Raw genomic sequence first — 113,592 nt, 5'->3', positions numbered from 1 at the left:
GGGCATGATCAAGAATTTCAACGCCAAGACCCTTGGCCGCGAGTGGTTTGTGCGGATGTTTAATGGTGAGAAGAGGGTTGTAACAACCCCTTATACCTCGTCTATCGGCGCAACAGTTATGGCTGTGGGCGTGCCTTTGATAGATAACGGCAAGATGGCGGGTACGCTCTGCATCAACCTTGGCCTGACGGACATAACCAATTTTACCAATCATGTTCTTGAGTTCGACAACATTTTTCTTACGCGGGCCGATGGCTACATCATGGCCAACCGGGATGACAAGCGCATTGGCAAAAGCCTGTGGGAAGTTATCCCTGATATGAAAAAATACAGCGGGTTGCAGCAGAACAGCCGCATCCAGTTCACCAGCAAAGACAGGGTGTTTGAGGGGAGCCTATATATTATTCCGGGTCTTGGCTGGAAAGTGTGGACGTACAAGCCGCTGGAGGAAATTCAGCGTGACTCAACCGCCAATCTGCACTCCAGTGCCATAACCGCAATTATCGCCCTGGTGCTATCTGCCCTGATGGTGCATTTTCTGGTATCCATGCTGATTTTCAAGCCGTTGGGCAAGGGCGTTATTTTTGCCGCAGCGGTTGCCGAGGGGAATCTTGATGAAACCCTCGATATCAAGAGCAAGGACGAAGTGGGGACACTTGCCGATGCCCTGCGCAACATGGTTGCGCGGCTGAAAGACATGATCCGCACGACAGAAGAAAAGGAACGGCACGCCCTCTCCGAAGCCGAGCGTGCGCAAAAAGCGGTTGCCGAGGCGGAGGAAGCCCGCAAAGAAGCGGAACTGGCCACCCAGCGCGGTATTTTGCAGGCTGCCAGCCAGATTGAAGGCGTTGTGGCGCGCATTGCCTCCAGCACGGAAGAGCTGGCGGCGCAGTCCGAGCAGATATCCAATGCTGCGGAAATTCAGCGGCAACGCATGACGGATACCTCTGCCGGGATGGAGCAGATGTCCGCCTCCATTGTTGAGGTGGCGCGCAATTCCGGTCAGGCTGCTTCCAATGCTGTCAAAACGCAGCAGGAGGCTGGGCAGGGCGCGACTCTGGTTCGGCAGGTCATTAACTCGGTAAATCATGTGCATGAACAGACGCAGGCCATGAAGGTTGACCTGACAGCCCTTGGCAAACAGGCCGACAGCATTGGCGCTATCATGGACGTCATCAACGATATCGCTGACCAGACCAACCTGTTGGCACTCAATGCAGCCATTGAGGCGGCGCGGGCTGGCGAGGCTGGCCGTGGTTTTGCCGTGGTGGCAGATGAAGTGCGCAAGCTGGCAGAAAAGACCATAGGCGCCACCAAGCAGGTGGGCGAGAATATCTCCGGTATGCAAACCGCCGCCAGGCAGAGCATCTCTTCCATGGACAAGGCCAGCCTTGTGGTGGAGGAAACAACCTCCCTGTCGCACAAATCCGGTGAAGTTCTGGATGCCATCCTGGTGCTTGCCAAAGAAAATGCCGACCAGGCGCAATCCATAGCAACAGCGGCAGAAGAACAGTCATCCGCTTCGGAAGAAATCAGCCGCAGTCTTGATGAAGTTTCCCGTCTGACCACAGACACCACACGTGGGCAGGCTGAATCTGCAACAGCCATTCAGCAGCTTGCTGAAATGGCTGGAGACCTCAGCAGTATAGTGGATAAACTGAAAAAATCGTAGACGCCTTCACTTTTAAGAACAGGCCGGAGTGGAAACGCTCCGGCTTTTTTTATGTCCTTTGAATGCAAGAGCAGGGCTGTGCCTGTGAGGACGCCCTCCATGCTTTTGCTTCAGTCGCTTCCAAGGAGTGCGTGGCTTGAAAAGTGATAGTGTGTTAATTTTTTACAGAAAACTGAAATTGGAATTTGGGTGTGTGCTCAATGTCTGTGTCAATTTTCAGATCAGGGTTGAGCTGGCAGTCAAGGCATATTCTTTGCGAATGTGATATTATAAAAGTGTATATTTGATACTGCTATATTAATCTAAAATAGCAACAGATAAATTTATTTTTATTTGTGTATTTGTTTACTATGTTGCTATTAAAATTGGTAATCGATTCTACTGTTTTGAGAGATGTTAGATAGCTATTTATTACTGCAACAAAATTTTAAATTTCATATCATACTGAAATTTTATATTTTTATTTTATTCCAGAAGTGTTGAAAAAAATCACAAGCGGGCATAATGCAGGTAGCGTTATAGCCGATAGGCTATATTTGATGGCGGTGTGACGCTCATGATCTCCATCGTGTGATTTTAACTTCAGCGCCGAGTAGAAAACAATGAAGCTTGTAACAAAAATTTCTTTCGGGATGGGGATGCTGGGTGTTTTGATGGCTCTATTAGCCGGATACATGCTCTGGCAAATGGCAGAACTCAACAACATCACCTCTGTACTGGCGCATCGCAATGTGCCAGTTTCAGAGCTTGCGGGTGAAATTAATACGGATACTGCAGAATACAGAATTATGGAATTTCGCTACCTCATTGAAAATGATATGCAAAAATCCTCGGCGCTAAAAGATAGACTCGATGAAGTTCGCAAAAAGTTTGAGCGTGAAGTACGTCAGATTGGAGACCTTTGTATTTCTGGCAATGCCAAACAATGCGTGATCGATATTGAACGTGATCTGAAAAAATATCTGGATATTTCCAAAGACGTGTTGGGGCTGCGACACGATGGCAGGGTAGATGATGCCTTGGCCCTGCTTACGGGTAAATCCCATGCTGAATACGAAGCCCTCTCCAGATCCATAGACAGTTTGGTAAAGGTTTCACACGACAACGCCCACGCCCGTGGCCTTAATGGGGATAGTCTGTACGCCACTAGCAACGCTATGGGCATCGGCTTGACCCTCTTTGCCATTGTGCTTGCTGCTGCATCGGCCATGGTTATTGCGCGTGAAACAAACCGACAGCTTGGCAGAGACCCGGGGGAACTGCTGGTGGTTGCGCATCGTGTGGTGGATGGGGATTTTAATGTTGACGATGGCCACGCCAGAATTGGCGTGTATGGATCAATTATCGCCATGGTGGAGGCCTTGAAAGGCCATATAGAAAAAGCCCGGCGCGAATCAGAAAACGCCAGGGAGCAGTCGCGTCAGGCGCACGAAGCCATGGAAAGCGCCAATGCGGCCAAGGATGAGGCGCAGCAGAAGACGGAAGCAATGATGCGTGCCGCAGGCAAACTGGAAAAAGTCGTGCAGATTGTCAGCTCGGCTTCCACACAGCTTTCTGCCCAGATCGAACAGGCAGGCAAGGGGGCCGGGCATGCTGCGCAAAGGCTTGCGGAAGCGGCCACGGCCATGAACCAGATGAACGCCACCGTGCAGGAGGTGGCCCGCAATGCCGGTCAGGCCTCTGTGGCATCCACCGATACAAAGGACAAGGCTGAAGCCGGGGCCGACATTGTGCAAAAATCGCTTGTCAGCATCGGCCAAGTGCAGAGCGTGTCGCAGGAACTCAAGCAGGATATGCTGCAACTGAACACGCACGCCCAGGCCATCAGCCAGATTATGGGCGTAATTTCAGATATTGCGGACCAGACAAATCTTCTGGCGCTCAATGCCGCCATCGAAGCCGCCCGTGCTGGCGATGCCGGGCGTGGATTTGCCGTGGTCGCCGACGAGGTGCGTAAACTGGCAGAGAAAACCATGGCCTCAACCCATGATGTGGGTAATGCCATAAATGCCATACAGGAGAGCACTTCAAAGAGCATGGCCTCAACGGATAACGCGCTTGAGCAGGTTAATCAGGCAACGGGATATGCCAGCCAGTCCGGGCTGGCTCTCAATGAAATACTGGAAACTGTTCTGGGTATGGCAGATCAGGTCAATGCCATTGCCACTGCAAGCGAGGAGCAATCTGCCGCCAGTGACGAAATCAACCTGTCGATCGAGAACGTGAACGAAATGGCCAAACAGACCGCCACCGCCATGGCCGAGGCGGCCAGTGCGGTGGCAGAGTTGGCGCGTCAGTCGCAGGATCTTGAGCTACTGGTCAATGAGATGCGGCAGGGATAGGCAAAATTACTACTTCATTCAAAAATATGAATATAAAGGCGGTCTGTTGCATCTGTGCGGCAGACCGCCTTCATGCTTTGAATCATGGTGCATAATTACAACATATATCACTTTGTTAGATGCAATAATGCGACAATTATCGTTGCGTTGTTGTGATTTATAATTGTACTTGGCATGGTGTATATGTATTGATTGTATTTTTTGGGGAGGTTTGGTATAGAGACCCCCAATATCCTATGGTATGTAATGCTTATCTTCTCAGGAGTGCATATGGCAAGATTTCTAACTGTGCTCGGCGCCCTGTGCGCCGCGCTTCTTGTGCCCGGTGTCGTTCTCGCAGGGGAGGGACATCCCAATATCCCTGGTGCGCAGCTTTCAGTCCTTTGGGCAATCCCCTTTGTGTGCATGCTGCTTTCGATTGCCATAATGCCTTTGGCATTGCCCCATTTTTGGGAAAAACACTTTGGTAAAATCGCGGCCTTCTGGGGCTTGGCCTTTTTAACGCCCTGTCTTCTGGTTTATGGGTTCAATGTGGCCCTCTACGAGTTTTTGCACATTATTCTTCTGGATTATGTTCCTTTTCTGGTGCTGCTGTTTACACTCTTTACCATCGCAGGCGGCGTGCGGCTTACCGGTTCGCTGGTCGGAACCCCCGCAGTCAATACTGGGCTGCTGGCGGTGGGCACTGTGCTGGCCAGCTGGATGGGAACAACCGGCGCGGCCATGCTGCTTATCCGCCCCTTGCTTCGGGCTAACGCGCACCGCAAATACCGTGTTCACTCAGTTGTATTTTTTATTTTTCTTGTGGCCAATATTGGCGGCTCGCTCACGCCTCTGGGCGATCCGCCGCTGTTTCTGGGTTTTCTGAAGGGTGTGGATTTCTTCTGGACCACAACCAACCTGTTGATGAAAACAAGCCTTATGTCGGCAGTTTTGCTGGGTATCTTCTTTGTCCTTGATACGGTGCTGTTCAAGAAAGAAGGCAGCCCCAAGCCTGAGGCCCCGGCTGGCGCGGCAGAAGAAAAGCTCGGCCTTGACGGCAAGATCAACCTGCTGTTTCTTCTGGGCGTTGTTGTGGCCGTGCTGCTTTCTGGCCTCTACCCTCTGGGCGAACTGGTTTCGGTCTTCGGCGTGTCGGTCGAAGGGCAGAACCTGCTGCGCGATGTGGCGCTGCTGTGCCTGGCCGGGCTTTCGCTCAAGTTTACGAGCAGGCGCTGCCGTGAACTCAATGGTTTTTCCTGGGGCCCCATTGAGGAAGTTGCCAAGCTGTTCTTTGGCATTTTTATCAGTATGATTCCCGCCATTGCCATTTTGCGCGCAGGTGCTGACGGTGCGCTTGCTTCCCTGATTCACCTTGTTTCGCACGATGGGCAGCCGGTAAATTCCATGTATTTCTGGCTCACGGGCATCCTCTCCAGTTTTCTGGATAATGCGCCGACCTATCTGGTATTTTTCAACACCGCCGGCGGTGACGCGCAGCACCTTATGCACGATATGCCCGCCACCCTTGCCGCCATATCAGCGGGTGCCGTGTTCATGGGCGCCAACAGCTACATTGGCAACGCGCCCAACTTCATGGTCCGCTCCATTGCAGAAAGCGATGGCGTGCGTATGCCCAGCTTCTTTGGCTACATGGCATGGTCGGTAGGCATTCTGGTGCCCCTGTTCGCACTGTTGACCTGGCTGTTCTTTATCTAGCCAGTGCAAAACCCGCGAGGCGGGATTTGTAATCAGTATAAAACAAGCCCCTCCGCCTTAAGGCGAAGGGGCTTGTTTGTTGTGTGCCAACATATTCCCAGGCATGCTTATACCGCGCCCAAGGGCATGCCTCCCTCAAGGTAGCGTCTGCACAGGCGCACCGTGTGTTCAAGCCAGTGCGCGCCGAGGTTTCGGGCGGTCTCGGTATTGGCGTGCGTGGCCATCCATGCTGTCATCTGGATACGCCGCTGCATGATCATATGCGGGATCATGGCTTCATCCTGAGCGTCCAGATGGCTGACCTGCTCATATCCCTGAAGCCAGTTTTCCAGCCAGCGGGGGGCCTGCGGGCAGTGTTCTTCAAAGCTCATGGCCGCGGCAATGTCGTGAACAAACCAGCCCATGCCGCAATCGTCAAAATCAATGACGCGCGTACCATCCTTGTGCAGCAGCAGATTGGTAAGGCGCAGATCAGCATGGATCAGGCCATAACGCCGGGCAGACTGGCCGTAGGCGCGCAGTTTTTCGCCAATACAGTTCAAGGCCGCTTCCAGAAGCAGGGAGTCCTCGCGTGGCAGGCCGGGGCTTGCCCGCCAATCCCCCCAATGGGCGCGCGGGCCAACCATGCTTTCGTGGTTCCAGACAATGCGCTGGAAGCCTGCCGGTTTTTGCCATTGGCGGCTATGCTGGTGGAGGCGCGCCGCGACCTCGCCAAGCTGCCGAAAGGCGCGCGGGTCTAGGTGCACGGTTGGCATCTCGCCGTCAATCCACTGAAAAAGAACGATATTTCTGTGCGATCCATCTGGGAGGTGCAGGGTCAGCACCCTTTGCCCCCCCATGCTGGGCAGGGCCTTTGGCGTGACGATGCCGGTATCTTGCTGCAAGGCATCCAGCCACATCAGCTCGCCCATTATATTGATATGCGAGTGATAATTTTCGCGGTGCACACGCAGGGCATAACGGCTGTTGCTGGTCTGGACAAGAAATGTGGCGTTTTCTGAACGGCAGAGCAGGTGCAGGCTTCCCTGCATTTCCGGGGGGTATTGCTGCAACGCCTGCCGTGCCAGTTGCGTCACGGCCTGATCGCTGAGCGAGTCATTTTGCTGAAGTGCCATATTCCCCCCTGCGTTGGGTATGGGTGCCAGTTTGTTCCATCGGCTGCCGGGGGGGGGAGCTGCGCGATTATAACCAGCATCGCCTTTCATGCCTCGCAAACGGCTGCTTCAAAGCAGTATTGCGGCGCGCGGCGGATGGTAAAAACAGATGCTCAGGCCAGAATGACTTTTGGCAAAATTTCTTTCAGCTCCTTCAGACATGGCAAATCTGAAGCTGCGGCATCGGTAATGAGCATGGAAATTTCGCGAGGTGAGGCGTAGTTTATCCGGCTGATAACGCCAAGCTTTGTGTGATCGGCGAGTATGCACAGCCTGCTGGCGCGCTGGGCCATGCAGCGCGCCACGGCGGCTTCTTCCGGCAAAAAACTGCTTGCCCCGTGGTGTGCATCCAGCCCCACAGGCGAAAGAATCGCCATATCTGCCCGCCAGCGCTGAATTTCTTCAATCACACCCTCGCCGCAGGTCTGCTCCCGGCCGGCAAGAATGCGGCCTCCCACCAGCACCACTGTACTGTCGTTTTTTTTATCTTCATCCCTTTCACTCAAAATAATGGCCGCGCGCAGGCTGTTGGTAACAATGGTAAGCCCAGGCATGGTGCAGAGTTCCTCGGCCAGAGCCGTTGTTGTGGTGCCTGCGTCCATAAAAACCGTTTGCCCCTGTTGCAGTTGCAGCACCGTGGCGCGGGCAATGGCGCGTTTTTCCCGTTCCAGCCGGGTTCTACGCTCTTTGAGAGACGGTTCGGAAGTAGAGGAATCCAGTGCCACAAGCCCGCCGTGCACACGCCTTGCCGCGCCCTGGTTTTCCAGCTCGATAATATCCCTGCGGGCAGTTTCCCGGGAAATTCCCAGCTCCTTGATGAGCCGCTCTGTGCTGATATGGCCGTTGACTGCTATGAGGGCAAGTATGCGGTGCAGGCGGGTTTCGCGCAGCATGTGTTTCAACCTTGTTAGATATGCGCTGACATTCTGGTTAGCATATAGCTTTTTTCTGTGTCTGCAATATGCATTTTTGTGCATTTGTGCGTTTTATTGTCGTAGCTGATGAAAGGGGCAAAATTGCTGGGGCCGGGCATTATTGATGGCTTGCGTCCAAAGGATGCAAGACCATGAATGCCCGGCAAATCTCCATCAGGCCGCGTGGCTTGTCTCCCCAATGCTTTCAGCGGGCCAGAACCGCAGTGGACTGGGCGGTGCCGTCCGCTGGGGCAAGTGCCCCCTTGCGCGTCAGGCAATGAGATTTTTTCAAAATTGTATTGCCAATAAGGGCGCATGCCCCTGTTTTTATGTGGATGCCTTGGTGTTTCATTGTATTAGTGTGTTTTTGTGTAAAATGTTGATTAACAAAAATGTGCTAATCATTACAAAATTGTTTCAGAATATGGGCCGGTATTCTTCGCTCTGAATGTAAAAATGTGCTGAATAAAAACATAAAATTAATATATTTTAATATATTATCAAAAAAAATTTCGCCTCACCATCCTCTGGCTCGCAATTTGCTTAGTGCCATTTCATGAGTGCAAGGCTAGGGCAGTAGCCTGAGTTAAGTGCATTTTTGAGGCGTAGGCGCTTGCGGTGAATAAACAGTTTTTGTTTTGAGGAGGTTAGTATGGAGAGGCGTGAGTTTTTGAAGACAGCGGGTATGGGCGCCACGGCGGCGGTTGCTGCTACAACTGGCATTATGGGGGCCACTGAGGCAAAGGCCGCCAAGGCTCCCATCAAGTGGCGCATGCAGACCTATGCAGGCGCGGCGCTTGCCGAGTTTGTCATCAAGCCGCAGATCGACGCCTTCAACAAGGCCGCCAATGGCGAAATGGTCATCGAACTTTACACCTCCGACCAGCTGGTTCCCACCAGCGAGCTTTTCCGCGCTGTGCAGAACGGTACCATAGATGCCGTGCAGTGTGACGAAGACTCCATGTCTTCCCCTGCCGATGTGGCCATCTTTGGCGCGTATTTTCCCTTTGCCACCCGCTATTCGCTTGATGTGCCCGCTCTTTTTGAACACTGGGGCCTGAACGACATCTGGAAAGAAGCCTACGGCGAGATCAAGGGCGTTGAATGGCTTGGCGCAGGCTCATGGGATCCCTGCAACTTTGCCACCACCAAGCCTATCCGCAGCCTTGCCGACCTCAAAGGCAAGCGCGTGTTCTCCTTCCCCACGGGCGGCAAGTTCATGAGCCAGTTTGGCGTGGTGCCTGTTACCCTGCCCTGGGAAGACATTCAGGTGGCCCTGCAAACCGGCGAGCTGGACGGCGTGTGCTGGTCGGGCATTACAGAAGACTACACCTCCGGCTGGGCAGAGCAGTGCAAGTATTACCTCACCAACAACATCTGCGGCGCGTGGATCGGTTCGTACTTTGCCAACAGCAAAAAGTGGGCTGAAGTGCCGGAACACCTCAAGACGCTGTTCAAGCTCACCTGCGACAGCTCCAACTATTTTCGCCAGCACTGGTACTGGTGGGGCGAGGCCCACTACCGCGCCACCGGCGGCAAGATGGAACTGACCTCCATTCCCGATGCTGAATGGGGCACTGTTGAAGAGGCCGCCCACAAGTTCTGGGACGAAACAGCCAAGAAAAGCCCGCGCTGCGCCAAGGTTGTGGATATCCTCAAAAAGTACAATGCCGAAATGGCTGTTGCGGGCCGTCCGTACCGTTATTGATTGCAAACCCTGTGGGGGCAGAACCTTCCGTCTGCCCGATGTGCCGCCGTCAGAAACACCCGGCGGCGGCGCATCAAAGCCTGCCCCAGTCAAAACGAGCGGCGGGAAATTTGCGGAATAAAGGTTTGGGAGGAGAGCGTCATGCCAAACTGGATCAAGCTGTTTGTCAAATATGTGGATGCGGTTAACCGCCTGGTGGGGCGGGGGGTTCTTTATCTTGTGTTCGTCATGATGGGCATTTTGCTCTATTCGGCCATATCCCGTTACTGCTTTGATGCGCCGGTTATCTGGGGCGTGGAAATGGCCCAGTTCACCATGGTGGTCTACTACATACTTGGCGGCGGTTTTGCCCTGCTTACCAATTCGCACGTGCGCATGGATGTGTTTTATGGCCGCTGGAAGTGGAGAAAGCAGGCAAAGATGGATGTGATCACGTCTGTTTTTCTGGTCGCGTACCTTGCGTTGCTGTTCTACGGTTGTGTTTCAAGCACGTGGTACTCCATAGAGTTTGATCAGCACAACAATTCTGCCTGGGCCCCGGCTTTGGCCCCCGTCAAAATCATCATGGGCATTGGTATTTTTCTTACGCTGTTGCAGGCCTTTTCGGAATTTTTCAAGGCGCTGGCGCGCTCGCGCGGCCTGCTGCTTGGCGAGGAAGTACCCGAACGTCTTATTGTAGAAAGCGGTTATGTGGAACCAGAAGCGGAGCCTCAGCTTGTTGGTGTTGTGGCTGATCCGGTTGCTTCGACGCAGGTTCTTGCCCCGGCGCAAGCGCTGGGTGGCTCGCGGTAACGCCCCAATTTTCATTTTCCAGCTCCGGCGTATGCGAGCGCCGTAAAGGACGCGAGGACATGTTCGATCTTACGTTCACTCTTTCTCATGAGGGCATTGCCCTGATGCTCTTCGCATCCATGGGCATGCTCATGCTCACCGGACAGCGGGTGTTTGCAGCCATCGGCTTCACCGGAGCCATCGCGGCCCTCTTTCTGTGGGGTACCGGCGGTTCGCAGATGGCGTTCAACGCCAGCATCACGCTGATGAAGTGGTTCCCCATGATCACGCTGCCCCTGTTCATCTACATGGGCTACATGCTCTCGGAATCGGGCATCGCCAACGATCTTTACCGAATGTTCCACGTCTGGATGGGGCCCTTGCCCGGCGGCCTTGCCATCGGCACGGTCATTCTGATGGTGGCCATTTCCGCCATGAACGGCCTGAGCGTTGCGGGCATGGCCATCGGCGCAACCATCGCCATGCCGGAAATGCTCAAGCGCGGATATGACAAGCGCATGGTTTCGGGCGTTATTCAGGCAGGCAGCTCGCTGGGCATCATGATGCCGCCAAGCGTTGTTATGGTGCTCTACGGTATGATCGCCCGTCAGCCTGTCAGCAGTCTCTGGATGGCTGGCATCGGCCCCGCCCTCATGTTTGCGGTGATACTCATTGGCTACATTGTCATCCGCTGCAAGCTCAATCCCGCCATGGGCCCTGCGCTGCCCAAGGAAGAACGCGAATCCATCACCTCGGCGGAAAAGTGGAAGAGCCTCTGGGCTGGCCTGCTGCCGCTTGCCATTATTTTTTCTGTGACCGGCGCGTTCATGACCGGCATCACCAGCCTGGTGGAAAGCTCCGCCGTGGGCGCTCTGGTGGCGACCATCGCCGCCCTGGTCAAGGGGCGGCTTACGGCCAGGGTGATGCGCGTGGTTCTGGTGCAGACCCTCAGCGTGAGCTGCATGTTCATGTGGATCATCATGGCTGCCCTGTGTTTCAGCTCTGTTTTTGACGGCCTTGGCGCAGTGCATGCCATCAAGAAGCTCTTCATCGACGGCTGGAACCTCAGCCCCTGGGGCGTGCTTATCGTCATGCAGCTTTCGTATCTTTTCATGGGCATGTTTCTTGACGATACGGCCATGCTGATCATTGTGGCCCCGCTGTATATTCCGCTGGTCAAGGCGCTGGGTTTTGACCCCATCTGGTATGGCGTGCTCTACACCATCACCTGTCAGATCGCCTATATGACGCCGCCATTCGGGTACAACCTCTTTTTGATGAAGGCCATGGCTCCAAAGGGAGTCACGCTGAACGACATCTACGCCTCCATTGTGCCAATGGTCATAATAATGCTGGTGGGGCTGGTGCTGGTTATGCTCTTCCCTGATATTGCCATGTTCCTGCCCAGAACATTCCTGTAGCAGAGGCGGACAGCATGAATGCCCACAGCACCCTGCGCGAAATCCTGGCCAAGGCGTCGCCCCTCAGATCGGGCGACGTGCTGGCCGGGGTGGCCGCCGCCAACGACGAGGAACGCGTGCGCGCCCAGATGGTGCTGGCCGATGTGCCCCTCAAACGCTTCCTGAACGAGGAGGTGGTGCCTTATGAAAAGGACGAGATCACCCGCCTTATCCTTGACAGCCACGATGCTGCGGCCTTTGCGCCCATAAGTTCCTTTACCGTGGGGCAGTTCCGCGACTGGCTGCTGACCGATGCAGCCAATGCAGAAAGCCTTGCGGCGCTGACGGCGGGCATCACGCCGGAAATGGCCGCAGCCGCCAGCAAACTCATGCGGTTGCAGGATCTCATACTGGTGGCGTCCAAATGCAGCGTGGTAACGCGCTTTCGCAATACCATAGGATTACCGGGGCACTTTTCTGTCCGCCTGCAACCAAACCACCCCACGGACGATGCGCGGGGAATTCTGGCATCAACCATTGACGGGCTGTATTACGGCTCCGGCGATGCGGTTATCGGCATCAATCCGGCTTCCGACAGTCTGGAAAACATCGCAAGGCTCCTGTGCCTGCTGGACGAGCTCATTGCGCGCTATGAAATACCCACCCAAAGCTGCGTGCTGACCCACGTAACCAATGCCGTGGAGCTTATCCGCAGGGGGGTGCCGCTGGATCTGTGCTTTCAGTCCATAGCAGGAACAGAAAAGGCCAATGCCAGTTTTGGCATAGACCTTTCCCTGCTGGAAGAAGCGTGGCAGGCAACGCTTGAACTTGGGCGCGGCACCGTGGGTGATGATGTGATGTACTTTGAAACAGGGCAGGGCAGCGCCCTCTCTGCCAACGCCAATTTCGGGGTCGATCAGCAAACTCTGGAATGCCGCGCCTACGCCGTGGCCCGCAGGTTCCGTCCATTGCTGGTGAATACCGTGGTTGGATTTATCGGGCCGGAGTATCTGTTCAATGGCAAGCAGATTATCCGCGCCGGGCTGGAAGACCATTGCTGCGGCAAACTGCTGGGTCTGCCTATGGGGGTGGACATCTGTTACACCAACCATGCCGATGCCGATCAGGACGACATGGATGCACTGCTGACCTTGCTGGGCGCGGCTGGTTGCAATTTTATCATGGGTATTCCTGGTGCGGACGACATCATGCTCAATTATCAATCCACCTCGTTCCACGATGCGGCCTATCTGCGCAAGCTGCTGGGCAAGCGGCCTGCACCGGAGTTTGAGGCGTGGCTTGAAAGCATGGGCATTCACGATGATGCCGGTGCATTGCTGCCACCGGCCGGCGCGTTGCGCGGGCTTGAGCAGCGCGTCAGACAGGCCACATAGAGTATTTTGCGGTGCGGATTTCCCAAAAATCCGTGCAGAGCAGACTTGATCTCTCCTAAAGGATGTTGCCATGAACGGCATGAAGCAGGAGTATTTGCCAGCATCAGCGGCAACAGTTTTGGAAGACCCGTGGGCCGATCTGAAACGCTATACGGATGCCCGCATTGCCCTTGGGCGTTGCGGCGTCAGCCTGCCGCAGACGGAGTGGCTGCGGTTTCGGCTGGCGCATGCCAGAGCGCGCGATGCCGTGCTGACGCCTTTTGACAGGGCCGGCGTGCGTTCAGATATTGAAAGTGCAGGGTTGCGCTGCCTTGAGCTTGCAAGCGCTGCTGCAAGCAGGGAGGATTTTCTGGCAAGGCCCGACAAGGGGCGGCGGCTTTCGGAAGCCTCGCGCGAGCTGCTTGCAAGCCAGTACGCAGGAGCTGACAATCAGGGGGCGGACATTTGCCTTGTTATCAGCGATGGGCTTTCGGCCCGGGCTGTGCATGAAAACGCGGCTCCCTTTGCCCGGCTTTTTCTGGCCAGCGCGGCAGATGCCGGCTATAGCGCAACTCCCGTGGCTCTGGTGGCGTTTGGGCGGGTTGCCGTGGCGGACGAAGTTGCTTCGCTCATGAAGGCAAGGCTGGTGGTGATTCTTATTGGTGAACGGCCGGGGTTGAGTTCGCCCAATTCTCTGGGAGTTTACCTGACCTATGCGCCCTTTCCCGGTTGCACCGATGAAGCGCGGAACTGTATTTCAAATGTGCGGCCTGCGGGACTGAGCATTGAAGAAGGCGTGCGCAAACTGTGCTATCTGGTACAGGGGGCCTTTGCACGGCAATTGACCGGGGTGAACCTCAAGGATGACATGCCCGCCACGTACTTGCCCTTTGGTAAGGATCCTGCTGCGATTGCATAGAATTTTTATGTTCAGTGGGTAAATTCTCCCCGTGCTCATAGCACAACAGCCGGGCTGCACAAGGCAGCCCGGCTGTTGTTATATGCCGGTATGCGAAAGCCCTCTTAGGCGTCGCGTTCTTTCTTGAAAACAATGAGAGGGCAGTTCTTGCACACGGCTGCGCCGGGGAAGGGTTCGCCAAGGCGGGTGATGGACGCGCCGCCCTTGTTGGTGACGCGGTCTTCAAGGCGCTTCACCAGAGCTTCCATGTGCTCGCCGGGGATGGATACGTTGATTTCGCCCCGCTCCGTCTTGCCGGAATTGTAGCTGCCGCTGCAAGCGAGGTACAGGTTCGCCTGCTTGGTGTTCAGCGTGTAGACATTGCCGGAGCAGACGGCAGAGTTGACGCTCATGGACGGGTGGAAATTGTCGATGCGCTGGGTTGCCATCCAGTCGCCAATGATGTGGTAGGCCTGCATGGTATCGCACACAAAGTGCACCACATCGGGCTGGGTGGTAGCTGCCGCAAGCGGGCTCACGGCTATGGCCAGCAGATTGGCCGGAACATGCGGCTTGGCTTCAAGCACCTTGCGGGCATGGTCGGCATCGGCGCAGTACTTGAGGTGGCTTTTGATTTCGGGTTCGTCCAGCTCTTTCCAGCCGAACACAAAGCTAGCATTGGTACAGCCCATCTTGTCGCGTTCCACAATGACTGTAATACCTTCCATGCGCGCGCCGACTTCGCTCTGGCAGAAGGTCAGCGGCTTCATGGGGGAGTAGTGGGGCTGAGTTTCCTTGAAGGAATCCAGCTCCTTCTGGTCGTAGAAATATTTGATTGCAACGGGTGCATGAATGAGGCGCAGCTCACGCATCAACGTTTCACTAAGCTTTTCAAATGTGTTCATATAATCCTCTGGTCTAGATGCTATTATACAAGAGTTAATTGTTGCGGCTTATTTTTTATTTCTTTATGTCGTTTATGTCAATATAATCCCACTAATTTCACAAGTGGTATAATTGCCCCTTGTTTTGTTTTATTCTTAAAATTAACCATTATAAAACAGCATGTTATCTGTGGTGCTTTTTTGAGCTACTAACTTTTTTTCATAATTAGATTGTGAAAGTTATTATTTTCATATGCTTACGCATTTATGATTTTTCTTGATTGGCGCGGGTTTTTTGTTCATTTGCGGAAGCTCGGCGGCGGCAATGTCTGCCTTGCTGTGCAAAAAATGGCGAGCAGTTTTATCATAATGGGCAGGGCTGGAATTACCGTGCAGTCGCCGCGCCATATAAAACACCAGCCCTGCTGTTTTGCGCAGCCGGGCTGGTGTTTGTGGGCATAATGTATGAGCGCCTCCCCTGTGGAGGAGTCGTTGTTTCTGGTGGGGGTCAGGCCACTGCTTCCACGCTCTGGGCAGCGGCGGTGGTCTGGCTCACGCTCTGGTAGGCGCTGTTGGCAATGGCTGACAGAAAACTGCGGGCCATGGCGGTTCGGCTTGTGCTGGTCTGGTCCGTTCCCATTGCTGCACGTTGCTTTTCAAGCGCGGTAGCAAGCTCGTCAGCAGAAACGGAGCCGTCCTGGTTCACATCCATAGAGTCGAACACTGACTGGCTGAGACCTGTCTCGTCAACGCTCAGGCCGTCACTGCCATCGCTGTCCAGGCTCGAGAAGAGTTTGGACGCCACGTGGGATGATCCGTTCTGACCAGACGAGGCAGACTGCCCCTGCGTGGGAGGCGGCGGGGGCACCTGGCCGTTCATGATGGAGGACAGCAGGGTTTTTGCGTCCATTTCGCCCGAGGAGTTCTGCTCGCTGGACTGGTTTTGCGGATTCTGGGAGTTGTTGTTCATGGCTTCGCGCTGCTTTTTCAGCGCTGCCGACAGTTCATCGGCAGAAACGGAGCCATCCTGATCGGTGTCCATGGAGTCAAACACGGACTGGCTGAGGCCCGTTTCCTTGGCGCTCAGGCCGCCGCTGCCGTCACTGTCCAGCGAAGAAAAGAGTTTGGACGCAAGGTCGTCACCCTTGCCGCCGCGCCCTGCGCCCTGCATGCCGCCAGGAACCTGCCCGCTCATAATGGCGGAAAGCAGATCCTTGGCAGTGGGCTGGGTTGACGCAGCCGTTTGCGCGGCCTGGCTCTGCCCCATCTGCATGCTGGTGAACATGGCGTTGCGTTGGGTTTCGATGGCTTTTTGCAGTTCAGTCTGCGAAACGGCTCCATCGCCATCTGTATCAAGTTTGTTGTAGAGTTCGCCGCTGAGCCCTGTTTCATCAAGACTCAGCAGGCCATTCCCGTCTGAATCCAGATCCCCGAAAAGCTTGCCTGACAGATTGTCCTGCGATTGTGTTTCGCTGGAGCCTTTCATCTGCGCAAGCATCTTCTCCCAATAGGAGGAAGAGGATGATGATAACGCACTGACGCTCATACTGTCTCCCAGTCCTTGCGGACATTGTCGGCATTGCCTGCAATCCCCTGCGGGCGATGCCGAATACTGTAAGCGCACCTCCCTGTGTCGCGTATCAGCCGGGGAAAATTTTTCCCAATCTGATTATGCAAAAAACATTCCTTTTTGTTTGGGGGGAATTTTTGCCGCAATCCTGTTTTTTCCGCGTCAAAAGCCAGTATGCGGCGCTGGAAAAAATGAAAAACCGCCGCATCAAATGATACGGCGGTAGGGAATGCAGCGGGGGGTCGTGGGGGTCAGCGGGTTTTTACTGGTGAAGAAGCCTCAGCGGAAGTGGCCGCGGCGGGGCCGCTGTCCACATCGCTGTCCACCCGCAGGCGCAGCGGGGGAACCTCTTGCGGAATCAGGGGGGCATTACGCAGTGCTTTGTCAACCCGCTGTGAAAAGTTTTCAAGGCTGAAGCGGGCCTCCCCCACAACAGGCGGCGCTGTTACCAGAGCCGCAGTTGCCTTGTGGGTTCTGGCCGGATCGGTAAACTGGGGGATGGTCAGGCCGCTCACAGGCTGCGGCGGATCAACAAAGGGTTCATGCAGGGCTTCCAGCGACTGGGCAAAAAAGCGCACGCGCACTTCTTTTTTACCGCCCATATCCCACAGCTCAAGCATAAGGACTGATCCTGGCGGGGTGGCGTTATCGGGGTAGCCGGGCAACTGCCAGTGTACGCCCAGCAATTCGCCCACATTGGCAAGGTTGGTGTCGTGCCCCACAAAAACAACCAGGGAAGCCGCGTTGCAGCGTTGATCCCTGTGGGTGCCGTCAAGGGCCGCAGCCATTTCTGAAAGCAGCGATGCCCCCTTGAAAAGAGCCACAACTGGAGAGCGGTTCACAGTGTTGAACACGCTTGTGTGCACGGGCAGCACTTCACGCAGAACGTGCGCGTCCACCTGGCCCCACCCGGCAGAAATTTCAGGCCACTGGGCGTATTCCAGCAAAAAAATTTCCGCCATGCTTGATGCGGTAGCCAGCGCGCCGGAAAGCCCTGCGCCCTTGCCGTCAGCATCCACGCTCACAGAATTGGGCAGGTCTGCGAGCCCGCAGGTGGGCGGCAGATTGTAGCGCGCGCACATCTCCGGGGCCACGGGAGCGCTCAGGTGCTGGATGTGGGTCAAGGCTCCTGCATTGTCCTCATGCAGCCGATCAAGATCGCCCCCGGCCGTGGCCATGATGCTTGCGGCGACCGAGGCAGGATCAAAACGCTGAAAACCCGCCTGCACGGGATGAAAAAGCGGATCGGGCGTCTGGCTTGAAACGGCATAGGTCTGCCCGCCCCCCGGGCAGAGGCCATCAAGCAGGGCTTTGGCTGTTGCTCTGGTGCGTTGATCCACATCGGCGCGCACAAATACCTTGCCGGGCGGCGGACAGACGCTGTCGGGCAGCAGGCCAAGATTCAGCATTTGCCCGCGCATGTCTTCCCACATGGCGGTTACCAGCCGCGCACCGCGCGGCGTGAGGAAACCCCTCGGCACAGGCCACTGGGGCCAGTTGCGGGTGCTCCACTGCGAAAGCGTATCGGGAGCCTGCGTGGGCGAGCGCACCCCGTGGCGGGAAAGCGCTACAACTTTCATAAGGCGGGGTTGATCGTCCCCCTGCTGCGCCGCAATGCCAGATAGGGGCAAATGGCAGAGCAGTGCGCAGGCAAGGCAGACAATGATTAAGCGTGGTGCAGTGCGCATGCGTTCTCCTTGATGGGGGGTACCATAGCCAGAAAGGCCGGTGCGGGCAACGCCGATTTGCATGCGGGAGGGCTGCGGGCACTGCGCCAGTGCAAATTTTACCCGCCTCACGGGCCGTAATTGCTTGCACAGTGTGGGCCTTGTTATTATGCTTATTCTTTGCGGCAGAGTTTGGCTCTGGCTGCTTTGTGCGTAACCTTTTTTGGCTCCTTTCCCTTCAGGGGCGGAGCGTATCCAGATATCGAGGCGTATAATGCCCATTGCCGTTCCACGCGTTGGCGTAGAAGACAAACCTCTTGTTCAGGATGTTCGCGTAGAAGACCTTTCAGCGCTGGTCATCCGTTCGGCCACGGTGCGCGACGTGCACGGCATGTCTGCGCTTATCAACCATTATGCGTCGTCCAACGTCATGCTGGCGCGCGGGCCGCAGTACCTCTATCAGCATATTCAGGACTACATGGTTGCCACGGCTCCCTCGGCCGACGACGGGCATGAGGTTGTGGTTGCCTGCGGCGCTGTGCATGTGCTGTGGGAAGACCTGGCGGAAATACGCTCGGTGGCGGTTCACCCCCTGTGCCAGGCGCAGGGCTTTGGCAAAAGGCTGGTGGCCGCGCTGGTTGACCGATGTCGCGATCTCGGCTTGCCGAGGGTTTTTGCCTTTACTCTGGCTGCGCCGTTCTTTTCCAAGTGCGGTTTCAGCGAGTTTAAACGCGATGATATGCCCGCCATTGTGTGGGTTGAATGCAGTAAATGCCCCAAGTTTTACTGCTGTGACGAAATTGGAATGATACTCGAATTATAGTTTTCAACCTGCGGCATAATCGCAGGGATTCACACTGTCTGCAAAGGGTGGGAATGCGTCATGAGCAACAGGCTGTATCACCGGGATTTTCTGAAAGAAATAGACTTCACGCCGGAAGACCTCACGTATCTGCTGGATCTGGCGGCCCAGCTCAAGCAGGCCAAAAAGGTCCGGCGCGAGCCGAAGTTTCTGCAAGACAGAAATATTGTCATCCTTTTTGAAAAGGATTCCACGCGTACCCGCTGTTCTTTTGAAGTGGCAGCCTATGATCAGGGCGCGCGCGTGACCTATCTTGGCCCCTCCGGCTCGCAGATGGGCAAAAAGGAATCCATGGCCGATACCGCCCGCGTGCTTTCCCGCTTTTATGATGGTATTGAGTATCGCGGTTATGAGCAGGCGAGGGTAGAGGCTCTGGCAGAACACGCTGGCGTGCCGGTGTGGAACGGCCTCACCAACGAATGGCACCCCACGCAGTTTCTGGCCGACATGCTGACCATGCGCGAGTGCTGCGAAAAACCTTTGAATCAACAAACGCTGGCATATCTTGGGGATGCACGTTATAATATGGGCAATTCCCTGATGGTTGGTTCTGCCCTGCTTGGGCTGGATTTCCGTTCTGTTGCTCCCAGGGCTTTGTGGACATCGGACGAAGTTTTTGAATTGGCCCTCCACATAGCCAAGAGCACTGGCGCGCATATTACGCGCACGGAAAGCGTGCCCGAAGGCGTTAAAGACTGCGATTTCCTCTCCACAGATGTCTGGGTGTCCATGGGCGAGCCTGATTCCGTATGGAAAGAGCGCATTGATCTGTTGACGCCGTATCGCGTGGACGCGGCAGCAATGGAACTGACGGGCAATCCCCAATGCAAGTTTTTGCATTGTCTGCCGAGCTTCCATAACCGTGATACCGCAGTTGGCGAAGACATTTATCAGCGCTTTGGCATTGAATGCATGGAAGTGAGCGATGAAGTCTTTGAATCGCCGCGCAACATGGCTTTTGAAGAGGCGGAAAACCGCCTGCACACCATCAAGGCCGTCATGGTCGCCACCATGGCTGAAGGCCCTTTGGTGTTCAACCCCTGATCCCATATTCCCTCCGGCACTGACCGGGGGAGAGTGTAGCTGTTTGAGCCAGCCGTTACGGCTGGCAGCAAGCGCCCTTGCAGCACAATGCCATGTTTTTCGCATGGCTGCGCCGCAGGGGCGCTTGCGTTTTTTCTGGGGGGTAGCCCACAGCTACCGCCGCTATCTATTATCCCCGCTAGTTGCTCTGAAAAGTAATCTGGTCAGGTTTTGCCTGCGTTTTCTAGAAACCGTCGTTGTGAGCAGAAAAACACAGGTGTTTTGGCGATTGGCAATTGGGCCGTAAATCAGAGCGTTAAAATATTAGCATTTTGCTATGAATTGTTCTTTGAACAATCAATGTAGGCAAATTAATCAAATATGTTGACGCAAAAAAGTACATAGATTAACTCTAATAAAAATAATATGTGCAAATAATGGAAGGAGGGGGACAGTTTTTTTATGTTGTGAGGAAGTTATCAAGAGTGAAGTTTTTCACAACTCGCAATGTAGTGGGGCAAAGAAGATGAGTACACTTGTTTTTTGTTGTGTAGCACTGCCGTTTATTATGGCGCTTGTGCTGTATTTCACGCAAAGCAGCAGCGCTCGCAAGTTGATAGTGCCTGCAGCGGTCACAGTCATGGCGGTGGCAGCCGTGATCCTGGGAGCGAACGGCGCTTTTCGGCTTGAGATAGACACCATATTGGGTCTGTCTGCCGATTCCGTGTTCAGCGTGCTGGACTTGCTGTTGCTGGTTTACATTCTTGGCATAGGTTGGAAGCTGGGCAGCCGCCTGATTATGGGCATGACCCTGCTGCAACTGATTGGTCTCTTATACCTTAAATTCGTTCTTCCCGGGCATGAAGTGCCCATCACTGCCTTTGTTGCAGACGGTCTGTCGCTTATCATGGTGATCATCATCAGCGTGGTTGGCGGGCTTATTACCATTTACGGCATGGGCTACATGGATCTGCACGAAGAGCATCTCCATCTGCGTGTTTCGCGCCAGCCCAGATTTTTTGCCATTATTTTCTGCTTCCTCGGCGCCATGAACGGCCTGGTGCTCTGCAACAACCTTTCATGGATGTTCCTGTTCTGGGAGATCACAACGCTGTGTTCCTTCATGCTCATAGGGCATGACCAGACAGACGAGGCCAAGGCCAATGCCCAGCGCGCCTTGTGGATGAACGTTCTGGGCGGGCTGGCCTTTGTTTCGGCCATGCTGTTTATTCAGAAAAGTCTTGGAACGCTTTCGACCGAGCTCGTTCTGCAAAAGATGACCTCAATGGACGTAAAGAACACGGCCATTCTTTTGCCCTTTGCTTTCTTCTGTCTGGCGGCCTTTACAAAGTCGGCGCAGGTTCCTTTCGAGAGTTGGCTGTGCGGCGCAATGGTTGCGCCAACGCCAGTTTCGGCCCTGTTGCACTCGGCTACCATGGTCAAGGCGGGCACTTACCTGCTGTTGCGCATGGCTCCAGCCTTTGCGGGAACCACCATGTCCACCATCGTGGCCCTGTTCGGCGCATTTACCTTTGTGGCCACATGTATTCTTGCGGTCAGCCAGAGTAATGCAAAAAAGGTTCTGGCGTATTCCACAATCGCCAACCTCGGGCTTATCATCGCCTGTGTGGGCATCAATACCGCCGCATCCATGATGGCGGCAACGACCATCATCATTTACCACTCCGTATCCAAGGGCCTGTTGTTCATGTGCGTCGGCGCCATTGAGCAGCGCATCGGTTCGCGTGATATCGAAGACATGCGCGGCCTCTACGGCATAATGCCCCGCACGGCCATTATCACCGTGATCGGCATTTTCACCATGATGCTGCCGCCCTTTGGCATGCTCATAGGCAAGTGGATGGCCATAGAAGCCATTGCCCGCGCCACCCAGGCCATGACGCCCATCGTTTTCTTTGTGGCGCTTGGCTCGGCCTTTACCGTGCTCTTCTGGGCGCGCTGGGCCGGTGTGCTGGTGTCGTCCTCCAAGATGCACGAACATGCGGCTCACGGTAATCCCAAGCCCTCGGTCATGTTTGCGCTGCGTTCGCTGTGCGGCCTTGCCGTGGTGTTTTCGTTCATTTCGCCCCTGGTGCTGAAGACCTTTGTGGAGCCTTCGGTTTCGGGCGTTTACGCGCGCTTCAACTTGCAGATCGAAGGCTTTATCCCCGGCGCCAACCTGACCGGCGCAGAAGGTTATGTGTGGATTTACCTGCTGTTCCTTCTGCTTGGTCTGGGCGTGTGGTTTGCATGGCGTGAAGCCCGCAGAACACCAGAGTCTGCCCATGCGCAGCCGTATTTTTCGGGCCTGGCGGCTGAAAAGAACGGCGTGGTTGGCTTCAAGGGCCCCATGAATGCCTTTGAACCCGTGCGCGTGGCCAACTTCTATCTTTGCCAGTATTTCGGCGAGAGCAAGATCACGCGGGCCATCGACATGATTTCCATCGCATTCCTGGTCGTTCTGGTAGGAGGTCTGCTGTAATGCTCACCATCTTCAGCGCTATCGGCGGGTTGATCCTGTCGCCCCTGGTGGGCGGCCTGCTTACCGGTCTGGATCGCCGGATCACGGCGCGCCTTCAGTCGCGCCTTGGGCCGCCACTGCTCCAGCCCTTTTACGACATCTTGAAACTGCTGGGCAAACAGCCCCAGGTTACCAATGCCTGGCTGGTGTTCAGCGCGTACATCACGCTGATTTCATCGGCGCTTGCTTTGCTGATTTTCTTCATGGGCGGGGATTTGCTGCTGCTGTTCTTCGTGCTCACAGTGGGTGCGGTGTTTCAGGTGGTTGGCGCGGTATGCGTGCCTTCGCCCTACAGCAACGTGGGCGCGCAGCGCGAGCTGTTGCTCATGCTTGCCTATGAGCCTATCCTCATCCTGGTGTTCGTTGGCTTTGCCATGTGCACGGGTTCGTTCTCCATTGCCGCAGTATTCCAGCTCGAGCAGCCCCTGCTGCTCAAGATGCCCCTGCTGTTTCTGGCGCTGGGTTACGCCCTGACAATCAAACTGCGCAAGTCGCCCTTTGATATTGCTGCCTGCCATCACGGCCACCAGGAACTGGTGCGCGGCGTACAGACCGAATACTCCGGCCCGTACCTTGCGCTGATTGAAATTGCCCACTGGTTTGACCTTGTGCTTATTCTTGGGCTGTGCGCCATGTTCTGGCACACCAGCTTTGTGGGAATGGCCGTTCTTGTGGGCGCCTCGCTGTTCACGGAAATTCTTATCGACAACATCACCGCCCGTCTGACGTGGCAGTGGATGGTGCAAAAGAAGTCTCTGCTGCTCGGCATGGGCCTGGCCCTGGTTAATCTTTTATGGCTGTACGTGGCGTAAGGAGGCCGGAATATGGGTTTCGTCGACAATATGATCAAGCGGAGCCGCCTGAAGTCTCCGTGGATAGTTCATTTTGACTGCGGTTCCTGCAACGGCTGCGACATCGAGGTGCTGGCCTGTCTGACGCCCATGTATGACGTAGAACGTTTCGGGGTGGTCAACGCGGGCAACCCCAAGCATGCCGACGTGCTGCTGGTTACAGGCACGGTGAACCACCGCAACCAGCATGTGCTCAAGCAGATATACGAACAGATGCCTTCGCCCAAGGCCGTGGTTTCCATCGGAGCCTGCAACCTTTCCGGGGGCGTGTTCAAGGATACCTATAATGTGCTGAACGGCGCGTACAATATCATTCCTGTTGATGTGTTCGTGCCCGGCTGCCCGCCCAAACCCGAGGCCATCATTGACGGCGTGGTGCAGGCCCTTGGCGTGCTCAAGGCCAAGATGGGCCTTGGCCCCGAGCCTGTGCCCACCTTTATGCCGGGCGATGAGGACGGCACTCCCGACATGACGCCGCAGGCGGAGTCCGCGCCGGAAGAAGCCCCCGACAAGCCACAGCAAAACGCGGGTTAACCCGGAAAGGATAGAGCCATGTTTTTTGAAGCCAAGGAAGTGACGCCGCAAACGCTGCTTTCAGAAGTGCAGCAGCTTGCCAACGCCAAATACCGTTTTGTGACCATGTCGCAGACCGTCATGGACGAAAACACGCTGCGGCTTTTTTATCACTTTGACGTAAACCTCACCATGTCCGACCTGCGCCACAACGCCGAGCTGTGCGTGTGGGAACCCACGGACGCCAAGGGCATGGTGCATCTGCGCATGGATGTGAACAAGAACGACGCCATCCCCAGCATTACGCCCGTGTATTTCTGCGCTGTCCTCGTCGAGAACGAAACGCAGGATCAGTTCGGGGTGCATTTTGCGGATCTGCCCCTGGATTACCAGGGGGCCATGTATCTGGAGGGCGAAGTCACCCACGCGCCGTACTTTACCATGACCACGGTCCGGCGGCCCGCCGCCAAGGCCGAGGCCGCCAAGGATGACACGGCCAAAGGAGAGAAGGCATGAGCAACCGCACAACCGTGATTCCTTTCGGGCCGCAGCATCCCGTACTGCCCGAGCCGCTGCACATCAAGTTTGTGGTGGAAGATGAAACCGTGGTCGGGGCCGTGCCCCAGCTTGGTTTTGTCCATCGCGGGCTTGAAAGCCTTGTGCGGCTCAAGGACTACAATCAGATGGTCTTTGTGGTCGAGCGCATCTGCGGCATCTGCTCGTGCATCCATGCCAACTGCTACTGCAACGCCATTGAAGACATGATGGGCATTACAGCGCCGCCGCGCGCGCAGTTTTTGCGGGTTATCTGGTCAGAACTGCACCGGATACACTCCCACATGCTGTGGCTCGGCCTGTTTGCCGACTCGTTTGGCTTTGAAAGCGTGTTCCAGCAGTTCTGGCGCATCCGCGAGCATGTCATGGACATCTGCGAAGCCACGGCGGGCAACCGCGTTATCCTTTCGGTCAACGTGGTTGGCGGTGTGCGCCGCGACCTCAGCCCCGATCAGATCCGCTGGATGCATGGCCGTCTGGATGAACTGGAAAAGGGCATGCGCGAACTTACCCGCACCATGCTTGACGACTACACCGTGCAGGAACGCACGCGCGGCATCGGCATCCTGAGCAAGGACGATGCCCGCCTGCTGGGCGCCGCCGGTCCCACCCTTCGCGGCAGCGGCTGGGAAATCGACGAACGTATGCACGGCTACGCCGCCTACAAGGATCTCAACTTCATTCCCGTGGTTGAAAATGACGGAGACTGCTACGCCCGCTCCAAGGTACGCTTTTATGAAGTGCTGCACTCCATAGAGCTTATCCGCGAGGCCTTGAACCGCCTGCCCGAAAGCGAGCTGACCGTAAAGGTCACCGGCAACCCCGAGGGCGAATCGGTCTTTCGTGTGGAGCAGCCTCGCGGCGAGCTGTTCTATTACATCCGGGCCAACGGCACCAAGAATCTGGAGCGCATGCGCGTGCGTACGCCCACCTTTGCCAACGTGCCGCCCCTGCTGCACATGCTGCCGGGCTGCAAACTGCCCGATGTGCCGGTTATCGTGCTGAGTATCGACCCGTGCATCTCCTGCACAGAGAGGTAGCCCATGTATATGCTCCCAAACGTGCTGCGCAATCTTTCGGGCAAGCCAGCCACGCGGCTGTATCCTCTGGAAGAACGCGAACCCTTCCCCGCCTATCGCGGCGTGATCACCAACGAGGTTGAAAAGTGCATATTCTGCAATTCCTGCGCAAGAGTATGCCCAACCGATGCCATTACCGTGGATGCAAAAGCCGGAAAGTGGAATTATGATCCCTTCCTGTGCGTATACTGCTCCGCGTGTGTGGAAAAGTGCCCCACAAAATGTCTGCATCAGGAACCAGTGCACCGCAAACCTTCCATCAGCAAGTTTGTAGTGCACCGCACCGGAACCCCGCGCGTCAAGAAAGCCAAGGCCGAGGCCAAGGGCGGGGAAAATACGGAAAAATAACTGAAAAAACGAAGGGCCTGCAAAGGCCCTTCGCTTTCAACAAATCCTGGTTTCTTGTTTTTGCTCAAGTTGATCTTGCCAGCTCTCTCACCCCGTCTATTTGCCGGACGGGGCAGGCGGCGCGTTTTTCCGGTTATGGAGATCCGCGCCGCCTTTTGCGTCTGACCGATAATGAAGAACAGACTATGCTGGAACCGCTGGAAGGAGAGGCCTCTTCGACAAGATATTCAGAAACCTGAAGTAACTTGGGGATTACGCGCCAGCCTGAGCGTCCATTTCTGCGCACCGGGGGCAGATGCCCGTCAGTTCCACGGTGTCGCCCTGTAGCTGAAAGCCCTGCTGCTGCATGGTGGAAAAGATGGTCTGATAAAGAGCGGGATTGTTCACCTCGCGGCTCTTGCGGCAACCAGGGCATACCAGCATGAACACGGGTGCATGTTTTTTGTGGCAGGTTTCCGCGCAGGCCACAAAGGCATTGAGCGAGCCGACCTTGTGCACAAGACCCTGATTGAGCAGAAATTCAAGCGTCCTGTAGACGCTTGCAGGCGTGAGGGCCTTGGAGGATTTGCCGCGCAGGGCATCAAGAATGTCATAGGCCTTAACGGGTTCCTGTGCCTGTTGCAGATAGTCAAGCACCATGCGCCGCAAGGGGGTAAGCCGCAGGTTGGGCCCCATGCGCGGCTGGTCTGCCTGACAGCACGATGTTTCCGCCTGGCAACAGGCTGGTTTTGCCTGATCAGTTGTTTTCGTCTTCCACATAGGGTTCCACCGCCTCAGCCTTGATGCGGTATCCCGCATCGCCGATATCGCTTTCTGTTTTCTCGATTTCAAGCTTTCCATAAACCCATACGGTGTCCATCATCTGTATGCCGCGTGGTTTGTCCAGTGTGACGTATATGATCTGGTTGGCCGGGGGCGGCGGCACGTGGATGCACGCGCCGAAATAGGGAACCAGCAAGAATTCTGCCAGTTCATCGCCGCCCAGAAAATCAAGCGGAGCCACAAATCCGGCTATGCGCACCAGCTTGCCGCCCAGGGCCTTGTTGGCTGGCGCGTTGCTCCACAGGGCCTGAAATTCTTTCAGGGCCTTGTCGGCTCTGGGGTCGTCATCGCTGAACTTGTCAAAATTGAACTTGTCAAAAACTTTTGCGGGATTCCATGATGGCGGAATCAGCTTGTCCCATGTGATTTCGGTGTATTTCCCGCTCTTTTTTGCGGCTGCGGCAGTGTCCGCATCCTCGCGCGAGGGCTGCCAGTGTTCGATTTTTTGCCGCTCGTAATCGTCAGTCAGGGCAAGGGCGGTTGCGCTGTGCCAGCCGCACAGCAATGCTGCCAGCATGCAGAGGATGCGCCCTGTGGTCGAGGCTGTTTTCATGGCAGGTTCCTTTATTATACAGAGGCGTTGAGGCCGTCTGCCAGACTCATGCGGTAGGCCCGCCATGCCGGGATAAGCCCGGCGGCAAAACCCGCGGCCACAATCCCGCCAAGCAAGCGCCATTCGGCGGCTGTGGGCAGAGTGAGCGTAAGGTTCAGTCCATAGCCCGAAGCCAGCACAGGGCCAAACACGGCCAGCAGAGCGGCCAGGGCGGCAGTTCCAGCCAGAGCGCCTGCAACGACCAGCAGCGTGCTTTCAAACGCCAGAAGGGCCACAATATCCAGAGGGCTTGCCCCTGCCGCACGCAGCACGGCCAGCTCGCGCCGCCGTTCACCCAGCCCTGCCAGAATGGCGGCCACAAGACCAGCCAGCCCAGCCACGGTTACCAGCCAGGAGAGGACGTGCAAGGCATTTTCGCCCGCGCGCAGCAGGCTCCATAGCTGATCCAACGCCACCCCGGGCATAACAGCCATGAGGGCTTCCTGCTGGTCGGCGTTGATTTCCCTTTGGGCGGCAAAAACACGGGCGCGGTTTTTCAGACCAACCAGCACCGCTGTAATACTCTTGGGCGCGAGGCTGAACTTGGTTACCTGATCTGGCCGCACATGAAAACCCGGCACAGGCGCGCCGCCCTGCCAGTCGATATGGATGGCCACCATAGCGGCAAGGCTGATGTACAAAGCCCTGTCCACAGGGGTACCTGTGGGTGCAAGAATGCCGCACACAGTAAAGGGCTTGTCCGTATGCTGGGCAAGGTGGGCGCTGCCTGAGCCGTGGCTGAGCACCAGCCTGTCGCCCAACCTGTAGTGTTCTTTGCTGGCAACCTCCGCCCCCAGCACAACATCAAAGATGCCGTCAAAAGGCGCGCCCTGCGCCAGTTGCAGATGCATGCGCCTGCTGTATTGGTACTGGGTAAAAAAATCGCCCGTAGTGCCCACTACGGCAAATCCTTTATGCGAATCGCCGAGCGACAGGGGGATCGTCCAGGCCACGTCCTTGCGCTGGGCAATGCGCTGGGCGCTGTCCCACCCCATGTTGTTGGTGGCCTTGCCCATGTGGAACACGGCATAGAGCAGCAGTTGCAATTCGCTGCCGCGCGCGCCCACCACCATATCCGTGCCGGAAACTGCCTGAACAAAATTATCGCGCACCTGAGTGCGCACACGTTCCATACCGAGCAGCAATGTGGTGGAGAGCGCGATGGAAAATACCACAAGGCTCAGGGTTCCCCGGCGGTTCCAGGCGCTCGACCAGGCAAGCCCCAACAAAAAACGCCAACGGCTCATGCGGTTTCCCCCTGCGGGATTGTCCCTTTGTCAGCCCTGCTGGCATCGGCCAAGTTAATCTCTGCCAGTCGGACCCGGCGTTCAAAAAAATCTGCCAGAGACAGGTCATGGCTGACAAACAACAGGCTTGATCCGGCCTCGGCGCTTTCGCGCAGCAACAGGTGCAGAAAATCTGCCCGACGTTCCGCATCCAGCGCGGAGGTGGGTTCGTCAGCCATGACCAGCGGGGGTGAACCCACAAGGGCGCGGGCGGCGGCAACGCGTTGCTGTTGCCCAACGGAAAGGCGGGTTACGCTTTTGCGCCACAGTTCCGGCCCAAGGCCAAGACGCTCAAGCAGGCGTTGCGCGGATTGCTCCGGGCTTCCATCCTTTTCCGTTGCCCGTGTGGCGCGTTTGGGCGAAAAGCGGCAGGGCAGCAGCACATTATCCAGCATGGAGAGATGCGGAACAAGATTGAACTGCTGAAATATCAGGCCGATGGTGTCACCGCGAAAGGAATCTCTGGCGAATCTGGGCAGGGTGTCCACACGAATTCCGTTGACGCGCACACTGCCGGAAGCTGGTTGCAGTATCCCTGCAATGAGGCTGAGCAGGGTGCTTTTGCCCCCGCCGCTGGGGCCGGAAAGAAAGACCGTCTCCCCTTTGCCCACGCTGAACATGGGGATGCGCAGGGTTTCTTCCTTTTGGCCGGGCCAGCAAAAGGTGCAGTTTTCAAGCAGGACTGCCTGCTCGCCCGCATTCATGCTGCAAGGCGCTTGCGGTGGTGTTGGCGTAACGGAATTCATGGGACTTACCACTTGAGGGTGTGGGCCTGTTCGTTCAGTTCGGCGGCATGCTGCCCAGTGGGGCTGACTATCTGCACGCGCAGTTCATGCAGGGCTGGCCATGCGGAGAAAAGACGCACGTCCATGCCATGCAGGGCTTCAGGCTGGGCGCATTCAAAAGTAAAGGACGCGTCCATATCCGCATGACCGCCGTGTTCATCGTGCCCGGCATGTTCGTCATGGTCTGCATGCGCCTTGGGTTCAACAGCGGGGGCGGCAGACGCGTTCTGCTTTGATGCTTGCGCCTGTTCCGGCTGCGCGGCTGTCTTTGCTGCCAGCAGGGCCTCGGGCAGGGCTTCGGATTCCAGTGTTACCTTTTTGATGCGGCACTGGGCCTCGGCAGGAAAAACAAAAATATTTTCCGCCTTATGCAAGGTCGCCGCCATGTTCTGCACTGCCTGCCGCTGGGCCGCATCCCGTGGGGCGTGTTCAAAGGGCAGGGCGTTGGCAAGGGGGCTTTCAAGGCTGATTTCTACAATATTGCCTTCCACAGCCACGTCCAGGCGGGCCGCGCCATGTTCATGCGGGCCATGTGCAAGCGCGGGGGCGGCTGCGAGCAGAACCGTGCAGGCCGCCACAAGAATCAGGTTTTTCATCATTTCTCCCATATTTCTGGTTCAGAATATTAACGTTTTTTGAACCAGAAACTGAAATGATATATTATTGCATTTTTGTCAAAAGCGACATTTACGTTCGTCAGCGCATGGCTGCTGTTGACCGGATTCTTGCCACGCGCTTGCAGAGTCTGGAGCCTAGGCTATGTGGCGGCCCTGCCGTTGCCAGTGGGCAACGCGCAGCTTGTCAGCCACCATGGAAAGGCCGCACAGACCGATGGAAACTGCCGTGGCCACAAAAACACCCCGGTAACCGAAGCCCTCGTACATGACCAGCCCGCCGATTATGGGGGCAAAGATGCCGCTGGAATCGAAGGTGGCCATCATCACATTGGAGTTGATGGAACGGGTGGTGGGTGTGGAGCGGTCATAGACCATGGCCGCCAGCAGGGGGTAGAGCAGCCCCAGACCCAACCCGTACAGGAAGGTGAGGGGAATGAAGGCCCACAGCGGCCCCCAGGCCAGCCCCAGCATGCAGCAGACCAATAGAACGCTGCACAAAATGGTAATCCTGTGGCGCGGCAGCGTATCAAGCCTGTTGCTGCCCACCAGACGCACAAGAATGATGGTGAGCGTATAGGTGCTGAAAAACCACGCCGGGTGCGCGCCGGTGATGGAGCATAACCCTTTCATGAAAAAGATGGCCAGTACGGTCATGATGCTGAATGTCATGCAGGCCATATACACAAAGAACAGGCCGGAATGGCTCACCGCATGCCACAGTTCCCGACCAGACATGCCGCCTTCTGCTTCCTGGGCCATTTCTGGCTTGCGCAGGCGTGGCGCCAGCGGCACCAGCATAAGCAGGGAGGGAATGCCCAGCAGGGCCGTGAAGGCAAAGAGGTGCGGTTCGCCCCCAAGCAGGGCAAGTATCTGTTCCCCCACAGCCGGAATGATGGAGTAGGGCAGCAGCAGGGTGAGCGAAAAAATGGCAAAGCCGCGCGCGCTTTGGCCCTTGGGTATGCAGCTCACCAGCACGGACACCGTGCAGCAGGAGAACACGGCAAGGGCAATGCCCTGCACCACGCGCAAAAGCAGAATCAGCTCAATGATATGGGGGCCGCCCACATAAGGGTAGGCCAGCATGACGCCGCTTGAAATGATGATGGCAATGCCCATGGGCAGGAGTTTGCCACGGCGCAACAGAACCACGCTTGCCACCTGCCTGAAAATCAGAACCATGACAAACATGGAAGAGAGCAGCACTCCCCGCCAGTTGGGGCTGACAGAGAGGCCTTCGAGCCATTGCTCAAAGCAGTAAAAAACGGCCACAAAGCTGTTGCAGCACATGGTCATGCAGAACAGCAGAACAAAATCACGGCTTAATAACGTCTGCGGCGGGTCAGGGAAGGCAGCGCCTTCCGGAGTTTGCGCAGGCGATGCGGCTAGGGGCGGCATGGGGCCTCAATCGTGTTGCGCCGCGTTGGCCCAGGCCGCCGTGCGGGGCCGGGTCCACCCCCGCAAAGGGTGTGCGGCTAATGATATTCGCCATTCAGGAACTTGGTGGCGTAGGATTGCACTGCTGCATCGTCCACCATGAGCATGTCCATCTGGCGGGTCATTATCAGGAGTCGTCCCAGTTGATCCAGGCGCGCGCACAGCTCATGCCTGGGGTATTTCTGGTAACGTGCCCGCAGTCTATCACCCGTTATCTCAACGGTAAAGCCCAGCTCTTTGAGGATCAGGCCTATGCACTGCACACGCCTTACGCGCTGGGCGTTGGCGGCAGCGCCCCCGGCAAATTCAAAGCGGATGTAGTTCTTGCTCAGGGTTTCGCCGCACCAGCAGTCAAGAATGGCATAGTGGTAGCCCACGCGGGACGAAAAATTGAGATAGCGGTCGGAAACTATGGCATAGCTGCGCTGGCCAAAGCGTGAACAGCCCTCCTCATTGCAGCCAATGGCGGTTTGCCCCATGACCGAAAGAAAACCGCGCATGTTTACAGGCCGTGGCCCACGTGCCTGCACCGCCGGATTGAGCATGCCGTCCAGCACGCACTTGAAAGGCACGCTCAGCACATCGTTGGGCGTTGTCTGGCGAGATTCCGGGTTACGCAGCCCGCCGCCCAGATCAATCACATGCAGATCAAGCGGCACCGTGCAGACCAGCTTGCTGGCAACGCCTGCGCAGTGGTCCGTAACCCTGTCGGATATCTGGAACATCTGGGAATAGCTCAACTCGTGCACATAGCGCATGATGTCGTGCAACGATGTGCAGTGGCGGGGCGTGAATGTCTCCGCGCGCGGATCCACCAGATGCAGCGGCAGAATGTAGGGTGCGATGCGCCGTAACAGCACCAGAGCCGGGCTGCTGGGGCGTGCCTGTGGCTTCACCAGCCGCAGGGCCAGCAGCTCCTGCACTTCGCCGTCAAAAATTCTGCCGGTGAGCGCATCCACGGTGACAATCTGCTCCTCGCCCAGAATACTGTTGGCGCCCGGCAGGTTCATGATGGTCGGCACGCCAAATTCGCGGCAAATGGAAGCCATGTGACCGGTAAGACTGCCAGTTTCAGCAATGATGGCCGAGGCGCGGCGCATGGCAGCCATGGCGTTGGGCGATGAATGGGCAAGCAGCATGACGGCCCCTTCGGGAAAGTGCGTCATGTCCTCTCCTTCACCCACATGAATAACAGGGCCGCAACCTACGCCCCGCGCGGCAATGTCGCCGCCAGAAAGCAGCGGACGCAGATGCCGCAGGGCCGGGGCCGAATGCTCCTCAGAGGCGCTGTCCAGCCCCATGGGGCGGGTTTGCAGCAAAATAATCTGGTCGTCTTCGTCCACTGCCCATTCCATATCCTGCGGATACTGGTAGTGCCGCTCCAGCTCCATGACCATTTCAGCCAGTTTGCGCACCTGATCATCGCTGAGGCAGGGAACATCGCGCAGGGGATCGGGAACGGATTCGAGCGTGCTTTCCACAAGGCCGGTTTTGGTGCGTACAAGGCGCAGTCGCACTGTTTTATGGGCAATGGTGGCCATGGTGATCTTTTTGGTGGCGCGGGAAACAAGCCACTGGTCGGGTGTTCCCGAGCCGTCCACGACCATTTCGCCCAGACCCCACAGGCCGTTGATGACAGTGGCGTTGGAGCGCAGGTCTACCGGATGGCGCGAAAAAGCCACGCCAGCGGCCTTGGCCCGTACCATTTCAACGCAGCAAAGGCCCATGCCCGTAGCGTCCAGATCATAGCCGTGCTCGGCGCGGTAGGTCAGGGCGCGGGGCGAAAACAGGCTGGCAACCACCTTCTTGAAGGCGGACAGCATATCCTGGCGGGTAACGCCGAGGATACTGCGGTACTGACCGGCAAAGGATTGCACGCCGTCCTCGGCAATGGCGCTTGAGCGCAGGGCCACAACCACATCCGCGTTCTTGCCGAAAGCCGTGTCCCATTCTGCAAACAGGGCTTGCTCAACCTCTGCCGGGATGGGGGCTTCCTGCACGAGCTGCTCAATATTCTGGGAAATTTCTGCAATCCGCGCGGGCTTTTCCGGGTCAACGGATTTCAGCAGATGGAAGAGGTTTTTGAACAGGCCCGGCGTGCGCAGCAAAAAATAGCTGCAAGCCCGGATAGTGATGGAAAATCCGCGCGGCACCGGCATATCAAGCATGTTGCGCAATTCGCCGAGGTTGGCGTTTTTGCCGCCAACGCTGTAAGCCATGCTGGCGTCAACCTCAGAGAGGGGCAGGGTAAACTGCGGCACATCGCCGCGCGTGTGCTGATCCAGCTCGTGCTCAATGCGCGCCGCAATGGAATGTACGGCGCTGCCCAGTGATATGTCGCACTGGCCCGACATTTCGCTGAGGGTCGAGGCCATGCGCTCGCAGTGAAATATGGCCCGTCGGGCCTGCTTGCGCACTTCGCTGGTTTCCATGTGCTTGTCGCCGCGCAGGGTAGCGTCCAGCCCGGCCATTACCCCGGCCAGATCTGCATTGGCCTGGAGCAGTTCCTTGAACGAAACATAGCGCTTGTTGAAGGCGTCCATGGCCGCCTCGCGGCCAACCCGGGGGGCAATGCCAAACAGTTTTTTCAGCAGAGAGGCCATACGGATATCCTTGATCGCAGATTTTCGTCATGCCCTGAAACTGATGATGCTGAATGTCTGATGCGTAAATGTCGCTCGTTAGCGTCCCTGCCCGATTACAATATATCTCTGCGCAGGGCCGCGTCCGTCCTTGCGCACAAGCCCCAACTGCACAAGCAGTTGCAGATCGTACTGGGCCGTGCGCATGGAAATGTTTTTTCCGGCAAGCGCTTGATATTCCTGCCTGCTGATGCTGCCCGAGGCCGCGATGGTCGGCCAGACCTCCATGACGCGCCGGTTGAGCTTGTCCGCAGAGTCCTTGCCGCGCAGCAGGGTATCCAGTTGTGCGGGGGCCTCGCTTTGCGGCTGAGGGGCAGGCTCGCCCACAGGGGCCTGCACGGGAATATCCGCGGTAGCAGGGTTGATCAACTTGCCGGGCAGACCTTCTGCCGGTGCAGGATCTTCGGCAGTGGGCGTTGCGCAGAATCCCTGTTCGCAAGGATCCTCCTGCGGTTTGCGCGATTCCTGCGCCGGAGCTGCCGCAGTTTCGCTCTGGCCTGCCGGAATGGCGTCGCTTTGCGCCTGGGTAGCCGCGCCAAGCTGAATATCTTCTGCAAGTAGAATGCCACCTTCGCAGAATGTCAGGGCCCGCGTGAGGGTGTTTTTCAATTCGCGCACATTGCCGGGCCAGTCGTAGTCCATCAGTTTGGCCATGGCTCCTTTGCTGACCTGCGGCATGGCGGCGGTCATTGCAGCCAGCCCGCCAGCGGGCTGTGCTCCGCCCTCGGCTTTCAGCCTTGCCTTGGCCTTGAGAGCTTCCGAAAGAAAATAGACAGCCAGCGAGGGAATGTCCGTCTTGCGATCCCGCAGCGGCGGCGTGTTGATGGTGATGACGGCCAGCCGGTAGTACAGGTCCTCGCGGAAAGTGCCTTTTTGCGAATCATCTATAAGTGATGCATTGGTCGCCGCAATGATGCGCGTGTCAAAAGGCACATCTTCATCGCTGCCAAGCGGCCTGATCCGTCTTGTGGAGAGCGCCCGCAGCAGGGCCTGCTGCACCTTGGGGGCCGCATTGCCCACTTCGTCCAGCATGAGCGTGCCGCCCTGCGCCGTCAGAAAAGCCCCTTTACGTGGCGCGCGCGCCTCGGTGAAGGCGCCTTTCACATGCCCGAAAAGCGTATCCATAAGCAGGTTTTCATCCAGCGCCCCGCAATTGATGGTAATGAAAGGCCCCGCAGCCCGCGCACTGAGCCTGTGGATGGCCTCGGAAACCAGCTCCTTGCCTGTACCGGTTTCACCCACAACCAGCACATCTGCCATCACCTGCGAGGCCTTGCGGACATTGTCGCACAAGGCAAGCATGGTGGGTGATGTGCCAATAAGGCTGTTGACGGGCAGGTCTTCGGGATGCGGCAGATCTTCCACTGGCTCGCGCTGTTGCTGGGCATCATCCTCTGCAGCTCGCAGGCGGCGGGCCTCCGCGGCAAAGCGCAAGCGTTCAAGCAGGGTGTTTATGCCAGCCTTGAGCCGTTCCAGTTCGCGCGGCAGTTGGGGCATATCTATATTCTTGTCGTCCCCTTCGGCGTTGCAGCGCTCAAGTTCCGCCGTTACGGCATTGAGCGATCTGCCCGTCTGCCGGGCCAGCCACCAAAGGCTAAGACCCAAAAGCAGCATGCCGCCAACAAAGGCCCCCACATAGATGCCCATGAGCTGCACGCCCGTGCGTGTGGTGGTAAAACTGGTGTCCAGTACCGCCAGACCGCCCAGTACGATTGTTGCCTGCGAAACCGGGCTGAAGGTCACCGGCACGTAGCTTACCCTCTCCACCCGCATCTGGCTGCTGCTCCACAGGGAGCTGTTTTCAGAGAGGGGAAGCTGGCCTGACTTGCCCTCCTGCACATCTGATACCATGTTCCAGTAATTGATGTGCTCAGGGCCGGGCCGGAATGCGGTGTTAAATCCCGGCCTGCCAAAATCGCCGATAAAGCCAGCGCGCACGGCATCCGTGCCCAGGCTGCGCTGGGCCAGGCCAGCATCCGGCACCTCGGACTGAAAGAGCATCCAGCCATCGCGGTCAAAAAAAAGTGTACGCACACGCCCCTCATCGCCTGATGCGGCAATGGGGGCATTGGGGCCGGAGTAGGTGGACAGGATGTCCCGCAGCTCCCGCAGATCCAGCGAAAGCATCAGGTAGCCAGCAAACGTGCCTTCCGCATCATGAACCGGGGTGGAAAAACGCAGCACGTGCAGGTTGATATTCTGGTTGCTGCCCTTAACCGGCACCATGGAATAGGTCACTTCCACGGGCTGGGCAACGCTGACGTGCCCGGTGCGGTGTTCAGAAGCAATGGAGTGGAAGGGGCCGGTGGGGCTGGCAAGGGCCTGCCGCATGGGAACATTGATGATATCTCCGCCCGTGTTGACAAGCAGATAGCGGTTGTCAGGGGCCAAACCCTCAAAAGCCAGTTCCCTGTAGCGCAAGCCGCCAGCCTTGGCGCGGAATTTGAGCCGGTTGGCCATGTCTTTTTGATCCATGGAGCCAGCAGCGAGAATAAGAAGCTGATTGCGCGTTTCTTCCAGGGCCTGTTCCAGCGCAAGGCTCATTGCCTGTGACTGAAGCTGTGCGTTGCGCGCAATTGCGCGATCAAGAATGGCCTCGATACTGCTGCCCGTGGCAGTAAAAATAATCAGCAGTACGAGCGCCAGCAGGGGCAAACCCAGCATCAGCATGCGGCTTGCAAGGCTGCGATTCATAAAGAATGCCGTGAACTCCAGCGAGCTGCCCTGGGGAAGTGTTCTGTGTAAGCGCATGGTGCTCCCCTATTTTGTGCAAAAAAGCGCAATCTTTGAGCTGAGTATAAAAAACATTGCCCTTCGTGACAAGATTTTTCGCGCAAAAATAGAAAAAAAGGCGCAATTACAGGCAATAATTATGCAATGGCACAGCCTTTGCTAATACTTTCACATTCGAGGCAACGAGGCGGTGCCTGCCCCCGGCGGGAGTCATCGCAAAATGGGTAAGTGGTTGAAGTGGAGATGTCACATTTTGATGTGGAGGAAGTTATGAAAAGAATGCAGAGGCTCTGGACATGGCTTACAGGTTGCGCGCTGCTGGTTGCGGCACTGCCCGGCGCGGCCTTGGCTGCTGGCGGCGGCAAGGTTGCCAACGTTGTGGTGGTCGCCGATACGCGCAAACTTGACGGTATATTGTACTGGTGGGCTGAAATGTATAATGAAAGCCACTTCTTTTTTGCCATTCTGACTATGGCCATCATCCCGGTTACAGGTTGCATCCTGGGTTGGCTGGCGGATGTCGTCATGACGCACATCGGCATTGACCTCAAGCACCGCGAATTGTCCGAAAAGTAGTCGGAAGGAGGCAAGTTATGGAATGGTTGTATATTTTGATGCCCATTTCCGGCGTGTTCATTTTCTGGCCGGGCCTTGTCATTCTTGGTTTGGGCGTTGGCATTATCGGTGGCTTCTTCGGTATGGGCGGCGCCTGGATGGTTACCCCCGGTCTGAACATTCTTGGTTTCCCCATGGCCTTTGCCATTGGTACCGATGTGGCGCAGATGGCGGGTAAATCGCTTATCTCCACCATGCGGCACGGCAAGTTCGGCAACGTTGACTACGGCTTGGGCCTGACCATGCTGGTTGGTACCATCGTGGGCGTGGAAGTTGGCGCGCAGATGGTTATGTGGCTGGAACGCCTGGGTTCCGTCGACAAGGTCGTGCGCTGGTTGTACGTTGTCCTGCTTGTGCTGCTGGCATGGCTTGTATTTCACGATATCGCCGCCCGCCGCAAGAAGGAACGCGAAGCCAAGGCCCAGAACAGGGAACTTGACCACGCGGCCACCGGCGTTGACTGGGCCTCCCGCCTGCACGCCATCAAGATTCCTCCGGTGTTCCACTTCAAGCAGGCCAACATCACCTGCTCCGCATGGCTGCCCATCTTCGTCAGCTTCTTCACCGGCTGGCTGGCTGGTATCCTCGGCATCGGCGGCGGTCTTATCCGCATGCCCGCCCTGGTGTATCTTGTCGGCTGCCCCACCCATCTGGCGGTGGGTACGGACCTCTTTGAAGTCGCCATCTCCGGTCTCTACGGCACGGCTTCGTACGCATACAAGGGCCGCGTGGAACTGCTTGCCGCTCTCATCATGCTGTGCGGTGCGGCCATCGGCGCGCAGATCGGCGTTGTCGCCACCAAGTATGTAAAGGGTTACGGCATCCGCTTCGTGTTCGGCCTGGCCGTTATCGGCTGCCTCATTTCGGTTGTGTGCAAGCTGGTTGAAGCTGAATTCCCGGCTTGGGGCTGGCTGCTTGGCCCGGCTGCTACGATCGACGTGCTCGGCTTCGTGTCGGCTATCTCCCTTTACATAACCGTCAAGATGGTACAGGGCGCCAAGGCGGAAATTGCCGCCAAGAAGAACCAGCCCGCGGCCAACTAGAAGGAGACCCGCCATGAAGATTCGTAACCTGATGCTTATGCTGGCGATGGCCTTCTCTGTTGCACTGCTCACCGGCTGCAACTTCGACGGAGGCGTGGAACAGGGACGTTGCGTGGCCTTTGATGCCAACGCCAAAACCCTCACCATCGTGGTGGACGTGACGCACGATCAGTTTAACCCGCATTACAGCGGCGGCACGCATACCTTCAAACTGCCTGTCGAATCCAGAGACATGGGCCCCGCCCCCAGCGTGGGCGGCCGCCTGATGATCGACCTGGCCAAGAACACCGTGCTTATCTATGACCAGAAGACCAACAGCGTGCGCGAACTGGCCGTGCAGTTCACCGATGTGGAAAAGAACGTCGGCTCCGACCATCCCAAGGTCAAGGGCAAGACCTTCCCCATTATCGACAAGGAGCAGCAGACCGTCACCGTGTACTCTGGCCGTCAGAAGTCTTTGATTACCTTCAAGATTCCTGCTGAAGCCCAGGATTACCCGGCCTATGTGTGGACCGCTGGCGATGAAATGCGCATTGCCTACCGCAATGCCGACAAGGCCCAGGCCATGCGTATCATGAACGTGTCCAAGACCAACATCTTCAAGAAGTAAACCCCCAGGGTGCCTACCCCCACCCTGCGCGCCCGCGCGGTTCGCCCCGCTCCGGCGCACCTCGGGTGGACAAACACACTCAGGAGAGCATCAATGAACAGTTACCGTCAGACCCTCTATTCCAGCATAATCCGGGTTGCGGCCAACGCAGTCATGGTTGGCGCGATCTTTGTGGGCATGTATCAGTCGGCCCACAGTTCTGGGGCCTCGGAACTGGTTTTCTGCGCATGGTTTTTTGGCATCACGGTGCCTACGTGGGCAGGGGCCTTCTGGCTCACCAAAAAGGTGCGCCAGGTATATCCCGCCGAGTTTCAGAGCCTTGTGGAACTGCCGCGCCTCGGGCAGCGGCTCGTAAGCTGGCACGTGGCCGAAACGTCCATGTGTCCTGTTATTGATCGCCGATAAACGGGAGCAGCAGCATGTCGTGTGTCATGACCATACCACAGGCGGGCAGGAAGGAACCTATGGGGGAATTCATCAAGAGTCAGGGTTGGCAAAACTGCCTCCAGACCCGTGCCCGGCAGCGTTATTGGGGTGCCCTGTGCGCCCTGTTGCTGGGTTTTGCCCTGCTGGGAATGCTTGACGGCCTGCAAGGCCTTACAAGGTCTGGCGCGGATGTGATCGAATTGCTGCCCGGCGGCAGCGTGTCCATATCCGGGCCGCTGACCATCAAAAATCCCGTCAACAGCGACCTCAAGGCGCAATTTACCCCGGAAAATCCGGCCCTTTTTTATGATCTGGAAGGATTCTTTGCGGGCTACTGGTTTGGCAACGGCATGTGGCGAGGCAGTGTGCGCGCCGATGCCGTGGCGGAACCCGGTAGTTACGGCCTGAAGGTTTCCTTCAGGGGTGCGGCTGCCAGCACCACGCAGCACTATACTGTTGTCGTGCATGCCGATGAAGCCGCCATGCGGGCTGCGTCCACCTCGTATTTGCGGCGCATTACCGGCTATAACCCCTTTGTGCTGGCTGCGGGCTGCTGCGGTCTGGCCCTGCTGGGCGGGGTTGTGGTGTTCAGGCTTGGCAGCAAGTACATACGCCAGTTGACAACCCTTGGCTGCGGAGAAATCGTGCGCGTGGAACAGAATGCTGACACTGCCGCGCAAGCGCAATCCGGCCACATCTGGTGCCTGCTGTATGGTCTGCGCGCGCCCGCAAAGGGAACGCCCTGCGCCGTTTATGATGCGCAAGGCATGCCCCTTGGCACCGCCCGCGCCCAAGAAGCAAAGAATGGCACGCTTGAACTGAGTTTTGACTCAATCACAAGCCCGGCGGCAGAAGCCGGTGCGACCAATACCGCCGTTCGTCCTGGCTGTCTTGTCCAATTGCGGCCCCCAAGGCCGCTCTCTCCTCCGGTCACAGACAGATAAGGTCGTTCGGTCTCCTGCGGCATGCACTTGGCGCGTCACCTGTGCATGCCGCTTTTTTTTTGCCCACCGCATTCATCCCGCCTTGCCGCTCTTGCCGCCTGCTTTGCCATAAGCTATGCTTATTGTGTTGCATATGCCCCCTGAGGGCTTAAACCAAGGCGGAATTTTCATGTCTCAACTTTGCCCCTGCGGCAGCGGCCAGTCTCTGGACCAATGCTGCGGCCCCCATATTGAAGGCGCGTCCTGGCCCCAGAACGCAGAAAGCCTCATGCGTTCGCGGTATTCGGCCTATGTGCTTGGCCGCCATCAGTGGCTTGTGGAAACCACGCATCCCGACTACCGGGAAAATGTGGACGCCGACAAGCTGGCCGAGCAGACCAGGGATATAACCTGGCTGCGTCTTGATATTGCCGCGACCGAAAATGATGTTCCCGCCGGAGAACACGGCGAACTTTTTGATGTTGTTGAATTTTATGCCTATTATGAACTGGAGGGCATCCCCCGCCAGTTGGGCGAGCGCAGCTTTTTTCAGCGCAAGGACGACAAGATTTATTATGTGGACGGCGTGGCCCTGCGGCCTGACGCCTACCGCAGGCAGGAACCCAAGGTGGGGCGTAATGATCCCTGCCCATGCGGCAGCGGCAAAAAATACAAGAAATGCTGCGGGGCTTCCAAATCCTGATGATCACGGACGCAGAACGCGCAAAAAATTCCGGCAGGGGCAAGAATGGTTCTCTGACAGCCATCCGGCAGTTTTGTCTGGAGTGCCAGGGTGCGTCTGCCAAGGCGGTTCGCGCCTGCGCGGATGAAGAGTGTCCCCTTTGGGCCTGGCGGCTTGCCACACTGGCGGGCGAGGAATGCCCCGCCCCGGCGGAAGAAGCCGCGCGTCAGGCCTTGCGGGCCATTCGCAGGCAGTGCATGGGCTGTGCTGGCGACAGGGTAGAGGTGCGCGCCTGTGCGGCGCGTGATGCCTGCGCCCTGTGGCACTGCCGGTTTGGTGTGCGTCCGCAGACATACAAGGCCGTGCGGCGGCGTTTTTTTGCTCCCAAACCCTTGCGACTTTTGTAATGCGCCGCCAGGAACGCGGCGCAACACCACAGGAGGTATCCATGCCTCATTTGCTCGAATGGTCGAGAGCGTATGCTCATCGCCTTGACGCTGATTCTGCTGCGGCCCTGAAGGCGCGCGCGCCGGAAGTGGCCCAGAGGCTTCAGTGCGAGCTGGCATCCGGCGAGCTGCCCTTTATTTCCATGCCCTTCCGCGCCAAGCTGGAAGTGGAAATGGCCCCGCTGATTCCCCGCATCAAGGCCTACAAGCATATGCTGGTGCTGGGCATCGGCGGCTCTGCCCTTGGGGCGCGGGCCATGCAGCAGGCCTTTGCGCCGGGGCAGGACGGCCCAGCTCACCGCGGCCCGTGGCTGTGGATTGCGGACAATGTCTGTGCGGAGCGCTTTGAAGCCCTGCTCGGCAAGCTCAATCCCACGGAAACCGTGGTGGTGTGCATCAGCAAGTCTGGCGGCACCATTGAGACCATCTCCCAGTATTTTCTTGTGCGCGACTGGCTTAAGGCCAGCGTGGGAGAGGGCTGGCAGGATCAGATGATCGTTGTCACCGACGAACGCAAGGGCTACCTGCGCGAAGAAGCCAACCGTTATGGGCTGACCGCCCTTGAAGTGCCGGATTATCTTGGCGGCCGCTATTCGGCCCTTTCTGCTGTGGGGCTTTTGCCCGCGGCCTTTCTGGGCATAGACTGGCAGGCCCTGCTGGACGGCGCAGCCGATGTTGCCCGCCCCCTGCTGCAAAATCCGGATCAGGTGGCCGAACATCCTTCGTTCGCCCTGGCCTGTTGGGCCAAGGCTCTGGAAGACAAGGGCTACAGCCAGTTGATATTTTTCAGCTACATCCCGCAATGGGCCGCCTACGGCGACTGGTTTGCCCAGCTTTGGGCCGAAAGCCTGGGCAAGGACGGGCAGGGCAGCCAGCCTGTGCCAGCCACCGGGGTGACGGATCAGCATTCCATCAACCAGATGTTTTTGAGCGGCCCACGCAACAAGGGGTGCATTTTCCTGACCAGCCGCGATCAGGCGCAGGGGCCCAATTTCGGCATGGATGTGCCGGATCAGTGGGCCTGGCTGCGGGCCAAGCCCTTTGGCAGCCTGCTTGAAGCCGAGGCCCTTGGAACCCGCATGGCCCTGTGCCAGAGCGGCGTGCCCCTGCTGCATGTGGAAATGCACAACAACGGCCCCCGCGCCGCCGGTTCTCTCATGCTGCTGCTTGAGGCGGCCACCCTGTTTACGGGCTGGCTCATGGGCATCAATCCGCTGGATCAACCCGCAGTGGAGCTGGGCAAACGCCTTGCCAACGCGCGGCTTGGGGCTGGCGGCTATGCGCAGGAAGAAGCCGATCTGGCCGAATACCTTGCCGTACCCAGAATGGAACAGAAGTTTTAAGCAAGTGAACGGCGCGGGGCCGTTGCCAAAGGCAAAAAAACGGTATCTCGCGCTGGTTGCAACCCTTTGCCTGTGTGCCGAAATGTGCTTCAGGAATGGCGGTGGCCGTCAGGCGACGGCTTTCGGATATGCCTGGGGTTTTTATAACCTGTCGCGTAGCGGCGGCTTTGCGGCGGGGCGCAGCGGTCGTTTTCCCTGCGCCCCGGCGGTGGTGGCAGAAGTGCCGCGCCGCCCGGAGCCGCCGCGCGCGCAAAGGCATTGTCATGTTCAGAAAAAAGCAGCGTAACGAAGCCTGCATCCGCCAGTGCGAGGATGCCTGCGCCCAGGCCGTAGACACGGATAGCGCGTTGCCAAGTTACGCCCGCACATTATCCTGGCTCTCGCTGGTGGTCATTTTGCTGACCAGCCTGGGGCTTTCTTTCTTTATTTCCAACTCTGCGCGAGAGACTCTGCTTACACGGCAGGAGAACTTTGCCCAGCAGCTTGTGGAAAACCTCAACAGCCAGATATTCCGCCGGTTCGCCTTGCCCACCTTGCTGGGCTACGGGCGTATCGCCCTGCGTCAGCCAGAACAATATGACAGGCTGGATCAGGTGGTGAAGTCCGTCATCCACGGCTTGCCGGTCGAGCGGCTGCGTATTTATGATTTTTCGCGTCTGGTGGCGTATTCCACCAAGAAGGAAGATCTGGGCCGCGCCGGTTTATCCCCGCCATATCTGGACGACATTCTGCAAGGCGGCGCGCCGAGGTCGGAAATCATTTCGACCATGCCTGGCTGGCAGGCTCCCTTTCGTGTACCGTTGCAGGAAGGCTCGTTTGTGCTGCGCATTCTCTACCCCCTGCGCGGCGAACCCCTGCACCCAGGGGAGGAAGCGCCCATCATGGGCGCGCTGGAGCTCACGCAGGACATTACGGGCGACTATGAGCAGGTGCTCACATTTCAGGGCATCATTGTTGTCATGTGCCTGCTTTCGTCTGTGATCATGTTTGGCCTGCTGCTCATGCTGATCCACAGGTCGGAGCGGGTGCTGGCGGCGCGCATGTACAAGAACAGGCTTCTTGAAAACCAGCTGCACAGTAACGAACGGCTGGTGAGCATGGGCAGGGTGGTGGCCAGTATCGCGCACGAAATTCGCAATCCGCTGGGTATCATCCGTTCCAGCGCCGAGTTGCTGCAACGCCGTACCGACAAGGCCGACGCCAGCACCCGCCGCATTCTTGGGGCGATTTATGACGAGGCTGTTCGCCTTTCGCAGACAGTCAACGACTTTCTGGACTACGCCCGTCCCCGCCAGCCCAAGCAGGACGTTGTGGACGTGAATGTGGTGCTGGATCAGGTTCTGGCCTTTCTTGAAGGCGAGATGGGGCGCTGCGGCGTGGCGCTTGAGCGGCAGTGCGAGAGTGGGCTTTTTACACCCGGCGACAAGGATTTGCTGTACCGGGCTTTTTACAATATCCTTGTAAACGGCCAGCAGGCGATGGATGGGCCGGGCGTTGTGCGCATAAATGGGCGCATTGACGACAACGGCCACGTTTGCATTGAATTTCTTGATTCTGGCCCCGGTTTTGACCCCGCTACGCTACCCAACCTGCTGGATCCATTTTTTACTACCAAGGACGGCGGCACAGGGCTTGGTTTGCCCATTGTGCAGTCGATCATCTCAAGCCACGGCGGTGTCATCAAGCTTGAAAACGGCCCCGAGGGCGGGGCGCTGGTAAGGGTTCTGTTGCCCAGAGCCCAAACTGGCGCATAGGATACATAATGAGCGAAAAAGCGCATCTTCTCATCATCGACGACGAAAAAAACTATCTGCTGGTGTTGCAAACCCTGCTTGAAGACGAGGGCTATGCCGTCACGGCCATCAGCGACCCTGAAACCGCTCTGGCATTTCTGGACGAAAGCGAAGTGGACGTTATTGTGACCGACATGAAAATGCCCAAGGTCACAGGGCGAGAAGTGCTTGAGCGGGTTAAAAAGAACTGGCCGTACATTCCGGTGCTTATCATGACGGCCTTCGGCTCCATTGAAAGCGCTGTTGAGGTCATGCGCTACGGCGCATTTGACTACATCACCAAACCTTTTTCCAACGACGAACTGCTGCTTTCCATCCACAATGCCGTGGAACTTTCACGGGCGCACCGCCAGTACCGGTTGTTGCAGGAAGTTATGGAAGACCGCTACGGCGTCCACAAGATTGTGGGCCGCAGCAGGGCCATACGGGACGTTTTGCTGATGGTTGAGCGCGCTGCGCCCAGCCGCTCCACGGTGCTCATTACCGGTGAATCCGGTACGGGCAAGGAGCTGGTGGCCCGCGCCATCCACTATACCAGCCCCCGCAAAGACAAGCCCTTTGTGTCGGTGAACTGCATGGCCCTGAACCCCGGCGTGCTTGAGAGCGAGCTTTTCGGGCATGAGAAGGGATCATTTACCGGTGCTGTCGCCATGCGGCGCGGGCGCTTTGAGCAGGCGGACAGCGGAACGCTGTTTCTGGATGAAATTGCGGAACTCACGCCTGACCTTCAGGTCAAACTGTTGCGCGTCCTGCAGGAGCGGCGTTTTGAACGCGTGGGCGGCGGCGAGGAAATTGAGGTGGATATTCGCGTGGTGGCGGCCACCAACAAGGATCTTGCCGCGCTGGTGGAGAAGGGGGCATTCCGCGATGACCTCTACTACCGCCTTAACGTTGTGCAGGTTCCCCTGCCGCCCCTGCGCGAGCGCAGGGAAGACATCCCCCTGCTTGTGGCGCACTTTGTGGAAAAGGTCTGCACAGACAATTCCATGCCGCCCAAGACCTTCAGCACGGAAGCGCTGAACTACCTCACGGGCTACGAGTGGCCGGGCAACATCCGCCAGCTTGAAAACGTGGTGGAAAGCTGCCTTGTGCTGGTGCCGGGCAATGTCATTGACGTGGACAATCTGCCCGCCGAGATCCGCGATGAAGAATCGCAGTTCAAAAGCGCGGTGGACCTGCTGCCCGTACAACTTGATCTGGCTGATACGCTTGAAAAGATTGAAGCCGCGCTTATCCGCCGTGCCCTGGTGAGGGCGGAGCTTGTGCAAGTCAAGGCGGCAGAATATCTTGGAATTTCAAAAAGCCTGCTGCAATACAAGCTCAAAAAATATGGCATCACCGGCCATTAATTAGTTTTTGGGGCAGGGAAGGGGGCAAGCATTTTTGCCTGCATTGCTTTGGGAATTACAGCCAACACACAGTTTTCGCAGACATGCTGTCTGTGTTTCAGCCCCTCCATAGATATGGAAAACAGGGCGTCCTGGCTTCGGCTGAGGGCGCCTTTTTTATTTTTTTTCATGTCTTGCTGAGTAAAAAAAACTATTTAAATACCGCGATGGTATGTTGGGCAAAACAGGGCGAATATGCCAGACCAGTTGCAAATTTGCGTCAGGGGTCTTTACAGAAATGATATTTTTTTATAGGTTGAGCAACCAGTCAATAGACTGAACGGTTTTGACATGCAAAGGCTCACAGCAGGTAATTGCCCACAGGCATATTGCGTGGTATCACTTCTTAAAATGCTGTATTATCGACAGAACGAGTGATCAAACAGGCGGTATTATCTCTGAGTGTTTTGTTGGCTAAGGTTGAAATCTGACCGTGGTTAATATTTGCGTGACGCTGGATTTTGATCCCGTTACATCTGGCAGAAAAAAGGGCCGCGCTGCATGCGCGACCCCCGAATAGTGATGACAAAAAAGCCAGCGACCAGAAGTTTTACCCCCGGCGCTTGGCGAGACGCTTTCTGAGGTTTTCTGCCACATCGGCAGGATTCATGTGGACGCGGGCAATGCCGCTTTCCATGGCGGCCTTGGCTGTGGCGGCTGCTACCAGAGGAGCCACGTCCGGGTTCAGGGTCGAAGGAATGATCATGCCGGGGCTGAGCTCTTCAGGTTTGACGAGTTCGGCAAGGGCCTTGGCGGCGGCGATCTTCATGGCATCGTTGATGTCGGTGGCGCGCACGTCAATGGCGCCCCGGAAGATGCCGGGGAAGGCCAGCACGTTGTTGATCTGGTTGGGGCAGTCGGAGCGGCCCGTTGCCACTACTTTTGCGCCGCCGTCAAAGGCGCGCTGCAGGGGCCAGATTTCGGGGATGGGGTTTGCCTGGGCAAAAACAATGGGATCCTTGGCCATGCTGCGGATCATGTCTTCGTTCAGGGAATTGGGCGCGGAAACGCCAATAAAGACATCAGCGCCCTTGATGGCCTCGGCCAGGCCGCCCTTGATCTTGTTGGGATTGGTGTGCTTGGCGATTTCATCCTTGTAGGGATTCATGCCTTCGGGGCGGCCCTGCCAGATAGCGCCCTTGGAATCGCACATGATGACGTTTTTGAGTCCCACGGCCATGAGCAGCTTGATGATGGCAATACCCGCAGCGCCAGCGCCGCTGGTGACAACGGTTACTTCATCAAGTTTTTTGCCAACAATTTTCAGAGCGTTGATAAGACCGGCCAGAGTAACAACAGCGGTGCCGTGCTGGTCGTCATGGAAAATGGGGCCTTTGAAGATGCCGTTCTTTTTCAGGGTGTCTTCAATGACAAAGCATTCAGGGGCCTTGATGTCTTCAAGGTTCACGCCGCCAAAGGTCGGGGCCATCAGTTCAACCAGCTCCACGATCTTGCCGGTGTCCTTGGTGTCTACGCAGATGGGGAAGGCGTCCACATCGCCAAAGGTTTTGAACAGCAGGGATTTGCCTTCCATAACGGGCATGGCTGCGGCAGCGCCGATGCTTCCAAGGCCCAGCACGGCAGTGCCGTTGGAAACAACGCAGACAAAGTTGGAGTGGTTTGTATAAACATCAAGCATTGCGGAATCTTTATGAATTTCCATGCAAGGCTCGGCAACGCCGGGCGAGTAGGCCAGGGTGAGGTCGTCGTTATCGCGCACAGGGGCTTTGACCCGAACCTCTATTTTCCCCTGATATTCCTTGTGCATGGCCAGGGCTTCTTCCCGCAGGTTCTTGATACGTGACATCACTTGCTCCTTCATCTGTTTGTCTGCCGTGACAGTGTAAAAAGTGCGCCTGTCGGCGCGGGGCAGCCTCAGTTGAACATGCTCGCAAAAAAGTTTTTGGGCCAGCAACAATGTGGCATTGCGGGCAATCGCCGGAAGTAACCGGCCAGCCGCAGCATTTTGTGTCGGCCTTCTTGTATAAGTATACAGAAATTCATGGGGTAAGGAAATATCTTATGAAAATTTTGTAAAGGTTTATGGGATTACTGCTTTTTTGATGCATACAACTTCTTGTTTTTTCAAAAAGATGCGATGTACCGCAGACCTCAAGGAGAAACGAATTTCGCCATGAATACCGAAAATTCGAAAAATATGGATGCCGAGGCACAGGCCGGAAGAAAGCGCAGTATCCAGCGGCCCAGAGTGCACACCGAGGTGCTGAGCTGCCTGCTGGATGACATTCAGAGCGGCGTTTATCAGGTTGGGCAAAAGCTGCCCTCAGAGCGCGAATTGATGGACGAGTTCGGCGTGGGCCGACCTGCTGTGCGCGAGGCGCTTTCCGGTCTGGCGCGCATGGGCCTCATTGAGGTATCACCCGGCATGCGCGCCCGCGTGTGCCGCCTGACGCTCAAGCCCCTGCTGCGCGAAATGAGGGCTACACTGGAGATTTACTCCAGTTCGCCTGACGGCTGGCGTCAACTGCACGATCTGCGGCTCTTTTTTGAAACCGCCGTGGTGCGCCGCATGGCCCTTGAAATAACAGATGAACAGTTGACCCACCTGGATGAGCTGCTGCAAAACCAGCGCAGATTGCTGGATGCATCGGAAATACGCGCTTTTGCCGAAGCGGATATTGATTTTCACCGCTATCTTGTGGAGTGCATGGGCAACAACTTTCTCGGTCTGTTGGCCGAAGGCTTTGCCGGATGGCTGATCACGCCTCTATACGCCTCCTTGCAGGTACGCAAGCAGAGCGAACGGTCATACCGCGCTCACGTAGGCGTGTACGAAGCGCTTAAAAAGCGTGATCCTGACCTGGCGGAAAAGGCCATGCGCACCCACCTGGACGAAATGCGCGGTATTTATCAGGTGGATGTGATGGTTGATGAGGACGAGCCAGCGAAAGATCAGAACTAGTACGGCTTCTGCCCGTATATTGCAGCAGAACCGGAACTGCCGCTGTGCTCTCTGGGTGCGGCGGCAATTCCATTTTGCGGGGCCGGTGGCTGGCGTGAGTTCGCAAGGACGCAAAAAACCGCAACGGGCTACCGTTGCGGTTTTTTGTGGGCCGGACACCCGGCAACGTCTGTTGCCGCTGCTTCCTTTCGGACCTGACGGGGTTGGCAGTGCTGCCGCCGTCCGGCTTGGCAAGACACTTACCCGCAAAGAGGGTCGGCTGTCAATGGCTGTGCTGGCTTTTCGCCTGCGTAGCACTGTCGCCCAGCAGGGACGTGGCGTTGCTCATGATGGTTTCCATCTCCGCATCCGTGAGGCTGGCAAGGCGTTGCAGGCGTTGGCGCTCTTCCACAGGGTCGTACAGCGGCCAATCTGTGCCAAAGAGAATACGTTCTCGTGGAAATGCCCCAAGAAGTTTTTTGGCAAGCAGTGGCGTTGCAAAGGGTGTTGTGCTTGAGGTGTCAAACCAAAGGTTTTCAAACCTGTTGCCAGCAAGTGCATCAAGCGCATGCGCCCACATGCGGTAGCCGCCAAAATGCGCTGCAATCACCCGCATGCCGGGGAACTGGCGCAGAATGGCCGCCAGTTTGTAGGGGCAGGAGGGGTTTTGGGCGGGCGTTGTTTTGTCGCCAATGTGAATTTCAAACACAAAGTCTTTTTGCGCCGCTTCAAAAATGGGCAGAAGGCGAGGGTCGTCCAGCCAGAAGCTCTGAAAATCCGGGTGCAGCTTGATGCCCCGAATGCCGGCGGCCTTGATGCGCTTAAGCTCGGACTCCCAGTCTTCATAGCCCGGATGCACCGTACCAAAGGCGATGACCCTGTCCTCGTGCTCCTTTTGCAAGGTGATGGCATAGTTGTTTGCAGGAATAACCTGGGCCGGCGCTGTGGCAGCGCACAAAACCACGCACTTTTCCATTTCGGCCTTACGTTCGCGCTCCAGCAGGTGGGCGATGGTGCCATCGCCCGCGCAGTTGACGCTATAAAAATCATTCAGGTGATCCACTGCCTTGTGCGCTATCTTGGGATGAAAGGCGTGGGTGTGTATGTCGATGTACATGATTGACGCTTATTTTACCCCATTCACCACATTGACGGGGGTTCCTGCATGCCAGCGCCGGATGTTCTCCGCCATGAGGTCAATGATGTTTTGCCGCGCACGTGTGGTAGCCCAGGCAATGTGCGGCGTAATCAGCGTATTGGGCGCTGAAAATAGGGGATTGTCGTCCTGCGGAGGTTCCTGCGCAAGCACGTCGGTGCCAAGGCCCCGCAGATGCCCGGATTTCAGGGCTTCGGCAGCAGCGGCTTCATCCACCAGCGGCCCACGCGAGGTATTCAGCAGAATAGCCCCTTTGCGCATGGACGATAACGTTTTGGCATTGATGATATTGCGTGTTTCCTTGGTCAAAGGGCAGTGCAGGGAAACCACGTCTGATGCGCAAAGCAGGTGCTCAAGCGTGGCAAAGGCAAAGGGGCCGTAGGACGGCGGATCCTTGGGGGTGCGGCAGTAGGCGAGTACGCTCATGCCAAAAGCGTGGGCCAGTTCACCCATGCGGCGGCCTATGGAGCCAAAGCCAATGAGGCCCATGGTCAGACCTTCGAGGCACAGAGGCGGGATCTTCCAGTAGCACCAGCTTTTTGACTTGAGCCAGTCGCCGTTTTTGACGCTCTCGGAATGCAGGCTTGTATGGCGGCACAGCTCAAGCAAGAGCGCCATTGCATGCTGTGCCACATCGCTCACGCCGTAAGCAACAACGTTGCACACAGGAATATTGCGGGCGGCCAGCGCATCAACGTCTACAATATTATAGCCGGTGGCGAGAACGCCAACCATGCGGACATTGCTGTCCAGTTGCTCAAGATTTGCGCCAGTCAACGGAGTTTTGTTGACAAGCACCACGTCTGCCCCCTTGGTGCGCTCTGCAACCGCTTCGGTGGGCGTGGTTTCATAAATGGACACATCGCCAAGGGATGCGATCGGACCCCAATCCACATCGCCGGGATTGAGCACCGCACCGTCAAGAATGGCTATTTTCATGCAGGTAACCTCTGTTGCCTGCACTGTATCCTGTGATGCCGCTGCCCGCAAGTTCCCGGCGCAAAGTCATATATCCGTAACATTTGGGTGCATTTCTTGCTGCGGTAACAGTTCGTTGCGACGGTAAATTTGCACTGTCGTGTTCATCAAAGGGGCAATGGTTTGCGCGATATCCCTGCACAGTGTGAAACAAGGGGGAGAAGGATACACAGGCAGTACCCCCACTAGGTGCTGGTGCAGATGTGGCGCGCAAGGTTATGTCCAAGAAAAATTTGCAGGTCGTACGCAGAGCAAAAAAAGAGCCGCCCCGAGGGACGGCTCTTTCAGTACTGGTCTTAAAAAAGACTAGTGGGCGATCACGCGGAAGTCGTCGCGGCGGTTCTTGGACCACGAAGCTTCGTTGTTACCCTGCACGGCGGGGTTTTCCTTGCCGTAGCTGATCATTTCCAGCTGGCTGGGATTCACGCCAAGCGTAACCAGGTATTCGTAGGAAGCGCGGGCGCGGCGTTCGCCGAGGGCGAGGTTGTATTCCTGGGTGCCGCGTTCGTCGCAGTTGCCTTCGATGCGCACGCGGATAGAGGAGTACTTCTTCAGCAGATCGGCCTTGGTCTTCAGCATTTCTTTGTATTCGGGCTTGATGTCGAATTTGTCGAAAGCGAAGTAGACGCGGGCGTCAGTGATCTGCTGGATGGCCGCACGCATTTCGGGGGTCAGGCCATCGTCATAGCCGGGTTCGCTGGTGGTTTTCTTTGCGCAACCGAAGCCGGCGGCAAGGGCCATAACCAGAGCGAGAATAAGAGCATAGCGTTTCATTGTGTGTCCTCCTGAACAGCTCATTCTCCAAAAAAATTGATACCTTTCCTTTCTGCACACGCGAGGCCGTTTCGTCCTCGCATAACAGATGGTATCTGGCCCGCAATTTTTGTCAAGGCGTGGAAGGGGGTTTCGACGCACTTTCGTAAAATATTTTTTACCCATTTCGTCCCGTGAGGGCCGTAAAATCGAGTAAAAATGCGGGTAAGAGGCCTATCTGTTAATTTCTAGCTATTTTTGCTGACCGGGCATGCCCCAGCGCGGGAAGTAGACGGAACCACCACCGGTGGGCACCTGCTTCGCATCACCGCCGTGACGGGTGGTCAGGTAGATACCGTGACCGCTGCGCGTGGACGAGAACGCAATAAAGTAACTGTCGGCGCAGAAAGCGGGCTGTTCATCGCTGCCGGGGCCGAAAGTGACCTGACGTTCCATGCCGGTAAGCATATCTTGCACAAAAATACGGTGACCATAGTCGGTCATGCGGCTGTATACCACCAGAGTTCCGTCAGGCGACAGATTGGCCTCGGTGTTGTACGTGCCGTTTTTGCTCACGCGTGTGACCGATCCGCTGCTCAGATCCTTGAGGAAAATCTGCGGGCCGCCCAGGCGCGAAGAGGTAAATGCCATCTTGGTGCCCGTGCTGTCAAATGTGGGCGAAACATTGATGGAGTCGTTCTGCTCAAGCACGCGTTCTTTCTGGAAAACGTGGTTCAGCTGGAAGATAACAGGGTACTTGCCGTTGGAAAGCGCCACGGCAACCTTGTTGTCGGGCATAAAGGCAGGGCCGATAACCACGTTGCCGGGAAAGCGGATGCGCTGCACTTTGCCGCTGGAGCGATCCCACACGCCGAGGGCATGGGATTTTTCGTCAATGTGGGTAAAGACCACAAAGCGGCCATCAGGCGACCATGCGGGCGACATGGACTCGCCGGGCATGTTGGTGATCTGCCGCAGGTCGCGTCCGGTGGGCTTGACCAGCCACACGTTGGCGCTCATTTTGCCCGTCTTTTTTACAAAGGCAAGCGTGGAGCGGAAGAAGGCGCCATTGCCCGTAAGGGCTTCAAGCAGGTCGGCGCAGAATCGGTCGGCCACTTCGGGCAGGTCTTTGGAAGTAACCTTGGGGTACTCCTTGCCGAAAAGCCGCCCGCCAGTGTTGGTTTCAAAAGCGCGGATCTGCACGGGGCGGGTGCCGCTGTCGCCCTCGGGCCAGTAGGTCGTTACCACAATGTCCGACCCGGCAAGCTGGAAGCGCTTGAAATCGAGGGACGGCGGCTCATACCCGGGCAGAACAACGCCGCCAAGCACTGCTCTGGGATCGGTAAGGCGCATAAAGGGCAAAAAACTCAGGTTTTCCTGCACGATTTTTTGCAGGTCGGTGCCCATGCTGTTCGCTTCAACAGAGGGGCCCTTGATGGGGGCCGCCAGGGCAAGGTTAACAATGTTTTGCCCCGGACCGTAAATGTCCACGCGCATGGCGGCCTGCGCCCCGCTTCCGAGAGCCAGCCAGAACCCCAGGGTCAGGAGAAGAAGCTGTTTTTTCATGGCGTCAGTATTCCTTGTTCAAGCAGCACGCCTCAGCGGCGCACCAGTGTAAGGGTGATGTCCAGCGTTCCCCCAAGTTCGGCGGGCGGAGGGGGCAAGCTGCCTGCTCGGCGTATGCCTCGCTGCACATATTTGTCAAGAAGCTTGTCGCCCGTGGGCGATATTACCTTGAAATCAGTGATTTCTCCCTGAGGGGAAATCGTAAGCCTCAGGCGTGTCTGGTATTCACCCGGCTCTGTATCGGCAGGGATCAGGATGGCGTCGCGTATCTGCCGCGCCGCATCACGCCGATATTTTACACGATCAACGCCAGATGCGCCAGATGTAGTTGGGCCTGGTGCAGTCGCGCCAGATGCAGTCACGGCAGGCGCTGGAGTTCCCGAGGCTGCTACCGCCGCGCGACCAGAGGACGTGGCTGCCGAATCAGTTTTTGCCGGAGGCTGTGCTTTAGCCTGCACCTGAGCCTGCGCCGACGCTGCCGCTGATGCCGCCTCCATGTCCGGGTCGCCATAGGTGGGCAGATTGTCCGCCTGTCGGGTCAGCTTTTCTTTTGCCGCAGGGGCGGCCAGTTCTGCAGCGGTGGGGCTGCTCCTGCCAATAAGCTGCGTTGCCGGTGCATTGTCGGCCTGAGTCGTGGCCGGGCCCTTTGCGCCTTTCTTTTTGCTTTCAGCGCCCGCCTTGGGGGCTGGCGCCGGGGCCACTGGCGCGGGCCTTACTTCCGGCGCGTCCTTGCCGCTGGCCTTGGCAATAGCTTCGGCCCTTTCACGTGCGCGGTCTTCTGCGGCTTCGGCTCTTGTGTCGCCAAGCGCGGCTTCAGCCTTGTTTCTGGCCTTGACCTCGGCTCGCAGCGCTTCTTCCGAACTCAGGGGTTCCGCCTTGGGTTTGCCCTTGGGGGTGCCGTTCCAGAATGTCAGGTGCACGTCCATGGGTGCGCCGTAAGGCGGTGTTCCAAAAGAACCAATTTGCCGCACTGCGCCGCATACCGAACTGTCAAAAGCTTCCAATCCCGAGGATTTGACGGGCTTGCAGTCTTCAACCTGCCCACGCCCGTTAACCGTGACCTTGAGGCGCACCTTGAAATCGCTCTTAAGCGCCGGGGGCGGAGCCCATATTTCAATAATCTTGTCCAGCATGTTTCCGGCATAGGTGCTTTGATCAGCACTGGCGGCAGAAGCGGCAAAAGCCCCGACCGCCGTGACGTAAAAGAACGTCACGGCGATGAGGCTTGAGCATATGCAAAGACTGCTGAGGTGCGTGCGCGGTTGGGAAGGCATATATCCTCCTGAATGCGCACGTTACCAATTGCGCGTTTAGGTGGCCGCCTTAGCGGCCCATGAGTTCATCAAGCGTAAACACCAGGTCAAGGTCACCGTAATCCGCAGAAGGCGGGGGTGGAAACTGGCCGCTGTTGGCAGTGCGCACGATGGCGCTCGCTGCGGAAGCGTCAAACTGCGCATTGCCCGAACTGTGCGTTACTACGGGATTCTGCAACAGCTTGCCCTGGGCGTCTACCTTGACGTTGATGATGCAGCGCAGGTTCAGGCGGCTGGCCGAGGTAAAGCCCCAGTTGGGCCGTACAGCAAGCATGACCTGCCCCATGTACACATCTCCAAGGCCACCGCCGCCAGGGCCGGTGCCTTCGCCGCCACCGCCGCCCCTGTTGCCGCCTGCGCGGCGCTGGGCCTGGGCGAGAGCCTGCTCCACGGCATTGCCCCTGTCGCCGGAATCAGCCCGCGAGGTGGCTTTGCGCGCCTGTTGCAAGGCCGCTGCCACAGGGTCAACGTTGGACTTGGCGTCCTTGGATTCCTTGGCGTCCTTCTTGGCGTCCGCCTTGGGAGGCTCCGGCTTTTTCTGATCCTTGGGAGCTTCTTTCTGCGGTTCTTCCTTGGGCTTGGGCTTGTCTTCTTTTTTCTGCGCGATGGGTTTCGCTTCTTCCTTGGGTTCCGGCTTGGGCTGGGGCTTTGGCTCGGGCTTGGGCTCGGGCTTTTTCACCGCCGCTGCATCCTGCTTGGGCTGGGGCGGAACAGGTTTGGGCTCTTTAACCTCAACGCGCTCGGGCGCGGCCACTTCCGCCTTGGGGGCGGGCGGCGTAGGCGCAAGGGGGCCATCGCCGGGCTGCCCCATATGCCCGAGTATGGGCGAGGGGGTACGGTTGCCGCCTGTGGCGCCCTCAACCAGGCTGATCATGACCGGAGGCGTGTCCAGCTTGATGGGCGGGCTGCTGGGCCAGAACCATATCAGCAAAAATATGGCCGCGTGCAGGCAGAATGAAAGAACGTATGAGGCCAGGCGCATAGAGCAATCCTATTTTCGGGCGCGTGCGGGCTTGCCGCCCTTGGGCGAGGCATCATCGGGCTGTTCGGCTATAACGCCGAGCTTTTCGATGCCCACGGCCTTGATGTGACCCATGACTTCCACAACGGTGCCGTAAGGCACTGCCTTGTCGGCCTGCAGAAAGAGCGTCTTGTTCTTTTCCTTGACCAGACGCTGCAAGTACCCCTCAAGGTCTTCCATGGTGTCCACGGGGTACTCGTCAAGGTACATCTTGCCGTCATTGCGCACGGTCAACACCATGTGGTCGGCCTCGGTAGAAAGCACTTCCACCTGCTTGGTCTGCGGCAGATCCACGTCCAGCCCCTGACTCATCATGGGGGTCGCCACCATGAAGATGATCAGCAGCACCAACATGACGTCCACGAAGGGCGTGACGTTGATGTCCGAAACAAACTTGTTGCCGCCGCCAACACTAGCGCCCATGCTACATCTCCGTTGCGCCCGTGCGCTGCACGGGGCGGTGGGCGTTGATTTCGCGCTGGACGCGGTTGAGGAACACGCCGGCAAAGTTCACCAGCAGCGTATCAACCTGCGAAAGCTTACCCATGAAGATATTGAAGCCGATGGTGGCCGGAACAGCCACTGCCAGGCCGATGGCCGTGGCAACCAGAGCTTCCGAAATACCGGGGGCAACGGTAGCCAGGGAGGCCGACTTGAGCATGCCGATGGAGTGGAAGGAGCTCATGATGCCCCAGACCGTGCCAAACAGGCCGATAAAGGGGGCCGTGTTGGCGCAGGTGGCCAGAATAGACAGCGAGCTTTGCAGCCGGGCCAGTTCCGTGCCCACACCCTGACGCAGCGCGCGGCGAACGTTGTCGACCACCACTTCACTGCTGTTGCCAAGTTCTTTGGAACGGTTGAATTCAAGAACGCCCTGATGGGCGATGTAGTACAGCGGGGAAGTTGGGTCGGAACCCAAAGACTGCACGGCTTCGCGCAGATTGGCCGCCTTCTCGAACCTTTCCGTGCCGCTGAGAGCCTTTTTGTTAGCTGCGCTCAGGCCGATGAATTTCTGGATCATCAGCCCCCAGCTCCCAATGGACATCATGACCAGAAACGCCAGCACCGCCTTGGCCACCAGGCTTGCCTGGGCGATCATCGAAAAAAAACTGAATTCCATGAGGTTCTCCATATCTGCGCAACAACTGTGGTCTGTTTCAGTGCGCCGCAAAAAATGCCAGCACGGCAGACGCAAAGATGCGCCAACCGTCACGGCGGAGCTGCGGAATCCCGCAAGGACTCTGCTGCGCAGCATGCTACGACTGGGGTAAACTTTCAAGAAATTTTTTAGAATCCTCTTGCGGCTCCTTACGGGCATGGAATTTCGGGTTTCACTGCAAGCCTGTTGGGCGGGGTTTGAAACAGATGCTGCAATTTATGAAAAATTCAATTTTACACGTAAGTCTGTTTGTTGTTGAAATTGGCCATATTTTATGTATATTAGGGCACAAGAGTTACGCTTTATGGTTCTTTATTCAATAAACAGTACATGTGAAAATGGTTGTTGTTCAGCGCGCACTGTATAATAATACCTTTTAAAGAATGTCTGTTTTGCCATTTTGCGTAAAATTATCTTTTTCCATGAAGTGTTGCCAATGCCGTCTTCTGCGGTGTATGTAATCCGGGTCGAAGTAATTTTTAAAAGGTAGCGGAGCCATTCCGTCTGTAAATATATGAAACGCATTCCTGAACTGGGCCTCGTGTTTCTTGTTGTTGGTGTGCTTGCCGGGCCTGTGGGCGGCAATGCAGCGCTTGCCGATTCTTCTGTTGCCGCGCGCCCTTCTGGCAGCGCCGCCGTGCCGGTTTTTAGCGGAAGAACCTTGCCTTCAGGCAAGGACAATGCTTTGCCTACCGGGGCAGTTTCCATGCCCGAGGCTGTGGATCGCGCTTTGCGTCATAATCCGAGCCTGGGTTCGCAAGAGGCGCAGGGGCAGTCTTCTGAAGAAGCGCGCAAATCTGCGCGCGGGGCTTTTGGCCCCAAGCTTGGCACGACGTATTCCGCCTCCAAGCAGGAGAGAAAAACATCGCCCGCCTTGCCCAGCAGTAGCAGACCGGCGGAAAACGGCACATATACCTGGGCCGTGGAAATCTCTCAGCCTGTGTTTCAGGGGTTTCAGCTTCTGGCCAATTATCAGAAGGCAGCCCTTCAGGCGGACAGTGATAAAGCCTCAGTGCGCAATGCCGAACTCTCCATGACAGAAAATGTTCAGACCCAGTTTCTGAACTATCTGCGCTATGAAGAAAGCGTGCGCAGCCAGCGTGACGCTCTGGCCCGGTTACAGGATCAGCTGCGCATCACCACGGCCTTTTTTGGCGTAGGTCTTCGCCCCCGGCTGGATGTGCTCCAGGCAGAAGTGGACGTGCGCCAGGCCGAGAATACCTTGATTCAGGTCGAAAACAGCCGCGACACCAGCCTTGCCAAGCTGAATACCTTGCTGGGGCTGCCCGCCACGGCCAAGATCAAGTTTACCGGCAAGCTTGCCCATGTGCCCTTTACCCGGTCGCTGGAGCAGTGCCTTGAAGCGGCCTACCGCCAGCGGCCCGATCTTTACATGGCGGCGCGCTCGGTGGAAATCGCGGGCAAATCGCAGCAGGCCGTGCAGAGCGGCTATTATCCGCAGGTGGAAGCCTATTACAATGTTTCGCAGAGCGGCAATTCGCTTGATCTGCAGGAAAAGGGCGACCGGGGTTCACGCAGCTCCGTATGGGAAGTGGGCGCCCGGGCCACCTGGGACGTTTTTCAGTGGGGAACCACGTACTATGCCGACAAAGAGGCAGGCTGGCTGGTCACAAAGATGCGCTATGCCGAAGAAGACCTGAAACTCAGCGTTGGCTACGACATCAAGTCGAAACTGCTTGCCGTGCAGGAAGCCGCCAAACGGATAACCGTGGCGGAAAAGGGCGTGGAGCAGTCTACTGAGGCATACAATGTGGCATTGGCCCGTTATCAGGAGCAGGTGGGCACCAACTTTGACGTGCTGGACGCTTCGTCCAAGCTCACCACCGCTCAGGCGACGTTAACAGGAGCAAAAGCCGATTATCTGACCGCTCTGGCGCAATTATATGTGGCCATGGGCGAATTTCACCCTGATCTTATGCGGCGTTGAGCGACGGCACGACCTTAGCCGCGCCGCCAAAAGCGATTACGAATGAATGAACCTTATTTGAACATTACCCCCCTCGGGGGGCTGGGAGAGATCGGCCTCAACTGTCAGCTGTGGGAAACCTCTGGCGGCGTGGTGATGGTTGATTGCGGCCTCATGTTTCCTGACGACGCCCACCTTGGCGTGGACGTTGTTATCCCGCACTTTGGCGCTGTCAGCGGCATCAAGGACAAGCTGCTCGGCATTGTGCTGACGCACGGGCATGAGGATCACATTGGCGCACTGCCCTGGATTGTGCCTGAAATCAAGGGTACCCGCATCTATGGCTCGCGCTTTACCCTGGCGCTTGTGGAACACAAGCTCAGAGAGCGGGAGATTCTGGATTGGGTGGAACTGTGCCCTGTCGATATCAATACCGTGCTGCCTCTGGGCGACCTGACCTTTCATTTTTTCCCCGTCTGTCACTCCATTCCCGAAGGCTTTGGTCTGGGCGTAGAAACGCCCGTGGGCCGTGTGGTGCACAGCGGCGATTTCAAGATTGACCCGCACCCTCTCGACGCCACAGGCACCGACCTGAATCTTTTCCGCAATTTTGCCGGGCCGGACGGCGCACGGTTGTTGCTTTCGGATTCCACCAACATCGTGCGCGAGGGGCGTTCCCTTACGGAGCGCGAGGTCAAGGATTCGCTGGATAAGATATTCGCCAAGGCCGAAGGGCGCATCGTCATCACGCTCTTTTCCAGCCATATCCAACGTATTCAGGAAGTTTTTGATCTTGCGCGCGAGCATGGGCGCACGGTGGTCATCAGCGGCAAATCGCTGGCGAACAATATTGAAATGGCTCGCGATCTTGGCATTGCCAAGCTGCCGCCTTCGTTTTTCAACGCGCACAACGGCGTCCCCGACCTGCCGGACGACCAGATCGTGCTGGTGGTGACAGGCGCGCAGGGCGAACCGCTCTCCGCCTTGTCGCGCATGGTGCTTGGCGGCCACAGACAGCTGGAGATCCGCAAGGGCGATACCGTGGTCATGAGTTCGCGTATGATCCCCGGCAATGCCAAGGCCATCTCCCGGCTGATCAACGAAATGTACCGCATCGGCGCAGAAGTGCTTTATGAAAGTGTTCACGCCATTCATGCCTCGGGGCACGGCCAGCGCGAAGAACTGCGCGACATGCTTGAGGCTGTGCGCCCCACGCTGTTTGTGCCTGTGCACGGCGAATACCAGCATCTGGTCAAGCATGGCCGCCTTGCTGTTGAATGCGGCGTGGAGCAGGACAACGTCATCCTGCTGGAAGACGGGCTGCCCCTTACCCTGCTCAAAGACTCCTTCCGCCTGGAACAGCGCGTTCCGGTCGAGTGTACGCTCGTGGACGGCAAGGGCGTGGGCGATGTGGGCTACGCCGTGCTCAAGGAGCGCCGTATCCTGGGTGATGAAGGCATGGTCATTGTGGTGCTGGTGGTTGATTCAGAAACCGGCAGCATACTGCACGGGCCGGAAATGATCTCCAAAGGCTTTGTGTTTGAGCAGCACTACAGCCACTTGCTGGAAGACGCCAAGTGCCTGGTGCTGGATGAGATTGAAGCGGCCCGCCCCGGTCAACTTGGACGCTTGCAGGAAGGCATTCGTTCTTCGCTGCGGCGTTTCTTCCGCCGTGTGCTGGAGCGTGACCCCGTGGTCGTGCCCGTCATCAGCGAAGTCTAGGGCAAAGCTACAGATAACTATCCAGATTATTGCGGGGCTGAGGGGTAATCCTTCTTCCCTAATAGCTTCAGTACCGCTCAAAAGCCGCTGCCGACTGCCTGTCGGTGGCGGCTTTGCTTTTGAGGGAAAGATGGGCAGGCGGAGTAGGCACGTGTCCTGCTGCGGCTCGGGAATACACGCGGCAGGAGCATGCACGCTTCAGTTTGGCTCCGCACATAAAACGCGGTGCGTTTGCCAGGCAAACGCACCGCGTTACTATCGATTGCAGCAAGGGTACTGGTTTCGCGCCGCTATGGGGACAGCGGGCTACATGCCCAGATAGGCTGTGCGCACTTCTTCGCTGGTGAGCAGGTTGGCGGCTGTGTCGTGCATGACTATGCGGCCATTTTCCATAACATAGCCGTGGTTGGCGATGCGCAGGGCCTGGTTGGCGTTCTGCTCCACCAGAAAGACCGTGGTGCCGTTGGAATTGACCTTCTGGATGATGGAAAAGATCTGCTGAATGATGATGGGGGCGAGGCCAAGGGATGGTTCGTCCAGCAGCAGAAGCTTGGGACGGCCCATGAGAGCCCGGCTGATGGCAAGCATCTGCTGCTCGCCGCCGGAAAGGGTGCCGCCAGCCTGCTTGCGGCGCTCGGACAAAATGGGAAAAAGGCTGAACACATAGTCCAGATCGTCCTTCACGCCTGCCGGATCACGACGCAAAAATGCGCCGAGGTCGAGATTTTCGCTGACGCTCAGATCGGGGAAAATCAGGCGGCCTTCCGGTACCTGCGAAATGCCCAGAGTCACGATTTCGTGCGGGGGCAACTGGTGAATGGGCTTGCCGTACCAGAGTATCTCGCCTTTTCTGGGGCGGTTGATGCCGCAGATAGTCATAAGCGTGGTGGATTTGCCCGCGCCGTTGGCCCCAATCAGGGTGACAATTTCGCCTTCTTCAATATTCAGCGAAATATCGCGCAGGGCCTGAATGTTGCCGTAATAGGTGTCTACGTTACGCAGCTCAAGCATCGCTTTCTCCCAGATAGGCCTTGATGACGCGGGGGTTGGTGCGGATTTCAGCGGGGGTGCCTGTGGCGATGCAGGAGCCGTATTCCATGACGTAGATGCGGTCGGAAAGCGACATGACCATGCCCATATCGTGCTCGATAAGCAGGATGGAGAGCTGCTGGTTGTCGCGGATGGAGCAGACCAGCTCCTTGAGTTCGTTGGTTTCCTGGGGGTTCATGCCCGCTGCGGGTTCGTCCAGCAGCAGCATGCGCGGCTCGGTCGCCATTGCGCGGGCGATTTCAAGCCGCCGCTGTGCGCCGTAGGGCAGGTTGTTGGCCGTTTCGTTCCAGAAATCCTGAAGCTTCACCAGTTCCAGAAGTTCATAGCTGCGGTCGATGCAGTCCTGCTCTTCACGGCGGGTGCGGCCATCGCGCACGATCGCGCCAAAAATGCCCGCCTTGGTGCGGCAGTGGCGGCCAATCATCACGTTTTCAAGCACGGTCATTTCGCTGAAAAGGCGGATGTTCTGGAACGTGCGGGCCATGCCCATCGCCGTGATGAGGTGGGGCTTTTTGCCGTTGAGCAACTGCTTGTCGCCCGAGGCGTCGTGCAGAAACATCTGCCCCTCTGTGGGGGTGTAGATGCCGGTCACGCAGTTGAAAAACGTGGTCTTGCCTGCGCCATTGGGGCCGATAAGGGCAACGATCTCGCCGCTGTTCACGGTGAGTGAAAGCTCGTTAAGCGCGCGGAGACCGCCAAAATCCTGAGAAAGATCCTTTACTTCCAGTACCGGTTTCATCAGCGGCCTCCTTCAGCACCGTGCAGGTTGCTGATGCGGTAGCGGCGTCGTTCGCCGCTGATGAGGCCCTGTGGCCGGAAGAGCATCATAATCACCATGATCGCTCCGAAAAGCAGCATGCGGTAGTCAGAGAAAGCCCGCAGATATTCCGGGGCAAGAATGAGAATCAGCGCTGCAATGACCACGCCCGCAATGGAACCCATGCCGCCCAGCACCACCATTGAAAGAATCATGGCTGATTCCATGAAGGTAAAGCTGGAGGGATTAATATAGGTGGTCTTGGCGGCAAAGATTACCCCGGCAAAGCCAGCCCAGCAGGAGCCGAGCGCAAAGGCCGAAAGTTTTACCCGCGTGATGTCCACGCCCATGGCCTCGCAGGCTATTTCGTCTTCCCGCAGGGCTTGCAGGGCCAGCCCCACACGTGAATTCTTGAGCCGGGTGATAACCACAATGGTAACCACAACTGCGGCCAGCACCAGATAGTAGATGTAGGTGGTGGACGCGGTGATGTCCATGCTCATACCAAAAAAACCGGGGCGCGGAATGTCGCTGACGCCGCGTGGGCCGCCGGTGACGGTGTTCCAGTTTTGCAGGGTGAGGCGCACAATTTCGCCAAAGCCCAAGGTCACAATGGCGAGGTAGTCGCCACGCAGCCGCAGCACGGGAAAGCCCAGGCCAAGGCCGAAAAGCACGGTGAGGAAACCGCCGATGGGCAGGCAGGTCCAGAAGCCGAGGCCGAAATACTGGTTCAGCAGGCCGTATGTATACGCGCCAATGGCGTAAAAAGCCACGTAGCCAAGCACAAGCTGGCCCGCCAGACCCACAACGATGTTCAGGCCCAGCGCCAGCATGACGTACAGCAGGGCGGAGATCATGATGTTGGTCTGGTAGAAGGAGCTGACCAGAGGCATGCCGATGAGCACAACGGCAAGCACGGCAAGCCCGCCAAGGCGGAGGCCAGCGCTGTTTCTGAATGATTCAATAATCTCTGCCAGATTGAAGCACTTGGGCAGGGTGATGATCTTGGCGCCAGCAGCTTTACGGCTGAAGCACCAGTCCCAGATAAGTGCAAGCACAAAAATGCCTGCGCCAAGAGCCAATATGCGGTCAAAACGCCAAACAACGGTTTTTGCCGCCACGTTCAGCTTGATGCCCAGCACCGGCAGGGTGAGCAACATGAACCACAGGGCGGCGATGGCGGCTTTAAGTATGCGCTGCATGGCTACACCTTCTGCACTGTGGCTTTGCCCAAGATTCCGTCGGGCCTGAAAATGAGAATGAGGATAAGAATGCCGAAGGCCAGCATGTCTTCGTAGTTGCCGGAAAAATAGCCCGTGGTGAAGCTTTCGGCCAGGCCAAGCACAAGCCCGCCCACCATTGCGCCGGGGATGGAGCCGATGCCGCCGAGCACTGCGGCGGTAAAGGCCTTAAGCCCAGCCAGAAAACCGATGCCAAAGTTGACCTGCCCCATGTGCGAGGCGATAAGCACGCCGCCAAGGGCCGCCAGGGCGGAACCGATGATGAACGTGAGGGAGATGATGCGGTCGGCATTGATGCCGAGCAAAAGGGCCATCTTGCGGTTTTGGGCCGTGGCGCGCATGGCTTTGCCCATGCGGGTGTAGCGGATGAAAAGCGAGAGCGAAACCATGGCAAAGGTGCTGACCATCAGGATGAGAAAGTCGCTGGCGCCCATGACGTAGTCGATGTGCTCAAGAAAATCCATTTCCGGCAGCAGGTTGGGAAAAGGCACAAAGTCGGATGTCTGCGCAAGCAGCACATAGTTTTGCAAAAAGATGGACATACCGATGGCAGAGATAAGCGGCGACAGGCGCGGCGCGCCCCGCAGGGGCTTGTAGGCGACCTTTTCCAGCGTATAGCCGTAGGCGGAACACCAGACTATGGCCGCAAGAGCCGCCACAATAAGAATGCCGCCAGCAGGGAAGCCATAGACGCCAAGCGCGCCAGCTATTAGCAGGGCCGTGAAAGAGCCCAGCATATACACTTCGCCATGGGCAAAATTGATGAGCCCGATAATGCCGTAAACCAGCGTATAGCCGAGGGCGATCAGCGCATAAATGCTGCCTCGGGTCAAACCGCCGAAAAAGAGCTCTATAAAAAATTGAATGTCCATGCAAACTCGCGCGCGGTACGGGGGGTGTCCCTTTTCGTTCCGCCTGTCCCGTTAATGCCGTCAGCTTCCGGCGATGCGTGAAAAGCCGGGGCGCGGCCATGGCCGCGCCCCGGTAGACGTTTAGTCCAGGGTAATGCTGTGATTAAGCTCTACAAACTTGCCATCTTTGATCTGGTAGATGGAAAGGCCCATACCGGCGGCATCGCCGGTCTTGCTGAAGGTCAGCTTGCCCAGCGGGGTTTCCACCGGGGTGGTGCGCAGTGCTTCCACAATCTTGGCGGCATCGGTGGAGCCAGCCTTGGCAATGGCGTTCACCAGAGCCTGGGTGGCGGCGTAGCCGTTGTAGTAGAAGGAGCCGGGATCGCTGCCGAACATCTTCACATGGCCTTCATGGGCATGTTTGTAGGCGGGCAGGTTACTGGTGTCCTTGGGATAGGAGGCGTACACGCCTTCGGCGTCCTTGCCAGCCATCTTGATGAAGGCGTCGTCCTTGAGGCCGTCGGGGCCGATCATGGCGGTGGTTACGCGGTCGCGGCGCATCTGCTGCAGCAGCTTGGAAGCAGTGGGCTGGTAGCCGCCGAACACGAGGATGTCGGGCTGGGCGCGGCGCAGCTTGCGCACAACGGCGGAGAAGTCCACAGCGTCAGGGGTAACGGCTTCGTACAGAACGGTTTCCACGCCAGCCTTTTCAAGGGTTTCGCGGTTGTTGTCCACAAAGCCCTTGCCGTAGTCGCCATTGTCGTGCAGGTAGGCGACCTTCTTGGCCTTGAGGCCGTTCAGGATGAAGTCGCTGGTCAACTTGGCCTGGGCCTTGTCGTTGGCGATGGTGCGGAAGAAATAGGGGTTGGTGCCGCTTTCAGTAAGGCTGGGGGTCGTGGCAGAAGGCGACATGGAGACGATCTTGGCCTCGGTGTACAGCGGCAGGGTAGCCTTGGTAGCGCCGGAGCAGATGTGGCCCATGACCACGTTCACCTTTTCGGAAATAAGCTTGGTGGCCGCGTTGGTGGCCAGTTCGGGCTTGCACTGGTCATCCTGGGCGATCAGTTCAATCTGACGGCCAAGCACGCCGCCGTTGGCGTTAACTTCGGCAATCACAACCTTGGCGGCGTTCAGGCTGGGAACGCCGTAGGAGGCCAGGTCGCCGGAGTGCGCGCCGGCAACGCCGATTTTAATGGGATCCGCAGCCATTGCGGGCGCGGCAATTGCCACGCAGAATGCCATTGCAGCAAGCCAAGTCATACCTTTTTTCATCTCCGCCCTCCGCGAGAAAAGATGTGCGCACAAATGATGCGCCGCTTGTGGATGAAGGCTTTTCTATTGCCTCATTGCGGGCATCCTGTCAATGCGCGCACGGCGCGGCGATTGAAAGGCCGCAGGGCGGCAAACCGCCGAATGCCTTGCAAAAAAAGATATTCCATTAAAACTGTCTGCTCATTGCGCAAGGGCCTCTTTCAGGGCCTGCACCCCACGCTCCATGGACTGCTCCGACAGGTGAGCATAGCCCAGTATCAGTTCGTGCGCGTGCGCGCCGTTGCGGCACAGCGAATGGTGCTCCACCGGCACGGCCCGAACGCCCTGCGCGCGCATGGCCGCGAGCACTTTGTCTGAAAAATGGATTCCGCGAAATCCCGCCACCAGATGCAGCCCGGCAGCCTGTCCGCTGGCGGTGAAGCTGTCGCCAAAGTGCCGCCGCAGACATTCCAGCAGGTAGAGCCTTTTGCCTTTATACAGCTTGCACATTCTCCAGATATGCCGCTCAAGCCCCCCGCTGGAGATAAAGGCGGCCAGCGTGCGCTGCGAAAGCGCATCGGTGTGCACATCCGTGTACTGCTTTTCTTCGGCCCAGGGGCGCACCATGTCCGGTGGTATCACGGCAAAGCCCAGGCGCAGGGCTGGAGCCAGAATCTTGCTGAACGAACCAATATATATGCCCCTGTCGGGCGCAAGCTCGCGCAGGGCGCTGACGGGCGTTCCCTCAAAACGGAATTCGCCATCATAGTCGTCTTCCACCACCATGCAGCCGCGCTGTCGGGCAAAGTCCACCAGCGCCTGTCGCCGCTGCGCGGAAAGGATGCCCCCGGTAGGATACTGGTGCGAAGGAGTCACATAGACAAAGGCGCATCGTTGGGTGGTCTGCTCCGAGAGATTTTGCAGGCGGCTGACGTCCATGCCTTGCGCGTCTGCAGTTATGCCTTCAATGGCGTACCCGGCGCGCGATATCACCTCCACCAGCCCCCGGTGCACGGGATCTTCCACAATTGCCAGGGCATTCGGGCGGTTGAGCAGGCGCGCCACAAGCCTAAGCCCCTGGGTTGCGCCTGTTGTGATCATTACCTGCTCCGGTGCGGCGCGCAGGCCCCGCATGCGCAGCAGCCATCCGGCAATGGCCTCCTGCAGTTCGGCAACCCCTTGAGGCCTGCAATAGCGCAGAGCCGAGGCGGGTAAAGTATCGCACACCTGCCGATACAGCCGGCCCCATTCCGCCGCAGGAAAGTGCTCCAGCGCCGGGATGCCGGACTGAAAGTTCACAAGCCCAGGCGGGTCGGCGCGGGAATCATCGTGCGCATGCTCATCTGTCGTAGATTTTTGTCCGCACACTTGCGGCTGGGGCCGGATACCTTGCGCCACGTGCGTTCCCGAGCCGCGCTGCGATTCAAGATAGCCTTCGGCAAGCAACTGATCATAGGCTTCAATAACAGTGCTGCGGGCCACATGCAGTTCTTTGCCCAGTTGCCGGGTGGAGGGCAGACGGTCGCCCGCAGCCAGATGACCGCGTAAAATCAGTTCCCTGATCTGCGCGCTGATCTGGCGGTTCAGCGAAAGCGGGCTGTCTGCATCAAGACTGATCCACATGGCGCACCTATAATTGGTATGATAAAAAATGCCAAAAAGTGGCGCTTATCAAAACCACTTTAGCTACGCTAGCCTTTCAAACGTCAGATGGCAATACGTGCCGGAAGACGTTCAGCATGCCGAGGCATTGTGCGGGCATCACAAGGAGAGGAAGTAATGAGCGTGTGTAAAAACAGTGCGCAAGGTGCTGCGGTTGAGAAAGCTGCCGGGGGAGCGCAACCACTGGTGCAACAGGGGCAAGCGCGCCCCTGGGGAGCCTGGATCAGCCTGACCCTTGCCATGAGCATCGCTGGCAGCGCCGTGGTGGCGGGAAAACTGCTGGTGGGTAGCCTGCCTGTGTTTCTTGCGGCGGGGCTGGGCCTTGGAGCAGGGCTGCTGGTGATGCTGCCCCAGTTGTGGCTGCGGCGTGAAAGGGGAACGCTTGATGGGCGCACCCACGCGACATTGGCGCTTCAGGCATTGTGCGGCATTGCTCTGTACCGGATTTGCACCTTTGAGGGGCTTCGCTTTACCAGCGCGGCTTCTGCGGGCTTGATGAGCAGCGCAGCGCCAGCGGTCATTGGCTTGCTGGCATGGGGCATGCTGCGGGAGAGGCCGCCGCTGCGGCGTATTGCGGGCATAGCCTGCGTGAGTCTGGGCCTGCTCGCCATTAATCTTACGCCCTTTCTGGCAGCGCCGGGAGGCGCTGGTGTGGAAGCCACGCCAGCAAGCGGAGGCGAGGCCTGGCGCACATTGCTGGGCAACGGCCTTGTGCTGGTGGCCGTATTGTGCGAGGCGGCATTTTCCGTGCTCAGCAAAGCGCGCTGCTGCCCCATGTCGCCCTTGCGGCGCACGACAATTGTGTCATTTTATGCATTTGTCATGCTGTTGCCCATGGCCCTGTTTGAGGCCCGAGATTATGATTTTACCTCATTGTCTGCCTCAGCCATATGGGGGCTTGCCTATTATGGCGCTGCGGTTTCTTACCTGTCGTATGTGCTGTGGTTTCGTGGGATTGCTCAGGTGCAGGCCAGCGCAGCCGCGGCATTTACAGGCTTGGTGCCTTTGAGCGGCGTAGCGCTTTCGTGGCTGGTGCTTGGTGAGCAGATTCTGTGGACGCATCTTGCGGGTCTGGCCTGCGTGACGGCGGGTATATGGCTTTCGTGCGCTGCAACCAATGCGCCGGATGCCAAGTAGTGCGCGGGCAAGCCGCGACCTGCTACTGATTTCTGGCCGCATTGCCGTTGGCAACGCTTATAAATAGAAAGAGGGGCTTTCGCCCCCCCTTGCCATTCAGATGACAAACCCCGTTGCACGGGTTTTGCGCTGCCAGCGGCGGCAGACCGCCGGGCAGTAAACACAGAAATCAGTCGCTCGTCAGCGCGGGCAAGCCGCAGCCTGCTCCTGATTTCTGGCCGCATTGCCGTTGGCAACGCTTATAAATAGAAAGAGGGGCTTTCGCCCCTCTTTCTATTTATCCCACGGTCGGGAAACTATTCTTCTTCGCCTTCAAACTTGATGAACCCGGGGTTCACGTTGACCATGGCGTTGACGATGAGTTCCACCAGGCCGCCGTAAGCGAAGTTGTTCTTGGTGTACAGATCGTTGTGTTCCAGCATTTCGCGGATCTGGCCCTTGCAGTTGGAGCAGGGAGCGCAGATGTACTTGCGGGTTTCCGGTCCAAGGCAATCCTTGAAGGCTTCGGCGATCTGCCACATCTTTTTGCGGCCAGAGATGTTGCCGCGCCATTGCTCGATGTTGTTGCGGGTCATGATGGCAAAGCCGGAGCCGCCGCCGCAGCAGTAGTTGTCCACACCGTGGCAGGGCATTTCGCGGAACATGGGCGCAATCTTGCGCACGATTTCGCGCTGGGGTTCAACAATGCCCATGAGGCGCACGATATTGCAGGGGTCGTGCAGGGTCACGGGGAAGTTGTTGCGCGAAGGATCAAGCTTGAGGCGGCCCGACATGACGATGTCGTGCAGGGTCACGTAGCAGCTTTCGCGCGGCACCTGATATTCGAAGGGGATAACGCGGTCGGCGATAACGGTCAGGGCCTTGTGGGCGTGGCCGCATTCACCGATGACGATCTTCTTCACGCCAAGTTCCTTGGCGGCCATCATGTGCTGGAGGGCAATACGGGCGGTCTGGGCGTCGTCGTAGAACACGCCGTAGTTCACGCCGTCGTACGCCAGAGCCTTGCTCGAGAGCGTCCATGAAAGACCGGCTTCCTGGAAGATCAGCGAGAAGGCGGCGATGTTTTCAGGCCAGGCCATCACTTCGCCAGCGTTGTGCAGCAGCATGATGTCTGCACCCTGCACGTCAAAGGGAGTGTGGATGCCCACGCCGGTGATTTCGGTGTAGTCCTCGTCGATGAACTCCACGTTTTCTTTCACCACTTCAGGCGTCATGCCGGTGGAAGACCCGCACTTCATCTGGTTCATGGTGCCCTTTTCGTGCAGTTCGCGGGCGTAGATGCCCATCTCCTGGCTGAAAAGCTTGCGGATTTCGCGGGCCAGCAGGCCGTTGTCCACACCAATGGGGCAGGTCTGCGCGCAGCGACGGCAAAGGTTGCAGCGGTAGGCCAGTTCGCCCAGGCGGGCCACGGTCTTCCAGTTCAGGCCCATGTCGCCGTAGCGCCATTTGGCAAAGGGTTCTTTCTTCACATACTGCTTGTAGATGCGGCGGAAGATTTCAGACCGGAAGTTGGGCCGGTACATTTCGTTTTTGCCAGACATCTCGTACAGATGGCAGGCATCAGAACAGGAGTTGCACTGGGCGCAGTAGTCCATGCTGGTTTCGAGCATGGGCAGGAAGGTCCAGTTGTTTTCCTTGGTGAACAGCTTGCGCATGCCGTTGAGGAACTTGTTGACCAGTTCCTCTTCTTCTTCCTTGTTCTTGGGCACAGGAATGTTCAGCACGCACACATCGTCAAGGATGCAGGCGGTGTTCTGCTTCTGCTCATCTGTAAAGGGCTTCCAGGGCATGGTATGCACGTCCAGGGGAAGCTCAGGAATATCCTTGAGGTCAATGCTGACCATCTGCCCTTCGGCAGTGGAAACATCTTTCAATTGCAGTTTATCTTTCATGATGGAACTCCCTAGTCTTCCTTCTTGGGGGCTGCGGGATTGGTGGTGGCCACATCAACCCAGGTCTTGGGCTGGCCATCGCCATTGATATGATCGGCAGACCACGTGACGTTGAACTTCAGGGCGTCCATGATCTTCTGCTGGTTCTTGGGGCTGTAGTTGGTGGGTTCGTCACCCCAGCGGATGTCGTGGTAGGTGAAGTACTTCATGAAGACGTGGCCCATGTGGGTCATGGGAATCCAGATCAGCAGGAAGAAGCCCACCAGCAGGTGCAGGCTGAACAGCACGTTGGTCTGCGGGGCAAAGTGGAACGTGATCAGGTTGTACATGAAGGTGCGGGCCAGCTCGAAGTAGGAAGGAGCGGTAGCCCAGGCAGCCAGGCCCAGCACGCCGAAGAGCACGAAGACAAGCAGGTTGAAGTAATGCTCGGGGGTGCTGTAGCGGCGCAGGCCTTCATCGGCGCGACGGCGCAAAACAAGGCTGACGCCGCCCACAATGATGCACAGCGTGCCAGCCAGGGCACAGGCGCTGATAACATTGCCGACAAAGATCATCAGACCGCCCTGGGGGTTGAGGCCCAGAACCTGCGCGATGGCGGCAAACAGCACCACGATGGTGCCCCCCATGAGCATGTACATGCCCACATGGAAGGGATAGGTGCGCACCCAGAGCTTGAGGTTGTGTTCAAAGGTGGCGTGCAGGAAAAGCACTTCGGTCAGCAGGGCCTTGACGTCGCCCATGTGAGCGATGTGACGAGGCTTGGTCCACCAGTCCTTTTCTTCCATAAAGCTGCCGCCGTACACCGTCTTGGAGCCTTCGTGAGGCACGGGGTACAGCTCCCAGCGCACGTGCAGGGGGCTGGCTGCAAGATACGATTTGATCTTGAGGTAGGCCATGCAGAAAAAGCCGGCTACCGCCAGATAGCCAAGAATGTAAAAAAGTGTGGTCATGCGTTTACTCCCGTGGGGTCAAGATGCCGCTAAATCGTGGGTTAGTTGCGGCCGGCACAGCCGACACGCTTTCAAGCCCGGCATGCGTCTGCCTGCCTGCAACCTCTCCTTTTAATGGGCCGACGCCTGAGTTAAATCTGACCGTTGTAATCAGGAATTGATCACAATAGTCGACATAGTCAAGGTGTACGGTGACCCCCCTGATACTCAAAATTACAAAAAATGCAAAGATGTCAGATGGAAACAATACAGTAAACTTAATCTGGATTAACCTAATTTTATTTAACTAAATCAAGTAGATTACACCTATAAAAAATTTTTTTCAACCAAACTAAAAAATTTTTTTAACAAGCTTGGGATGAAAAATTATATACTTTTTTAGTACGATAAAATTTATCAGTGATATTGAGGCAATAAAAAAGGTCGGCTCATGCCGACCTTTGTGTGTCAAATGGTATGCTTGTATAAAAGGATTCTGCGATTGAAACCGTGCTTCCTACAGGAGAATGTGCGGGTCGTGCATGAGATCGCGCAGTGTAATTGACTCAAAAACGCCATCAAGTGTCGCCTGCAGGTTCTCCCAGGCTTTTCTGACTTCACATCCATCAAAACGCGCGCACTCGCCGGGCTTTTCCATGCAGTTTGTCAGTTCGATGCCGCCTTCCATCAGTTTGACAATGCACCCAAATGTGAGTTCTTCGGGCTTGCGCAAAAGCACATGGCCGCCCTTGGCCCCGCGGATGCTGCCCGTTATGCCAGCCAGACGCAGCTGGCGCAAGATCTGTTCGCTGAATTGTGAGCTTATGCCAGTTTGTGCAGCCAACTGGCTTGAAGAGACCGGTTTCTCAAGACCGTTTTTTGCCAGAAAAAGCAGGATCCTGGCGGCATACCGGGTTTTTGCAGAAAGCTTCATTGCGGGTCCCTCTTGTGTGCAGATTGAATAGGTTCCATCTGCCATGACTGCCGGCGTCTCTACGCCGATGCTGCGGCTAGCTATGACTAATGACGCACAAATCTAACACATTATATTTGCTATGGGCAGTATTTTTTTTTCTTCGCCAAAAGGTTGCGAAACTATTCACATCATTGAAAGCATGACGAAATCTGGGCATTGGCGCTCATTTTGGCACGCCCGCACCCGCTTGACGCCGTTATTATGGTGCGCTAAAAAGTTGAGTAGAACAGTCTAAATTAGACAGATACGGTTTAGAGATAGTTATTGTCTCCTGCAAAATAAGGAATGACTATGCGTATTTCGACAATGGCCTGCCATGCTTTGCACTTGTTATTGTGCCTTTCTGAACAAGATGACGACATTCCTGCCTCTGCGTCCGAACTTGCGGTCTGCACAGGCATATCTGAAAAGTTTGTTCAAAAAATCATGCGGCTGCTTCAGTCAGAGGGCATTGTCAAAAGCGTTCGTGGCATTGCCGGAGGCCACATGCTGGCGCGCACTCCTGATGAGATAACGCTGGCCGACATAATTATTGCAGTTGAAGGCGGCATTTCCCTGCCCGGTGTGAGCAATGTTGCCCCCAGGGGCAAAACTGCGCTGGACGCCTGGGATATGGTCGCCCGTTCCATGAACAGTTCGCTCGAAGCTGTGACTCTCAGTTCCGTTCGACAGAGTAGTGCTTCAGCGCCGCGGCAAGCCACCCGCCGCAGGGTGGCGCAACCCTCTTCTCCGCTTCTGCCGGAGACCGACTTCGGAGGCACCAATGCAAAAGCATATTCTCTTGGTAGACAGCGATGCCGAAAGCCAAAGCAGACTGTCCCAAACCCTTCAGCAGTGTAATTACCGGGTAAGCACCGCCAGCACCTGTGCTGAAAGCCTGGCCAAGATTGCCAGCGACAGGCCCGACTGCGTTGTTTTTGATGTGGAGCTGGAGGGAACGTCCGGCACCATCATGTACAGTCGTTTGCGCCGCAATGCGAGCACCAGGTCGCTCCCGGCGGTGGTGTGCACATCTGTTGGGCCCCGGCCTGTGTGCTTTGGAACGGGGATTCCTGTTCTTTCAAAAAACTGTTCGAGCGAAGCGCTGCTTTCTACCGTCAGCGCCGCAATGGCATAGCGCTCTTGTTTTTGATACTCGCCTGACGGTCGGGCTGGGATAGTACCCGACCGTCAGGGCTGTGGTTCGCTCCGTTATACGCGTCAGGCAAAAGGACAAATGCTGGCGCGGCAGACGGCGAGTTTTTTCAGGTCCCTTGGGGAACCCTTGCTTTGTTGGGCCGTCTGCCACACAGACGGCCCATCTTTTTATACTTCGTTGTGGTTGATGTGATCCGGAATGATCATCATATCAACCAGCAGCGGCTTGAGGAACGACCACTTGATGTTGTGTTCCTCGTATACTTCCATCATGTCGCGGATGGCGTCCCAGCAGTTATGGCAGGGGCTTATGACCAGTTCCGCGCCGGTTGCCTTTATCTGGTCCAGCTTGTTTTTCAGGCCCACGTTGCGCTCTTTGCGGTACAGGCCGATGCCGTTAAGGCCGCCGCCGCCACCGCAGCAGAAGTTGTGGTCGCCCTTGGGGTCCATTTCGCGAAAATCTTCTGCAATGTAGCTCATGATTTCGCGGGTGGCCTTGCCAAGCCCGTGGCTGCGCACATAGTTGCACGAATCCTGAAGGGTGCAGGGCATCTTGAGCTTTTTGGCAGGATCAATCTTGATCTTGCCTGTGCGCAGCATTTCTGCAACCCATTCCACATAGTGCATGAAGCGCACCGGCGGATCACCGCTTTCGCGTCCGGCCCAGTAGGGGCCTTCAACAACTGTGGCGCGGTGGGCGTGGCCGCATTCCGTGCCCACAACCACCTTGGGCTTGATGCGCTCAATGGCGGCGTAGATACGTTTGACGTTCTGCGCGCAGCCTTCCCAGTCGCCAGCGAACATGGTGAGAGAGGTGTTCTCCCAACCTTCGCGCGGCACTGTCCAGTTGGTGTCCGTCACGTGAAAGAGAATGGCGGCCTGAGCTATGTCTTCAGGGTAGTGCTTCACTTCGCGGGCGTTAAGAATGTACATGACGTCCGCGTTTTCTTTTTCAACAGGAATTTCCAGATCGGGCCATTCATCCTGTTGTTCTTCGACCATCCATTCGCAGGTTTCAACCCAGTCTTCTTCGGTCACGTCCATCTGCGCCCCGTAAACGCGGTGCATGCCGGAGCCGATTTTCATTTCCCACGGGATGAAGCCGTGCTTGAAGAGGATGCCGCGCAAATAGCTGAACATAACGCCTGTATCAATGCCGTGCGGGCAGTAAACGGCGCAACGGTTGCAGCAGGTGCACTTGCCCCAGGCCGCGTCCATGCACTTGATCATGAACTCGGCGTCAACCTTGCCTTTGCGGCGCAGCAGCTCGCCCAGCGTAGCCTGAATCTTGTACGAGGGAATCTGCGTGGGATCGTTGTTGTTGGTGCGGTAGAAAAAGCAGCTGTCCGCGCACATGGCGCAGTGCGCGCAGACGCTGAGCCATGTGCGGGTGCGCGATTTGCAGGTTTGCTCAAGGTCGCGGGCCAGGGCTTCCTGATCGACCTTCATTTCCTTCATCTGGGCATAATATTGCGCCCCGCCCTTGTCCTTCAGCAGATCAAGGATGCCTTCCTTGGTGGTGACGGGGGTTGGGGTGCACAGCAATTCGGACATGGTTCGCTCCTTTCAGGCGAAAAGATAATTCGTTTGCCCCGATTACCAGGGGAAAGCGCCGCCGCGCGTTGCGCCGCCTCTTTTAATGGCAAAGTCCATGCCGATCTGCGCACGGGACATAAAGAAGAGGACAATGTGCGAAAGCTTGGTGAAGGGGGCCAGCAGAAGAAACAGTTCGCCGCTGAGCACATGGGCTATCATCCACGTCTGATAGGCGCCGCCGTCAAGGCGCGCCATAAGACCCGTGGCAAAGGGCAGAAAGGTCAAAAGCAGAATAAGCCAATCCTGGCCGCTGTTGAGCTGCCTGAGCGCCGGTGAGGAAAGACGCCGCAAGGCAAGCAGAACAATGCCGGAAAGAGCCATGATGGCAAGCACATCGGCAACGCCGCCAGGGAGCGACGGCAGGCTTATGCCCACATAGGTTTCAAGCAGAACCGTGTGCCCAAGAAGAAACAGCGGTATAAGCACAGCGCCGAAATGCAAAAGAAAGAAAAGAATGGTGGCAACCGGCTGGGCGCGCCAGCCGCTGGTGCCGCCAGGGATAAGCCATTTGAAAATGGAAGCAAGCGCGCCGGGGATGGAGCGCTCGGTATGATAGCTGTATGCCACGCGCTCAAGGCGTGCATCCAGACCGCGCACGTACAATACTGCGCGTACAAGCAGGCCGACGACAAATACGGCAATTGAAATAATGAAAAGTGGTCCGGTAATGAAATCCAGCATCTGATCTGCCTCCTAACGTATTCTTCGGTGTACCTTGAGCCTACTGGCTATTTCTTCTTGCCGGCAAACTCAGATGCGGTGCGTTCGCTGTGGCAGACTCGGCAGTCCACAAGACGCGGGCCCTTGCCAGCTTTGACGTGGCAATCGGTGCAGGCGGTGTGCATGTAAGCAACCTGCTTTTTCGCCGGAACCGATGTTACGTCCTTGAGGGTTTCAGACATGCCTGCATCTGTCATGTTGTGGCAGGTTGAACAGTCGCCGTTCCTGGCCTCCACTGCGTCCACATGCTTGTCATGGGGAAAAAAGACCTTGGGCATCTCTGGCTTGCTCACGGCGGGCGTGGTAACGGGCACAAGCTCGTTGCCACACGCCGCGCCGGGCAAAGCCGCCAGGCCGCAGATCAATAATAACAGGCAGGGGAGAGTGGTTCTGAATCTGATAAGTTTTTCCCGCATGATGGATCCTTGCTTCCTGACAAAATCCAGATGGTGTTTCCCCGGCCTGAATTGTGCCGGGCACAATTGGGGAAATCCCGCGCACATGCGTCGGGATTTCCCGTTGTCGACATTCGCCTAGTCCTGGGGCTGGCTAAGGGCCTCGGCCGCGCTGCGCATGAAGACGGCGCACTTGTAGGGTTCGCCCTTCATGCAGCGCATGGCAAAAGCCGCCGCCATGTACATGAAGAGGCGCGATTCGTAGTCAAGCCTGGTGGTGTGCAGCCAGTGATCGTGAGGGTTTCCCCCTTCGGCCAGCTTGCGCGCACGTGCCATGTCTTCGGCATACGCATCGCCTGTGAGCTTGGTGAACAGTTCGCAAATTTCATCGGCCAGATAATCGCGTTCTGACAAAGCTGACATAACAACCCCCTGCGTCTTCCGCAGTCGCGCCCCAGTTTATATGAGGCGGTTAAAAAGAGCAATTAATTAATAAAAAACTTGATGTAATTAATCCGTACAAAACTATTCTCATATTAAACATACTGTGTCAACGAGGTATGGATTTTTTTATGCAAAAAACTTCAAGTTAAGCTCAAGTATTGAAAGGATTAACAATCTATCTTGAATGAGAAAATTTGCACAATCGGCGCAAAAGCTAATGTATTGATATTGTAATAAACACAGGTATAGCATAGTAAAATAATACAGTTAATGTTTTAAAAAATATTTTTATGAAAAAGTGCATATGATTTGCGTATAAACGTAGTTAAATGATTGCTTATTGTTTCTATAAGTAATGGTGTTTGTGTGTACAATCTCCAAAGAACCGCAACGCAAATGACCAGTTAGCCTCTTGATAACCTGCACAATGCATAACTGTGGGGAACTTGCGGCTGCGTAAAGGGGGTCGGCTTATTCGTGGCGCTCAATATGGATTGTGCTTCCTGTGAACCTGATTGGACGGTTCCAGGGGGCAGTGTGGGGCGTGAGGAGGCTCTGGCTGATGCAGAGGTGCCCAAGGCGGGAGGCGACACGTGGCGGCAGGGTTTTGTGAATAGTGAAGCTTGCTGAGACGCGACATGCCGTGGGTGAGCCTGCCTCCGTAGAGGTTGCATATTGGGGACAAGCCAGAGCGTGGGAGTGGATGCGCCGCTGGCTCTATGCGCGCCAACGTAAAGCCCCCTTCGGAAGCGAACTTCCGAAGGGGGCTGTCAGAGTCTCCAGGCCGTGGCCCGGTTTATTCTGTCTGCCTAGTTGTTCAGGTCAACCAGGACAGGATTTTCTTCAAGGTCTTCAAGGAACTTGTCGGGACGTTCCTTCTGGTCGGGAACCACGATATCGCCGTTGACGTATTCGCGGTAGCCGGTACCGGCAGGAATGAGGCGACCCACGATGACGTTTTCCTTGAGGCCGCGCAGGTAGTCCATCTTGCCCTTGAGCGAAGCCTCGGTGAGCACCTTGGTGGTTTCCTGGAAGGAAGCCGCCGAGATGAACGAGGATGTGGTCAACGAAGCCTGGGTGATACCCAGCACCAGCGGTTCCGCTGTAGCGGGTTTGCGGCCTTCGGCAATGACCTTCTGGTTTTCGGCCTTGAATTCGGCCTTGTCCACCTGCTCGCCCACGAGGAAGCTGGTGCCGCCGCAATCGAGAACCGTAACCTTCTTGAGCATCTGACGCACAATAACTTCGATGTGCTTGTCGTCGATACCCACGCCCTGGAAACGGTAGACTTCTTGGATTTCGTCCACAAGGTAGCGGGCAAGGTACTTTTCGCCACGGGTGCGCAGAATGTCGTGCAGTTCGGGGTAGCCTTCGGTCAGCGGATCGCCCGCTTCCACAAAGTCGCCGTCAGCAGCGGTAATGTGCTTGCCCTTTGGCACAAGGTATTCCTTGGCCTCGCCGATTTCAGGCGTAACAACCAGCTTGCGCTTGCCCTTGGATTCGCCAGCGTAGGTGACAGTACCCGCGATTTCGGAAACCACGGCCATGTCCTTGGGCTTGCGAACTTCAAAGAGCTCGGCCACGCGCGGAAGACCACCCACGATATCCTTGGTCTTGGATGTTTCGCGGGGCTTACGGGCGATGATGTCGCCAGCCTGGATGTCTGCGCCGTCCTTGATCATGATGATGGAGCCGACGGGCAGGGTGTAGACCGCCGCAGTGCCGCCGTGGCTACGCTTTTTGACGCTGCCGTGTTCATCGCAGATGGAGATGGACGGGCGGAAGTTGGTGGTGCGGTATTCCATAATGGTCAGGGATGCCTGACGGGTAATATCGTCCACCTTTTCCTGCACGGTCTTGCCGTCGATGATGTCCGTAAAACGGATAACGCCTTCTTCTTCGCAGACAAAGGGTTCGTTGAACGGATCCCATTCGGCCAGCACAACGCCCTTGGTCACTTCCTGCCCGTCATGGACAAGCAGGCGTGCGCCGTTGGGCAGAATGTATTTTTCGCGTTCGCGGCCCTGAGCGTCCACAATGGTGAGCTGGCCGCTCTTGCCGAGCACCAGTTCCACGCCGTCGCGGTTGGTGACGGCGCGCACGCGGTTCAGGATAACGCGACCCGCGTTCTGGGCTTCAAACTTGTTCTTTTCAATGGTGCTCGAAGCCGTACCACCGATGTGGAAGGTACGCATGGTAAGCTGCGTGCCAGGTTCACCGATGGACTGGGCCGCGATGATACCCACGGTTTCGCCCGTGTTGACCAGGTGACCGCGGGCAAGGTCGCGCCCGTAGCAGAGGGCGCAGATGCCGCGTTCGGCCTGGCAGGTAAGGGGCGAGCGCACGGTGATGGAGGAAATGCCCTTGTCGCTGATAAGCTGGGCTTCCTTTTCCTCAATAAGCGTGTTCTCGGGCATCAGCACGGTGTTTGGATCATCGGGATCAAACACGGGGTAGAGCAGCACACGGCCAATGACGCGCTCGGCCAGCGGGGTCTTGATGTCGCCGCCGTCCTTGAGGTGGGTCAGTTCGATGCCGTCCACAGTGCCGCAGTCGTGTTCGCAGACAATAACGTCCTGCACAACGTCAACCAGACGGCGGGTAAGGTAACCGGAGTTGGCCGTCTTGAGGGCGGTATCGGCAAGACCCTTACGAGCACCGTGGGTGGAGGTGAAGTACTGCAACACCGACAGACCTTCGCGGAACGAAGAGGTGATAGGCGTTTCAATGATTTCACCAGAAGGCTTGGCCATAAGACCGCGCATGCCCGCGAGCTGGCGCATCTGGTCCTGGTTACCACGAGCGCCCGAATTGGACATCATGAAGATCGGGTTGAAGCTCTGGTTCTTTTCCTGCTTGCCGGTCTTGGGATCGGTGAGGATGTCGTAAGAGATATCTTTAATCATCTCTGCCGAAACGTCCTGTGTGGCCTTGGTCCACACGTCAACCACCTTGTTGTACTTTTCAGTACGGGTGATGATACCGTCGCGGTACTGATGTTCGATGTCGTCCACTTCCGCCTGCGAGGCAGCCAGAATGTGCTTCTTGCTTTCAGGAATGGTGAGGTCTTTCACGCCGATGGTCACGCCCGCTCTGGTGGCGAATTCGTAACCCATGTCCTTGAGGCGGTCGCACAGGATGACCGTGGCCTTGATGCCGCAGTGGCGGTAGGCCGCGCCCACGAGACGCGCAATGTTCTTCTTGGTGAGCACGCAGTTGACGTGTTCGAAGCCCAGCTTCTCGGGCAGGATGTCGCTCACGAGCACACGGCCGGGGGTCGTGTCGTACACGTGACCATCGGGCATGCGCACCTTGACGCGGGCATGCAGCGAAACCTGTCCGCCATCATAGGCGGCTTCCACTTCCCAGGGGGCGCAGAAGGTCATGCCTTCGCCCAGCTCAAAGCTGCGCTCGGCGGTCATGTAGTACAGGCCAAGCACGATATCCTGAGAAGGCACGATGACAGGGCCGCCGTTGGCGGGCGAGAGAATGTTGTTGGTGCTCATCATAAGCACGCGGCATTCAATCTGCGCTTCCACCGAAAGGGGAATGTGCACGGCCATCTGGTCACCGTCAAAGTCGGCGTTGTAGGCCGAGCAGACGAGCGGATGCAGACGGATGGCCTTGCCTTCAACCAGCAGGGGTTCAAAGGCCTGAATGCCCAGACGGTGCAGGGTCGGGGCGCGGTTGAGCAGAATGGGGTATTCGCGCACCACTTCCGAAAGGATATCCCACACTACCAGCTCTTCACGCTCCACCATCTTTTTGGCGCTCTTGATTGTGGAGGCGTGGCCTCTTTTTTCAAGTTCGGCATAGATGAAGGGCTTGAACAGCTCAAGCGCCATCTTTTTGGGCAAACCGCACTGGTGCAGCTTGAGGTAAGGGCCAACGGTAATAACCGAACGGCCGGAGTAGTCAACGCGCTTGCCGAGCAGGTTCTGACGGAACCGGCCCTGCTTGCCCTTGATCATGTCGGAGAGCGACTTGAGCGGGCGACCGTTGGTGCCTGCAATGGCGCGGCCACGACGACCGTTGTCGAAGAGCGCGTCCACAGCTTCCTGAAGCATGCGCTTTTCGTTGCGGATGATGATTTCGGGCGCGCCCAGTTCCATCAGCCGTTTCAGACGGTTGTTGCGGTTGATCACACGACGGTAAAGGTCGTTGAGGTCAGAGGTGGCAAAGCGGCCACCGTCCAGCGGCACCAGAGGACGCAGTTCCGGCGGGATGACGGGAATGACTTCCATAATCATCCATTCGGGCTTGTTGTCCGACTCAAGGAAGGCTTCAACAATCTTGAGGCGCTTGGTGATCTTTTTCTTCTTGGTCTGGCTCTTGGTGGATTCGCCTTCTTCGCGCAGTTCGGCGCGCAGCTTTTCCAGCTCCAGTTCTTCCAGCAGGCTGCGCACGGCTTCCGCGCCCATGCCCACGGTCAGAACTTCGTCCGTGCCGTAGTGGTCAAGAATCTGGAGGTACTGGTCTTCAGAGATGACCTGACGCTTCTGCAGATTGGTCTGACCGGGATCAAGAACGATGTAGGAGTCGAAGTACAGCACCTTTTCCAGATCGGCCATGGTCATGTCGAGCAGGGTGCCGATCTTGGAAGGCAGGGTCTTCAAAAACCAGATGTGGGCAACGGGCGCGGCCAGCTCAATGTGGCCCATGCGCTCGCGGCGCACCTTGGAGGCAATAACTTCAACGCCGCACTTTTCGCAGACGATGCCGCGGTGCTTCATGCGCTTGTATTTGCCGCAGTTGCATTCATAGTCCTTCACGGGGCCGAAAATCTTGGCGCAGAACAGGCCATCACGTTCCGGCTTGAAGGTACGATAATTGATGGTTTCCGGCTTTTTCACTTCGCCGTAAGACCATTCACGAATGGCCTCGGGCGATGCGATGGAAATCTGGATGGCTTTCAGGTTGCGGATGTTCGTCACGTTGGTCGACGCGCCGCGTGCGGTGAAAAGATCGTCCAGGCTCATAGTATACCTTGCTTTGTAAAAAGCTCGTTGAAATCGTTAGCCATGCTGTCGTTGGCCGTGAGAGGCAAAACCGCTCACGGCCAACGCAACGCGTTTCCGGGGCCGCAGAAAGGGGCTGTTACGCCTCTTCCTCGCGTTCTCTCATAAAGCCCACGCGTTTGGGCTTTTTCTTGCCTTCTTCCTGATGCAGGGTCACGTTGAGGCCAAGGCTCATGAGTTCCTTCACCAACACGTTGAAGGATTCGGGCAGACCGGCTTCAAGGAAGTTGTCGCCCTTGACGATCTTCTCGTACATCTTCACGCGTCCGGTCACGTCGTCCGACTTGACCGTGAGGAATTCCTGCAGCAGATAGGCCGCGCCGTAAGCTTCCAGAGCCCACACTTCCATTTCACCAAGACGCTGACCACCGAACTGGGCTTTACCGCCGAGGGGCTGCTGCGTCACCAGCGAGTAGGGGCCAGTGGAACGGGCATGGATTTTTTCGTCAACCAAGTGGTGCAGTTTGAGCATGTACATGACGCCCGTGGTCACGCGGTTCTTGAAGGGAACACCCGTGCGGCCGTCGTACAGGGTGGTTTTGCCGTCGTTGGCAAGACCAGCCTTGTCCATCCAGCCCCAGATTTCTTCTTCGGTCGCGCCGTCGAACACCGGGGTCTTGGTAACAATACCGTTGCGCAGCTTGAGGGCAGAGGCCTTGAATTCCTCATCGCTCATGCTGTCCACCAGAGCGCTGATTTCAGGCGAATTGTAAACGCCCTTCAGTTCTTCGCGCACAACCTGCATGGCCGCGCCGGAGTCAACCAGTTCGGCCAGTTGCCGGCCCAGTTCCTTGGCACCCCACCCAAGGTGGGTTTCCATGATCTGCCCGATGTTCATACGTGAAGGCACGCCCAGGGGGTTCAACACGATGTCCACGGGGCGACCGTCGGCAAAGAAGGGCATGTCTTCTTCCGGCAGAATGCAGGAAACAACACCCTTGTTACCGTGGCGGCCAGCCATTTTATCGCCCACAGAGAGCTTACGCTTGATGGCGATGTGCACCTTGACCATCTTGATGACGCCAGGGGGCAGATCATCGCCTTCCGTAACCTTTTCGCGCTTGGAGTCGTAAATGGCCTTCAGGTATTCAACCTGCTGGTCGTAAGACTTGAGCACATCGGCCACGGCGTCGTTGACTTCCTTGCTCTTGAACAGGCCCGCGAGCTTCTTCACGGGAATCTGCTCAAGCACGTCTTCGGTCAGGGCTGCGCCCACTTCGGCCAGCACTTCGCCCTTTTTCTTGCCCGGCACTGCGGCGGCGATCTGCTTGCCCAGCACATGCGGGGCAATCTGAACGCGGGTGCGGTCGGACAAAGCGCGAAGGTGATCAGATTCCTTCTGGTCCAGCACGGACGTGTCGTGGCTTTCAATGGCCAGCGTGCGGTCGTCCTTCTCGCCGGAGCGGCGGTTGAAGACCTTCACGTCAATGATGGTGCCTTCCACTCCCGGGGGAACCTTGAGGGAGGTGTTTTTCACATCCCTGGCCTTCTCGCCGAAGATGGCGCGAAGCAGCTTCTCTTCAGGGGTAAGCTGGGTTTCGCCCTTGGGCGTGATTTTGCCCACAAGGATATCATCGGGCTTGACCGCTGCGCCGATGCGGATGATGCCGCTTTCGTCCAGGTTGCGCAGCATTTCTTCGCTGACGTTGGGAATATCGCGGGTGATTTCCTCCGGTCCAAGCTTGGTGTCGCGGGCCACTACCTCGAATTCTTCAATATGAATGGAGGTAAAGGTATCCTCGCGAACGGTGCGCTCGGAAATGAGGATGGAGTCTTCGTAGTTGTAACCGCACCAGGGCATGAAGGCGACCACCAGGTTTTTGCCGAGGGCCAGTTCGCCTTCGTCAATACCGGGGCCGTCAGCCAGAATCTGGCCCTTTTTCACGGGCATGCCGGGGTAGCAGGTGGGCTTTTGCCCAAAGCAGGAGTTCTGGTTGGACTTGTGGAACTTCAGCAGGTCATAGGCGCGCACGCCGCCCTGCTTGGGGAACACGTCGCCTTCGTACGAAACGATGAGGCGGTCGGCGTCCACATATTCCACCTTGCCCGGCGCGGGAGCCACGATGCACGCGCCGGAGTCGCGGGCCACGTCCACTTCCATGCCGGTACCCACCAGGGGCTTTTCGGCGCGCAGAAGCGGCACGGCCTGACGCTGCATGTTTGAACCCATGAGCGCGCGGTTGGCGTCGTCGTGTTCCAGGAAGGGAATGAGCGCGGCAGAGATGGAGACCATCTGGCTGGGCGAAATGTCCATCAGGGTCACCTCTTCACGCGGGTTCATTTCCACTTCGCCCTTGACGCGCACGGTAACGTATTCGTCAAGCAGGTTGCCGTCGGCATCGGTGCGGGCGTTGGCCTGAGCCACAACCTGACCGCCTTCGCGCGAGGCGTCGAGGTGCACAACTTCATCGGTCACGCGGGCATCGCGCACAACGCGGTAAGGCGTTTCGATAAAGCCGTAGTCGTTCACCTTGGCAAAGGTAGTCAGTGAAACGATCAGACCGATGTTCGGGCCTTCAGGCGTTTCAATGGGGCAGATGCGGCCATAGTGCGAGGTGTGCACGTCGCGCACTTCAAAGCCCGCGCGTTCACGGGTAAGACCGCCGGGGCCCAGGGCCGAAAGGCGGCGCTTGTGCGTCACTTCGGAGAGCGAGTTGGTCTGGTCCATGAACTGCGAAAGCTGCGAGGTGCCGAAGAATTCTTTCAGCACAGCCGCCACAGGCTTGGGATTGATAAGGTCGTGGGGCATGAGCGTGGAAATTTCCTGAAGGCTCATGCGCTCCTTGATGGCGCGTTCCATACGCACAAGGCCGATGCGGTACTGGTTTTCCACCAGTTCGCCCACCAGACGCACGCGGCGGTTGCCAAGGTGGTCGATATCATCGGCGGGGCCGTGGCTGTCCTTCAACTGCACCAGCACCTTGATGGCGGTGAGGATGTCGTGGTCGGTCAGCGTGCGCAGGTCGTCAGCCTCATCCAGGTTCAGACGCTGGTTGAGTTTGTAACGGCCCACGGGCGACAGATCGTAGTAGTCGCCGTTGCGGAACAGGTTGTCAAAGAAGCTGGCCGCAATTTCCGGGGTAGGCGGAGAAGACGGACGCAGACGACGGTAGATTTCTTCCTGCGCTTTCTGCTGGTCGGGAATGCGATCCTGAACCAGAGTGTCGCGGATGGACGAAGACGTATCCGTGCCCTTGGTGTGCAGCACGGCAATGCGCGTGATGCCCGCTTCGCGGAAGCGGTCGAGCAGGCCTGCGGTGATTTCGTCCGCAGCTTCTGCCAGCACTTCGCCGGTCTTGGGATCGGCCACGTCCAAAGCCAGGAACATGGCGTCCAGCGTGTCGGGGCGAACTTCGATAGCTTCAATGCCCGCTTCGCAGATCAGACGCCAGCTGCGCTTGGTGATGGGCTTGCCAGCCTTGACAATGACATTGCCCTGCGCGTCGATGATGTCGGCGTAGGCGTTGTCCTTGCGGTACAGGTCCTTGCGCACTTCCCAGAACAGGCTGCTGGCCGACTCAATGCGGTAGTGCTCCTGCGAGTAGAAGTATTCAAGAATCTGCTCCTTGCTCATGCCCATGGCCTTGAACAGGATGGTGGCAGGCATCTTGCGGCGTCGGTCGATGCGGACGTACAGAATATCCTTGTGGTCGAAGTCAAAGTCGAGCCACGAGCCGCGCATGGGGATGATGCGGCAGGAATAGAGCACCTTGCGGCTGGTGTGAGTCTTGCCGCCATCGTGCTCAAAGATGATGCCCGGCGAACGCTGCAACTGGTTAACGATGACGCGCTCGGTGCCGTTGATGATAAACGTGCCCTTTTCCGTCATCAGGGGCAGGGTGCCAAAATAGATATCCTGCTCTTTGATGTCGCGGATGGTGCGGTTGCCCGAAGCTTCATCGGTGTCATAGACAACCAGGCGCACCTTGATGCGCATGGGTGCCTCGTAGGTCAGCCCCTTGGAAATGCACTCGGCCTGGTCGTACTTGGGTTCGCCGATTTCATAGCTGACGAACTCAAGACTGGCGGTCTTATTGAAATCCTCAATGGGGAAGACGGTGTGGAACACACCTTCCAGCCCTTCCTCTGGGCTGCGGTCGGCATCTGAAACGCCTTCCTGAAGGAATTTCTGGTAAGAATCTATCTGCAGATTCAGCAGATGTGGGATAGGGAGGGAAACCTTGATCTTGCCGAACTGTTTGGTGAGCTGGCCCATGGGTACCTCAAGATAGGTAGCGGTTGCGCCCCGGCTGCGCGAGACAAATCAGCATGCCTAAGCCGGCGGGCAAAAAACTTGCTGTCACTGCACCCTGAAAGCGTAATCTGGTGGGAAGGCTAAAAAGAACTTACTGCGGGCAAGGCGTAAAAAACCCATCCCTGTCTGGGTAAACAGGGCTGGGATCAGGGCATTACCTTTAATATATATGCTTGGTCAGTAAGTTATTGAAAAACAGAAAGGAGCCTCCCGCACCAATCGTTGAAAGAGGATGCATACTAGGAATCCGAGTCCTTGGCAAGCAAAAAAAGCGGGAGAGAAAAATAAAAAAGCCTCTGTTCACTAATTTACCTCAGTGGGAACTTCATGACAAGACAAAAAAATTGCCGGGTGGAGCGGTTATTCTCGTTTGAGCACACAAACCGTGCTGGCAGGACGCACAAAAGAACATTTTTTCCAGCCTCCTCAAAAGTTGCCGCGACCTAGCCTATTTCAAACAGGGCTTGCCCCTCCTCGGCTCTCCGGCTCCAGGCAGTGATATGCCCATCGTTGGAAACCTTGATGCCGATGCCGTGTTCGGCCAGGGTCATGGCTGCCGCCTTGCGCCCGCCGCTGCTGCTGCCGCCGGGAATCTTGAGGATAGCCCCCACCGCAAAAATGCTGCCATCGTCAAAGATCAAGGTTGCGCCATCAATGGAAAGAAGCTCGGCCCGCAGCTTGCGCGGAATCTGCGCAAAATTCAGGCTTGGCAGGGCCGAGCGCAGCAGCGCGGCTTTGCTGCTGGCATCGTGCGCCAGCATATCACCCTGGCTGACTATTTCGTTCAGGTAGCCGTGCAGCCTGTCTTGCGAAACTCGCACCAGTTCATCCTGGGAAATATTTTGTCCAATGCGCTGGTTACGGCGCTCGTTTATCATCCACGGGGTAACGGCATTTGTGCGGAAAAAGCCGATACACGCACCCTTGCGCCTGAATGAAACATCAAGCAGGCTCAGGTACAGCGCCTCAATGGTGCCCCTGCTGCCGCCTTGCCCCTGATAGCCAAGCTCGGCAAGGTAGGCCTGATGTGAAAAATGCAGCCACTTGCCGCGCCTTTTGGCAAAAAAGAGCTGCCTGTTTTTGAAGATAAGGATGTCGCCGTTTCTGCTGAGGCAAAAGGCACACCTGTTTTGTGAAGTCCAGTAGGCCACGGGCAGAAAGGCCAGTGGCGCGTAAACATGGGCCGCCTCGGCCTCTGCGGGCAATGCCGCCTCGCAGTATGAGGTTATGCCGCCCTCTGCGTTGCACACAAGCAGGGTGTCGCAGCCGGAGGTGAGCACCTTGGCGTAGTCCTCCTTGCTGGCATCAAAAAAATTCACACAGCCGGGCCGGGGATCGTCTTCGTCAATGCCCACGCAAAAGGAAATTTTGTCGCCTTCATACGTTTCGCTCGACCAGAACGACAGCAGATTCAGCATGCGCAGCACCGTTGTGTGGCGCGCTGGCGAGAGTATTTTGGCAATGCCGATGATCTGCGCCTGCCGTATGCACACGGCGGCGTAATCATCTATGTGGGGCGTGGTGAAGATTTTTTCCCATTCTTCAAGGATGTTGTGGGCAATGGCCTGCTCCGTTTCCGTAAACGGAATGGCGCGGAACAGGTACACTTCATCCTCCGGCTGACCGGTAAGGGCAACCCGCAGCATAAAGCGCCTGCCGTTCATTTCGGCAAGGTCTTCAAAATTTTCTCTGGTATAGTCATCGTCCAGAATTTCGGTGGCGGGGCCGAAGAGCGGGGCAAGGTATTCTGCCACTGCCTCGATGATGGATTTTTTTGCTTCCATGATGCTACTCCCTGTGGGCATTGGCAGAACTGGCAATAACGCGGCGAGGATGCCGCACCTGATGCAGAAGGCTGGCGCGGGCCGGATCAGACGGGCCGCGTCCGGCCCCGACGATCAGTCGTCTTCCTGCTTCCAGAGGGTTAAAATGTTCTTGCCGTCTGCAGTGCGGGCATATTCCATCCTGCTCATGATCTTGCGCATCATGGCAATGCCCAGCCCTCCCTCGCGGCGCTGCTCGGCGGGCAGGCTTGTATCCGGGTCCGGCTGGTGCAGAGGGTTGAAAGGGCGGCCTGTATCCTGAAACTGCATCACGGCCTGAAAAGGCCCGGAGCGCATCCGGCAGCGCACCAGCACTGTTCCCTGATCAGGTGCGTAGGCATAGTGGGCGATGTTGGCAAAGACTTCTTCCGCAGCAACCAGCAGCATGGGCAGGGTGGCGGCAGGGCACTGGGCGACCTTGAGCTTTTCTTCCAGAAAGGCCAGCAGTGTTTCCAGATGGGCGTCGTCCGCCGTTATGAGCAGTTCATCCCATGCCAGACCAGTAAATTCCAGAGCCAGAATGGTAATGTCGTCCGCCTGTTCCACGCCGGAGGCAAAGTCGTCCACCCGGCGTAGCAGGGCCTGCACGGTCTGTTCCGCATCCATTCGCTCGGTGCCCAGCACGGCGCTTTCTATGCCGCTGAGGCCAAGGCGCTCGCCCTGGCTGTTTTCCGCCTCGCTGACGCCGTCAGTATAGAGCAGCAGACGGTCGCCGGGGGCAATCTGAAAAGTCTGCTCCCTGTAACGGGAATTGGGCATGGCCCCCAGCGGCAGGCCGTGCCCTGCTTCAAGCCATGCGTAGCGGCCCTCGGCGCGCCTGAATATCAGCGGATGTTCATGCCCGGCATTGGCGCAGACCAGCCGCCCGGTAGTAAGGTCAAGCACGGCCAGAAAGGCAGTGAGAAAGATATCCTGATCGTTCTGCGCCGTGAGGCGCTTGTTGGCCTGCGTAAATATCTCCGCCGGGGAAAGGCCCGATTCCGCAAGGCTCTTGATCAGGGTTTTGGCCGTCATCATGAACAGGGCCGCGCCGATGCCCTTGTCCGCCACATCGGCCACCACAATCACAAGCTGGTTTTTATCCCGCAAATAAAAGTCGTAAAAATCACCGCCCACCACCTTGGCGGCGCGCATGACGGCAAAAATGTCAAAGTCTTCCCGCTCGGGATAGGCGGGGAAAACACTTGGCAGCGAGGAGCACTGGATGGCGCGGGCAAATTCCAGCTCTGCGTCTATGCGGCCCGCTGCGGCGCTGATGGCTGCCTTGAGGCTCTGCACGGTTTTGTTGATGCCGTCCGAGAGCAGCCCGAATTCCGGCGTGGTGCGCTCGTTGAGCACCACATCCAGATTGCCGGACGTGATTTTTTGCAGGTCTTCGTTGACGCGGTACACATCATTGATGACCAGCCGTTTGACCAGATGCGACACCATCCAGAAAATCACGGCGAACAGCACCACATTGCAGGCCGCGATGTACAGGAGCATGCTGTCGCGTGAGAAAAACACCTCGCTGCGCGGCAGCAGGGCAAAGAGGGTGTAGCCCTCCACCTCTATGTTCTGGCAGATGTACTGCTTGCCGAGAATGGTAACCAGCCCCTTGCCGTCTGGCTGTATGAGACCGAGGGCATCCACATTCGCCCCAAGGGGGACGGCGGCCTCGTTGCCTGTGCTGATGACGGCCCCGTAAATGGAGATGGCCATAAAACCGTTGGAGCCAATATGGTAGCGCGGGGCGATCTGATCCACCGCAGCGGCGCGCAGAGCGGCTGTCAAGCGCTTGGGGGAATAACCGATCTGCACAATGCCCGTGCAGTCGCGGCGGGCCACCCCGGCATACTGAAAGGGCATGCGGTCAGCACCGCGCTCTTCAATATCCTGCACAAGGGCAAAATCCAGATCGCGCAGGGCTGGCAAAAATGCCGCGGACTGCGGCGAGGAGGCCATGTCGTAGCCCGCAAAGGGGCCCGTGGAGGCTATGATCACGCCCCGGTCGTCCGCAACGTTCAGCTCTTCCACATCCAGCAGTTTGCGCAAAAAATGCAGGATGGTTGGGACGTTAAGGATATTGGGATTTTGCGTGATTATGGCTGCAAAGGCCCGCGCCTTGGTCAAAGCGCCAGCATCGGAAATTTCGCGGATGTGGGCGGCATTGGTGATGACCATGCGCAGATATTTTCCCCCATCGTCCAGATTGGTGGAAAGCATGTGGCGGGCGTTTTCTTCGGCCTGACGGGTCTGCAACAGATAGGATGCGGCAAGCGTAAGGCAAAAGGCGGGAAAAATGCAGATAAAAAGCCATTTGTGAAATAACTTGTGCATGGCGGCCCGCCTTTGCGGGCTTGCCCGCTCTGCATTAGGAAAGCCCGAACCTGATGCGGCGCGGGCTTGCGGGGGTGCGGCTAATCTATGGTAAACAGATCCACAAAACCTGTGATGCTGAATACTTCCCTCACGGTTTCATTGGAGTGGATGATGCGCATGCCCTTGCGTTGAACCATGCGCTTGTGCAGGCGCAGCAGAATGCGCAGGCCCGCGCTGGAAATATAGTCCACCTCGCTGAAATCAAGCACCAGCTCGTCCGCCGCGCCGCAGTCTTCCTGCAAATCCCTGTCCAGCGCCGGAGCCGTCACTGTGTCGATCTTGCCCGCTATGCTGACATGCAAAACGCCGTCAGCCATTTTCTTGCAAACCTGCATATGGGCCTCGTAGTTATTTAGGTGGAGCAAGCGTATAGCTCTTGCATATTTCTACGATTACAGCGCCCCGCCCGCAAGAGGAAAATACGTATCGGCGGGGCGAGGGTGCACGGGCCTTGCTGGCGGGACGGGGAGCCATCAATTGAGGCCGTATGCTGCTATTCAACCCGAATGGCGTATTTCACCGCGTAGCAGTCGCCGCCCTCCTGCATGACGTAACTCATCATGTCGCATACATAGACATCGCTTTTCATGGTCAGGCCGGCGGCGCTGACCTTTTCCAGCATATCGGCAAGGGCCAACCTGTGCGAGGCATCTGTGCCGTTGTGGGCCAGAATGGCGTATTCTCCCTCTGGTTTTATATGAAGGAGGGAGGGCGGCGTGGAGCGCCGCACCCTGGTGAAGTAGTAGCGCTCAACATAGCTGCCCTGCCGTATGTCATCCAGGCAAAAGACAACGCCAAAGGGATAACGCGGTTTTTCTTCCTGCTGCTCGTATCCTCTATTATATTCCACAAAGCGCTGCACAAGTTCCCATTGCGACTCTGAGGGGCTTGCGCCTGTGGGCGTCATTTCCAGCCGTTCTGCCTTTTGATGCCGCACTGTCATGGTGTCGTACTCAAAATCCAGGGCTTCGCGCAGGCAGGCGGTCATGTCCTTGAGCATCAACCTGCGCTGGGCCAACTGGCGCAGCTCCTTTTCTGTATCGAGCTGTTTTTCCTGCAAGAATGACAGGAAGTCCTCGCCGTTCATGTTATGCAGGTGCGCCTTGATTTCCTTCAGCGAACTGCCGACCTCCTTGAGCATGGAGAGCAGGTCAAATTCAAAATACTGCTCAACCCCGTATCGGCGGTACCTGTTTTCTGAAACGTGCCTGGGTTTCAGCAACCCTTCCTTTTCATAGAACAGCAGGGTGCCTTTTTGCGTGCCGCAAAGGCTGGCAAATTCGCCTGAGGTGAGCATGTTCTTTTTCATTACATTTTTTCCTTGACTCTAAAGTAACTGTATAGTTTACGCTGGCAAATTACAGGCAAAAGGGCAAGCCCGGGATTGCTTGCCAACATGGGAACAGAGGTGTTTGTAATGCGCTGGTTTAGTATGAAAAAATTTCGACTGTGGCTGCTCGTGCCCTTGTGGCTGACCGTTCTCGCGCTTGGCTGCAACAAGGCGGAGGAGTCTGGCCCAGCCCATGCCGAGGTGCAATTCCTTGTGCTGGGGGAAGAAAAGCTGACCCTGAGCAGTACGCTGCCGGGGAGAGTGTCCGCGCTGGTGACGGCGGAGGTTCGGCCTCAGGTTGACGGCATTATCATTGAGCGCCTGTTTGAAGAGGGTGCCGATATAAAAAAAGGGCAGGTCTTGTACCGCATAGACCCGGCCATCTATCAGGCGGCCCACGCCACAGCCAGAGCATCGCTTGCTGAGGCAAAGGCCGCTGTTACCGCCATTGCCCTGCTGGAAAAACGCCAGCGGACGCTGATCAAGCAATACGCCGTCAGCCAGCAGGAGCTGGACAATTCCATCTCGCAGCACGGTCAGGCCCGCGCCCGCGTTGCCAGGGCGGAGGCCGAGCTTGAAACAGCGGCCATCAATCTTGCCTATACAGAAATAAAAGCCCCGGTGTCAGGGCGCATTGGGGCCTCTGCCGTTACGGTCGGCGCTCTGGTTACTGCCAACCAGTCATCCCCCCTGGCCGTTATCCAGCAGATTGACCGCGTCTATATTGATATGACGCAATCCAGCGCGGAGGCTATCCGCCTGCGCCGCGCCCTTGCGCAGGGCCGCATATCCGCCAACGGCAGTACAGCAAAAATCCGCCTGATGCTTGAAGACGGTTCGCCTTATACGCCGGTCGCCACAGCAGCGCATGCTGGCGAATCGGCCTGGATACAGGGCGACCTGCTGTTTTCTGAAATATCTGTTGCGCAGAGCACGGGGAGCATCATGCTGCGGGCTGTGGTCGATAATCCTGACGGGCTGCTGCTGCCGGGCATGTACGTCAAGGCTGGCATTGAAGAAGGCTCGGTGGACAAGGCCGTGCTGATCCCGCAGGGGGCCGCCTTTGTGAACAACACTGGCGGGCACTCTGTTTACGTCTTGCAGAAAGAGGGCGCGGAAGACGGGATTTTTCGTCTGACGCGGCGCGATGTGAGCATTGACCGCGCATACGGCAACCGCTGGATTGTGGGCGCGGGCCTCAGCGCTGGCGACCTGCTGGTGGTTGAGGGCTTCCAGAAAGCGGCCCCCGGCGAGCTTGTTCGGGGCGTACCTGTGCAAGCATCGCAGGCCAAGGGCGCCCTTGCGGCGTCTGTCACCGAGGTGCGGTAGGGTATGGCAGCTTTTTTCATCAATCGCCCCATCTTCGCCTGGGTGATTGCCATCATCATTATGCTGGCCGGGCTGCTTGCTCTTGGCAGGCTCCCCATTGCGCATTACCCGGATATCGCCCTGCCGCAGATATCCATCTCGGCCCAGTACACAGGAGCGACCGCGTCCATTGTTGACCGCAGCGTAACGCAGATCATTGAGCAGCAGATAAAAGGCCTGGACAATTTGCTGCACATGAAATCAACCAGCAGTTCCTCCGGCGATACGGAAATTATCCTCACCTTTGCAGCGGGCACGGATGCCGATACGGCGCAGGTGCAGGTGCAGAACAAGGTGCAGCAGGCTCTTTCCCTGTTGCCAGATACCGTGCAGCGGCAGGGCGTTCAGACGTCCAAAGCCGTGGACAATTCGTTCATGACAGTGGCTTTTTACGATGCCAGCGACACCATGCGCCCCAATGACATAAGCGACTATGTGGCAAGCTCGCTGGTTGACCCCTTGAGCCGCGTTCAGGGCGTTGGCGCAATCACCCTGTATGGTTTTCAAAATGCCATGCGTATCTGGTGCTATCCGGACAAAATGCGCCAGTACAAGCTGAATCCGCAGGACGTAGTTGCTGCCGTGCGCGCCCAGAACGCCCAGGTTGCTGGCGGTCAGGTGGGGGCTGCGCCAGCCATGCCGGGGCAGGAGATCAATATTGCCATCAACGCCTCATCCAGCCTGGAAACAGCGGAACAGTTTGAACAGATTCAACTGCGGGTGGAAGAAAACGGCTCCGCAGTACTGCTCAAGGATGTTGCCCGCATCGAACTGAATGAAGAAAGTTCCATGGGCACCACATTTTTCAACGGGCATGCGGGTACGGGGTTGGCTTTCAAGCTTTCATCGGGGGCCAACGTTCTGCAAACTACCAGGGGCATCAAGGCCGAATTGCAGTCGCTCGCCAGCTTTTTCCCGCCGGGGCTCAAGTATGCCTATGCTGATGACCGCGCGCCTATTGTGGAAAAATCCATACGCTCAGTTGTGCGCACCCTGTTTGAGGCCATCGCGCTTGTGGTCGCGGTGATGTTTGTGTTCATGCAGAGCTACCGTGCCACGCTTATTCCGGCCATTGCCGTGCCTGTGGTGCTGCTTGGGGTGTTTGCGGTATTTGCGGCAACTGGGTTTTCCATCAACACACTGACCATGTTCGGCATGGTGCTGGCTATCGGCCTTTTGGTGGATGACGCCATTGTTGTGGTGGAAAATGTGGAACGCCTCATGCGCGACGAGGGGCTTTCCCCAAAGGAGGCCGCGCTCAAATCCATGCGGCAGATAACCGGGGCACTGGTGGGCGTTGCCGTGGTCATATCCGCCGTGTTTGTTCCCATGGCCTTTATGCCCGGCTCCACCGGGGCAATCTTCCGGCAGTTTTCCGTGACCATTGTTGCGTCAATGGTGCTTTCTGTAGTGGTTGCCATTGTGCTTACGCCTGCCCTGTGCGCCACCATGCTGCGTGCGCATGCCAGTGGAACGGGCGAAGGCTTCTTTGGGCGCTTCAACCGATGGTTTGCCGCCTTTACGGAACGCTACAGCCGTGGCGTGAGCGGCATGGTGCGGCACCCCTTGCGGTGGGGCGTGGTGTTCGCGGCATTGGCGGCAGGGTGCCTGGCTTTGTTTATGCTTTTGCCTTCGGCATTTTTGCCGGATGAAGATCAGGGCATCCTGTATGTTGACGTGCAGTTGCCGCCGGGCGCGTCACTTGAGCGCACGGAAAAGATTGTCAAAGAGGTTGATGCCTACTTTCGCAACGACGAAAAGGATTCCATAGAAAGCGTCATGTGCGTTATCGGCTGGGGATTCAGCGGTTCCGGCCAGAATTCGGCCATGGTGCTTCCCCTGCTCAAGGACTGGAGCAAACGCGGGCCGGGGCAGAGCGCCTTTGACGTGATGGAGCGCGCCACGGAACGGTTTTCATCCATAGCCGGGGCGGAAATAGTTGTGATGTCGCCCCCGGCGGTCATGGAACTTGGCACTTCCTCCGGCTTTGAGCTGGAACTGATGGATCGCGGCGGCAAAGGGCACGCGGCCTTGCTCGATGCAAAGGATGCCCTGCTGGAAAGTGCGGCAAAATCCGCTGCTGTTACCAGCGTAAGGTATAGCGGCATGGCCGATACCGAGCAGTACGATCTGGTCATCGACAACAGCAAGGCTGGCGCTTACGGCCTGACCAGAGCTGAAATAAATAGTGCCATCAGCGCCTACTGGGCGGGCGAATATATCAACGACTTTTCGGACAAGGGCAGAACAAAAAAGGTTTACTTTCAGGCGGAGCCTTCAGTTCGCTCCGGAATAGGCGATTTCAGGCGCTTTTATCTGCGCAACACCAAGGACGAGATGGTGCCGTTCTCCAGTTTTATCGGCGTAAAGTCCGTTCTGGCTTCCCCAAGTCTGACCCGCTATCAGGGCATACCGTCCGTAAAGATTGAAGGGGCCGCCGCGCCGGGGCAAAGCACCGGGCAGGCCATGGTGGCAATGGAAAAAAGCGCGGCAAGTCTGCCCCCCGGCTTTGACTATGCCTGGACGGGGCTTTCCTATCAGCAGCGCGTGTCCGCAAGCCAGGCCCCTTTGCTGTACGCTGTTTCCATTATCGTGGTTTTTCTTTGTCTGGCTGCCCTGTACGAAAGCTGGACTATCCCGCTGGCTGTGCTGCTGGCTGTGCCCACGGGCATTGTGGGCGCCTTGGGCGGCGTGTACCTGCGCGGCATGAATAACGACATCTACCTGCAAATTGCACTGCTGACGATCATTGGCCTGTCGGCCAAGAACTCAATCCTGATCGTGGAATTTGCCAAGGAAATGCACCGGGGCGGCAAAGACCTTGTTTCGGCCACGGTGGAGGCATCCCGGCTTCGCCTGCGGCCTATCATAATGACCTCACTATGCTTCATTCTTGGTGTGGTACCGCTGGCGCTCAGCAGCGGGGCGGGCTCCGGCGCGCAAAACGCCCTTGGCACAGCAGTGCTGACAGGCATGATCACCGCAACAGGTTTGGGCATTTATTACACGCCGCTGTTCTTCATAGTAGTGACCCGCTTTTTCAGCGGAAAGCTGCGGCGAAAAGAGCCTTCTGCCGAACCTGCGGCGCAGCAAGAACAACCTTGAGCATGCCATGATCAGAGATGATGATTTTGAAATACAGGAGGTTGCTGTGGCAAAATTTGAAACGGAACGTCTTGTCCTGAGACCTTTTGAAGCCAAGGATGCGGCAGGCTTGTTTGAAATGCTTTCGCACCCACGCGTCCACTGTTTTGCGTCTGACCGTCTGGATTCGATGGAAGCGGCGGTTGCCGACGTTGCGCGGCGAAGCGCAGACCCCGTGCAACTGGCGGTTTGCCTCAAGGAGCAGGATGTGATGATCGGGCTGATGTTTGCCGCGAATGATGAGCCGGATACCTATGGTCTGGGCTGGCATCTGAACGCCAGCCATGAGGGAAAAGGATACGCAAGCGAGGCCGCAAGGGCGTTCATTGATATTCTTTTTACCCGCAAGGGCGCACGGCGGATATATGCCTATGTGGAAGATGACAACATCCGCTCGCAAAAACTGTGCGAGCGGCTGGGCATGCGCAGGGAAGGGCTTTTCAAGGAGTTCATTTCATTTGTCAGCAATGCCGATGGAACGCCCAAATACGAAAATACATGCCTCTATGCCCTGCTGAAAAAGGAATGGGAAAACAGCCGGTAGCGGGCGCAGGGGGCATATGCCCCCCCGCGGGATGTGGGGCGAGGGAATCCCGCGCCGACAGATGCATAGTTGATGGGTGCGAGGTTGACGGGTGGGGCTGTTGTCAGACGCATTCCTCATCCGCATACGCGCCCTGCCAGACAATCTTTTTATAGATGTGCGGCACAGTGTCGCCCTCGGTGCTGATGAGCAGAACCGAGGCATCGGCGTTCAGGCCCAGAGCTGTGCGCTGGTCTGCTGCCTCGGGGCTGCTCATGAGCCAGTGCAGCGCGCCCGCGCCAGCCGCGCCAGATTCGCCGGAAACAATGGGCTGATCGCCCCTCACGGGCGCTGCCAGCATACGCATGCCGTTGGCTGCCATGTAATCCGGGCAGGACATGAAGGCCGCGCTGTAATCCTTGAGGATGCTCCAGGCCAGACTGCTCGGCTCGCCGCAGGCAAGCCCGGCCATGAGGGTTTGCAGGTCGCCGCCCACGGCATGGGCCTTGCCGTCGCCCGCCAGCGCGGAGCGGTAAAAGCAATTGGCGGCATGCGGTTCCACCACGATGAATCGGGGTGCCTTTTCGCCAAGGGCCGCCACCAGAAAACCCGCCACAGCAGCGGCAAATGACCCCACGCCAGCCTGAAGAAAGCAGTGCGTCGGGCGAATGGCGGCTGCGTCCATCTGCTCCAGAATTTCTGCGGCGAGGGTAAGGTAACCCTGCATGATCCATGCGGGAACCTGTTCGTAGCCGTCCCACGCGGTATCCTGCACCATCACATAGCCTTTTTCCTGCGCCAGATTCCAGCTCATACGCACGGTGTCGTCATAATTGAGGTCCGTGATGCTGCACTGCGCGCCAAGCGCCAGAATGTTGTTCTGACGGGTTTTGTCCGATCCTTTGGGCATGTAGATGATGCAGGGATAGCCCAGCTCGCGGGCTGTCCATGCCAGCCCCCTGCCGTGGTTGCCGTCCGTTGTGCTGATAAAGGTAATCTGTCCTGCGGTTGCTCTGGCGGCGGGGGCGTCAAGCATGCCTCGCGCAAGGCCTTCGGCTGGCAGGCGCATGCGCTCGGCAAGGCAGCGGGCCACGGCGTAAGAGCCGCCAAGCACCTTGAAGGCGTTAAGCCCAAAGCGGTGCGATTCATCCTTTACGCAGACGTTTTTCAGGCCAAGGCTTGCCGCCAGCCCCGGCAGGCTCACCAGTGGGGTGGGGCAATACTGGCTGAAAGAGGCATGGTACGCGCGGACGTGTAGGGCCACGGCGGGCGAAAAATCGGTAACGGCCACGCCTTGAGCAGGCGCGGTGCGAAAGGGATTGAGCAGCAGGGATGCGGACATGGGCGGTTTCCTTGGTGGGATTGGCCTGCGGCCTCAGGGCCGGGCAATGGCAAGTATAGCGGCGGCTTGCCCATATGGGCAAGGGGGACGCTATCTTGAGGTAGCGCCGCGGCTCCGCAAAAAAATGGGAATACCAACAAAGCTGCTTGCCCTCACGTGCAGAAGGCGCCAAAGCAAAAGAAAATGAATGTTGCGGGGGACTGCGCCCTTGGGACTGTAGAAAGCGCACGAAAAAAGGGTTACATTTTTCAATGTAACCCTTTATTCTCAAGTGGCGTCCCCAAGGGGATTTGAACCCCTGTCGACGGCGTGAAAGGCCGTTGTCCTGGGCCGGCTAGACGATGGGGACGCGGTGTTGTTGGCTGGGCTGCAAGGACTCGAACCTTGATTAACGGAGTCAGAATCCGTCGTCCTGCCAATTGAACGACAGCCCAACGCGAGAAACGTGTATATGTGAAACTGCCGGGTAGTGTCAACAGAAAATCTGAAAAAAATGTTTTAGCCTGCATTTTTATGCTATGCCTCCAATCTTCAACGAGGTTTTGGGAGGCGGCACATGTGCAGGCACGTGAATGGAAGGGCGAGGAGGTGGTGCGCTTTTTTTGCTTTACCCGCTGGCGAAACAGCTCTGGGACCTGCTTACTGATTGTTAAACTTTGGACTTAAGCTTGACAATATCTTGCATAAAGGTATGTTTTTCCACGTGCGCCAATGGTCGGCAGACCAGAGAATTGGTGCTGCAAGTATCGGTTTCCAGCTGTTTCCGCGGCAAGACGCCTCTTGAAGACCGCTCTGTTCTTTATAGAACAAGGTGGTCTGTGCGGCGTAGGTGCGGCTGGAGTTTGTTTGTTTAGCTTAACCTGTACGGAGGAGTTTGGGTATGGCATCAACAAAAGCCTATAATGAAGACAAAGTAGCCCTGCTTATCGGCTGCTTCATCTTCTTGCTGGCGCTGGGCAAGTTCGCTGGCCTGGATCTGCTGGGCTGGGGCCTCAAAATGGGCATGTGGGTCAAAAGCCCGCTTGATTGCTGGGCTTCGGCCTCTAAGGGCGCATTGCCTGGCGTGGGGGCTCTGATCGCCAGCTATGTGTTCATTGCCGCCGTCATGTCTGTGGGCATCAAGCTCATGAAAGGCAACATCGGCAAGTTCCTTTACGGTTTTACCTGCATTTTCTTCATCGCCATCGCCTGCTACACTGTTGGCGCCAACGCCTACATTGCAGCCAACCCCACGGAAATCGCCAAGCAGGGCATCACCTGGTCGCTTGGTTTGAGCACCGAGGCTGGCCTTATTGTGGCCCTGGTCATGGGTATTCTGCTGGGCAACCTTACGCCCGGTTTTGCTGAATCCCTGCGCGAAGCCTGCCGCCCCGAACTTTTCGTCAAGATCGCCATCGTTATTCTTGGTGCCGAACTTGGCGTGAAGGCCGCCGACGCCGCCGGTTTTGCCGGTCACGTTATTTTCCGAGGCCTGTGCGCCATTGTTGAAGCTTATTTGCTGTATTGGTCCGTTGTTTACTACGTGGCTCGTAAGTACTTCAAGTTCAATAAGGAATGGGCCGCTCCCCTTGCTTCGGGCATTTCCATCTGCGGCGTCTCGGCGGCCATTGCCACCGGCGGCGCCATCCGCGCCCGGCCTGTGGTGCCGATCATGGTTTCCTCGCTGGTCGTGGTGTTCACCTGCATCGAAATGCTGATCCTGCCCTTTATCGCGCAGCACTTCCTGTACACCGAACCCATGGTGGCCGGTGGCTGGATGGGCCTTGCCGTTAAGTCTGACGGCGGCGCTATCGCCAGCGGCGCCATCACTGAATCCCTGATTCTTTCCAAGATGGCTGGCCTTGGCACCAAGTGGGAGCCAGGCTGGGTCGTGATGGTGACCACCACCGTCAAAATCTTCATCGATATGTTCATCGGCGTGTGGGCCTTGGTCCTCGCCTACATCTGGACTGCCAAGTTCGACAAAACCCGTGGCGAGCGCACCATGACCTGGAGCGACGTTATGGATCGTTTCCCCCGCTTCGTGCTGGGGTACCTTGGCACCTTCCTGATCCTGCTGTTCTTCTGCCTGTCTTCGCCTGAACTGCACAAGCTCGGCAAGTCCATGGCTGGCGCCCTCAACGGCTTCCGCGTCATGTTCTTCCTGCTGACCTTCTTCAGCATCGGTCTGGTGTCCAACTTCCGCAAGCTGAAGGAAGAAGGCATTGGCCGCCTTGCAGTTGTGTACATCGTGTGCCTGTTCGGCTTCATCATCTGGGTGGGCCTGTTCATTTCTTATGCCTTCTTCCACGGCATGACCCCGCCTGTGATGGCTGGCTAGTCCAATATACGGAGTAAGTTATGGAAACGAAAACGGAAGTTAAGCTTCACGAAGAAATCGAGAAGATGGAATACGAACCGCTGGATCCCGTTGAACTCAAGCTCGTTCACTGGAGCTGGGGCATCGGCGTGGTTCTGCTGGTTGTGCTTTTTGTCATCAGCAAGTTTGTCATGACCACGCACTAGACGTGCCTGACGCCCATTGATATGAACGCCGGGGAGGGTTTCCTCCCCGGCGCTCTTGTGTGCTGCGACTGTAACGAGCTTGCAGCCCCAGCATGGTACAAATGAATACGTCCGGCTGTCACGGCCAAGGTTGCGCGCCATTGGCCATTCAACGGGTGGGGCGCGACAACGTCCACCCCGCATGACCAAGTCTGCGGCGCATGACTGCCCCTTGCTCCGGGCTTGATAACTGTTCGTCCGGTATTACCGACGAAACTGTGCGAAGGATAAGGCTATGCCGCATTATCATCTGCGCTTTATGAAAGGCCCCAATTATACGCTGAATCTGGAATTTGAGGCTGTTGTGGAGGCCCCTTCCTTTGAGGAAGCCTTAAAGCCCCACACCGACTGGCCCATAACCGAAAGTTATGACCACGCCACGGCCACGGCCTGGAACCCCGGCACCTGCATGTATTATCAGGAAATGTGGGAAGCGGCCCTGCTGCCCGAAGGTGAAAGCAAGTAATGCCCCAGCGCTACATAGTCAGCGCCTGTCTGGCAGGAGAGCGTTGCCGCTATGATGGCGGCGACAATACCTGCGCGTTTGTGGTGCGGCTGGTCGAAGAGGGTAGGGCAGTGCCTGCCTGCCCTGAGATCCTGGGCGGGCTTGAAACGCCGCGCAGCCCCTGCGAACGGTCGGGCAACCGCGTTGTGAACCGTGACGGCCAGGACGTGACGGATGCTTTTGAACGTGGCGCGGCCCTTGCTATGGAACTTGCCCGCAAGAATGCCTGCACAGCCGCAATTATAAAGAGCCGCTCGCCATCCTGCGGATTTGACCGTATTTATGATGGCAGCTTTAGCCATACATTTTGTGCGGGGGATGGCGTGTGGGCAGAAATGCTGCGCGCCGAGGGCTTTGCCCTGTTCAGCGAACTCTCGCTCCCTGACGAATCCTGACCAGCATCAGACAAAAGCTGACAGTGCAACAAAGCCGGGCGCGAGTCGGAAATTTCCGATAGCGTGCCCGGCTTGTTTTATTGTAAGGCAGATAGCTGGCTGGCGGGTCGCTGCGATGCAGGCAATTCGAGTTGCGCGATTCCCTCACGCAATGAATTCGGGCCTCTACCTGACGACATTGCGTCAAAAAAACACAGAATACCCGGTTGCAGCGAGTTTTCTCAGGCAACAGGCTGCGCGGTGGCGATGTCGCGCTCTGCAAGCGCAGCAACAACCTTGGTGCAAAATTCCGGCAGCAGTTTTTCGGCTTCCGGGGTCAGCCCAACCTGCATGGTGTGGTAGTCAAAAGGCTGTAGGCCAAAAACAACGGCCTGCACATCGTGCCCGGCCATGCTGCATGTGATCAGAGTGTCCAGAAGGTCTGTCTGGTGCATGGAATCGCGGAAGCTCAGGCTTTTACGCAGGTCTTCGCCTTCCAGCATATAGATGGTGCCGGGTTTTTCCGGCCCGAGCACCACGTCAAGAACCACTAGCGTATCGCAATCCATCAGCGTGGACATAAGCAAAAGGCCTTGCGTGCCGCCGTCTTCAAGGCGAACATTTTCCGGCCATGTGTATCTGGCCTGCAAATATTCCACGGCGCGTACGCCGAAGCCTTCGTCTGTCAGCAATATATTGCCGACGCCCATAATCATTATTCTTTTTTGTTCCACGTTGGCGCTCTCATGTGGGGGTTGCTGCCAGTGTGCGCACGGCGTCCCATGTGGATGCAATGCTGCATATCTGTGCAGTATGCCAAAATATTTTTCTCTGGTCTATGCTGTTCGCGCAACTGTATTGCAGGCTGTATGCGGAAAAGTTCTGCTGCTGTGCCGCAAAAATAAAAAAGGGCGGGGAATGCCCGCCCTTTTCAAAGCCAATTTACCGCAAGTTCAATGCGCTGTTACAGCACCTTGAACTTGTGCACTTCGTTGGTTTCTCCATCGATAACATGCACTGCGCAGGCGATGCAGGGGTCGAAGGAGTGGATGGTGCGCAGGATTTCAACCGGGCGCTTGGGATCGGCCACAGGGGTGCCGATAAGCGCATGCTCGGCAGCACCCATGACGCCCTTGGCGTCCCGCGGTCCGAGGTTCCAGGTGGTGGGCACCACGAGCTGGAAGTTGCCGATCTTGCCTTCTTCAATGCGGATCCAGTGCGAAAGACCGCCACGGGGGGCATCCAGGAAGCCCACGCCCTTGGCATTGGCAGGAACAGCATAATCTTCGACGATCTGCTTGTCCTTGGCAATGTTGTTTTCGTACTCGTTGAGCCAGTTTTCGGTCTGCTGGGCGATAACCAAGGTCTGGATGCCACGGGCAGCAGTACGGCCCAGAGTGGAGAAGAGGGCTTCGGGGCCAACGTTCAGGGCCTTCAGCACGCCGTCAACCGCAGGCTTGATGGTCTTGTGGTTCTGACCGTAGGCCACCAGCACCTGAGCGAGGGGGCCGGTTTCCATGGACTGACCCGCATAGCGGGGAGCCTTGAGCCAGGAATAACGGTCGGTGTCGCCCATCTTGGTGAAGAAGGGTTTGGTTTCGCCTTCGTAGGGGGCACGGGCCTTGTCGCCTTCGTACCAGCTGTGGCGCACGTGTTCTTCGATCTTGGAAGGATCAAAGGGCTGCACCGAGCCGATTTTGCGGTCATAGATGACGCCGGGCTTGTACCAGCGGCTGTTGAGGTCGCGTTCGCCGCCAGCAGCGGGGAATTCGCCAAACGCCATGAAGTTGTCGGTGCCGCCCAGAGCCGCCCAGTCCTTGTACTGACCGGCAACCATGAGCAGGTCGGGAATGTAGACCTGTTCAATGAAGGTGCGGGCCTTCTTGTACAATTCGCGGAATTCCTTGATGCGCTGGGGCGACAAGGCTTCGTAGCAGGTCACGCCGCCAGCCACGGTGAACTGGGTGTGCGGGTTTTTGGCGCCGAACACGGCCATGCCCTTGGCAATTTCCACCTGGGCGCGCAGGGCTTCCAGATAGTGGGCGGTGGCGACCAGGTTGGCTTCCGGCTCCAGGTAGTAGCTCGGGTGGCCGCCCAGGAAGTAGGCGTTGGTGAAGGGACCAAGCTGGCCGCTTTCGATAAAGGTCTTCAGTTTGGCCTGCACGGCGGCAAAGTCTTCTGCCTTGGCCGGACGCGGCGAAATGGACTGGGCCAGCTTGGCTGCCTTGGCCGGGTCGGCCTGCAGGGCATTGGCCACGTCCACAAAGTCGAGGGCGTGCAGGTGATAGAAATGCACCACGTGGTCATGCATGAACTGCATGGCCATAACGAGGTTGCGGATATAGGTGGCGTTGGCCGGAATGGGCTTGTTGATGGCGTCTTCAAGTGCGCGGGTGGAAGCAAGGGCGTGCGTGTATGTGCAGACGCCGCAGGTGCGCTGGGTGAAGTGCTGGGCGTCGCGCGGATCGCGGCCCTTCAGGATGACTTCAAGGCCACGGTAAAGTGTGCCGCAGCTACGGGCGTCCTTGATTTTGCCGCCTTCAACTTCAACTTCAATACGCAGATGCCCTTCGATGCGGGTCAGCGGGTCCACCACAATGGGCCCGGTGTAGCTGCTCTGGGGCGTTTGTTTGATCTGGCTCATGATTCCCCCTAGTTCTGGTAGAACGGCGACATTTCGTCCCAGAAACCGGGTTCGCTGCAACCAATGCAGGGATGCCCGGCAGCCACCGGCCAGTTGGTCTCATTGAAGAGAACCTTGGGACAGTTGTTGTACGTCTGCGGGCCTTTGCAGCCCACTTCGTAAAGGCACCAGCCCTTGCGCGCTTCTTCCGAATTGAAGGAAGGCGCAAACTCGCCGGCGTCGAAGTGCTTGCGGCGTTCGCAAAGGTCATGCACGCTCTGACCAAAGAACATGAGCGGGCGGCCCAGTTCGTCCAGTTCGATCTTCTGGCCCTGCAAGAAGGCCACAAGTGCGCCGACCATATTGAGGGGGTTGGGGGGGCAGCCGGGAATGTTGATGCCCTTGACGCCCAGGCTGGCAAAGCATTCGTTTACGCCCTTGGCGCCGGTGGGGTTCGGCTTGGCAGCCTGAACGCCGCCGTAGCAGGCACAGGTGCCGATGTTGACCACGGCCTTGGCCTTGGGCAGAATTTCTTTGCAGATGTCGTACATGGTATGGCCGCCAATGTAGCCATACTTGTTGTCCATACCCGTAGGAATGGCGCCTTCGACCATACAGACAAAGCCATTGGGGTTTTCCACGGCGGCATGCAGGGCCTGTTCGGCGGCTTCGCCAGCGGCGGCCATGATGGTTTCGTGGTAGTCAAGAGAGATGGTGTCAAGAATGACGGCATCAATAAAGGGTTTGTAAGTGCGCAGCAGCGCTTCGGAACAGCCCGTGCATTCAGCGGCGTGCAAATACACCACCGAAGGACGACGCCCGGTCAGCGCAGCGGCCACCTCGGAGGCGAATGAGGGGCCAAAGCCCATCGTCACCGCCACCGCCGTGCAGAATTTCATGAAGTCACGGCGGCTTATGCCCTGGCGCTCTAAACGCTCTTCTCCGCCTTTTTTGCCCAGACCCACGGCAATACGCATAATAGCCTCCTGGCAAAAGTGAGTGAAAGGCTTTGCTCGGCCCCGCCACAGGGCCCGCTTGCGGCGCAACAAAATCGCGCCAACTCCGCATCAAGACAGCGGCGCTACAACGTACGAAAGGCCGCTCTTTTTGCGGCGCTGTCAGCAAACAAAAATCAGAAACTCGGGCGGTGCGTCACAGAGCGTATTGTCATGGCTATCCCCAGAATGCCTCACGCCACAGGGCGACCACCTGCTTCTTAGAATCCTATACTTCTACATGCAAACGGTCAATAGGAAGGAACTTTTTTTGCTTTCTCTTCATCAGCCGTACAGGAAATTTCTTGGGCTGGCTTGGTGGTTGCCTCGCCCCTTTGCTTGCGCTACGGTGCCTGAATCGCACGGCATTGCAGCCGGAAACATGCGACAATTTCCAACACAAGCACAGCAGAGGACGGCATGAAAACGGAATCTCTTTGTCTGCACGCGGGCTATGAACCGGGCAATGGCGAACCCCGCGTTCTGCCCATAGTGCAGAGCACTACCTTTAAGTACGCCACCACCGCCGAAGTGGCGAAACTTTTTGATCTTGCCGAAGCGGGCTTTTTTTATTCCCGCCTTGGCAATCCCACGGTTGACGCCGTGGAGCAGAAAATCGCCGCTCTTGAAGGCGGCGTTGGCGCGCTGTGCACCTCGTCCGGTCAGGCGGCAAGCATGCTCTCCCTGCTCAATGTGGCCCAGAGCGGCGACCATGTGGTGAGCGCCGCCAGCATTTACGGCGGCACGTTCAACCTCTTTGCCGTTACTCTTAAAAAGCTGGGCATTGAAGTCACCTTTGTGGATCAGACCGCCTCCGAGGCCGAGCTGGAAAAGGCCTTCCGGCCCAACACGCGCGCCGTGTTTGGCGAAACGCTCTCCAACCCCTCCATGGATGTGCTGGATATTGAGCGCTTTGCCAATCTGGCCCACAGACACAGGCTGCCCCTGATCATCGACAATACCTTTGCCACTCCCGTGCTTTGCCGCCCCTTTGAATTCGGGGCCGACATAGTAGTCCATTCCACCACCAAATATATGGATGGTCACGCCCTTCAGGTGGGCGGCGTCATCGTGGACAGCGGCAATTTTGACTGGGCCTCCGGCAAGTTCCCCGAATTTACCGAGCCCGATCCTTCCTACCACGGCCTCGTCTACTCCCAGGCCTTTGGCAAGGCCGCCTACATCGTCAAGGCGCGCGTGCAGCTCATGCGCGATATGGGCTGCTGCCAGAGCCCTCAGGGCGCGTTCTACATCAATCAGGGTCTCGAAACCCTGCCCCTGCGCATGGAACGCCACTGCCGCAATGCCGAAGCCGTCGCCGCCTATCTGGAAAAGCATCCCGCCGTGGAATCCGTCAATTATCCGCGCCTGCCCGGCCACCCGCAAAAAGCCCTGGCCGACAAGTACATGCCCAAAGGGTGCAGCGGCGTCATCTCCCTCTCCCTCAAAGGTGGACGGGAAGCCGGCGCGCGCTTTATCGACAGCCTTAAAATGATCTCCCTCCAGGTTCACGTGGCCGACATCCGCACCTGCGTTCTCCATCCCGCCAGCTCCACCCACCGCCAGCTGACCGATGATCAACTGCGCGAAGCCGGTATCACCCCCGGCATGGTGCGCCTCTCCGTGGGCGTTGAGCATGTGGATGATATTATCGCCGATCTGGAGCAAGCTCTGGGGCGCTAGGGGCTTTTGGACCGCTGACTGCGTCAGGCGGATTTTCTGTTTGGGTCGTGCATGTCTGTGTGCGCTCCCCGCGCAGAGAATCCGCCTTTCTTGTCAGTGGGAACCAAAAAGGTTGTGGAAAAAATGACCTTCCGAGCGGTCAGTTTTCCACAACCTTTTCACGATAAAACTGTTTTGAAGCCTTGAGATTTTTTTTCTAGCGTCTGTAGCCCATGGCCCGCCGGATTTTCTTTGGGTCACCGCCGCCGTCAAAGCCTGCTTCGATCAGTCGCGTTGCCATGGCATCCCTGGCATTGCGGCTTGTGCCGCCCATAACCACGGCCAGGATGCGGGTATTGCCGCGCTGGGCCGTAACAATAAGATTGTAGCCCGAGGCCACCGTCCAGCCCGTTTTCAGGCCATTGACGCCCCGCACAGAGCCGAGCAGGGCGTTTGTATTGGCCATTTGTCTGTTCCTGTGAGTAAAAACGCGGGTGCTGTGAAATTTTTGCGCGCCGGGGTGCGCACGAAGATAGGCGCGGGTAAGGCTGGCAATATCGCGGGGGGTGGAGCGTTGCCCTGCGGCGGGCAGGCCCGTGGGATTTTTGAATTCCGTGCGGCTCAGGCCCAGCCCTTTAGCTTTTTGATTCATGGCGCGCACAAATTGCCGCTCGTTGCCAGCCACACGCAGGGCAAGCGCCGTAATGGCGTCATTGCCGGATGCAACGGCAGCGCCGGTGAGCAGTTGCCTGACCGCCACGCGCTCCCCGTTGCGGAGGTGCATGGACGAGCCGCCCACGGTGGACGCGGCAGGAGTGATGCGGATTTTTTCGTCAAGGCTCAGCCTCTTGGCGCTGACGGCATCCATGGTCAGGAACATGGACATCACCTTGGTGAGCGATGCAGGCGGGATGGACATATCGGCATTTTTTTCAAAAAGCACCTTGCCCGTATCCATGTTGACCAAAATGGCAGCGCGCACGCCCCTGGCTGCAAGGGCTTCCGTTGCTCCTGCAAGCAGAGTGGCGCATATGGCGCAAAAAAGAATGCTGAATACCGCCATGCGCCGCAAGCAGTCCATAGCTGTCGGTTCAAACCCAGCACTGCGGGGTTTGTCGTCTTGCTGTAGTCTGCCGGGCTGTGGCCTGCCGAGCTGATCGTCGGGAGCAAACCTGCCAAAACCGGAATGTATGGTGTCTATCTTATCCATCGTGCCTATAGGTGCGGTTGCCTTCTTCCACTGCCTGAATGGCAAAAGCCAGCAGTACAGGGCCCACAATAAGGCCTACCGGCCCAAAGCTCGCCAGACCACAAAGTATGGCGATGATCAACACAAAGAACGGGGCCTTGATGCCCTGCTGCAAAAAGAGCGGCCGCAGGATGTTATCCACGCCAGCCACCACCACAACTCCCCAAAGGGCCAGGCCCACTGCGGCCATGCTGTTGCCCGTGAACCAGAGCGAAAGGCAAAGCGGCACCCACACTATGGCCGTGCCAATGGCGGGAATGGGGGCCACGAGCGTGGCAAGCAGCCCCCAGAATGCTGGCTGGCGTACCCCTGCGAAAGCAAAGGCGATGCCGCACAAAATGCCTTGCGCCGCAGCCACCAGCACAACACCCAGCAGAATGCCCCGCAATGCCCGGTGGATGGCAGCCGTAAAGCGGCAGAGCATTGCTTGCGGTATATGGAATATCCTGCCGGAAATTTTGCGGATATGGCGGGCATAGGCGGTAAAGATCACCGTGAGCGTAAAGAACAGAAAGCTTGTCCACAGCACTGTCATGGTGCCGCCGAGAAAATCCATGCTTCGGCTCAAAAGCAGGCTCATGGCATCGCCGAAAAAAGCATCCAGTTTTTGCAGAAAATCGCTGACCATTTTTTCTGCACGCGGGTATTCTGCAAGGTTTAGCCGCCATTGCTGAATATTGGCCACCCACTCGGGCGGCAACTGAAAGTTGTTGGCTTGCAGCTCGCGCAGGCGCGCAAAACCAGCCGCCGCCTGCGGCGTCACCAGCAGGGCGAACATGGCAATGGGAACTAGTATGGAAGAGAGGAGGGTGGTTATGTACGCATAAAGGGGCAGGCTGCTTGAAAGACTAAGCCGGAATTTACGCCAGCGGGGGCCGCTCCGGGTTTTTTCAAGGCGTTTGCGCCACATCCGGCCCTTCATTTGTAGTGTCCGGTAGAGCGGCAGCGAAAGGCATGACAGACAGGCAGCCATAAATATGGTCACCGGATTGTGCCAGAGCAGCATATACAGCGCGAGCGCGGCCAAGAGGTAAAGCAGACGCGGCAGCGTTAGAGTCATAGTAGGCCTTGGGTTATGTGGGCGCGGCTTTTTAACCAGCGCCGGAACGTTGGAACGCGCAAGAGTAGCAAAAGCGGGCGGGGTCTGCCAAGAGGCGTAAAGGTATAAATACGCCCGCGCGGGTCTGGGCTGGCAGCCGTACGTCATATGCCAGTGCGCCATCACGGCGCTACGGCCCGACCGGAAAGTTTTTGTCAGGCGCGCCCCGCCGCCCTGCGGTTGTGCAGAGAGGCCGGAGCGCGCCATAAGGTCGCACTGCGTTATGTTTGCGCGTTAACGCGCTGCGGAAAATACGTCTGGGATAAAACCGTTGCCGCGAAGCCAGAAAGGCGCGGCGTCGGCTGGTGGAGACCAGGGCAGCAGCCCAGGCCTAGTTCAGCACGTTGCTGCCTTTAAAGCTGATGTTGATCACTTCGTAGGTAACGCGGCCACGCGGGATATCCACGGTCACTTCATCGCCTACTTCGCGGCCCAGCAGAGCCTGACCCACAGGGGAAAGAAACGAGATGGAACCCTTGGCGGGGTCGGCCTCGTCGGGGCCGAGAATGGTGAAGGAGCGTGCTTCGCCGCTGTCCACATCCTCAACCTCAACCGTAGAACCAAAGATGACCTTGTCCCCCTTCAGGGAATCAAGATCAACGACCTGATAGAGCGCCATGCGCGATTCAATGTACTTGATGCGGGCTTCAGCCATGCCCTGACGTTCACGCGCGGCGTCGTACCCGGCGTTTTCTCGCAGGTCGCCTTCTTCACGGGCTTCTTTAATGGCCTGGATGATGGCGGGCCGTTCGCTCTTGAGGCGGGCCAGTTCGTCTTCCAGCTTTTTGTAGCCTTGCACGGAAATGGGGATGCTTGTCATGGTTGCCATAATCTGACCTCACAAACGAAAAAAAAGCGCCGCTGCCCAGGCAGCGGAGCAAGCAATGGGGGGTATTTTCCGAAAAAAAGGCTGCACGGGCCGCAGTGGACTGTGCGCTAAACCCGGCTGTGTAACCGGGTGATTATCCGTAACAGCAAGTACACCCTACCTACTGGGCGCAAAACGGTCAAGCCCCGAAGCGCGCGGGCTGGAGAAGACCTGCCCTGCCTCTGCATAATGTCATGTAATCGACATGAGGTTCAGGCTTGCGCGGCAGTGAGCCAGCGTATATGTTGGAGTTGCGCCCAACGCGGCAGGCGCTTGCGCCAGCACGGCAGAGCTGCGTAAAACGCTTGGTTTGAGCGGCATATAACAACTGTATGAACAACGGCAGACTATGAAAAAATATTTGCGTTATCTTGGGTCGGTGCTTGTCACGGCGGTGTTTTTTCTGGCTGTGTACCTTTTGTACCATAAGCTTAAAAGTTACAGCATAGCCCAGATTCGCGAAAGCATAAGCCAGATATCGCACGGGCGGATTCTCTGCTCGTTGCTGCTGATGGTGATCAATTACATCATACTTGTGGGCTACGATTGGCTGGCGCTCAAAGCCATTCACAAAACCCTGCCTTTGCCCCGCGTGGGGCTTGTTTCATTTGTGGGGCAGGCTGTGAGCTACAACTTTGGCGCGCTGCTGGGCGGCACCAGCGTGCGTTACCGTTTTTATTCGGCCTGGGGTTTTTCGCTGGCAGAGATTGTGCGCTTGGTGCTGATGCTGGCGGTCACATTCTGGGTGGGCGCTCTGGGGCTATGCGGGCTGATCTTTATCATAAGCCCGCCTGTCATCCCTGACGACCTGCTGGCAAAAATGCCCATGACAGACGTGCGCATTCTGGGCGTAGTGCTGCTGCTTATTGCCTGCTCCTACCTGATCTTGTGCTGTACCGTGCGCAAGCCCGTGCATCTGTTTGGCAAGGAATTTGTCTTTCCTCCGCCGCACATTGCCTTTGCCCAGGCTCTTGTGGCCGGAGTGGACATTATCGCCGCAGCAGGTTGCATGTATGTGCTGCTGCCCGGCAACATGGGCATATCGTTTCTTGATTTTCTGCCAAGCTACCTCATGGCCCAGGTGGCTGTGGTGCTCACACACATCCCCGGCGGGGTTGGCGTTTTTGAGCTTGTCATACTGCACCTTACCCACACCACGCAGGCGCAGGCCGTATTTGCGGCGGTGCTGCTGTTCCGCATCATTTACTTTATCATTCCGCTGCTGGCAGCCGCATTGCTGCTGGCGGTTTACGAGGTGCGCCAGCGCAGCGACATGCTGCGCGAAACAGGCCGCTGGCTTTCCGTACTTTCGCACTCCATTTCTGCCTACATGGTTTTTGCAGCGGGCGTGATTCTGCTTGTCTGCGCCATGCTGCCGCCAGGCAAACACATGCTGCACGCCCTGCGCAGCATGATTCCTTACGAGGCGCTGGCTGTGGGGCATTTTCTCACGGCAATTTCGGGCGCCATGCTGCTCTTTGTTTCATACGGGCTTGAGCGGCGGCAGTCGCGCGGGTTCCAGCTGGCGGTACTGTGTCTTTGCCTGGGGATTGCGGGAGCTCTGCTCAACGGTTTTTCATGGATCACCGCATCCATGGTCAGTATTGTGCTGCTGACCGTGTGCATGGCCCGGCGGCGTTTTTACCGTTCGTCCTTTTTCTGGGAAGAACCCATCCCCGGCTACTGGCTGTTCGGTGCACTGGGTGTGCTGGCCTTGATGGCCTCTATTGCATGGGCGCTTTATCATCCCTCGTGGAATAAAGCCGCTGCCTGGGGTTTTGACCGCCCGCATATGGCCGCGCAAACACTGCTTGATTTTCTTGGCATTGCCGTGGGGCTGGCAGCAGGCTGGCTGTGGCGCGTCGCCTTGCGATTGCGCGCCCGGCGGCAAAAGGCCGCGCATCACGGGTAGCGCGCTGAACGCATATCATTATTGCAGTGTGTTTTATTAAAGACGAGGCCTTCCGTGCTGACGGAGGGCCTCGTCTTTTGTAGGCGGGGGTGCTGTATTTGCTGATCTGGCGGGTAGGGGCGCGCGCCCGCCTGCACGAATCTGATTGCGCGGGGCATGTCTGCGCCTTGCGGCGCGGACTAGACGGATGATGCAGAAAGAGTGGTCGGCCACACTGAGCGCGCGCTGCGCATGGCTTCTGGCAGCATTTCAATCAGTTCGCCAATCTGGGTGCCGGGATTGGGCGCGCAGAGTTGCGCCAGCAGGCGCGCCATGCGGGCCGCCGCCGTGCAGGCTTCGTCCATTGCCGCGCCTCCGCACAAAAAAGCCGTTGCAAGCCCGGTCACAAGATCGCCTGTGCCGCCAATGCATTCCATGGCCGGAACAGAGGGCGCGTCCACCGTGGCGATCACGCGGCCATCCACGACAATGTAGTCTTTTGATCCCTTGATAATCAGATTTTTCGGGCAGTTGCCATGCTCAAGAGCGCGTTGCAAAAGCGGCGGCACGTCATCCTCCCGCGCCAGCAGAAAACCGCGCGTATAAAAGGGGTGGGGGGCTTTTTCATCTGCCAGAAAGGCCAGTTCGCCCAGATCAGGGGTAAAAAGGTCGTAGGCATCGGCATAGCCGCTCATTTTTGCCACATACATAAAGCCCGCGTCTGCCACCATCACTGGCGGCACGGCAAGGGCCTGCGTGGCCATGAGCACCCGGTTGTGCCAATCCTGATCAGGGAAAAGATAGTGAAAGGTCAGCCCCGCAGGGGAGAGGCCCGCCAGATTCTGCTCCAGCCATGCGTAAATGGCGCGGCTGCCCGCGCCGGAACCCGGGTCGCCCGCGAGCAACAGACGCGGCGGCGCAATGCCCAGCTCCCGGCAGGCAAGAATGGCTGTGGCGGCAAGGGCCGCAGTCCCCCGCTGCACGGGCACGGCCTGACCATCCGGCAGGTGGAGCAAACCGCCAGCAACCGTGCTTTCGCCCTCAAGGCCAGCAGGGCAGAGGGCAAAATCAGGGTCGGGCAGGGTTCCTGCTATGCACCACATGCGACTTGCCTCCGCAGTTCTTCAAAGGCCTTTTGCAGGCTGTAGCAGCAGAGGGTCTGCCCCATGGTCAGGGGGGCCGGGGCTTCATCAAGGCGCAGGCCGCACAGCCGGTGCGCCACCCACGGCACATCAGGGCAGCCGCCGCCTGAAATATTCACAATGCGTCCGTCAGCAGCATCAAGGGTAATTTTCATATTGGCGGCGCGAACCATCAGCCAGCGGTCATCCAGATGTTTTATCTGAAACAGGGACACAGGCTCCAGCAGCACATCGTGGGCGCTGACCACCTGACTGGGCGCAAGCCCTTCCCGTTCCAGAACATCCAGAACGCGCGCCTGGCTCACCAGCTCAAAAACCACCACCATGTCGCAACCTGTGCGCAGTTCCGGCGGCGGCCCCTTTACTTCCACATCCAGCCCGGCCTTGCGCAGCAGGCGCTCGGCGCGGATGACCTCGCCAGTGTGGTCAAAAACCAGCAAGCCCCTATCGTTGCAGCCGCGTTTGCCGCCGCTGCCAGAATCCATATCCGAACCTTTGCCGCCGGGAGAAAACAGGCCGCGCAGTTTTTGCGCAAAGCCATGCAGCAGGCTGGTCTGAGAACTGTTCTGCGTCATGATTTCCCCTGAAAATTCTGGCTCGCTGGATCCGCTACAGCACTCATGACGAGAACTGAGGAATGGCAGATTTCAGCCATCACGGGCTGATATGGGCGACAGTGGCGGCTCGGGAGTTTTTGCTCACCCGCGCCGCCAGTCCCCCAATCCGAACGCTAATCCTTGCGGATGTCTATGCGCGTTATGCCTTCGCCTTCTTCAGTCGTGCTGACGGCAAATCCCCGGTTGCGGGCAGCGCGGCTGACATTTTCAAGGCTGGCGTCGTTATCCACCAATACGCTGAAAGGGCCGTGTTCATCGGCTTTGGCAGCAGTAAGAAACATGAGTACGGGCTGCGGGCAGGAAAGCCCCCGGGTGTCGATGGTGGTAGACATTACGCGCCT

94 protein-coding genes, 2 tRNA genes and 1 other RNA gene (2 of these 97 only partly in view) are annotated in these 113,592 nt (G+C 57.3%); 42 read left to right on the top strand and 55 right to left on the bottom strand.

Translation table 11 applies throughout. The annotated features are described in order from the left end of the window. From ACUZ9Q_RS10260 to ACUZ9Q_RS10250, 3 genes are all read left to right on the top strand, one after another. On the top strand, nt 1–1,672 hold the 3' portion of the coding sequence (locus tag ACUZ9Q_RS10260) for a methyl-accepting chemotaxis protein (RefSeq protein WP_308585312.1). It extends 344 nt beyond the left edge of the window; only the last 1,672 of its 2,016 coding nucleotides appear in the window; its start codon lies off the left edge, out of view; its stop codon occupies nt 1,670–1,672. A gap of 602 nt (nt 1,673–2,274) precedes the next feature. Next, nucleotides 2,275–4,014 (top strand): HAMP domain-containing methyl-accepting chemotaxis protein, encoded by a 1,740-nt coding sequence (locus tag ACUZ9Q_RS10255; protein WP_227118226.1) that lies wholly within the window; start codon nt 2,275–2,277, stop codon nt 4,012–4,014. A gap of 270 nt (nt 4,015–4,284) precedes the next feature. Next, nucleotides 4,285–5,712 (top strand): sodium:proton antiporter, encoded by a 1,428-nt coding sequence (locus ACUZ9Q_RS10250; RefSeq protein ID WP_192113961.1) that lies wholly within the window; start codon nt 4,285–4,287, stop codon nt 5,710–5,712. A gap of 107 nt (nt 5,713–5,819) precedes the next feature. On the opposite strand, the gene ACUZ9Q_RS10245 is transcribed toward ACUZ9Q_RS10250, so the two are convergent. Both ACUZ9Q_RS10245 and ACUZ9Q_RS10240 read right to left on the bottom strand, forming a co-directional pair. Further along, on the bottom strand, nt 5,820–6,827 hold the full coding sequence (locus ACUZ9Q_RS10245; RefSeq protein WP_308585315.1) for a phosphotransferase enzyme family protein: 1,008 nt from the start codon (nt 6,825–6,827) through the stop codon (nt 5,820–5,822). Nucleotides 6,828–6,979: 152 nt separating this feature from the next. Beyond that, nucleotides 6,980–7,759, bottom strand: coding sequence for a DeoR/GlpR family DNA-binding transcription regulator (locus tag ACUZ9Q_RS10240; RefSeq protein WP_192112830.1), 780 nt, complete (start codon nt 7,757–7,759; stop codon nt 6,980–6,982). 673 nt (nt 7,760–8,432) lie between these two features. Between ACUZ9Q_RS10240 and ACUZ9Q_RS10235 the strand changes: the two genes are divergently transcribed. The 5 genes from ACUZ9Q_RS10235 to eutC all read left to right on the top strand — a co-directional run bounded on the left by ACUZ9Q_RS10235 (nt 8,433) and on the right by eutC (nt 13,951). Then, the gene (locus tag ACUZ9Q_RS10235; protein WP_192112831.1) at nt 8,433–9,488 is read left to right on the top strand and encodes a TRAP transporter substrate-binding protein; all 1,056 of its coding nucleotides are present in this window, start codon (nt 8,433–8,435) and stop codon (nt 9,486–9,488) included. A 141-nt stretch (nt 9,489–9,629) separates the two neighbouring features. Then, nucleotides 9,630–10,280 carry a TRAP transporter small permease subunit gene (locus ACUZ9Q_RS10230; RefSeq protein ID WP_192112832.1) on the top strand — a complete coding sequence of 217 codons (651 nt, stop codon included), beginning with the start codon at nt 9,630–9,632 and terminating at the stop codon, nt 10,278–10,280. A gap of 59 nt (nt 10,281–10,339) precedes the next feature. After that, the gene (locus tag ACUZ9Q_RS10225) at nt 10,340–11,680 is read left to right on the top strand and encodes a TRAP transporter large permease (protein WP_192112833.1); all 1,341 of its coding nucleotides are present in this window, start codon (nt 10,340–10,342) and stop codon (nt 11,678–11,680) included. 14 nt (nt 11,681–11,694) lie between these two features. Continuing rightward, nucleotides 11,695–13,053: an ethanolamine ammonia-lyase subunit EutB gene (locus tag ACUZ9Q_RS10220; protein ID WP_192112834.1), complete on the top strand. Its 1,359-nt coding sequence runs from the start codon at nt 11,695–11,697 to the stop codon at nt 13,051–13,053. A 70-nt stretch (nt 13,054–13,123) separates the two neighbouring features. Then, nucleotides 13,124–13,951: an ethanolamine ammonia-lyase subunit EutC gene (gene eutC / locus ACUZ9Q_RS10215; RefSeq protein ID WP_233483128.1), complete on the top strand. Its 828-nt coding sequence runs from the start codon at nt 13,124–13,126 to the stop codon at nt 13,949–13,951. A 104-nt stretch (nt 13,952–14,055) separates the two neighbouring features. Here the strand turns inward: eutC and ACUZ9Q_RS10210 are convergent, their stop codons facing one another. The 3 genes from ACUZ9Q_RS10210 to ACUZ9Q_RS10200 all read right to left on the bottom strand — a co-directional run bounded on the left by ACUZ9Q_RS10210 (nt 14,056) and on the right by ACUZ9Q_RS10200 (nt 18,072). Beyond that, nucleotides 14,056–14,835 (bottom strand): DUF169 domain-containing protein, encoded by a 780-nt coding sequence (locus tag ACUZ9Q_RS10210; RefSeq protein ID WP_192112836.1) that lies wholly within the window; start codon nt 14,833–14,835, stop codon nt 14,056–14,058. A 487-nt stretch (nt 14,836–15,322) separates the two neighbouring features. Continuing rightward, a complete protein-coding gene (locus ACUZ9Q_RS10205; protein WP_233483127.1) occupies nt 15,323–16,360 on the bottom strand; it encodes an EF-hand domain-containing protein in 1,038 nt (345 codons plus the stop codon). Nucleotides 16,361–16,635: 275 nt separating this feature from the next. Continuing rightward, the gene (locus ACUZ9Q_RS10200) at nt 16,636–18,072 is read right to left on the bottom strand and encodes a histidine-type phosphatase (RefSeq protein WP_449247816.1); all 1,437 of its coding nucleotides are present in this window, start codon (nt 18,070–18,072) and stop codon (nt 16,636–16,638) included. A 253-nt stretch (nt 18,073–18,325) separates the two neighbouring features. Between ACUZ9Q_RS10200 and ACUZ9Q_RS10195 the strand changes: the two genes are divergently transcribed. From ACUZ9Q_RS10195 to ACUZ9Q_RS10160, 8 genes are all read left to right on the top strand, one after another. Continuing rightward, entirely contained in the window at nt 18,326–18,874 is a 549-nt protein-coding gene (locus tag ACUZ9Q_RS10195) for an N-acetyltransferase (protein WP_192112839.1), read from the top strand. 60 nt (nt 18,875–18,934) lie between these two features. Continuing rightward, entirely contained in the window at nt 18,935–19,957 is a 1,023-nt protein-coding gene (gene argF / locus ACUZ9Q_RS10190) for an ornithine carbamoyltransferase (protein ID WP_215647836.1), read from the top strand. 505 nt (nt 19,958–20,462) lie between these two features. Then, entirely contained in the window at nt 20,463–22,418 is a 1,956-nt protein-coding gene (locus tag ACUZ9Q_RS10185) for an NADH-quinone oxidoreductase subunit 5 family protein (RefSeq protein WP_192112841.1), read from the top strand. Then, entirely contained in the window at nt 22,418–23,269 is an 852-nt protein-coding gene (locus ACUZ9Q_RS10180) for a respiratory chain complex I subunit 1 family protein (protein WP_192112842.1), read from the top strand. Before ACUZ9Q_RS10185 ends, ACUZ9Q_RS10180 begins: the two co-directional genes overlap by 1 nt. Nucleotides 23,270–23,281: 12 nt before the next feature. Further along, nucleotides 23,282–23,842, top strand: a complete 561-nt coding sequence (locus ACUZ9Q_RS10175; protein ID WP_022658252.1) for an NADH-quinone oxidoreductase subunit B family protein — start codon at nt 23,282–23,284, stop codon at nt 23,840–23,842. 18 nt (nt 23,843–23,860) lie between these two features. Beyond that, a complete protein-coding gene (locus ACUZ9Q_RS10170) occupies nt 23,861–24,337 on the top strand; it encodes an NADH-quinone oxidoreductase subunit C (protein ID WP_022658253.1) in 477 nt (158 codons plus the stop codon). Continuing rightward, entirely contained in the window at nt 24,334–25,416 is a 1,083-nt protein-coding gene (locus ACUZ9Q_RS10165; protein WP_192112844.1) for a hydrogenase large subunit, read from the top strand. The genes ACUZ9Q_RS10170 and ACUZ9Q_RS10165 overlap by 4 nt, the downstream gene beginning before the upstream one ends. Nucleotides 25,417–25,419: 3 nt before the next feature. Then, the gene (locus ACUZ9Q_RS10160) at nt 25,420–25,803 is read left to right on the top strand and encodes a 4Fe-4S binding protein (protein WP_192112845.1); all 384 of its coding nucleotides are present in this window, start codon (nt 25,420–25,422) and stop codon (nt 25,801–25,803) included. A 252-nt stretch (nt 25,804–26,055) separates the two neighbouring features. Here the strand turns inward: ACUZ9Q_RS10160 and ACUZ9Q_RS10155 are convergent, their stop codons facing one another. The 8 genes from ACUZ9Q_RS10155 to ACUZ9Q_RS10120 all read right to left on the bottom strand — a co-directional run bounded on the left by ACUZ9Q_RS10155 (nt 26,056) and on the right by ACUZ9Q_RS10120 (nt 36,732). After that, the gene (locus ACUZ9Q_RS10155) at nt 26,056–26,562 is read right to left on the bottom strand and encodes a Fur family transcriptional regulator (RefSeq protein ID WP_449247815.1); all 507 of its coding nucleotides are present in this window, start codon (nt 26,560–26,562) and stop codon (nt 26,056–26,058) included. Then, on the bottom strand, nt 26,540–27,178 hold the full coding sequence (locus ACUZ9Q_RS10150; protein ID WP_192112847.1) for a DUF3299 domain-containing protein: 639 nt from the start codon (nt 27,176–27,178) through the stop codon (nt 26,540–26,542). The genes ACUZ9Q_RS10155 and ACUZ9Q_RS10150 overlap by 23 nt, the downstream gene beginning before the upstream one ends. 14 nt (nt 27,179–27,192) lie before the next feature. Then, on the bottom strand, nt 27,193–28,464 hold the full coding sequence (locus ACUZ9Q_RS10145; RefSeq protein ID WP_449247813.1) for an ABC transporter permease: 1,272 nt from the start codon (nt 28,462–28,464) through the stop codon (nt 27,193–27,195). Then, nucleotides 28,461–29,249, bottom strand: a complete 789-nt coding sequence (locus tag ACUZ9Q_RS10140; RefSeq protein ID WP_233483124.1) for an ABC transporter ATP-binding protein — start codon at nt 29,247–29,249, stop codon at nt 28,461–28,463. Before ACUZ9Q_RS10140 ends, ACUZ9Q_RS10145 begins: the two co-directional genes overlap by 4 nt. Nucleotides 29,250–29,254: 5 nt before the next feature. Then, entirely contained in the window at nt 29,255–29,884 is a 630-nt protein-coding gene (locus ACUZ9Q_RS10135; RefSeq protein WP_449247812.1) for a DUF2796 domain-containing protein, read from the bottom strand. A gap of 156 nt (nt 29,885–30,040) precedes the next feature. Next, a complete protein-coding gene (locus ACUZ9Q_RS10130; protein ID WP_308585330.1) occupies nt 30,041–31,300 on the bottom strand; it encodes an MFS transporter in 1,260 nt (419 codons plus the stop codon). A 77-nt stretch (nt 31,301–31,377) separates the two neighbouring features. Next, nucleotides 31,378–33,942: a PEP/pyruvate-binding domain-containing protein gene (locus ACUZ9Q_RS10125; protein WP_449247811.1), complete on the bottom strand. Its 2,565-nt coding sequence runs from the start codon at nt 33,940–33,942 to the stop codon at nt 31,378–31,380. Between the two features lie 78 nt (nt 33,943–34,020). After that, a complete protein-coding gene (locus ACUZ9Q_RS10120; protein WP_449247810.1) occupies nt 34,021–36,732 on the bottom strand; it encodes a sigma 54-interacting transcriptional regulator in 2,712 nt (903 codons plus the stop codon). 252 nt (nt 36,733–36,984) lie between these two features. Here ACUZ9Q_RS10120 and ACUZ9Q_RS10115 point away from each other — a divergent pair, with 252 nt between their 5' ends. The 11 genes from ACUZ9Q_RS10115 (at nt 36,985) to ACUZ9Q_RS10065 (ending at nt 45,944) form a co-directional block, all read left to right on the top strand. Further along, nucleotides 36,985–37,290 carry a DVU0150 family protein gene (locus ACUZ9Q_RS10115; RefSeq protein WP_192112853.1) on the top strand — a complete coding sequence of 102 codons (306 nt, stop codon included), beginning with the start codon at nt 36,985–36,987 and terminating at the stop codon, nt 37,288–37,290. A 17-nt stretch (nt 37,291–37,307) separates the two neighbouring features. Continuing rightward, complete coding sequence (locus tag ACUZ9Q_RS10110; RefSeq protein WP_215647828.1) at nt 37,308–38,372, top strand: sulfite exporter TauE/SafE family protein; 1,065 nt, start codon at nt 37,308–37,310, stop codon at nt 38,370–38,372. Between the two features lie 13 nt (nt 38,373–38,385). Next, a complete protein-coding gene (locus tag ACUZ9Q_RS10105) occupies nt 38,386–38,982 on the top strand; it encodes a DUF4881 domain-containing protein (RefSeq protein WP_192112855.1) in 597 nt (198 codons plus the stop codon). Nucleotides 38,983–39,075: 93 nt separating this feature from the next. Continuing rightward, the gene (locus tag ACUZ9Q_RS10100; RefSeq protein ID WP_192112856.1) at nt 39,076–39,387 is read left to right on the top strand and encodes a hypothetical protein; all 312 of its coding nucleotides are present in this window, start codon (nt 39,076–39,078) and stop codon (nt 39,385–39,387) included. A 59-nt stretch (nt 39,388–39,446) separates the two neighbouring features. After that, nucleotides 39,447–40,352: a hypothetical protein gene (locus tag ACUZ9Q_RS10095; RefSeq protein ID WP_323390981.1), complete on the top strand. Its 906-nt coding sequence runs from the start codon at nt 39,447–39,449 to the stop codon at nt 40,350–40,352. 169 nt (nt 40,353–40,521) lie between these two features. Continuing rightward, nucleotides 40,522–41,034: a YchJ family protein gene (locus ACUZ9Q_RS10090; protein WP_022658268.1), complete on the top strand. Its 513-nt coding sequence runs from the start codon at nt 40,522–40,524 to the stop codon at nt 41,032–41,034. Further along, a complete protein-coding gene (locus tag ACUZ9Q_RS10085; protein ID WP_192112858.1) occupies nt 41,034–41,420 on the top strand; it encodes a hypothetical protein in 387 nt (128 codons plus the stop codon). The genes ACUZ9Q_RS10090 and ACUZ9Q_RS10085 overlap by 1 nt, the downstream gene beginning before the upstream one ends. Nucleotides 41,421–41,461: 41 nt before the next feature. Then, a complete protein-coding gene (locus tag ACUZ9Q_RS10080) occupies nt 41,462–42,802 on the top strand; it encodes a glucose-6-phosphate isomerase (protein ID WP_192112859.1) in 1,341 nt (446 codons plus the stop codon). Then, on the top strand, nt 42,738–43,088 hold the full coding sequence (locus ACUZ9Q_RS10075; protein WP_449247809.1) for a hypothetical protein: 351 nt from the start codon (nt 42,738–42,740) through the stop codon (nt 43,086–43,088). The genes ACUZ9Q_RS10080 and ACUZ9Q_RS10075 overlap by 65 nt, the downstream gene beginning before the upstream one ends. After that, complete coding sequence (locus ACUZ9Q_RS10070; protein ID WP_192112860.1) at nt 43,066–44,556, top strand: sensor histidine kinase; 1,491 nt, start codon at nt 43,066–43,068, stop codon at nt 44,554–44,556. The genes ACUZ9Q_RS10075 and ACUZ9Q_RS10070 overlap by 23 nt, the downstream gene beginning before the upstream one ends. A gap of 8 nt (nt 44,557–44,564) precedes the next feature. Further along, on the top strand, nt 44,565–45,944 hold the full coding sequence (locus ACUZ9Q_RS10065) for a sigma-54-dependent transcriptional regulator (RefSeq protein WP_192112861.1): 1,380 nt from the start codon (nt 44,565–44,567) through the stop codon (nt 45,942–45,944). Between the two features lie 589 nt (nt 45,945–46,533). Here ACUZ9Q_RS10065 and ACUZ9Q_RS10060 read toward each other — a convergent pair. After that, entirely contained in the window at nt 46,534–47,790 is a 1,257-nt protein-coding gene (locus tag ACUZ9Q_RS10060; protein WP_192112862.1) for an NAD(P)-dependent malic enzyme, read from the bottom strand. A 327-nt stretch (nt 47,791–48,117) separates the two neighbouring features. Here ACUZ9Q_RS10060 and ACUZ9Q_RS10055 point away from each other — a divergent pair, with 327 nt between their 5' ends. Beyond that, nucleotides 48,118–48,906 carry an FCD domain-containing protein gene (locus tag ACUZ9Q_RS10055; RefSeq protein WP_225529982.1) on the top strand — a complete coding sequence of 263 codons (789 nt, stop codon included), beginning with the start codon at nt 48,118–48,120 and terminating at the stop codon, nt 48,904–48,906. 144 nt (nt 48,907–49,050) lie between these two features. Here ACUZ9Q_RS10055 and ffs read toward each other — a convergent pair. From ffs to tolQ, 9 genes are all read right to left on the bottom strand, one after another. Continuing rightward, an RNA gene (gene ffs, locus ACUZ9Q_RS10050) (signal recognition particle sRNA small type) lies at nt 49,051–49,136 on the bottom strand. A gap of 32 nt (nt 49,137–49,168) precedes the next feature. Then, the gene (locus ACUZ9Q_RS10045) at nt 49,169–50,002 is read right to left on the bottom strand and encodes an amidohydrolase family protein (protein WP_192112863.1); all 834 of its coding nucleotides are present in this window, start codon (nt 50,000–50,002) and stop codon (nt 49,169–49,171) included. Between the two features lie 9 nt (nt 50,003–50,011). Next, complete coding sequence (locus ACUZ9Q_RS10040; protein ID WP_449247808.1) at nt 50,012–50,980, bottom strand: D-2-hydroxyacid dehydrogenase; 969 nt, start codon at nt 50,978–50,980, stop codon at nt 50,012–50,014. Between the two features lie 345 nt (nt 50,981–51,325). After that, a complete protein-coding gene (gene pal / locus ACUZ9Q_RS10035) occupies nt 51,326–51,793 on the bottom strand; it encodes a peptidoglycan-associated lipoprotein Pal (RefSeq protein WP_192112865.1) in 468 nt (155 codons plus the stop codon). Between the two features lie 231 nt (nt 51,794–52,024). After that, entirely contained in the window at nt 52,025–53,338 is a 1,314-nt protein-coding gene (locus tag ACUZ9Q_RS10030; RefSeq protein ID WP_192112866.1) for a PD40 domain-containing protein, read from the bottom strand. Between the two features lie 32 nt (nt 53,339–53,370). Continuing rightward, on the bottom strand, nt 53,371–54,612 hold the full coding sequence (locus ACUZ9Q_RS10025) for a TonB family protein (RefSeq protein ID WP_297892513.1): 1,242 nt from the start codon (nt 54,610–54,612) through the stop codon (nt 53,371–53,373). A 49-nt stretch (nt 54,613–54,661) separates the two neighbouring features. Then, complete coding sequence (gene tolA / locus ACUZ9Q_RS10020; protein WP_192112868.1) at nt 54,662–55,633, bottom strand: cell envelope integrity protein TolA; 972 nt, start codon at nt 55,631–55,633, stop codon at nt 54,662–54,664. A gap of 9 nt (nt 55,634–55,642) precedes the next feature. After that, nucleotides 55,643–56,095, bottom strand: a complete 453-nt coding sequence (locus ACUZ9Q_RS10015) for an ExbD/TolR family protein (RefSeq protein WP_022658281.1) — start codon at nt 56,093–56,095, stop codon at nt 55,643–55,645. Nucleotide 56,096: 1 nt separating this feature from the next. Continuing rightward, complete coding sequence (gene tolQ, locus ACUZ9Q_RS10010; protein WP_192112869.1) at nt 56,097–56,792, bottom strand: protein TolQ; 696 nt, start codon at nt 56,790–56,792, stop codon at nt 56,097–56,099. A 553-nt stretch (nt 56,793–57,345) separates the two neighbouring features. Between tolQ and ACUZ9Q_RS10005 the strand changes: the two genes are divergently transcribed. Then, entirely contained in the window at nt 57,346–58,779 is a 1,434-nt protein-coding gene (locus ACUZ9Q_RS10005; RefSeq protein WP_209818964.1) for a TolC family protein, read from the top strand. Nucleotides 58,780–58,821: 42 nt separating this feature from the next. After that, complete coding sequence (locus tag ACUZ9Q_RS10000) at nt 58,822–60,480, top strand: ribonuclease J (protein WP_209818966.1); 1,659 nt, start codon at nt 58,822–58,824, stop codon at nt 60,478–60,480. Nucleotides 60,481–60,786: 306 nt separating this feature from the next. Here ACUZ9Q_RS10000 and ACUZ9Q_RS09995 read toward each other — a convergent pair whose 3' ends face one another. The 6 genes from ACUZ9Q_RS09995 to pdxR form a co-directional block, all read right to left on the bottom strand. Then, nucleotides 60,787–61,491: an ABC transporter ATP-binding protein gene (locus ACUZ9Q_RS09995; RefSeq protein ID WP_022658285.1), complete on the bottom strand. Its 705-nt coding sequence runs from the start codon at nt 61,489–61,491 to the stop codon at nt 60,787–60,789. Continuing rightward, entirely contained in the window at nt 61,484–62,269 is a 786-nt protein-coding gene (locus ACUZ9Q_RS09990; protein ID WP_022658286.1) for an ABC transporter ATP-binding protein, read from the bottom strand. The genes ACUZ9Q_RS09995 and ACUZ9Q_RS09990 overlap by 8 nt, the downstream gene beginning before the upstream one ends. Next, a complete protein-coding gene (locus tag ACUZ9Q_RS09985) occupies nt 62,269–63,489 on the bottom strand; it encodes an ABC transporter permease subunit (protein WP_022658287.1) in 1,221 nt (406 codons plus the stop codon). Before ACUZ9Q_RS09985 ends, ACUZ9Q_RS09990 begins: the two co-directional genes overlap by 1 nt. Nucleotides 63,490–63,491: 2 nt before the next feature. Then, complete coding sequence (locus tag ACUZ9Q_RS09980; protein WP_022658288.1) at nt 63,492–64,400, bottom strand: ABC transporter permease subunit; 909 nt, start codon at nt 64,398–64,400, stop codon at nt 63,492–63,494. A gap of 120 nt (nt 64,401–64,520) precedes the next feature. Further along, nucleotides 64,521–65,651 (bottom strand): branched-chain amino acid ABC transporter substrate-binding protein, encoded by a 1,131-nt coding sequence (locus ACUZ9Q_RS09975; protein ID WP_022658289.1) that lies wholly within the window; start codon nt 65,649–65,651, stop codon nt 64,521–64,523. A gap of 180 nt (nt 65,652–65,831) precedes the next feature. Then, nucleotides 65,832–67,253, bottom strand: coding sequence for a MocR-like pyridoxine biosynthesis transcription factor PdxR (gene pdxR, locus ACUZ9Q_RS09970; RefSeq protein WP_449247807.1), 1,422 nt, complete (start codon nt 67,251–67,253; stop codon nt 65,832–65,834). Between the two features lie 156 nt (nt 67,254–67,409). Here pdxR and ACUZ9Q_RS09965 point away from each other — a divergent pair, with 156 nt between their 5' ends. Continuing rightward, nucleotides 67,410–68,429: a DMT family transporter gene (locus tag ACUZ9Q_RS09965; protein ID WP_449247806.1), complete on the top strand. Its 1,020-nt coding sequence runs from the start codon at nt 67,410–67,412 to the stop codon at nt 68,427–68,429. A gap of 296 nt (nt 68,430–68,725) precedes the next feature. Here the strand turns inward: ACUZ9Q_RS09965 and ACUZ9Q_RS09960 are convergent, their stop codons facing one another. From ACUZ9Q_RS09960 to ACUZ9Q_RS09950, 3 genes are all read right to left on the bottom strand, one after another. Beyond that, a complete protein-coding gene (locus tag ACUZ9Q_RS09960) occupies nt 68,726–70,321 on the bottom strand; it encodes a (Fe-S)-binding protein (RefSeq protein WP_022658293.1) in 1,596 nt (531 codons plus the stop codon). An 11-nt stretch (nt 70,322–70,332) separates the two neighbouring features. Further along, complete coding sequence (locus tag ACUZ9Q_RS09955) at nt 70,333–71,271, bottom strand: respiratory nitrate reductase subunit gamma (RefSeq protein ID WP_215647820.1); 939 nt, start codon at nt 71,269–71,271, stop codon at nt 70,333–70,335. 496 nt (nt 71,272–71,767) lie between these two features. Then, complete coding sequence (locus ACUZ9Q_RS09950; protein WP_192112874.1) at nt 71,768–72,184, bottom strand: RrF2 family transcriptional regulator; 417 nt, start codon at nt 72,182–72,184, stop codon at nt 71,768–71,770. Between the two features lie 333 nt (nt 72,185–72,517). Between ACUZ9Q_RS09950 and ACUZ9Q_RS09945 the strand changes: the two genes are divergently transcribed. After that, entirely contained in the window at nt 72,518–73,066 is a 549-nt protein-coding gene (locus tag ACUZ9Q_RS09945; RefSeq protein ID WP_192112875.1) for an RrF2 family transcriptional regulator, read from the top strand. Beyond that, nucleotides 72,990–73,343, top strand: a complete 354-nt coding sequence (locus tag ACUZ9Q_RS09940; protein ID WP_192112876.1) for a response regulator — start codon at nt 72,990–72,992, stop codon at nt 73,341–73,343. The genes ACUZ9Q_RS09945 and ACUZ9Q_RS09940 overlap by 77 nt, the downstream gene beginning before the upstream one ends. A 188-nt stretch (nt 73,344–73,531) precedes the next feature. Here the strand turns inward: ACUZ9Q_RS09940 and hmcF are convergent, their stop codons facing one another. From hmcF to ACUZ9Q_RS09890, 10 genes are all read right to left on the bottom strand, one after another. Next, a complete protein-coding gene (gene hmcF, locus ACUZ9Q_RS09935; RefSeq protein ID WP_215647819.1) occupies nt 73,532–74,917 on the bottom strand; it encodes a sulfate respiration complex iron-sulfur protein HmcF in 1,386 nt (461 codons plus the stop codon). 42 nt (nt 74,918–74,959) lie between these two features. Further along, nucleotides 74,960–75,640 carry a sulfate respiration complex protein HmcE gene (gene hmcE, locus ACUZ9Q_RS09930; RefSeq protein ID WP_192112878.1) on the bottom strand — a complete coding sequence of 227 codons (681 nt, stop codon included), beginning with the start codon at nt 75,638–75,640 and terminating at the stop codon, nt 74,960–74,962. 47 nt (nt 75,641–75,687) lie between these two features. Then, nucleotides 75,688–76,095 (bottom strand): cytochrome c3 family protein, encoded by a 408-nt coding sequence (locus ACUZ9Q_RS09925; protein WP_215647818.1) that lies wholly within the window; start codon nt 76,093–76,095, stop codon nt 75,688–75,690. 117 nt (nt 76,096–76,212) lie between these two features. Beyond that, complete coding sequence (locus tag ACUZ9Q_RS09920) at nt 76,213–76,497, bottom strand: hypothetical protein (RefSeq protein ID WP_022658301.1); 285 nt, start codon at nt 76,495–76,497, stop codon at nt 76,213–76,215. Nucleotides 76,498–77,327: 830 nt separating this feature from the next. After that, nucleotides 77,328–81,497: a DNA-directed RNA polymerase subunit beta' gene (gene rpoC, locus ACUZ9Q_RS09915; protein WP_192112880.1), complete on the bottom strand. Its 4,170-nt coding sequence runs from the start codon at nt 81,495–81,497 to the stop codon at nt 77,328–77,330. 118 nt (nt 81,498–81,615) lie between these two features. Beyond that, nucleotides 81,616–85,752, bottom strand: coding sequence for a DNA-directed RNA polymerase subunit beta (rpoB, locus tag ACUZ9Q_RS09910; RefSeq protein ID WP_192112881.1), 4,137 nt, complete (start codon nt 85,750–85,752; stop codon nt 81,616–81,618). Nucleotides 85,753–86,234: 482 nt separating this feature from the next. Then, nucleotides 86,235–87,575, bottom strand: a complete 1,341-nt coding sequence (locus ACUZ9Q_RS09905; protein WP_227118208.1) for a hypothetical protein — start codon at nt 87,573–87,575, stop codon at nt 86,235–86,237. Nucleotides 87,576–87,689: 114 nt separating this feature from the next. Next, nucleotides 87,690–89,933 carry a SpoIIE family protein phosphatase gene (locus ACUZ9Q_RS09900; protein ID WP_215647816.1) on the bottom strand — a complete coding sequence of 748 codons (2,244 nt, stop codon included), beginning with the start codon at nt 89,931–89,933 and terminating at the stop codon, nt 87,690–87,692. An 80-nt stretch (nt 89,934–90,013) separates the two neighbouring features. Next, nucleotides 90,014–90,310, bottom strand: a complete 297-nt coding sequence (locus ACUZ9Q_RS09895; RefSeq protein WP_192112884.1) for an STAS domain-containing protein — start codon at nt 90,308–90,310, stop codon at nt 90,014–90,016. 158 nt (nt 90,311–90,468) lie between these two features. Further along, nucleotides 90,469–91,284 (bottom strand): MerR family transcriptional regulator, encoded by an 816-nt coding sequence (locus tag ACUZ9Q_RS09890; RefSeq protein WP_215647815.1) that lies wholly within the window; start codon nt 91,282–91,284, stop codon nt 90,469–90,471. Nucleotides 91,285–91,407: 123 nt separating this feature from the next. Here ACUZ9Q_RS09890 and ACUZ9Q_RS09885 point away from each other — a divergent pair, with 123 nt between their 5' ends. From ACUZ9Q_RS09885 to ACUZ9Q_RS09875, 3 genes are read left to right on the top strand one after another with little or no spacing between them, the layout of a single operon-like run. Then, complete coding sequence (locus ACUZ9Q_RS09885; protein ID WP_449247805.1) at nt 91,408–92,634, top strand: efflux RND transporter periplasmic adaptor subunit; 1,227 nt, start codon at nt 91,408–91,410, stop codon at nt 92,632–92,634. Nucleotides 92,635–92,637: 3 nt separating this feature from the next. Continuing rightward, on the top strand, nt 92,638–95,778 hold the full coding sequence (locus tag ACUZ9Q_RS09880; protein ID WP_449247804.1) for an efflux RND transporter permease subunit: 3,141 nt from the start codon (nt 92,638–92,640) through the stop codon (nt 95,776–95,778). 46 nt (nt 95,779–95,824) lie between these two features. Then, on the top strand, nt 95,825–96,361 hold the full coding sequence (locus ACUZ9Q_RS09875; protein WP_192112888.1) for a GNAT family N-acetyltransferase: 537 nt from the start codon (nt 95,825–95,827) through the stop codon (nt 96,359–96,361). 103 nt (nt 96,362–96,464) lie between these two features. Here the strand turns inward: ACUZ9Q_RS09875 and dpaL are convergent, their stop codons facing one another. From dpaL to ACUZ9Q_RS09860, 3 genes are all read right to left on the bottom strand, one after another. Continuing rightward, entirely contained in the window at nt 96,465–97,682 is a 1,218-nt protein-coding gene (dpaL, locus tag ACUZ9Q_RS09870; protein ID WP_449247803.1) for a diaminopropionate ammonia-lyase, read from the bottom strand. 272 nt (nt 97,683–97,954) lie between these two features. After that, a tRNA-Glu gene (locus ACUZ9Q_RS09865) sits at nt 97,955–98,031 on the bottom strand. A gap of 10 nt (nt 98,032–98,041) precedes the next feature. Then, nucleotides 98,042–98,116: transfer RNA gene (locus tag ACUZ9Q_RS09860), tRNA-Gln, on the bottom strand. Between the two features lie 446 nt (nt 98,117–98,562). Here ACUZ9Q_RS09860 and ACUZ9Q_RS09855 point away from each other — a divergent pair. The 4 genes from ACUZ9Q_RS09855 to ACUZ9Q_RS09840 all read left to right on the top strand — a co-directional run bounded on the left by ACUZ9Q_RS09855 (nt 98,563) and on the right by ACUZ9Q_RS09840 (nt 101,126). Beyond that, nucleotides 98,563–100,002 carry a putative sulfate exporter family transporter gene (locus tag ACUZ9Q_RS09855; protein WP_240825085.1) on the top strand — a complete coding sequence of 480 codons (1,440 nt, stop codon included), beginning with the start codon at nt 98,563–98,565 and terminating at the stop codon, nt 100,000–100,002. A gap of 20 nt (nt 100,003–100,022) precedes the next feature. Next, on the top strand, nt 100,023–100,187 hold the full coding sequence (locus tag ACUZ9Q_RS09850; RefSeq protein WP_022660002.1) for a hypothetical protein: 165 nt from the start codon (nt 100,023–100,025) through the stop codon (nt 100,185–100,187). A gap of 274 nt (nt 100,188–100,461) precedes the next feature. Next, complete coding sequence (locus tag ACUZ9Q_RS09845; RefSeq protein WP_192112980.1) at nt 100,462–100,692, top strand: hypothetical protein; 231 nt, start codon at nt 100,462–100,464, stop codon at nt 100,690–100,692. After that, nucleotides 100,692–101,126 (top strand): DUF523 domain-containing protein, encoded by a 435-nt coding sequence (locus ACUZ9Q_RS09840; protein ID WP_192112981.1) that lies wholly within the window; start codon nt 100,692–100,694, stop codon nt 101,124–101,126. The genes ACUZ9Q_RS09845 and ACUZ9Q_RS09840 overlap by 1 nt, the downstream gene beginning before the upstream one ends. Before the next feature lie 221 nt (nt 101,127–101,347). Here ACUZ9Q_RS09840 and ACUZ9Q_RS09835 read toward each other — a convergent pair whose 3' ends face one another. From ACUZ9Q_RS09835 to ACUZ9Q_RS09825, 3 genes are all read right to left on the bottom strand, one after another. After that, a complete protein-coding gene (locus tag ACUZ9Q_RS09835; protein ID WP_449248137.1) occupies nt 101,348–101,821 on the bottom strand; it encodes a HyaD/HybD family hydrogenase maturation endopeptidase in 474 nt (157 codons plus the stop codon). Between the two features lie 248 nt (nt 101,822–102,069). Beyond that, nucleotides 102,070–103,749, bottom strand: a complete 1,680-nt coding sequence (locus tag ACUZ9Q_RS09830) for a nickel-dependent hydrogenase large subunit (protein WP_192112983.1) — start codon at nt 103,747–103,749, stop codon at nt 102,070–102,072. 8 nt (nt 103,750–103,757) lie between these two features. Next, a complete protein-coding gene (locus ACUZ9Q_RS09825; protein ID WP_192112984.1) occupies nt 103,758–104,705 on the bottom strand; it encodes a hydrogenase small subunit in 948 nt (315 codons plus the stop codon). 438 nt (nt 104,706–105,143) lie between these two features. On the opposite strand from ACUZ9Q_RS09825, the gene ACUZ9Q_RS09820 reads away from it, so the two are divergent. Then, on the top strand, nt 105,144–106,406 hold the full coding sequence (locus ACUZ9Q_RS09820) for an O-acetylhomoserine aminocarboxypropyltransferase/cysteine synthase family protein (protein WP_192112985.1): 1,263 nt from the start codon (nt 105,144–105,146) through the stop codon (nt 106,404–106,406). A gap of 196 nt (nt 106,407–106,602) precedes the next feature. Here the strand turns inward: ACUZ9Q_RS09820 and ACUZ9Q_RS09815 are convergent, their stop codons facing one another. From ACUZ9Q_RS09815 to greA, 3 genes are all read right to left on the bottom strand, one after another. Then, nucleotides 106,603–107,595 (bottom strand): D-alanyl-D-alanine carboxypeptidase family protein, encoded by a 993-nt coding sequence (locus ACUZ9Q_RS09815; protein WP_225529990.1) that lies wholly within the window; start codon nt 107,593–107,595, stop codon nt 106,603–106,605. Further along, nucleotides 107,588–108,694 (bottom strand): AI-2E family transporter, encoded by a 1,107-nt coding sequence (locus tag ACUZ9Q_RS09810; RefSeq protein ID WP_227118202.1) that lies wholly within the window; start codon nt 108,692–108,694, stop codon nt 107,588–107,590. The genes ACUZ9Q_RS09815 and ACUZ9Q_RS09810 overlap by 8 nt, the downstream gene beginning before the upstream one ends. Nucleotides 108,695–109,064: 370 nt before the next feature. Beyond that, nucleotides 109,065–109,553, bottom strand: coding sequence for a transcription elongation factor GreA (greA, locus tag ACUZ9Q_RS09805; RefSeq protein WP_022660011.1), 489 nt, complete (start codon nt 109,551–109,553; stop codon nt 109,065–109,067). A 397-nt stretch (nt 109,554–109,950) separates the two neighbouring features. Here greA and ACUZ9Q_RS09800 point away from each other — a divergent pair, with 397 nt between their 5' ends. After that, a complete protein-coding gene (locus ACUZ9Q_RS09800; RefSeq protein ID WP_215647808.1) occupies nt 109,951–111,513 on the top strand; it encodes a lysylphosphatidylglycerol synthase domain-containing protein in 1,563 nt (520 codons plus the stop codon). A gap of 179 nt (nt 111,514–111,692) precedes the next feature. On the opposite strand, the gene ACUZ9Q_RS09795 is transcribed toward ACUZ9Q_RS09800, so the two are convergent. The 4 genes from ACUZ9Q_RS09795 to yedE form a co-directional block, all read right to left on the bottom strand. Next, nucleotides 111,693–112,595 carry an NAD(P)H-hydrate dehydratase gene (locus tag ACUZ9Q_RS09795; protein ID WP_227118201.1) on the bottom strand — a complete coding sequence of 301 codons (903 nt, stop codon included), beginning with the start codon at nt 112,593–112,595 and terminating at the stop codon, nt 111,693–111,695. Next, nucleotides 112,583–113,119: a DUF3343 domain-containing protein gene (locus tag ACUZ9Q_RS09790; protein ID WP_215647843.1), complete on the bottom strand. Its 537-nt coding sequence runs from the start codon at nt 113,117–113,119 to the stop codon at nt 112,583–112,585. The genes ACUZ9Q_RS09795 and ACUZ9Q_RS09790 overlap by 13 nt, the downstream gene beginning before the upstream one ends. 245 nt (nt 113,120–113,364) lie before the next feature. Further along, a complete protein-coding gene (locus ACUZ9Q_RS09785; RefSeq protein ID WP_192112990.1) occupies nt 113,365–113,583 on the bottom strand; it encodes a sulfurtransferase TusA family protein in 219 nt (72 codons plus the stop codon). Further along, on the bottom strand, nt 113,583–113,592 hold the final stretch of the coding sequence (yedE, locus tag ACUZ9Q_RS09780) for a YedE family putative selenium transporter (protein ID WP_227118200.1). The gene runs 1,085 nt beyond the window's last position; only the last 10 of its 1,095 coding nucleotides appear in the window; its start codon lies beyond the right edge, outside the window — the gene reads right to left on this strand; its stop codon occupies nt 113,583–113,585. The genes ACUZ9Q_RS09785 and yedE overlap by 1 nt, the downstream gene beginning before the upstream one ends.

The sequence above is a fragment of the Desulfovibrio desulfopostgatei genome (assembly GCF_053570645.1).
This window is presented reverse-complemented; position numbering and strand designations above follow the sequence as displayed.

Bases quoted from the DNA above. Each gene is read 5' to 3' on its own strand.
- ACUZ9Q_RS10105 (WP_192112855.1), top strand. From the start codon at position 38,386: ATGAAGATTCGTAACCTGATGCTTATGCTGGCGATGGCCTTCTCTGTT.
- argF (WP_215647836.1), top strand. From the start codon at position 18,935: ATGAGCAACAGGCTGTATCACCGGGATTTTCTGAAAGAAATAGACTTC.
- tolA (WP_192112868.1), bottom strand. From the start codon at position 55,633: ATGCGCCTGGCCTCATACGTTCTTTCATTCTGCCTGCACGCGGCCATA.
- ACUZ9Q_RS09990 (WP_022658286.1), bottom strand. From the start codon at position 62,269: ATGAAACCGGTACTGGAAGTAAAGGATCTTTCTCAGGATTTTGGCGGT.
- ACUZ9Q_RS09840 (WP_192112981.1), top strand. From the start codon at position 100,692: ATGCCCCAGCGCTACATAGTCAGCGCCTGTCTGGCAGGAGAGCGTTGC.
- ACUZ9Q_RS09955 (WP_215647820.1), bottom strand. From the start codon at position 71,271: ATGACCACACTTTTTTACATTCTTGGCTATCTGGCGGTAGCCGGCTTT.
- ACUZ9Q_RS09975 (WP_022658289.1), bottom strand. From the start codon at position 65,651: ATGAAAAAAGGTATGACTTGGCTTGCTGCAATGGCATTCTGCGTGGCA.
- ACUZ9Q_RS10150 (WP_192112847.1), bottom strand. From the start codon at position 27,178: ATGAAAACAGCCTCGACCACAGGGCGCATCCTCTGCATGCTGGCAGCA.
- ACUZ9Q_RS09945 (WP_192112875.1), top strand. From the start codon at position 72,518: ATGCGTATTTCGACAATGGCCTGCCATGCTTTGCACTTGTTATTGTGC.
- ACUZ9Q_RS09885 (WP_449247805.1), top strand. From the start codon at position 91,408: ATGAAAAAATTTCGACTGTGGCTGCTCGTGCCCTTGTGGCTGACCGTT.
- ACUZ9Q_RS09890 (WP_215647815.1), bottom strand. From the start codon at position 91,284: ATGAAAAAGAACATGCTCACCTCAGGCGAATTTGCCAGCCTTTGCGGC.
- ACUZ9Q_RS10205 (WP_233483127.1), bottom strand. From the start codon at position 16,360: ATGAGCGTCAGTGCGTTATCATCATCCTCTTCCTCCTATTGGGAGAAG.
- ACUZ9Q_RS09800 (WP_215647808.1), top strand. From the start codon at position 109,951: ATGAAAAAATATTTGCGTTATCTTGGGTCGGTGCTTGTCACGGCGGTG.
- dpaL (WP_449247803.1), bottom strand. From the start codon at position 97,682: ATGTCCGCATCCCTGCTGCTCAATCCCTTTCGCACCGCGCCTGCTCAA.
- ACUZ9Q_RS10040 (WP_449247808.1), bottom strand. From the start codon at position 50,980: ATGAAAATAGCCATTCTTGACGGTGCGGTGCTCAATCCCGGCGATGTG.
- ACUZ9Q_RS10170 (WP_022658253.1), top strand. From the start codon at position 23,861: ATGTTTTTTGAAGCCAAGGAAGTGACGCCGCAAACGCTGCTTTCAGAA.
- ACUZ9Q_RS09940 (WP_192112876.1), top strand. From the start codon at position 72,990: ATGCAAAAGCATATTCTCTTGGTAGACAGCGATGCCGAAAGCCAAAGC.
- ACUZ9Q_RS10120 (WP_449247810.1), bottom strand. From the start codon at position 36,732: ATGCGCTTACACAGAACACTTCCCCAGGGCAGCTCGCTGGAGTTCACG.
- tolQ (WP_192112869.1), bottom strand. From the start codon at position 56,792: ATGGAATTCAGTTTTTTTTCGATGATCGCCCAGGCAAGCCTGGTGGCC.
- ACUZ9Q_RS10135 (WP_449247812.1), bottom strand. From the start codon at position 29,884: ATGAAAAACCTGATTCTTGTGGCGGCCTGCACGGTTCTGCTCGCAGCC.
- greA (WP_022660011.1), bottom strand. From the start codon at position 109,553: ATGACAAGCATCCCCATTTCCGTGCAAGGCTACAAAAAGCTGGAAGAC.
- rpoC (WP_192112880.1), bottom strand. From the start codon at position 81,497: ATGAGCCTGGACGATCTTTTCACCGCACGCGGCGCGTCGACCAACGTG.
- ACUZ9Q_RS10080 (WP_192112859.1), top strand. From the start codon at position 41,462: ATGCCTCATTTGCTCGAATGGTCGAGAGCGTATGCTCATCGCCTTGAC.
- ACUZ9Q_RS09965 (WP_449247806.1), top strand. From the start codon at position 67,410: ATGAGCGTGTGTAAAAACAGTGCGCAAGGTGCTGCGGTTGAGAAAGCT.
- ACUZ9Q_RS10195 (WP_192112839.1), top strand. From the start codon at position 18,326: ATGCCCATTGCCGTTCCACGCGTTGGCGTAGAAGACAAACCTCTTGTT.
- ACUZ9Q_RS10125 (WP_449247811.1), bottom strand. From the start codon at position 33,942: ATGGCCTCTCTGCTGAAAAAACTGTTTGGCATTGCCCCCCGGGTTGGC.
- ACUZ9Q_RS10065 (WP_192112861.1), top strand. From the start codon at position 44,565: ATGAGCGAAAAAGCGCATCTTCTCATCATCGACGACGAAAAAAACTAT.
- ACUZ9Q_RS09925 (WP_215647818.1), bottom strand. From the start codon at position 76,095: ATGCGGGAAAAACTTATCAGATTCAGAACCACTCTCCCCTGCCTGTTA.
- ACUZ9Q_RS10250 (WP_192113961.1), top strand. From the start codon at position 4,285: ATGGCAAGATTTCTAACTGTGCTCGGCGCCCTGTGCGCCGCGCTTCTT.
- ACUZ9Q_RS10240 (WP_192112830.1), bottom strand. From the start codon at position 7,759: ATGCTGCGCGAAACCCGCCTGCACCGCATACTTGCCCTCATAGCAGTC.
- ACUZ9Q_RS10055 (WP_225529982.1), top strand. From the start codon at position 48,118: ATGAATACCGAAAATTCGAAAAATATGGATGCCGAGGCACAGGCCGGA.
- ACUZ9Q_RS09790 (WP_215647843.1), bottom strand. From the start codon at position 113,119: ATGGATTCTGGCAGCGGCGGCAAACGCGGCTGCAACGATAGGGGCTTG.
- ACUZ9Q_RS10095 (WP_323390981.1), top strand. From the start codon at position 39,447: ATGGGGGAATTCATCAAGAGTCAGGGTTGGCAAAACTGCCTCCAGACC.
- ACUZ9Q_RS10090 (WP_022658268.1), top strand. From the start codon at position 40,522: ATGTCTCAACTTTGCCCCTGCGGCAGCGGCCAGTCTCTGGACCAATGC.
- ACUZ9Q_RS10045 (WP_192112863.1), bottom strand. From the start codon at position 50,002: ATGTACATCGACATACACACCCACGCCTTTCATCCCAAGATAGCGCAC.
- ACUZ9Q_RS09815 (WP_225529990.1), bottom strand. From the start codon at position 107,595: ATGGATAAGATAGACACCATACATTCCGGTTTTGGCAGGTTTGCTCCC.
- ACUZ9Q_RS10175 (WP_022658252.1), top strand. From the start codon at position 23,282: ATGGGTTTCGTCGACAATATGATCAAGCGGAGCCGCCTGAAGTCTCCG.
- ACUZ9Q_RS10255 (WP_227118226.1), top strand. From the start codon at position 2,275: ATGAAGCTTGTAACAAAAATTTCTTTCGGGATGGGGATGCTGGGTGTT.
- ACUZ9Q_RS10140 (WP_233483124.1), bottom strand. From the start codon at position 29,249: ATGAATTCCGTTACGCCAACACCACCGCAAGCGCCTTGCAGCATGAAT.
- ACUZ9Q_RS10230 (WP_192112832.1), top strand. From the start codon at position 9,630: ATGCCAAACTGGATCAAGCTGTTTGTCAAATATGTGGATGCGGTTAAC.
- ACUZ9Q_RS09920 (WP_022658301.1), bottom strand. From the start codon at position 76,497: ATGTCAGCTTTGTCAGAACGCGATTATCTGGCCGATGAAATTTGCGAA.
- ACUZ9Q_RS09825 (WP_192112984.1), bottom strand. From the start codon at position 104,705: ATGCGTATTGCCGTGGGTCTGGGCAAAAAAGGCGGAGAAGAGCGTTTA.
- ACUZ9Q_RS09810 (WP_227118202.1), bottom strand. From the start codon at position 108,694: ATGACTCTAACGCTGCCGCGTCTGCTTTACCTCTTGGCCGCGCTCGCG.
- ACUZ9Q_RS09830 (WP_192112983.1), bottom strand. From the start codon at position 103,749: ATGAGCCAGATCAAACAAACGCCCCAGAGCAGCTACACCGGGCCCATT.
- ACUZ9Q_RS09785 (WP_192112990.1), bottom strand. From the start codon at position 113,583: ATGTCTACCACCATCGACACCCGGGGGCTTTCCTGCCCGCAGCCCGTA.
- ACUZ9Q_RS10200 (WP_449247816.1), bottom strand. From the start codon at position 18,072: ATGCGCACTGCACCACGCTTAATCATTGTCTGCCTTGCCTGCGCACTG.
- ACUZ9Q_RS09835 (WP_449248137.1), bottom strand. From the start codon at position 101,821: ATGATTATGGGCGTCGGCAATATATTGCTGACAGACGAAGGCTTCGGC.
- eutC (WP_233483128.1), top strand. From the start codon at position 13,124: ATGAACGGCATGAAGCAGGAGTATTTGCCAGCATCAGCGGCAACAGTT.
- pal (WP_192112865.1), bottom strand. From the start codon at position 51,793: ATGAAACGCTATGCTCTTATTCTCGCTCTGGTTATGGCCCTTGCCGCC.
- ACUZ9Q_RS10185 (WP_192112841.1), top strand. From the start codon at position 20,463: ATGAGTACACTTGTTTTTTGTTGTGTAGCACTGCCGTTTATTATGGCG.
- hmcE (WP_192112878.1), bottom strand. From the start codon at position 75,640: ATGCTGGATTTCATTACCGGACCACTTTTCATTATTTCAATTGCCGTA.
- rpoB (WP_192112881.1), bottom strand. From the start codon at position 85,752: ATGGGCCAGCTCACCAAACAGTTCGGCAAGATCAAGGTTTCCCTCCCT.
- ACUZ9Q_RS10100 (WP_192112856.1), top strand. From the start codon at position 39,076: ATGAACAGTTACCGTCAGACCCTCTATTCCAGCATAATCCGGGTTGCG.
- ACUZ9Q_RS09950 (WP_192112874.1), bottom strand. From the start codon at position 72,184: ATGAAGCTTTCTGCAAAAACCCGGTATGCCGCCAGGATCCTGCTTTTT.
- ACUZ9Q_RS10220 (WP_192112834.1), top strand. From the start codon at position 11,695: ATGAATGCCCACAGCACCCTGCGCGAAATCCTGGCCAAGGCGTCGCCC.
- ACUZ9Q_RS10085 (WP_192112858.1), top strand. From the start codon at position 41,034: ATGATCACGGACGCAGAACGCGCAAAAAATTCCGGCAGGGGCAAGAAT.
- ACUZ9Q_RS09795 (WP_227118201.1), bottom strand. From the start codon at position 112,595: ATGTGGTGCATAGCAGGAACCCTGCCCGACCCTGATTTTGCCCTCTGC.
- ACUZ9Q_RS09895 (WP_192112884.1), bottom strand. From the start codon at position 90,310: ATGCAGGTTTGCAAGAAAATGGCTGACGGCGTTTTGCATGTCAGCATA.
- ACUZ9Q_RS09985 (WP_022658287.1), bottom strand. From the start codon at position 63,489: ATGCAGCGCATACTTAAAGCCGCCATCGCCGCCCTGTGGTTCATGTTG.
- ACUZ9Q_RS09845 (WP_192112980.1), top strand. From the start codon at position 100,462: ATGCCGCATTATCATCTGCGCTTTATGAAAGGCCCCAATTATACGCTG.
- ACUZ9Q_RS09995 (WP_022658285.1), bottom strand. From the start codon at position 61,491: ATGCTTGAGCTGCGTAACGTAGACACCTATTACGGCAACATTCAGGCC.
- ACUZ9Q_RS09960 (WP_022658293.1), bottom strand. From the start codon at position 70,321: ATGAAAGATAAACTGCAATTGAAAGATGTTTCCACTGCCGAAGGGCAG.
- ACUZ9Q_RS10070 (WP_192112860.1), top strand. From the start codon at position 43,066: ATGTTCAGAAAAAAGCAGCGTAACGAAGCCTGCATCCGCCAGTGCGAG.
- ACUZ9Q_RS10210 (WP_192112836.1), bottom strand. From the start codon at position 14,835: ATGAACACATTTGAAAAGCTTAGTGAAACGTTGATGCGTGAGCTGCGC.
- ACUZ9Q_RS10015 (WP_022658281.1), bottom strand. From the start codon at position 56,095: ATGGGCGCTAGTGTTGGCGGCGGCAACAAGTTTGTTTCGGACATCAAC.
- ACUZ9Q_RS10110 (WP_215647828.1), top strand. From the start codon at position 37,308: ATGGAATGGTTGTATATTTTGATGCCCATTTCCGGCGTGTTCATTTTC.
- ACUZ9Q_RS10060 (WP_192112862.1), bottom strand. From the start codon at position 47,790: ATGTCACGTATCAAGAACCTGCGGGAAGAAGCCCTGGCCATGCACAAG.
- ACUZ9Q_RS09905 (WP_227118208.1), bottom strand. From the start codon at position 87,575: ATGGAAGCAAAAAAATCCATCATCGAGGCAGTGGCAGAATACCTTGCC.
- ACUZ9Q_RS10245 (WP_308585315.1), bottom strand. From the start codon at position 6,827: ATGGCACTTCAGCAAAATGACTCGCTCAGCGATCAGGCCGTGACGCAA.
- ACUZ9Q_RS09880 (WP_449247804.1), top strand. From the start codon at position 92,638: ATGGCAGCTTTTTTCATCAATCGCCCCATCTTCGCCTGGGTGATTGCC.
- ACUZ9Q_RS10025 (WP_297892513.1), bottom strand. From the start codon at position 54,612: ATGCCTTCCCAACCGCGCACGCACCTCAGCAGTCTTTGCATATGCTCA.
- ACUZ9Q_RS10165 (WP_192112844.1), top strand. From the start codon at position 24,334: ATGAGCAACCGCACAACCGTGATTCCTTTCGGGCCGCAGCATCCCGTA.
- ACUZ9Q_RS10145 (WP_449247813.1), bottom strand. From the start codon at position 28,464: ATGAGCCGTTGGCGTTTTTTGTTGGGGCTTGCCTGGTCGAGCGCCTGG.
- ACUZ9Q_RS10160 (WP_192112845.1), top strand. From the start codon at position 25,420: ATGTATATGCTCCCAAACGTGCTGCGCAATCTTTCGGGCAAGCCAGCC.
- ACUZ9Q_RS10115 (WP_192112853.1), top strand. From the start codon at position 36,985: ATGAAAAGAATGCAGAGGCTCTGGACATGGCTTACAGGTTGCGCGCTG.
- ACUZ9Q_RS10225 (WP_192112833.1), top strand. From the start codon at position 10,340: ATGTTCGATCTTACGTTCACTCTTTCTCATGAGGGCATTGCCCTGATG.
- ACUZ9Q_RS10030 (WP_192112866.1), bottom strand. From the start codon at position 53,338: ATGAAAAAACAGCTTCTTCTCCTGACCCTGGGGTTCTGGCTGGCTCTC.
- ACUZ9Q_RS10000 (WP_209818966.1), top strand. From the start codon at position 58,822: ATGAATGAACCTTATTTGAACATTACCCCCCTCGGGGGGCTGGGAGAG.
- ACUZ9Q_RS10130 (WP_308585330.1), bottom strand. From the start codon at position 31,300: ATGCCGCCCCTAGCCGCATCGCCTGCGCAAACTCCGGAAGGCGCTGCC.
- ACUZ9Q_RS10235 (WP_192112831.1), top strand. From the start codon at position 8,433: ATGGAGAGGCGTGAGTTTTTGAAGACAGCGGGTATGGGCGCCACGGCG.
- ACUZ9Q_RS09900 (WP_215647816.1), bottom strand. From the start codon at position 89,933: ATGCACAAGTTATTTCACAAATGGCTTTTTATCTGCATTTTTCCCGCC.
- ACUZ9Q_RS09820 (WP_192112985.1), top strand. From the start codon at position 105,144: ATGAAAACGGAATCTCTTTGTCTGCACGCGGGCTATGAACCGGGCAAT.
- pdxR (WP_449247807.1), bottom strand. From the start codon at position 67,253: ATGTGGATCAGTCTTGATGCAGACAGCCCGCTTTCGCTGAACCGCCAG.
- ACUZ9Q_RS09850 (WP_022660002.1), top strand. From the start codon at position 100,023: ATGGAAACGAAAACGGAAGTTAAGCTTCACGAAGAAATCGAGAAGATG.
- ACUZ9Q_RS10075 (WP_449247809.1), top strand. From the start codon at position 42,738: ATGCGCAGGAAGAAGCCGATCTGGCCGAATACCTTGCCGTACCCAGAA.
- ACUZ9Q_RS09855 (WP_240825085.1), top strand. From the start codon at position 98,563: ATGGCATCAACAAAAGCCTATAATGAAGACAAAGTAGCCCTGCTTATC.
- ACUZ9Q_RS10155 (WP_449247815.1), bottom strand. From the start codon at position 26,562: ATGTGGAAGACGAAAACAACTGATCAGGCAAAACCAGCCTGTTGCCAG.
- ACUZ9Q_RS09980 (WP_022658288.1), bottom strand. From the start codon at position 64,400: ATGGACATTCAATTTTTTATAGAGCTCTTTTTCGGCGGTTTGACCCGA.
- ACUZ9Q_RS10005 (WP_209818964.1), top strand. From the start codon at position 57,346: ATGAAACGCATTCCTGAACTGGGCCTCGTGTTTCTTGTTGTTGGTGTG.
- ACUZ9Q_RS10180 (WP_192112842.1), top strand. From the start codon at position 22,418: ATGCTCACCATCTTCAGCGCTATCGGCGGGTTGATCCTGTCGCCCCTG.
- hmcF (WP_215647819.1), bottom strand. From the start codon at position 74,917: ATGTCCGAATTGCTGTGCACCCCAACCCCCGTCACCACCAAGGAAGGC.